Origin of the sequence: Halobaculum saliterrae, from assembly GCF_009831625.1 — an archaeon.
In the GTDB taxonomy this organism is placed as follows: Archaea; Halobacteriota; Halobacteria; order Halobacteriales; family Haloferacaceae; genus Halobaculum; species Halobaculum saliterrae.
Genome location: NZ_WUUS01000003.1, coordinates 230135 through 341820, shown reverse-complemented (window position 1 = coordinate 341820; position 111686 = coordinate 230135). Strand labels below are relative to the sequence as shown.

Below are 111686 nucleotides of genomic sequence, written 5' to 3'. Positions count from 1 at the left end.
TGAGCGACTCCGACGCCGAGTACACGGTGGAGTTCGTCGGCACCGGCGAGACGATCGAGGTGTCCGGCAAGCAGACCATCCTGAACGCCTGTATCGAGGAGGGGATCGCACAGGAGTACTCCTGTCGCGTCGGGATGTGTCTCGCGTGCACCGCCGAGATCGTCGAGGGCGAGGTGGCCCAGCAGGCGGCCGTCGCCCGCGCGCTCACCGAGGAGGAGGCGGAGGACTACGCGCTCACCTGCATGGCGCGCGCGCAGTCGGACCTGAAGCTCGACCGGGGCAAGTACCCGCCGAGCATCGAGGACGACGCCGCGACGACCGCGGGCGCCGCCGCCGACGACGACTGACGCCCTGCCGCAAGGGTTTCCACGGTCGGGGCGAAACCGGTGGCCGTGATACGGGACCGAGGTGCCAAGCTCTTCCCCGCGGCGTTGGCAGCGGCGGTCCTGACGCTCGCGATCGCGCACGTCGTCGTGGACGACGACTCGCCCGCGATCGAACTCGCCGAGGCGTCGATCCTCCTCGTGTTCGCCGCGGTCCTCGCGTTCGTCGCCCACCGCGTCCGTCGCGAGCGGCTCGCCCCCGACCGGGTGTGCCGGCTCGTCGCGACGAGCCTCGGGGCCGGCGTCGTCGTCGGCGGGCTGTCGGCGGTGTACGCCGCCTCCCGCTACGCGAGCGCCGAGCCCGTCACCGAGGGGTGGTTCGTCCTCTCGATCGGCTGGAGCCTCGGGACGAGTTCGGGCGGGCTCGTCGGCTACTACGTCGAGCGAGTTCGCGCGGAGCGAGCCGCGCAGGTGCAGTTGACGGGGCGGCTCACCGTGCTCCACCGGGTGCTTCGCCACAACATCCGCAACGAGGTCGGCGTCATTCGGGGGATCGCAGACTCGGCCGCCGAGACGACCGAGGACCCCGACGTCGCGACCGACCTGCGGACGCTGATCGACCACGTCGATCGGGTCCACGAGCTCTCCGAGAAGGCCCAGACCCTCGCAGACCTGTGGAACGCTGGTGACTCCGTCGAGACGGACCTCGCGGCCGTCGCGCGCGCCGAGCTTCGTCGCTTCCGCGACCAGCATCCCGCGGTCGAGGTGGACGCGTCGATCCCGGACCGCGCCACGGCGGTCGTCCACCCGTCGGTGGAGGTGGCGATCCGCGAGGCGCTGGGCAACGCGGCACAGCACAACGACGACACGGTCGCCGTCAGCCTCACCGTCGACGAGGGGGAGTCGTGGACGACCGTGACCGTGGTCGACGACGGATCGCACATCCCGGGGGAGGAGCTCGACGCGCTCTCGGAGCTGCACGAGTTCCCGCTCAAACACGTCACGGGGCTGGGGCTGTGGGTCATCTACTGGGTCGTCGAGCTCTCCGGGGGGCGGCTGGAGATCGAGAACCGCGACCCCCGCGGCGTCCGCGTCGAGCTGCGCTTCCGGTCGGAGGGTCGCGCCCGCTCGACGTCCACGGTATCGGAGGGCGACGTCGACCTCCCCGACGACGTTCGCCGAACGTGACTCAGCGGTGGTCCGCCATCCACTCGACCGCGAAGTCGACGAGCGGCCGCATCCGACAGACGGTGGCCTCGGCGTCGCCGACGGGTCCCCGCCACACCTGGTTCCCGTGGGCGGACTCGAAGGCCGCCTCGATCTCGCGGAAGTCGTCGCGGGACTCCGGCTCGGCGAACTCGACCCACTCGCGCTCGCCGTCGACGAGCACCGGCCCGCCGTCGATCTCGGGCTCCCCGCCGTAGTCGGCGCGGTACTCCGCGAGGTGCAGCGAGGTGTTGGCGTCGACGCCGATCCGGACGATCAACGCGTCGCGGTCGTACAGCCGCGCGAGCGGCGAGTCCTCGCCCATCGGCGAGTCGTACGCGTGATCCGCCGTCACCGCCTCGGCGTCGGCGCCCCACGCGGCGAACGACGTGGTCGGGTGGCGACTCCGCCGCGCGCCGGGGTAGTCACGGAGGCATTCGGGGATCGCACCGACGCCCCGAGTCGGCGTCAACGCGGGGCGGTACGGCGCCGCCTCCGCCTTGATCTCCTCCACCCACTCGTCGGGAACGGGCGGGTTCTCCCAGCTCGTGGGGTCCGACAGCTGCGTCGAGTGGGTCGGCACCGCGAGGGTCCCGCTCTCGGTCACCGCCCCCAGCAGCGCGTCGACCACGGTCGGCGCGCCGCCGGCGACCCACCCGATCGCCGACAGCGACGAGTGGACGAGCGCGGTCTCCCCGGGCGTCACGCCCAGCTCGTGCAGGTCCGCACGCAGTCCGTCGGTCGTCAGCGGCGCGTCGGTGCGCTTGACGACCTCGCGTTCGCTCATGGAACGACGGCGGCACCGAGGATGAAAACTGCTCCGGGAGCGTGCTACTCGACCGCACAGTTGTTCGGGCCGAGCTCGGCCTCGAACGCCTCCTCGTCGTCCATCGACTCGGTCCCGAGGTTCGTGGCGACGATGCGCTCGAAGTTCGCGGGACGCGGGGGAAGCTCCCCGGCGATCCGGTCGACGAACGCCGCCCGGTCGAGCGCACACACCTCGAGGTCCGCGATCCGTGCCAGCGGCGCGACGTAGTCGTCCGCGCGAGCGTCGGCCAGATCGGCGAAGTGTCCCGGCGCGACGCGCGTGTCGACGGGGAGCGCGAGCAGCCGGTCGTGGAGCGTGTCGTACGCGGTCGCCGCGAGGTCACGGGCGCCATCGTCGCCCGCCTCCAGGTCCGGCCGGCCGACGCCCCGCAGGAACAGCGCGTCGCCCGTGAGGAGCGTGTCCGCGTCCTCCCGGTCGGGTCGGCGGAGCCGGAGACACGTCAGTTCGGTCGTGTGGCCCGGCGCGTGGATCGCCCTGATATCGACGTCGCCGACGCGGAACGCGTCCCCGTCCGACAGCAGGCTCGCGTCGAACGCCAGCCCGCGGTCGGTCGCGCCCGCGGGGAGCACGACGGCCGCGTCGCCGTCGGTCGCCTCGCGGACCGCGCGGACGCCGCTGACGTGGTCGGCGTGGACGTGCGTGTCGACCGCGTATCGAAGGGAGGCGTCGCGGGCAGCCGCGTCGGCGACGTACCGGTCGGCGAACGCGCGGAGCGGATCGACGACGGCGGCCTCGCGCCCGTCGGGACCGTCGGCGACGACGAGGTGCGCCAGACAGCCCGAGGAGGGTCGTTGGTACTGGATCACGGTCACGTCGTCGTCGCGGACGAGCGGCTCCGCGAGGTACGTCTCCGCCCACGCGTCCATGCCGCCCGCGAGGTTCACCGCGTCGACCCCGGCGTCCGCGAGGTCGCGCGCGACCTCGGCGCTGGCCTTCCCGCGCCCGCAGACGACGACGATCGGTTCGGGGAGGTCGTCCGGGAGCGGCTCGGTCGCGTCGCCCCTCGCGCCGGCGGCGATGAACTTCACGTGGGGGACGTGGCGAGCGGTCACGGCGCGGCCGTCGACGTGCCACGCCTCGAACTCCGGTCGGTCACGCACGTCGAGCACCGACACCGGGTCGCCCGCGCGGAGACGACGCGCGAGCACCTCGGGCGCGAGTTCGCCGCCCGCCGGCAGCCCGAGCGTGGTGCCACGGCCGGGTTCCTCGCCGTCGCCGGCGGCGGTGTCGTCAGCGGCCGGATCGTCGCCGGTCGGCTCGCCGGCGGCGGTCGAGGCGTTGTCGTCGCCGGCGGTCGTCTCGTCGTCACCGCTTCCGCGGTCGTGGTCGCGCATCGCGACGGCTCACTCCCGCGGCTCGAACGCGTGTCTGACGACCTCGCTGTCGTCGTCCCACTCGAACTCGTCGTGGACGCGGTTCAGTCGCTCCCTGTACGCCTCTAGGTCCTCCGAGCCCTCGGCGCGGGCGTCCTCGTCGGTGAGGTCGCCGAGCGTGCGGTGCTCGATCGCCGTCACCTCGAACGTCGTCCCGTCGATATCGAAGGTGTCGCCCTCCTCGGCGTACGCGTGCCCGCGGTGGAGCTGTGTCACCGCGCCCTCCGCGGCCATCTGTTGAACGTGACCGTTCGGCAGGATCTCCGAGGCGTCGATGTGTGCCATACCGGATCGGTCGTGTCGCGCGGGGGAAACGTTAACGCCGCGCTCGGCGACGGATCGGTCATGGACGGCGAGGCCTTTCGCGAGCGCGTCGAGTCGGCGAAGGCGACCGAGCTGGACCGGATCGGCTCGAACAAGCTGCTCATCGCGCTCACCGACGCGACGCTGGAGTCCGACGCGGTGCTTCGGGCCGCGGCCGACTCCGAGCACGCCGCCCACAACACGTTCGCGGCGTGGGCCGACGAGGCCGGCGGCGGAGACGACGACGTTGGCGACGAGGGCGCCGCGGAGCTGTTCGAGTGGCTCGCCGAGCGCGAGCGCGACCACCGCGAGCGCGTGCTCGACTCCCTCGCGGATCTGGGCGTCGACCACGACCCAGTCGACGGTGGTACCATGCACGAGTACCTCCGCGCCCGCGAGGACCCCGTCGAGCGCGTCGCCGCCGGGACCGTCGGTCGCGGGCTCGTCAGCGATCGGTCGCACCTCCAGATCGTCTCGTTCTTCGTCAACGAGGGCGACGAGCCGCGCGCGGACCTCTTTCGGGACCTCCGGGCGGAGACCGAGGAGGAACTGAAGCGGGGGCTGACCCTGTTGGAGGACGCCTGCGAGACCGAGGAGGACTGGGAGCGCGCTCGCATGGTCGCCGAGTACGTGATCCGGATCGCCTACGACGACTACGCCGACGCACTGACCGGGATGGGCATCGACGTGAAGCCGGTGTGTTGACGGGTGTGGTGGGCCTCCACACGGTCGGCGGGTCGTCGCGTCTCCACCGCCGGGGTGGGTCGCGATAGTCGGCCGGCTGGAACCGTGGGACGACTTATTGTCGGCTGTACCGACGATCACGACCGCACATGTCAACCACTGCAAAGGTGATCGAGCTGGTGGGCAACTCGAACGAGTCGTGGGAACACGCCGCCCAAAGCGCCTTGGACGACGCGGACGAGACGCTGGAGGACATCACCGGGATCAAGATCATCTCGCAGACGGCGAGCGTGGAGAACGGGCAGATAGACCAGTACAAGACCGTCCTCCACGTCTCCTTCCAGCTCCAACGGTGACGGGGCCGCGACACTGACCGCCCGTCTCCGAACGGCGCGGTGGAGACGGATCGCCCGGGGGCGGATCCCTTCGGGCCGGACACTCGACGGGCGCGACGAACCGAGCGTGGGTCGCGGATCGTCGTTCTCCCGGCACCCGCACGCGGCGTCCTCCGGCGGGTCCGGCGAACGCGTCGCGCCGCGTCGGCGGCCCGCCGTTTCGAATCTCGAAACCGCGTCGCCGCCGGGGTGCACGCCCATGCAAAACCGCCCGACAGCGACCGGATAACCGAGCCGAGCGATTGAAGGGAACCGGCGACGGCGTATTCGATGATGCGACACGACCACCTCCTCTCGGCGGGCCAGCTCACCCGGGAGGACATCGAGGCCGTCCTGGACCGCGCGGCCGACCTCGCCGACGACCCGGGGGCCGTCGGCGAGCGCCACGCCGACCGCCTGCTCGCGCTGTGCTTCTTCGAGCCGAGCACGCGCACGAAGATGTCGTTCGACACCGCCATGAAGCGCATCGGCGGCGACACCGTCGACATGGGCTCCGTCGAGTCGTCGTCGGTGAAGAAGGGGGAGTCGCTGGCCGACACCGTCCGCGTCATCGAGGGCTACGCCGACGGGATCGTCCTCAGACACCCCAGCGAGGGCGCCGCGAAGCTCGCCTCCCAGTTCGTCGACGTGCCGGTGATCAACGCCGGCGACGGCGCGGGCCAGCACCCGAGCCAGACCCTGCTCGACCTGTACACGATGCGCGAGCGGGCGGGCCTCGACGACCTGACCGTCGGGATCATGGGCGACCTGAAGTACGGGCGGACGGTCCACTCGCTGGCGTCGGCGCTCACCAACTTCGACGCGCGGATGCACTTCATCAGCCCCGAGTCGCTGCGGCTCCCGCGGGGCGTCCGGTTCGACCTCCACGACGCGGGCGCCAGACTCCGTGAACACACGGACCTCGACGAGGTGCTCGAGGAGTTGGACGTGCTGTACGTCACCCGGATCCAGCGCGAGCGGTTCCCCGACGAGAACGAGTACCAGCAGGTCGCCGGCGAGTACCAGATCGACGCCGACACGCTGGAGCGCGCCCGCGACGACCTCACGGTGATGCACCCGCTTCCGCGGGTCGACGAGATCGCGCCCGACGTGGACGCGACCGACCACGCCGCCTACTTCGCGCAGGCGCACAACGGCGTTCCCGTCAGGATGGCGCTGTTGGACGGGCTGTTGGGCGAGGACGCGGCGACCGACGGAGGTGACGCCCGATGAGCGACGCCCCCGACCGGGAGCTCCGGATCTCGAAGATCCGCGACGGCACCGTCATCGACCACATCACCGGCGGGCAGGCGCTGAACGTCCTCGCGATCCTCGGCATCGGCGGCGACGAGGGGATGGGGGTGTCGATCGGGATGAACGTCCCCTCGGACAAGCTCGGCACGAAGGACGTCGTGAAGGTCGAGGACCGGGAGCTGAGTCAGGGGGAGGTCGACGTGCTCTCGCTGCTCGCGCCGGAGGCGACGGTCAACATCGTCCGCGAGTTCGAGGTGGTGGAGAAGAAGCGCGTGGAGCGCCCCGGGCGCGTCGTCGGACTGCTCACCTGCCCGAACCACAACTGCATCACGAACGCCGACGAACCCGTGGAGTCCGCCTTCGAGGTCGTCGACGACGGCGTGCGCTGTGAGTTCTGCGGCGAGATCGTCCGCGAGGACATCGGCGACCACCTGGCGGTTCACTGATCCGGTCCACCGCGTCCCCCTGACGACAGTTCTCGGTATCGTCGTTCACTGCTCCCGTCCGTCGTCTCCGTTGCCCGCGGTCGGCGGTCGTCAAGTATATTATCCAGTTGTATTACTAGGTAGTCGCATGTCGAGAACACAGCTCGAACGGGCGCGTGCCGGCGAGACGACGCCGGCGATGGACCGCGTCGCCGAGCGGGAGAACCGGGAGGCCGAGACGGTCCGAACGGCCGTCGCGGACGGGGAGGCGGTGATCCCCGCGAACCACGCACACGAGGCGCTCGACCCGATGGTCATCGGCGCGGACTTCGCGACGAAGGTGAACGCGAACATCGGCGCGAGCGAGGACGCGAGCGACCCGGCCGGCGAGTTGGAGAAGCTCCACACCGCGGTCCACCACGGAGCGGACACGGTGATGGACCTGTCGACGGGCGGTCCGCTCGCGGAGATCCGCGGGTCGATCCTCGATCACTCGCCGGTGCCGGTCGGGACCGTTCCGATCTACGAGGCGGTGACTCGGGCGGAGTCACCCGAGGCGCTCACGACGGACCTCCTGCTGGAGGTCATCCGCGAACAGGCCGAACAGGGCGTCGACTACATGACGATCCACGCGGGCGTGCTCATGGAGCACCTCCCCCTCACGGACGGGCGGATCACGGGGATCGTCTCCCGGGGCGGGTCGATCCTCGCGGAGTGGATGGAGGCACACGGCGAGCAGAACCCGCTGTACGTCGCCTTCGACGAGATCTGCGAGGTCCTCCGCGAGCACGACGTGACTGTCTCCTTGGGCGACGGGCTCCGGCCCGGGAGCGTCGCCGACGCCTCCGACGCCGCGCAGTTCGCCGAACTGGAGACGCTCGGGGAACTGACCGAGCGCGCACAGTCGGCGGGCGTGCAGGTCATGGTCGAGGGGCCGGGGCACGTCCCGCTGGATCAGGTGGCCGCGAACGTCGAGCGACAGCGCGAGGTGTGCGACGGCGCGCCCTTCTACGTGCTGGGGCCGCTCGTCACCGACATCGCGCCCGGGTACGACCACATCACCTCGGCCATCGGCGCGACCGAGGCGGCCCGTGCGGGCGCCGCGATGCTGTGTTACGTGACGCCGAAGGAGCACCTCGGGCTCCCCGACGCGGACGACGTCCGCGACGGACTGGCCGCCTACCGGATCGCCGCGCACGCGGCCGACGTGGCGAACGGGCTCCCCGGCGCGCGCGACTGGGACGACGCGCTCTCGTCGGCCCGCTACGAGTTCGACTGGCGGCGACAGTTCGACCTCGCGCTCGACCCCGAGCGCGCCCGCGACTTCCACGATCAGACGCTTCCGGGCGACAACTACAAGGAGGCGCGTTTCTGCTCGATGTGCGGCGTCGAGTTCTGCTCGATGCGGATCGATCAGGACGCTCGTGAGGGGGACGGCGAGATGACTCGGACCGCCACCGAGATCGATCTCGACGCGTCTCCGGCGGCGGCGACGAACCGACCGCCGGTAGGGACCCATGACACCGAGCGCCTCCCTGCGTGGCCGCCGGATCCCGTCGACGCGATGCACGGGAGCGCGGAGGGGAACGGCGAGGCCGACGACTGACGGCCCCGGAACGACGGCGAGCGAACGGCTATCGTGGGCCCTCACTCCATTCACCCCCGTGCTGTCGATCGACACGCTCCGCCGTCCGGAGTACACCGGTGGGAACCGCTGTGGGCCGTGTACCGCCGTCAACGCGGCCGTCATCGTCGTCGCGGCGGTCGTGGTCGCCGCGGTACGCCATCGATCGCTGGGTCTCGAGGACCGCTTTCTCCACGTCGCCGCCGCCGGCGACCCCGAACGCGGTCGCGAGTGACGACCTCGTCGCCGTCAGGGACCTGCAGAGGCTGTTGGCGGCGATGTTCTGCCACGGCGTGATCGAGGAGGGCGGCGTCGACGGCGCGTCCGACGCGTGCGGATCGATCCCGGGTCGAGGTCGAGGTCGATTCCTCGTCCGATCCCGGGTCGGTTCGGGCGCCGAACTCGGCGACGGGCGCGGCCGGGGTCGGAAACGATTAGTGCCCGCCGACCGTGCCATATCGTATGTCCGGAAAGTCCAAACTCGTCGTCCTGTTCGGTATCGTCGTGCTCCTGTACGTGCTCTTCAGCTCCGACACCGAGCCGGTCGAGGTCGAGGTCGAAAGCGAGGACTGAACGCCGCGGCGGCCGATCGCCGACGACTCGATCCGCTTCACCCTTCTTCCGAAACACGTACCCTCGCGAGCGGCCAAGCCATCCCATGACCGAGTACGGCGTCGTCACCCGCAACGCGGAGGAGACGGAGTGGCCCGACTTCGATCTGGCCTTCTACGAGGTGAAGGACGTGACCGGCCGGTCGGCGGAACCGGTCGAGACGGCCGTGAACATGGTGTCGTGTTTCGGCGACAACGCCGCCGCCGAGGCGAACCCCGAGCTCGTCCCCGTCGACGCCGACGGCCGCTCGGCGACCCGCGACCTGTCGTACTTCGACTGGGCGTACGTCTGTCCGACGCACGAGGAGTACCGCCGTGGACTGCTGGAGATCGTCGAGGACTGCGCGGCCGTCAACGGCGACGTGCGCCTCGACGACGTCGGCTTCCCCCGGGAGGGGTTCTGTCGGTGCGACCGGTGCGAGGGCCTGTTCGAGGCCAGCGACCACGAGGAGTGGGCCGACTGGCGCGCCGAGGTGATCACCGAGTTCGTCGCGGAGGCGACCGAGCGGATCCCCGGAACGGCCTACCTCACCCTGTACCCCGACCCCTATCCGGGACATCTGTACGACCGCGCCGGGCTCGACCTGGACGCGCTGGCCCCCCACGTCGACGAGTTCGTCGTTCCGCTGTACGACACCCACTACGCGACGACCTACTGGCTGGAGACGATCGCGAAGGGGTTCGAGAGCCGGCTCGCGGACCTGAACGTGACGTTCTCCGTGGAGCTGTACGCCGTGAACGTCGACGTCGACGACCTGAACCACGCCGCGGAGGTCGCCGCCGCCTACGGCGAGGACGTGTTCTTCGGCTACGACGCGAGCCAGTCAGTGGCGGCGCTGCGACGGATGAAGGCCGACGCCCGCGAGGGCCGCAGCTACGGCGGGGACGATCCCGAGGACGTGAGCGAACGGGAGGACGGTGGTCGAGGGGACGCGACCCCCGACGAGTCCGCGTGACTGCTCGTGGCCTACGACAGCGGGCCGTAGGCGAGCGCCCAGACGACGACGATCGTCAGTAGGAAGACGAACCCGGCGACGCCGGCGAGGACGAACAGCATCCCGCCGGTCTCCTTCTTCTGCCCCTGATCGGCCATACACTATCGAGGGGTCGCCGACACATAGACCTCCCGCCGACCGTCGCTCGCGCGGGTCGGCCCTCCCGAACTCCTCTCGAAGCAAGAACCGATGATAGGAACATATTTGTTCTGTCAGACGAACCGAACGTTTGGTGTGTGAACGTGTCGCAGCGCTTCGGTGACGGCCCGGTCGGCCACGGGGGAGCCTACAGCCATGACCGCGAGCGGGGTCGAACCCGGCTGTTCCTCGTGCCCGGGTTCCTGCTGCTGTCGGCGACGAAGGCGGCTGACGTCCTCACGACCGCCGTCGGGCTGGCGCTGATCCCACGTCTCACCGAGCTCAACCCCATCGCGGCGGCCGTCTTCGGGGAGATGGGAGCCGTCGACGGACTCGTCGCGCTCGGAACGGGGGTCGTGCTGATGACGGGACTCGCCGTCGAGTTCTGTGCCTGTGAGGCGTACCGACACACGGGCTCGCCCACGTTGCCGGCGCTGCTCCGGATCGGGGCGTACGGAAGCCTCTCGGCCGTGTACGCCTTCGCGGCCGTGAACAACGCGCTGCTCGTCGCCCGGCTGTTCGAGATCCGCCTACTGTTTATCTGATCGGGCGACGTTGTCCACCGCGATGGGAGTTCGAAGCGCCGTCGGGACCCTTCTCGGGGGAGCCCTCCTCGTGGTGGTGGCCCTGCTGCTCGTCGGGCAGCTCATGGGTCAGCCCGTGCTCCTCGGATACGTCTCCACGGGCAGTATGGCCCCGACGCTCCAGCCCGGCGACGGGTTCGTCGCCGTCCCCCCCGCGTTCGCCGGACCGATCGAGGAGGGCGACGTCGTCACCTTCGACGCCCGCGAGCTCGACGGCGGCGGACTCACGACCCATCGGGTGGTCGGTCGAACCGAGGAGGGGTTCATCACGAAGGGGGACGCCAACCCCGTCACCGATCAGGACGGCTCCGAGCCGCCGGTGTCGCGATCGCGGGTCGTCGCGGTGGCCTGGCAGGTCGGCGGCGACGTGGTCGTGATCCCGAACCTGGGGGTTCTCGTCACGGGCATCGGCGACCTCATCACCGGAGCCCAGCGACAGTTGGCGGCGGCGCTCGGGACCCGGGCGCTCCTCGGTACGCAGGGCTTGGCGTATCTGCTGTTCGCCGTCGGCGTCGCGGGGTACGCGGTCACCGCGGTGCTCGGCGCGGGGAGCCGGGAGCGCGTTCGCGGCGCTGTCGGGAGATCGACAGGGATAGCGAACGTCTGGACGGTGATCCTCGTGTTGGCGCTCGTGTTGGCGCTCGTGCTCACGGCGAGCATGACCCTCACCGGCGGCGAGCGGACCTTCGAGGTCGTCAGCTCCCAGAGCGACGCCGCCGGGGTCCGCGTCATCCCGGTCGGCGGGACGGAGGAGCTCACCTATCGGATCCCGAACCCGGGGATCACGCCCGTCGCCGTGTACCTGGAACCGGCGAGCGAGGGGGTGAGTATCGAGCCGCGCCGGGTCCGGCTGGCGGGCGGCGAGGAGGCGAACGTCAGCGTCTCCATCTCCGTCCCGGACCGGACCGGCGTGTACGATCGCGCGTTCGTGGAACACCGGTACATCGCGCTGCTCCCGGCCGACGTCATGGACGCGCTGTACGCGATCCACCCGTGGGCGCCGATCCTCGCGATCGACGCGCTCGTCTGTGGACTGTTCGCCCTCGTCGCGATCGCGATCGTCGGGACCGGCGTGATCCGGCTCGACTCGCGCAACCCGAACGTCTCGACGCTCGACCGTCTCAGGCGTCGGTTCAGGTGAGCGGCTCCCTGCCGCGGTACTTTTATTCCGCTCGGATCGCGGGTGACGAACACCTAATGTTAAATGTCCGGTTCGATTTGTCCCTATAGGTTGAAATGAGTGGGAACGGGGATCCGGACCGGGGAAGTCAGCCCGGCCGGATCGACGAGAAGGCGCTCGGCTCGTGGGTCCGGGAGGTCGCCGACGAAACGGGGACGACCGAGCGGGAGGTCCTCGATCGGATGCTCTCCGCCTACTGGCTGATCGACGAGTTCGAGAACCCCTCCCGCGACGCGGGCCGCGATCGGCCCGAGCCGCTCGGCGAGGGACGCGACCGACCCGACCCCGACGCCGAGTTGCTTCCTCACGTGGTTTCGACGCTCGGGAGCGACGATCCTGACCCGTCGAAACCGGACGGGGACCGGCAGGGGGGTCCCGACCCTGAGCTGGCGCAGATCTCCGCGAAGATCGACCGTATCGCCGAGTTGCTCGACGATGGGGTGGACGACGAGTCGGACGAGGAGCGGATCGACGCCGAGTTCGAGGCGCTCGACGACCGACTGGACGCGCTCGACGATCGAACCGAGGCGCTGGCCGACACGGTCGACCGCCTTCGGAACCGTGTCGAGGAGCTGGACAGCGAGACGCCGGACGCGGGCGCCGTCGAACGGCTTCAGGACGCCGTTCCGGAGGTCGCCCGCGAGGTACAGCGTCTCCGCGAGGACCACGACACGCTCCGTTCGGAGATCTCCGAGGACTTCGGCCACGTCGAACGTATCCTTCGCCACCTCCTCGACCGGACCGACGACCTCGAACGGTCCCTCGAACGGGTCCGCAGTCGTGGAGATCGCCGGGAGCGGAGCCGCGTGGACGAACGGCTCACGGAGCTGAAGCGGACCGCGAGCGCCGCGGGCGTTCGCTCGGCCGAGTGCGACGAGTGCGGCGGCTCGGTCGACCTCGGCGTCCTCCCGGAGTCCCGCTGTCCGCACTGCGGCGCCGAGTTCCGCTCGCTGGAACCGAAGTCGTGGCTGTTCGGTACGAACACCCTCTCGGTCCGAGCGTCCCGGGACCCGGGCCGCCGCGAGCCGCTCGATCCGGAGCGAGGGAACCCCGTCGAGGCCGGGGAGAGCGCCGGGCCGACCGACGGGTCGACGAGGACGGACCGACCTGACGATCCACAGGCGATCGACGAGGGAGACGGCACCGTCGAGTCGGACGAACGGACGGCGGAGGCGAGCGAGAGCCGTTCGGGGATGGCGAGCGAGATCGACCTGAGCGACGACATTCGTGCCGGCGGGAACGGGAACCCCGACGCCGACGGAGGTCGGGGCGACGCCGAGGACGGGACGGAGACGAGGCCCGGAACGGACGCCGATGCGGCCGAGGACGACGACGGGGAGGCGGCCGGGGAGGGCTTCGACTGGGAGCGATAACGCCTCCGGCCCACGGGCACTCCGAGGCGACCGATGTCGGTCGCCGGGCCGCGGGAGCGGTCACAGACTATCAGCGTGGGACTACCGTGGACGACGAGACTACAGCCGACGAGGAGGACGAACGAGGCGACGAGCGGCCGCGCAGTTCGCTCGCCGAGCTCGCGGACCGCATCGCCGGCGGCGACGCCGCGGGCGAGCGGGCCGACGGAGACCCGGACGGAGAACCGCGGGATCGAACGGAAGCGGAGCCGGACGAGGGGAACGGGGACGACGGGGTCGGACTGGACCTGTCCCTGTCCGACTCCTCGTCCCACGAGTCGAGCGCCGACGGACCGGCCGGCTCCGGTGACGCCGGCGACCTGTTCTCGTGGGAGGGGCTCTCCTCGGACCTCTCGGCGTCGGACGAGCGCCCCCGCGCGGACGAGGTGCTGTCGGAAGCCCGGAACGTGTTGCTCGTCGACTCGGGGACGGACTCCTCGCCGGACCCCTGCTTCGAGTGTCTCGCCCGGGCTCCCTCCCGCGAGTTGAGTGTCGTCGTCGTCACGTTCGAGGACACCGCGAGCGACTGGCTCGCCGACTGGCGGACACGGTACGGCGACCTCCCGGAGGAGGTGGCGTTCATCCGGATCGGAGGGTACACCCGGGACCGCAGAACCGAGACGATCTCGACCGAACGGGGGCGGACGCGGGTCGTGCGGACCGGCGTCACGAGCCCCACGGACCTCACCCGGCTCGGCATCTCGATCAGCCGGCGGCTCGGCGAGGCGGAGGACCACGATCTCACCCCCGTCCTGTGTTTCGACTCGATCACGGAACTGTTGGAGTACGTCGACGTGGAACGGCTGTTCCGGTTTCTCACCACGCTGACGAGCCGGGTTCGGACCATCGGCGGGTCCGCCCACTACCACGCCGACGCGGCGTCGAGCGACGAGGAGACGCTCCGGACGCTCCGGCAGGTGTTCGACGACACGTTGGACGTCACGGACACCGACGGCCTTCGACCCTCGCGGGACCCGTGAGCCGCGGTCCCGGCCCCCTCACGCCCCGCTTTCGCTCAGGTTCACGTCCGGCGGCGGCCCCTCGTCGCCGAGACGCATCTGGCGGCTGGAGTACAGCTGCGCGAACGCCGACAGCGCGAAGCTCGCCAGCACGACCGCCCCCCACGCCAGGTCCGGCACCGCGTCGAACGGGCGGACCTCCAGCCACGCCAGCGCGAGCACGAGCGCGTTCGCCGCCGACAGCCCCGCGTAGTAGAGGCTCCACGGGACGCTCTCCTTCGGGACGACCTCGAGGTAGATGTCGACCGCGCGCATCCGGTCGGAGAGCCTGACCGTCCCGGCGTCGCTGTCGTACTCGACGATCCCCTCGCCGTCGAGCGTGTCGAGGTGCGACTGGTACAGCGAGACGTACACCCGTTTCCGCTCTTGTGAGGTGATCTCGCTTGGCCGCTTGTCGTTCTCCCACGCGGCGACGCGCTCGGCGAGGTCCTGCACGCTCACCGGCTCCTCGCGCTGCTTGAGGTAGTGGATGGTGTACCGGCGGCGACGGTTCGAGAGCACCGAGTAGAGGGTGTCCTCCGACAGATCGTCCTCGGCGGTCTCGCTCTCGTCGACGTGATCAGTTTCTTCGATCGACATCCTCGGGAACCCGATACCTGAATCGGCTTACACGATACAGTCGTTGTCTCTGAATTAAGTGTTCTCCTTGCGTTCGGCGACGGTGTCGGGGATCGAAGATCGTGCGGGCCAGTAGCCGTTGAGGCAACGCCCTCGATTTCGGCCGAGTAGGCGGGCCTACTCGCATGTTGCCGAATAGTAACGCCGGCTACCGTCTCGGTAGGTCGGGGATACAAAGGGGGAATGGGTGCATTACTGGAGTAAGCCCCGACGGGTTCCGTGGTGGGATTCGACGGGCGACCAAGCGATTCACAGATCGCACACACGAGGTACACAACAACATGAGACCCAAAGGAAAGCTGTTCGCGCTGCTCGCAGTCTTCGCCGCCATCGGGCTGGTGACTGCGTCCGGCGCTTTCACGACTGTGCAGGCGGATCGGACGGCGACTGTTACTGTGAATGGCGACAATAATGCACTGATTAGTATATCTACGCCAGCTGACGCTCCAGCTGGTGTCAATGTGAGTAATACCGGTGGGGAAGCGGTCATCAATCTCGGCAACGCCTCAACGGGGCTGAACAGTAACGCCACGACAATTCTGTCACCAGTCGCGAATATCACTAACAATGGAAATGAGGACGTCACAGTGACTGTCAGCGTTAGCAGTTCCAATGGATTGAACAGCGCAAGCGCGGTGAACGCGAGCTCGACCGATCTCGGTCCCGGTGATACCACCCAATTTGGTTTGGAACTTGACGTCCCGGGAGGTAGTGTTGGTCAGTCGTTCGATCTCGTGATTGAGATCGATGCTAACGATACTGACGATTCATAAACATAGCGCGCGACACCACTAGGCATTTTTAATATACTCTATTTGTCACTTTCTACCGCGTCCGCGATAACTCATATACCTATTGCCTTTTGAATAGCGCGTAGCGCCCATTCTGACGAAAAGGGAGGCTACGGGTTAATATCAGATTAGAATATCTGCGGGAATCCTGGATCAAATGCGATCACGCAATTTATATAAATATGTTTAGTTTAGAAAAATTGCGATAAGAATATATGAGGATATAATATAGTACATTATATACTAAGATTAAATAATAAATTTATATAATATATTTAAGTAACATAATTTTGAGAACTATGAGAATTGCCTCTCTTCTCGGTAGGACTTCCATACTATGTTGTCACCCACTCAATAGAATAGTAAGCGCCGAGGAGCAAACAGCGAAGTCAACCCGATCAGGCGTACAAGGAGCAAATTGATAATGAGACCCAAAGGAAAGCTGTTCGCGCTGCTCGTAGTGTTCGCCACCATCGGGCTGGTGACTGCTACCGGTGCGTTCACGACTGTGCAGGCGGACCGGACGTGAACGTACAAGTCAGCGGAGACAGTTCCGCACTGCTCGTCATCGACGAGTCCAGCAACGCGCCGTCAGTCGTCGGATCATCCGGCGGCTCCAGTGGCGAAATCAGCTTCCCGATCGGGAGTTCCACCGGGCTGAACGAGAACGCGACCACGGTGCTGACACCCATCGTCAACGTGACCAACAACGGGAACGAAGCCGTCAACCTGACCGTCCCGGCCACCAGTGACAACGGAAGTGTGACCGTGGTGGTTGTCGATCCGACCGACGTCACGTTCGGCAACGCGGTGCTCACGCAGGGGCAGAACCAGGAGTTCGGCCTCCGTCTGATCTTGGACGACAGCTTCAGCGACAGAGACAGCTTCACGATCACGCTGGAGATCAACACCGAGGACGACGACGGATCGTAATCCACGGCGTCTGATCCGTGACCGTCGGATCCAGAATCGGCCTGCGCGTTGAGTCGGTGAGTGGGACCTTCCCGGACTTCACCGTCTTCGTGGAGGCCAGCAACTAAGCTGGTCCCCGAGATCCAGTCCCCGATTCGATCTTCCTTTCGCGATCTCTCCCGGTTCCCGTCTCGAAATCGGCGTAGTAGACGGGCCTACTCATGCGCCCAGGATTAGTAACGAGCGCTACCGCACGAGTAGGTCGCGCATACAAAGACCATAGAGCCGTATGGCACAATCACAGTAGAACCCGGTCGCCAACTGACCACACCACATCTCTCACAATGAACCGCGCCGCACTCGTCATCGGTCTCGTCGTCATCACCCTGCTCGGGCTCATCGTCCCGACGGGTGCCGTGGTGGTCGACGGCTCCTCCGACGACGTGTTCTCCGACGAGGGCGTGACGCTCCGGCCCGCCGAGGGGCCGAACGGCGACTACGCCAACATCGACGATCAGGGCAACCTCACCGTGGACATCACCGATCCCGGGGTCAATGACGAGGCGCTCACCGTGGTTCAGGACGTGTTCGTCATGGAGAACACCGGCTCGGAGAACCGGACGGTGTGGATCAGCCACGACGCGAACGACTCCGTCACCCTCTACCGGACGATCGAGGGGGGACTCGTCAACGAGTTCAGCGTCGGGCAGCGGGCCATCGACGGCACCGGGGGCGCGGTCACGCTCTCTCCGGGCGAGCAGATCAGCGTCTCCATCGCCGTCAACACCCGCGGGAGCGGCACCGCCGCGGGCGACACCGTCCTCCGGACGCTCACGCTGAAGACCCGGATCAACGAGACGCAAGCGGGCGGCGCCGGCGGCGGGTCGGGCGGGTCGGGCGGGTCGGGCGGCTCGGGGAGCACGGGGTCGGCCCCGAGTTCGGACGACGGGAACGAGACCGGCGGCGCCGACGACGGCACCATCGGGGACGTCCCCGTCGGCGCCGACGACGTGGCCGTCGAGGACGACGACGGCACCGCGATCGACGCGTCCGCCGAGGACGTCGACCCGGCGAGCCTGAACGACAGCGGCGCGTCCGAGGACGACCGCCCGACGGCGGTCATCAGCGACCGGAACACGTTCGGTGGCCTCGACGAGAACGACCAGCCCAACGCGTCCGCGACCGACGTCGTCGCGGAGGTGGACGAGACGGTGGAACTCACCGGGTCGGAGTCGCTCGTCGAAACCACTCGGGAGGTCGACCGGAACGAGCGGATCGTGAAGGCGATGAACATCACCGTCCCGCGGCAGCTCGAGAACCGCCCCGCGACGGTGAGCATGCGGGTCGAGAAGGACCGCCTCGTCGACACCGCCCCGGAGGACGCCCGGATCGGACGGCTCACCTCGCGCGGGTGGCAGCTCCTCGAGACGACCGTCGTCTCCGAGACGGACGACTCGGTCCTCCTGCGGGCGCGGACGCCGGGCTTCAGCACGTTCGCGGTGTTCCAGAGTCCCGACGTCACCTACACGTGGACGCTCCCGGACGGCACGACCGTGGAGGGCGACAACGTCAGGACGGCGTTCGACGAGCCCGGGATCTACACCGTCTCGCTGACCGTGACGGACACCGACGGCGACAGCGACTCGACGACCCGCCGGATCGTCGTCAACGACGAGCCCGTCGTCACCATCGACCGCCCGCAGAACGTCACGCCCGGGGAGGAGGTCACGCTCACGGCGAACGTGACCGACGAGGTGGGCAACGCCACCGTCCGGTGGGAACTCCCCGACGGGTCGACGGCGACCGGACGGACGGTGAACTACACGTTCACCGAGGGGGCGTGGACGGTCCGCGCCGTCGCCGAGGACGAGTACGGCGCCACCGGAAGCGACGAGGCGGCGATCGTCGTCGGCGGCGCCGCTCGCGGCGGCGGCGGGGACGGGGGGACGATGGTCGGCGAGGGGTTCCCCGTGCTGGAGTGGCTCGTCGTCCTCACGCTCGCGCTGGCGGCGTTCAGCGTACTCGCGTACTACCAGTTGCCTGCGGCCATCCCCTCGCCGGCGCCGCTGGTGGGGCGGCTGTGGCGGTGGATACTCGCCGACCAGCGCCGCCGCCCCGACGTGATCGTCTGTGCGGACGTATCCTGGGACGCCGACCGGAACCTGTTCCGGATCGGTCGCCTGGAGATCGAGGCGCTCGGGGCGGGCCTCGACCGGGTGGAGCTCGACATCACCGACGAGGCCGGCGAGACGCTCGGGCGCAAACGGATCGACGTCGGGGACGTCTACGAGTACGAGTCCGCGCCGGAGCTGGTTCCCGGCTTCGCCGATCGCCCCGTCCGGCCGCACGCGGAGTTCACCGTCCGCGTCCGGGCGGTCGACGACCGAAACGCCGAGGACGTCGTCAGCCGCGTCGTCGTACCCTCCCCGGACTCGGCCGCCGACGGGAGCGTCGGGCTCGGCCAGGTGGCCGACTGACGGGGGACGGGAGGACCGGCCGTCGCCGCCCCGCGACGTGATGCAAAAACGATATGCTGTCCGAAGGAGTGGGGCTTGACGAATGGTGCCGCCCTCCGACGACCGACGCTCGCCGACCACGCTGCCGACCGTTCCGGCGGGAGGAGGGCACGTGTAGATGTCCGCCGGAGACCAACTCAAGCTCCAGCTCGCCCGCAACGGCCCGATCATCGCGGCCGTGCTCGTCGTCGTCGGTGCGGCCTCGCTCGCCGGCGCCGGCTACGTGTACCTGACGCCGCCGACCGAGCAGGTGACCGAGGAGACGAACCGACAGCAAGTGGCGACGAGCGTCGACACCACCGCCGTCGTCACCGGCAACGAGACGCTGTACGACCGCGGGACGCGGCTCCGGAACATGCCGGTGTACTTCACGTCCGCGAGCCCGGACCTCACGTTCCACGTCGAGGCCTCGGTCCCCGGCGACCGGGAGGTCACCGTCGAACATCGACTGCAGGTCGTCGTCAGGGGGACGCGTGCCGATCAGGTGTTCTACGAGAACAGCACCGTGCTCTCGGGCGGACGGACGACGGTCTCGGACGGGAACTACACGCGGAACGCGACGCTGAACGTCTCGCGGTTCCGATCGCAGGTCGCCACCGTGCAGTCCGCCGCACCTATCGGGACGTTCCGCGTGCTCGTCGTCCTCGAGGTCTCGTACAACACCACCGACTACACGGGCGATCTAAACACCAGCGCGCCGCTCGTGATCACCGGCGGCGCCTACTGGGTGGACGGCGACATCGCGGACAGCAGAACGCACAGCAGGACCGTCACCACCCGGGAGGTCGGCTCCCCGAACATGGGGCTCGTCGGTCTCCTCGGAGTCGTCGGGCTCCTCCTGCTCGTCGCCGGCGTGCTCGTCCGCCGGGCGCCCGAACTGGTGGACGTGACCGCCATCGAGACGGAGGTCGCCCGCGACCGCTACGACGAGTGGATCTCCAACGGCGAGATCCCGACGAAACGCGAGAAGGAGTACGTCCGGACCGACTCGCTGGAGGACCTCGTCGACATCGCGATCGACTCCAGCAAGCGCGTGATCCACGACCGCGAGCTGGAGGTGTACGCGGTCATCGAGGGCGACCTCGTCTACTTCTTCTCGCCGAACGAGGACGTGATCGGCGACTGGCTCGACGTGTGAGCCGTTCCCTCGAGAGCGAGCGTTCTTTTTGTCGAGCCGCCGTTGCGACGGTATGGACCGATACGACCGTCTCTACGATCTATACGCGGAGTTCGACACCGAGACCCTCCGCGCGTATCGGGAGTTCGTCGACCTGTTCCCGCCGCTGGACTCCCGCGTCGCGCTCGACAGTTGGGACGACGCGAACGCCGACCTCGCCGAGCGCCGGGGACGGATCGAGCGCGCCTTCGGAGAGGAGGGCGACGCGCTCGCGGAGGTGGCGGCCATCGCGGATCGCGAGTCGGCGTTCACCGCGCTCGACCTCCTCGGGAAGCACGGCCGGGCCCCGAACGCGCTCGTGCTCGACGTGGACGAGACGCTGCGCTCGGCCGGCGACACGGACAACGAGATCCCCCGCGAGACGCTCCACCTGCTCACCGAGTTCGCCGAGCGCGGCGTTCCCCTCGTGATCTGCACGGGTCAGACGCTGGAGAACGTGAAGGGGTTCCTGATCCAGGGGCTGGGCAACGAGCTGGTCCACTCGGGGGACGTGTCGGTCGTCTACGAGGCCGGCGCGGGCGTGTTCACGCCGGGGAGCGGTGCCGACACCAAGCGGCTCCTGTACGACGGGCTGGACGACGACGTGCGGGGCGTCGTCGACCGCGTCCGCGACGGCGTGCTCACGGAGGCGCCCGAGCGCGTCCGCCGGGGCTGTCACCTGCAGGGCAACGAGTTCAACGTCACGCTCAAGCCCAACTACGAGACCGGCAGCGACGACGCCGAGGCCGTCATCGACGAGGCGATGGTCCACCTGCTCGACCTCGTCGGCGTCGCCGCGGGCGAGCGGCTCGACCTCGACGACGGTTCGGCGGCCGCGCGGGCGCACTACGCGGCCGAGGACCCCGAGATCGCGGGTGCCATCGACCGAGCGGGCGCGAGCGCCGAGGCGACCGTGCCGGACGCCGCGGCGGCGCTGTTCGACCGGCTCGAGGTCGCGCTGTACCGCGCCGACGCCGCCGAACTCGCCGCCGCGGAGCTCCACAAGGCCGCCGGCGTCGAGGCGTCGCTGGACGTGCTCGGCGTCGACGACCCGTTCGTCTGCGTGATGGGCGACTCGAAGTCCGACCTCCGCGTGATGGAGTGGGCCGAGGAGACCGGCTCGGGCGTCGCGGCCGCGCCCGAGCACTCCTCACGGAACGTGTTGGACCACGTCCGGGCGACCGACGACCTGGTGTTCGCTCCGGGCGCCGCCGCCGACGTGCTTCGGACGGTGTACGCGTGGTGTGCGCTGGCGGATATGGACGACACGGCGCAGGCGATGAACGACGCGGCGTAGACGACCGGGTGGACCGCGAGGAAAGACGCCCGGGACCGCGCTCTCGACACACGTTCGATCGTACACAATTTCGATAACAAAACCTAACAGAGACAACCGTGAAGAAGTGACTATGGGATTCGAGAAGTTCGACGAGTCCGGGGCGGGGCGAGGACGGCCGGCCGGAACGGAGCCGATGATCTCGCTGCGGAAGTCCGCGAGCATCGGCGTGAACAGGCCGGCCCTCGAGGAGTACTTCGGCGACGACGAGGGGGCCGTGATGTACTACGACGAGGACGAGAACCGCGTCGGGATCGAGCCGGTCCCGGACACGGACGCCGACGAGGCCGCCTACACCGTCTCCGTCACCGACTCCGGCGGGACGATCGCGCCCAAGGCGTTCCTCGAACGCTACGACCTGGTTCCGGAGGTGACGACCCAGTTCGATCCGGAGTGGGCCGACGACGACGAACGGTCGCTGATCGCCCTCCCGCTGGATTCCCCGTCGGGGACGTACGGCTCCGCTGACGACGCCGACGACGGAGCGGACGACGCTGACGACGCCGACGAGGAGTGACCGTCCGCTCCGACCCGGTCGCCGGATCGGTCGGGGCGGAACCAGCCGTTTGAAGCCCCCCGCGGACGCCCGTGATCGCATGACCGTTCGCATCATCGGCGCGCCGACCGACTACGGGCAGGACCGTCGCGGGGTCGACATGGGCCCGTCCGCCATCCGGTACGCCGGCCTCTCGGACGCGCTCGCGTCCGCGGGCGTCGACGCCGTCGACGCGGGCGACCTCACGGTTCCCCGCGCCGAGGAGCGCGACCCGGACGCCCGACAGCCGAGCCAGGGGAACGCGAAGTTCCTGGAGGAGATCGAGGGTGTCACGACCGCCCTCTCCGGGGACGTCGCTGACAGCGTCGCCGCCGGGGAGACGCCGCTCGTGCTCGGCGGCGACCACTCGGTCGCGATCGGATCGCTCCGCGGCAGCGCGCGCGACGCCGAGATCGGCGCCGTTTGGTTCGACGCTCACGGCGACTACAACACGCCGACGACGTCGCCCTCCGGCAACGTCCACGGGATGCCGCTCTCGGCCGCGCTCGGCCACGCCGAGTGGGACGGCGTCGACTGGGCGAACGCGCCCGGCCTCCGGGAGGAGAACGTCGCGTACGTCGGTCTGCGCGCGCTCGACGACAGCGAGCGCGAGGCGATCCGCGCCTCCGAGATGACCGCCTATACCATGTCCGACATCGACGAGCGGGGGGTCACCGACGTGGTCGAGGCGGCGCTGTCGGTCGCGCGCGACGGCGTCGACGGCGTCCACGTCAGCCTCGACATGGACTGGCTCGACCCGACGATCGCCCCCGGCGTCGGCACGCCCGTCCGCGGCGGCGTCACCTACCGCGAGGCCCACCACGCGATGGAACTCGTCGCCGAGGCGGACGCCCTCCGCTCGATGGAGGTCGTCGAGGTGAACCCGGTCCTCGACGAGTCGAACGAGACGGCCTCGCTCGCGACCGAACTCGTCGCCAGCGCGTTCGGAAAGCGCATTCTCTGAGGCGACCGCTCCGTCCCCACCCGCGGTCCCTCCCCGACAGATTGACGGTCCGCTCGGATCCACCCTCTCGCATCCGCTGGAGCGACGTCTCGACCGACGCCGACCTCCTCGCCTACAGTCGCGACTACGCCGAGTCGGCGGTCGCGACGTACGACTACCGCCTCCCGTCGCTGTCAGTCGTCGCCGACTGGGCCGTCTCCGGCCGGGCCAAGCGCCGCGCGGCGGTCGTGAAACATCCGAGGGTTCCCGACGCCAGCGTCGGCGAGCGACTCGATTGGGACGCCGTCCGCCGCGAACACGGCGACCGGCTCCCGGGATCGGACTCACGGTTCGGGTCCCTCCGCGAGTGTCACCTCGTCTGTTCGCGCCGCGCGGCCGACGCCTACGACGAGGCGGAGTGGCGCCGGGTGCTCCGACACGAACTCGTTCACGTCGAGCAGTTCGCGCGGTTCGGGGCCACCGGCCACGGTGCGTGGTTCCGTCGGCGAGCGGAGACGGTGAACGCCGACCGGCACTGCCCGACCTTCCATCGCGGGCGCTACCTGATCCGGTGTCGGGACTGTGGGGAGGTCGTCGCGGATCGGTGCCGTCGCTGTCGAACGACGCGGCTCGCGGGACTGTCGAGGCGGAAACAGCGCGAGCGACTGGGGCCGACCGACTGCTGTGGAGCGTTCTACGAACTGGAGGACACGCGGGCGGAGGAGTGACGGCGCGGGCTACTCCGCCTCGGCGTCGGTCGACTCCGTGGCCGCTCCCGCCGACTCGCCGTCGCTCCGCTCGGCCGAGACGCGCTCGGCCGAGAGCACGTCGACGGCGGCGACCGTGTCGCCCTCCTCCAGATCCATCACGGTGACGCCCATCGTGTTGCGGCCGATCGTCGAGATGTCCTCGACCCGGGTGCGCATGATCTGTCCATCCGCGCTCATCGCGAACAGGTGATCGCCGTACGTGACCGCCTCGACGGCGCACACCTGACCGTTCCGGTCGTCGGTCTTGATGTCGATGAGCCCCTTGCCGTTTCGGCTCTGGGTACGGTACTCGTCGAGGTCGGTACGCTTCCCGTACCCGTTCTCGGTCACGGTGAGCACCCAGTTGTGCTCGTCCTCGTCGATGGCGGCGAGGCCGGCGACGCGGTCGTCGCCCGTGAGCTTGATCCCACGGACGCCGCGGGCGGTGCGGCCCATCGCGCGGACCCCGCTCTCGTCGAAGCGGATCGCCATGCCGTCGCGGGTGCCGATAACGAGGTCGCGTCCGCCGCCGGTGACCTCCACGTCGGCGAGGGCGTCGCCGTCCTCCAGCTTGATCGCCCGGATCCCCGTCGAGAGGATGTTCTCGAACTCGTCGCCGGCCGTCCGCTTCACGTAGCCGCCCTCGGTCACCATCGTGAGGTACTCGTCGCCGGTGAGGTCGGCGGTGTTGACGACGGACGTCAGCTCCTCGTCGCCGTCCAGGTCGAGCACGTTCACCGCCGACTTCCCGCGGGCGGTACGGCCCATCTCCGGCACCTGGTACGTCTTCAGCTGATAGACGCGGCCCTTGTCGGTGAAACACAGCAGGTAGTCGTGCGTCGACGCGAGGAACACCGAGGAGACGCGGTCCCCCTCCTTCAGGTCGGCGCCGATGATGCCCTTGCCGCCGCGGTTCTGCGCGCGGAAGTCGGCCGCGGGCATCCGCTTGATGTAGTCGTCCTCCGAGAGGACGACCACCGACTCCTCCTCCGGGATGAGGTCCTCGTGGGTGACCGTGCCTGTGTCCTCGACGAAGCCGGTGCGGCGCTCGTCGTCGTAGGTGTCCTTGATCTCGCGAAGCTCCTCCTTGATCACTTCGAGCAGCTCCGACTCGGAGTCGAGGATCTCGTTCAGGCGCTCGATCCGCGCCTGCACGTCCTCGTACTCGTCCTCGATCTCGGCGGCCTCCATCGAGGTGAGCGAGCCCAGCTGCATCCGGACGATGTGCTCGGCCTGCTCCTCGCTGAACTCGAAGACGTTCCGGAGGGCCGTCCTCGCGGCGTCGCGGTCCTCGCTCTCACGGATCGTCTCGACGACGTCCTCGGCGTTCTCCAGCGCCTTCAGGCGCCCCTCGAGGATGTGCGCGCGGTCCTCGGCCTCCTGCAGGTCGTACTCGGAGCGCCGGGTGACGACCTCCTTTCGGTGCTCGATGTAGTGCTCCAGCGTCTCCTTCAGCGTGAGGACCTTCGGCTGCCCGTCGACCAGCGCGAGGTTGATCACGCCGAACGTCGACTCCAGGTGGTGCTCCAGGAGCTGGTTCTTCACGACCTCGACGTTCGCGCCGCGCTTCAGCTCGATGACGACGCGGACGCCCTCGCGGTCGGACTCGTCGCGCAGGTCGGAGATCCCCTCGATGATCCCTTCGTTCACGTCGTTGGCGATGCGCTCGACGATGCGCGCCTTGTTCTCCTGATACGGGAGCTCGGTGACGACGATGCGCTGTCGGTCGTTGCCGTGTTCCTCTACCTCCATCTCGGCGCGCACGCGGACGCGGCCGCGGCCCGTTTTGTACGCCTTCCGCACGGAGTTTCGGCCGACGATGTTCGCGCCCGTCGGGAAGTCCGGCCCCTTCACGTGCTCCATCAGGTCCGCGACCGTCGCGTCGGGGTCGTCGATCAGCTCGATCGTCGCGTCGATCACCTCCCCGAGGTTGTGCGGCGGCACCTTCGTCGACATGCCGACCGCGATGCCGGTCGAGCCGTTGACCAGCAGGTTCGGGTACGCCGCCGGGAGCACGTCCGGCTCGGTCAGCCGGTCGTCGTAGTTCGGCGAGAAGTCGACGGTGTCCTTCCCGATGTCCGACAGCAGCTCCTCCGCGATGTTCGCCATGCGAGCCTCGGTGTACCGCATCGCCGCCGCGGGGTCGCCGTCCATCGACCCGAAGTTCCCCTGCCCGTCGATCAACGGGTAGCGCATGGAGAACGTCTGGGCCATGTTGACGAGCGTGTCGTAGATCGCGGCGTCGCCGTGCGGGTGGTAATCGCCCATCGTCTCCCCGATCACCGAGGAGGACTTCCGGTGGCTGGTGTTGCTGGTGACGCCCATCTCGTGCATCGCGTAGAGGATGCGCCGGTGGACCGGCTTGAGACCGTCCCGCACGTCGGGCAGCGCGCGACCCGCGATGACCGACATCGCGTAGTCGATGTACGACTGCTCCATCTCGTCCTCGATGCGGACGCGCTCGACCCGTGCCGCGCCGACGTCCTCTGGGTCCACGTCCGGTACGTCCGAACTCATCGGGATACCCCCGTCGTTTCGTGGTCGGATCCCGTCGCTCGCGTCGTCGGTGTCGCGCTGGTCGGTGTCGCGTCAGTCATTGTCGTCTCTCGCATCAGATGTCCACCCACTCGGCCTCGGGCGCGTGATCCTTGATGAACTGCTTGCGCGGCTCGACCGAGTCGCCCATCAGGACGTTGAACATGCGGTCGGCGGCCGCGGCGTCGTCTATCGTGACCTGCTTGAGCACCCGGTTCTCCGGGTTCATCGTCGTCTCCCACAGCTGTTCGGGGTTCATCTCGCCCAGCCCCTTGAACCGCTGGACCTGGTCGGGATTTCCGTCGCACTTCTCCTCGACGATGGTCTCCCGCTCCGCCTCAGTCATCGCGTCGTAGGTGTTCCCGCGGTACCGGATGCGGTACAGCGGCGGCTGGGCCGCGTACACGTAGCCCGCCTCGATGAGCGGACGCATGTGCCGGTAGAACAGCGTGAGCAACAGCGTCCGGATGTGGGCGCCGTCCACGTCGGCGTCGGTCATCATGATCACCTTCTCGTATCTCGCCTCCTCGATGTCGAACTCGTCGCCGATGCCGGTGCCGACGGCGGTGATCATGTTCCGGATCTCGTCGTTCTCGAGCACCCGGTCGAGGCGGTGTTTCTCGACGTTGAGGATCTTCCCGCCCAGCGGGAGGATCGCCTGGAACTCGGGGTTTCGCCCCTGCTTGGCCGAGCCGCCCGCGGAGTCGCCCTCCACGATGAACAGCTCCGAGTCCTCGGGGTCGCGCGACTGACAGTCGGCCAGCTTGCCGGGCAGCGCCGTCGACTCCAGCGCCGACTTCCGTCGGGTGAGCTCCTCGGCCTGCTTGGCGGCCTTGCGGGCGCGGGCCGCCTCCGCGGCCTTGCTCACGATCGTCTCGGCCGTGTCGGGGTTCTCCTCGAAGAACGTGCCGAGGTGCTTGTGAACCGCCGACTCGACGATCCCGCGAACCTCCGAGTTGCCGAGCTTCGTCTTCGTCTGTCCCTCGAACTGGGGGTCGGGGTGTTTCACCGAGATGACCGCCGTCAGCCCCTCGCGGACGTCCTCGCCCTTGAGGTTGCCGTCAAGGTCGCCGATGAGGCCGTTGTCGTTGGCGTAGTCGTTGACGACGCGCGTCAGCGCGGTCTTGAACCCGGTGAGGTGGGTGCCGCCCTCGCGCGTGTTGATGTTGTTGGCGAACGCGTGGACCGACCCCTGGAGCTCGTCGGTCGCCTGCAGCGCCACCTCGACCTGCACGACGCCGTCCTCGGCCTCCTCGTCGGCGTCGAAGTACACCACGTCGCGGTGCAGCGGCGTGCGCGTCTCGTTGAGGTACTCGACGAACTCGCGAATGCCGCCCTCGTAGTGGAACGTCTCCGTCTCGCCGTCGCGCTCGTCCGCGAGCGAGATCGTGACGCCCTCGTTCAGGAACGCGAGCTCGCGCAGGCGGTTCGCGAGGGTGTCGAACGCGAAGTCCGTCGTCTCGAAGATGTCCGTGTCCGGCCAGAACCGGATGGTCGTCCCGGTGTCCTCGTCGGCGTCCATGTCGCGGACGCGCTCGAAGGCGCCCTCCTCGGGCTCGCCGTGGTCGAAGCGGTGGCGCCAGACGGCGCCGTCGCGCTTCACCTCGACCTCCAGCCAGTGCGACAGCGCGTTCACCACGGAGACGCCGACGCCGTGGAGCCCGCCCGACACCTGGTAGGACTTGTTGTCGAACTTCCCGCCGGCGTGGAGGATCGTCATGATGACCTCCACGGCGGGGCGCTCGTACTTCTCGTGGGTGTCGACGGGAATGCCACGCCCGTCGTCGGAGACGGAGACCGAGCCGTCGTCGTGGACGGTCACCTCGATCTCGTCACAGTAGCCCGCGAGCGCCTCGTCGATGGAGTTGTCGACGACCTCGTAGACCAGATGGTGGAGGCCGCGAGAGTCCGTAGAACCGATGTACATCGCCGGGCGCTTACGGACGGCCTGAAGGCCCTCCAGCACCTGAATCTGCCCGGCACCGTACTCACTATCCCCTGAATCTGACATAGGAACCTTACCCGTCCCTAACGGAGCCCCGGTTATAAGTCCTCTCACGCGCGCGCGTGAGAGCTTCGTGATACCGTCCGGTGGTAGGGCCGTCCTTGTCCCCTTGGTTCGACCCTCGTCGCGCTCAGCGCGGCGCGAGCTTCCTGAACGGTCGGTCAGTCTCTCGGGGGGCCGTCGCCGTGGGCGCCGAGGCCGCGTCTCCGCGGACGCCGGTTCACTTCCACCGCGGTGAGGACACGGTTATAACCCCGCGTCGGATAGGGGTTCCCACGAGAATGACGTCGTTCCAGTCGCAACTCGGCGAGGACCAGGGGATCGCCGACGAGCTGGCCGAGGGCCAGCGGGAGATCTCCATCGCCGAGTTCTTCGAGAAGAACAAGCACATGCTCGGGTTCGACTCGGGCGCCCGCGGGCTGGTCACCGCCGTCAAGGAGGCCGTCGACAACGCGCTCGACGCCTGCGAGGAGGCGGAGATCCGGCCGGACATCTACGTCGAGATCAGGGAGGTGGGCGACTACTACCGCCTGATCGTCGAGGACAACGGTCCCGGGATCACGAAGGAACAGCTCCCGAAGGTCTTCGGGAAGCTCCTGTACGGGAGTCGCTTTCACGCCCGGGAGCAGTCGCGCGGGCAACAGGGGATCGGTATCTCCGCGGCCGTCCTCTACTCGCAGCTCACCTCCGGGAAGCCCGCGAAGATCACGTCGCGCCCGAAGGGGCAGGCGGACGCGCAGTACTTCGAGCTGATCATCGACACGGACACGAACGAGCCGGAGATCAGGGCCGAGCGCACCACCTCGTGGGACCGCTCGCACGGCACGCGCATCGAGGTGGAGATGGAGGCGAACATGCGTGCGCGCCAGCAGCTCCACGACTACATCAAACACACCGCGGTCGTCAACCCCCACGCGCGGCTCGAACTCCGGGAGCCGGGGCTCGAGGAGCCGCTGAAGTTCGAGCGCGGGACCGACCAGCTCCCCGCCGAGACGAAGGAGATCCGCCCGCACCCGCACGGGGTCGAGCTCGGGACGCTGATCAAGATGCTGGAGGCGACCGAGAGCTACTCCGTGTCGGGCTTCCTGCAGGAGGAGTTCACCCGCGTCGGCAAGAAGACCGCCGACAAGGTGCTCGACAACTTCCGCGACCGGCACTTCGGCCGCGAACTCGGCTGGAGCGCCGACGCCGAACCCGTCGAGGCGGCCATCTCGGAGGCGGTCTCGAACAAGGGCGCGGACGCGACGGACTTCTTCGCGACCGAGGTCGCGAGGACCCTCGGCGGGCGCGAGCGCACGAGCCACCACGAGCTCGTCGGGATCGTCGACGAGGTCGCCGACGCCGCCGAGGACGAGCACGGCACGCGCTTCGGCGCGACCGTCCGCGACAACGCCGTCGGGGCCGCGTGGGCGGCGATGACCGCCTACGACGAGGAGGCCGACGAGGACGAACTCACCGACGACCTGTACGGCCTCGTCGACGATGCCACCTCGACCCGGAAGGACGACGCCGTCGTCGCCGGGATGGCCGAGCGGCTCGCCCGGCGGTTCGCCGCCGGCGACGAGCGGGTCCGGCTCCCCCGCGACGACCTCCACCGCCTCGTCGACGAGGCGGCCGACGACACCGAGGAGTTCGACGACGCCACCTTCGGCGACACCGCGCGGGAGAACGTCGTCGAGGCGCTGTGGTCACGGATGATCACCGTCCCCGACGAACCGCCGAAGGTGCGCGAGACGGCCGCGGACCGCGACACCGCCAGCGAGCTGCTGGAGGCGATGCGCGAGACGGACATCCTCGCGCCGCCGACGGACTGTCTCGCGCCGATCACCGCCGAACTCGTCGAGGCCGGCCTCCGCAAGGAGTTCGACGCGGACTTCTACGCGGCCGCCACCCGCGACGCCGAGGTCCACGGCGGCGACCCGTTCATCGTCGAGGCCGGCATCGCCTACGGCGGCGAGCTGGAGGACGGCGGGCAGGTCGACCTGCTCCGGTTCGCCAACCGCGTCCCGCTGGTCTACCAGCGCGGCGCCTGCGCGACGACCGACGTGGTGAAACAGATCGGCTGGCGCAACTACGGGCTGGACCAGCCCGGCGGCTCGGGGATGCCCAACGGCCCCGCGGTGATCATGATCCACGTCGCGTCGACGAACGTGCCGTTCACGAGCGAGTCGAAGGACGCGATCGCGAACATCCCCGCCATCGAGGACGAGATCGAGCTCGCGGTGCGGGAGGCCGCCCGCGAGCTGAAGAGCTTCCTGAACAAGCGCCGCTCGATGCAGAAGCGCCGCGAGAAACAGGACGTACTGGGGCGTATCCTCCCGGAGATGGCCGACAAGGTGTCGGAGGTCACCGGCCGCGATCGACCGAACATCGACGGCGCGATGGCGCGCATCATGAACAACGTCGGCGTCGAGCGCGAGCGCGACGGCGACACCGTGCGGCTGATCGTCGAGAACCACTCCGACCGCACCGAGGAGCCCGACGTGACCGACATCGTGAGCGTCGAGCCGACGGACGTGCCCGACGGGGCGACCGTCGTCGACCTCGACGGCGAGTGGTTCGTGAAGTGGAACCCGAGCGTCCCCGGCGGCGAGGAGGCGGTGCTGGAATACACCGTCGCCGGCGACGCCGACTTCGACGTGAACGTCGACGGCGTCGAGACCGAGAAGCTGACTGTGAACGCCTGACATGAGCGCAGACACACCCCACACCAAGCTGAACGAGGAGAAGGCCCGCGAACAGCTGATCGACCTCGCGGAGGAGTTCTACGACCAGTTCGAGCACGGGGACATCCCCGAGATGACGCTCCCCACGCGGACGAAGAGCAACATCGTCTTCGACGAGGAGGCGGGCGTCTGGGTGTACGGCGATCGCACCTCCACCCGCTCGGCCAACTCCGTGCGCGGCGCGCGGAAGCTCCTGAAGGCGGTGTACGCCGTCGAGTTCCTCGCCCAGCAACTGGACGAGGACCGGTCGTCCACCCTTCGTGAGCTGTACTACCTCTCGGAGTCGTGGGACTCCGAAGAGGCGCAGTTCACCTCGCAGGACGAGTCGAACCAGCTCATCGAGGACCTCGAGATCGTCTCGGGGGTCACCCGCGAGGACTTCCACATGCGCCCGGAGGAGTCGGGCGCGAAGGTGATGGGCCCGCTTCGGATCCGCGAGCAGACCCGCCGCGGCGACCGCGACATCCACTGTCAGGAGGACGTCGGGCAGGGCGGATACCAGATCCCGAACAACCCCGACACGATCGAGTTCCTCGACAACGACGCCGAGTTCGTCCTCTGCGTCGAGACCGGCGGCATGCGCGACCGCCTCGTCGAGAACGGCTTCGACGTCGACCACGACGCCATCGTCGTCCACCTCGGTGGACAGCCGGCACGCGCGACCCGCCGCCTCACCAAGCGCCTCCACGACGAACTCGATCTGCCCGTCGTGGTGTTCTGTGACGGCGACCCGTGGTCGTACCGGATCTACGGCTCGGTTGCGTACGGCTCGATCAAGTCCGCACACCTCTCGGAGTACCTCGCGACGCCGGAGGCCGACTACGTCGGCATCCGCCCGCAGGACATCGTCGACTACGACCTCCCGACGGATCCCCTCTCCGACTCGGACGTGAACGCGCTCGAGTCGGAGCTGGAGGACCCGCGCTTCCAGACCGACTTCTGGGAGGAGCAGATCGAGCTCCAGCTCGACATCGAGAAGAAGGCCGAACAGCAGGCGCTCGCGTCGCAGGGCCTGGACTTCGTGACCGACACGTACCTCCCCGAGCGGCTCGGGGAGATGGGCGTCCTCTGAGGCGTCCGAGGGGCCTCCTAGCGCCGGTCGAACGCCCGCTCGCGCTCCCGTTCGCTCTCCTCCCGCAGTCCGGCCAACTCCTCCTCGACGTCGTCGCCGGCGACCGCCTCGTCGGACTCGTCGGCACAGGCGGCACAGTAGACGTTCTCGCCCGATCTCGTCGTCCGCAGCGGGATGCCGGCGACGTAGAACCGCTTCGCGTACCGGCGGTGCTCCCCGCGGAACACCCGCCGGCCGCAGGCGGCACACGGCTCGGGCGGGTTGCGGACGCGCTCGCGCTCGACGCGCTGTGCCGTCCCGAACGTGCCGGGCGATTCGAGCCCGTCGCGGGCCACCTGCGGGATCGCGATCGCGACCAGCGCCGACAGGACGAACACGAGCGAGCCGAGCACGGCGGCGAGTATCGAGAGGTTCGCGGCCACGGCCGCGCCGACCCAGGCGGCGCCGCCCAACACGAGCAGCCCGGCCGCGGCCGCGGCGAGCACGGTCGCCAGATCACGGGTTCCGTCGTCGCTCCCCGAGAGCGATCGTTCGGTGCCGTCCGCGTACACTGCGCGGCGCGGCGCTCCGGACGTGTAGCGGTACAGCGCGTACAGGAGGTTCCCGATCCCGCCGGTCACCAGGAACAGGACGACGTGGATCGGGAGCCGGCCGACGCCGCGCTTCCGAAGGACGACCCGCTCGCCGTCGTCGTCGACCGTCTCCCAGCCCTCCGCGTGGAGGTCGGCGACGCGTCGGCGGAGCCACGCGCGGTCCTCCGCGCTGGGGGACCGGCGTCCGGCCTCCCGGCCATCGACCGCCCGAACGGGGCGTCCACAGCCGGAACAGAACCTGTCCTCGGGGTCGATCCGGGTTCCGCAGCCGTCGCAGGTACGCGAGCGACCGGCCGTCGACGATCGGGAGGGCATCACCCGGAATGTCACTCGCCGGAAGGGAAGTAGCTTGCGTGCAGTGTCGTTGCGAGGTGAGTTCACGAGCCAGCTCACGGGCCGATGCAGCGACATCTCGGCCGCAGTTGCGTGGCGCTACTCGGCCGACTCGTCGAGCGCGACCGGGATCGCCCGCTTCGCCACGTCGCTCGCGAACGCCGCGGAGTCGGCTTCGAGGAACGCCTGCGTGTCGTAGTGGATCGGGACGACCAGGTCCGGGTCCATGCGTTCGGCGAGCGCGGCCGCCTCAGGACCGCTCATGCACACTGACCCGGAGACGTTCGCGAGGAACAGCGACACGTCGAGCTCGGCGAACGCGTCGAGCGCGTCGGAGTCGCCGGGCCAGAACACCGAGGTCCCCTCGCTTCCGACGGTGAACCGGTAGCCGACGCCGAGCCCCTTCGGGTGCGGCACGGAACCGTCGTCCTTCGCGTGCGGGCCGTCGGCCTCGTTGTACGCCGGCATCGACCACACGTCGCCGACGCCGTCGACGCTGACGTGGTCCTCTTCGCCGATCCGGACGACCTCGAACGGCAGCTCGTCGACGGGCTTCACGTCGCGGTCGATGCCGGCGGCGTCGACGCCCTCGTACACGACGACGGTCGCGTCGTCCGCGGCGACGCGCTCGATCCCCTCGGAGTCGTAGTGGTGGTCGTGGGTGACGACCACGAGGTCGGCGTCCATCGGCCGGTGGTCGGTGGCACGCGGGTGCGCTGCTTCCTTCGGGTTGCCGCCGCCCGGCGGCGTCCACTCGCCGGAGAGCACGCCGTAGCGCCCGGGGTCGGTGTACGCGACGGTGCCGTCCTCGCTCTCGATGCGCGCGGTGGCGTAGCCGTACCACGTGACCTGCAGGTCGTCGTGTCTGACCGTCATGTACGTCGGTGGGGGCGGGCGCCGTCTATAGGTATCGTTCGGCGAGCGGACCCGCGGAGAAGCCGACCGCGAAGACGAAGAGCACGGTCGACAGCGCGGCGAGACGGAGCGTGAACGACAGCGGGGCGTCGCCGGCGGCGACGACGGCGGTGGCGACGAGCGCGGCGACGGTCGCGACGGCCAGAAGCGCCTGTAGCGGGTACGCCGCGACGGTCCGGCGTGGGTTCATATCGGTGCCACGAGCGCCCCCGGGTAGTGTCTTGTCACTCGTCGCCGACGAGGCGACGGACCCGCGTCAGGGAGTCGGCGTCCGCCGGCGACTTGTCCTCGCGGACCGCGAGGAACCGCGGGAACCGCAGCGCGTACCCGGAGTCGTACGTCGGCGACGCCTGGATCTCCTCGTAGCCGACCTCGAAGACCACCTCGGGGGCGAACGACACGGTCTGTCCGGACTCGGCGCGCACGTGCGGCTCCAACAGGTCCGTCAGGTCCGCCAGCTCCTCGTCGGTGATGCCGGTCGCGACCTTGCCGACGGTGGCGTAGTCGCCGTTGCCACCGTCACGGTCGTCGTGAACCGACACCTCGAACGTCCCGAACAGCTCCGCGCGGCGCCCCTCGCCCCACTCGGCGCCGGTGACGACCAGATCGAGCGTCTCCACGTCGGGCTTGCGCTTGAGCCACTCCCTCCCGCGGTTTCCGGGGTCGTACGTCGACTCGGGGCGCTTGAGCATCACGCCCTCGTGGCCCGCCTCCAGCGCCTCCGCCTCGACCGCCTCGATCTCCGCGGCGTCATCGGAGACGAGCAGATCGGAGACGCCGTCGTCGAGCACCCCGCGGAGCCGTTCGTGGCGCTCGGAAAGCGGCGAGTCGAGCAGGTCGTCGCCGCCGGCGTGCAGGCAGTCGAACGCCCGGAGCTCGACGCGAACCTCCTCGCGCATGCGGTCCACGTCGTGCTTGCGGCGGAAGCGCCGGAGGATCTCCTGAAACGGGAGCGGCTCGCCGTCGTCGTCGACCGCGACCGCCTCGCCGTCGAGGATCGCCGGCGCCGTGGCGTGCTCGCGGACGTGTTCGACCAGTTCCGGGAGCGCGGCGGTCACGTCCTCCATGTTGCGCGAGTAGATCGAGACCGGGCCGTCTCCCCCGGCCTCGGTGGTGTCGCCCCCGCCCTCGCCCCCGCCGGCGTCGTCCCCGGTTCCGTCCGCGTCGTCGTCGGCCTCGTAGTGGATCTGCACCCGCGCGCCGTCGTACTTCGTCTCCACGGCGACCTCGCCCCACGCAGACAGCGCGTCCGCAACGGTCCCCGCCTGCGCGAGCATCGAGCGGACCGGCCGGCCGACCGACAGCGACACGTCCCGGAGCCCCCGCTCGCCCTCGTCGCGGGCGAGTTCGGCGACCCGGCCGTGGTCGTTCGTCACCTGCAGCGCGCGCTCGACCAGCGCGACCGACTCGTCGGTGCGGTCGTCCTCCCCTCGCTCCTCCGTCGGCGTCGTCACCGACGCGCCGAGGAACGCCTCGGCGGTGGCGTCCCGGAGCGTGCCCGAGCCGACGCCGATCCGCATCTCCCCGAGCACGAGCCGCGCGAGGTACTTCGCCTCGACAGGATCGGCACGCGTGAACAGTCCGAACAGCGTGTCCTCGCGGAACGACTCGCTGCCGTCGCCGGTCGCCTCCGCGACGGCGACGAGCTCCTCGTACACCTCGCGGACGGTCAGTACGTCCCCGTCGTCGCCGGGAGCGCCGTTCGCGCCGCCGCCGGCGAACGCGGCGAGCCCGGTCTGTCCGCCGAGGTCGAGGTCGGCGGCGACCGCGCCGATCTCGCCGGTCTCCGCGAGCCGTTCCTCGACGTCGTCGGCGGTGACGTTCGCGCCGGCCGCGCGCGCCAACGCCGCGTGACACAGCGACGGGCCGACCGAGAGCGTCCTGCCGTCCCATCCGGGAAACACGGCCCCGCGGAGGAACCGCGCGACGATCGCGAGGTCGTCGCCGTCGGAGGGCGCGTCGCCCCCGCCGGCGGCCGCGAGCGCGTCGGCGACGAGCGCGACGGTGGCGAGGTCGCCGGACTCGGCGGCCATCGACTCCGCGCGCTCGGCGAACGTGGCGAACTCCATGCCCGACCGGAGCCGGGCGGCGAGAATAACTCCGACGACTCGCGCTCGCGGGCGAGCGCGACCGGCGTCTCGGGTCGACTCGGAGCGTCGGCCCTCAGGACAGTTCGCCGGGCGTGGACTCGAGATCCGCCGCGGTCGGGTCGGCCGCGTCCCGCCTGATCGAGAGCTGTTCGTCGAGCCACCGTTCCTGCCGCTCGCGACCGCCGATCCCGGCCAGCGGCTCGACCGTCTCCGCGCCGGCGGCGGCGATCCGACTGAGCAGGCCGCCCCGCTCCTTCAACGCGTCGCGCATCGGCCGGTCGGCGAACACGACGACGCGGTCGTACTCGTTCTTGCGGACCCGGGAGGCCACGTCGGCCACGACGTCCATCGACCACCGCGCCTGCTCGGCCGGCTCCAGGGCCGTGAACTCCCGGTCGACCCCCTCAACCGTCTCGTCGGGGTCGAGCGCGCCGTGTCGCTCCGAGAGGACGACCCACTCGTCGCAGACGAGATCGGCGAGCTCGGCCTTCTTCGTGAAGAACGCCGTCGCGTAGCGATCGACCGCGGTCCCCCGCCCCCGAAACGGACAGGCCCCGGCTTGCACGAGCCCGAAGGTCTCCATAGGCGGGGATACGGGAGATAGTTTATAAATTTTGGTTCTCGATCTCGATACCTGTGGCGAACTCCCTCCCCCGACGGGTTGAAGGACGCCGCGAGTGCATCCGGGACCATGACCGACGCCGACGGCGATCTCGTCGACCGAGTCCGTGGCGTGTTGGAGACCGATCCCGAGGACTTCCGACAGCGGGCGGAGGCGGACGCGGAGACCGTGAAGGCGGAGCTTCGCGACGGGACCTTCGACAACCACCAGTCGATCATCGGTCTGGAGTACGAGTTCTACGCCGTCTCGGAGGGCCGGTGGCGGGAGGGGGGCGACGCGGGCGCCTCGGCGGAGGGGGTCGCGGCCGACGTGAACGCCCCACACCTCAGCAGGGTCCCCCGCCGCCTGCTGGAGCTCATCGGCTTCGAGAAGGAGCTGGGTCTGCACAACGCCGAGATGACGACGAGCCCGCAGCCGCTCAACGCCGCCGGCGTGCGCGCGCAGGCCTCCGAGGTCCGTGCCCGACTGGAGGCCGCGGAGGAGACGACCGGCGCCGAGGGGATGCGCCTCGTCTCGGACGCGATGTGGACGGTCCCGCCGGTCGGCGAGAGCGCCCGCGAGTACCTCACCGACTCCGTCGAGGACGACGGCGTCCGGGTCGCGACCAACATGAGCGACGCCGTGCGCTATCACGCCATGGCCAACGGTCCCGGGTCGGGGTCGTTCTCGGTCGACGCGCCCCACGTCGAGTTGACGGCGGACACGGTGATGCCCGAGAGCCTGATCACCTCGATCCAGCCGCACTACCAGGTCGCGCGGGCGGAGGACATCCCCCGGAACCACACCCTCGCGCTCCGGATCGCGGGGCCGCTGCTCGCGCTCGGAGTCAACGCCCCCTTCTTTCCGCCGGACCTGTACGCCGCCGACGCGACCGCGGCGGACGTCCTCGCGGACGGCTGGCACGAGAACCGCGTCGCGGTGTTCGAGTCGGTCCTCAACGAGGAGGGCGCCGAGAAGGTGGCGTTCCCCGAGGACCTCGACACCGTCGAGGAGGCGGTCGACCGCGTCGCCGCCGATCCGACGATCGTCCCGATGCCGGTCGCGGAGGGCAACCGCTTCGACGACGCGTTCGCGACCCTGCGTCGCAAACACGGCACCTACTGGCGGTGGGTTCGCCCGGTGTTCGACGGCGCCACCCGCTCGGCCGCGAACGCCCGCATCGAGTTCCGGCCGATCCCCGCCCAGCCGACGGTGGCCGACTCCGTCGCCTTCCTCGCGGCGTTCGCGGGCCTGCTGGAGAGTCTCCCCCGCCGCCGCCACCCGGTGTACGACCTCGACTGGCAGGTCGCCCGCGACAACTTCTATGCGGCCGTCCGCGACGGCACCGACGCCGACCTCTCGTGGATCACGACCGACGGCGTCGAGACGACCGAGTCCGACGCGATCTTCGACGACCTGCTGTCGCACGCCGAGGCGGGCTTGGAGGACGTCGGCCTCTCGGAGTCCGAGGCCGAGTCGTATCTCGCGCCGTTGCGTTGGCGGGCCGAGACGGGAGTGACGCCCGCGGGGTGGAAGCGCCGCCGGGTCCGCGCGCGCCTCGAGGACGGCGCCGATCTCGCCGACGCGATCCCCGCGATGCAGCGGACGTACGTCGAGCGGCAGCGCGAGACGTTGGTCGACGGGACCCTCGCCGATTGGACGGACGGGAGCCTCACCGACTGAGTCGACGGCTGGCGCTCCGAGCGGTCGGTCCGTGTCCGCTCCCGACTGTCCCGGCAGCTAGAAGCCGATGTGAGAGGTGGAACTGGGGCCGTCGTTGTCGTCGTCCTCCCGAGCCCCGTCGTGGCGGTACGTGTACTCCTCGTCGTCGAGGTACACCGCGTCGCCCTCGACGGCGACCTCCACGGCGGTCAACGACGTCCCCGCGGCCTCGCCGTTGTCGCAGTCGCCCGCGCAGGCGTCGAACATCGACCCGTGCTTCGGGCAGATGATCTCCCCGTCCCGCATCGCAGCGCCGCGCCCCCGGTCGAGCCGCTGGTACTCGTGGGGACAGACGTTGACCCACGCGCGGAGCCCCGGATCCTCCGCACAGCGGACCAGGATCACCTCGCGGTCGGTGCCGTGGCTGTCGGTGACGGTGAACAGGTGCGAGCCGCGTTCCGGTACCTCCTCGATCGCCGCGATCTGCGCGCCGGAAGTCATCGGCGGCGCGTTCGCTGGCGGGGGTGAAAAACGTCGGCCTCCCGGGGCTTCGGGTGCCGAGGGGCGGAAAACTGACCGTGGCCTCAGGCGGTGAGCTCGTCGATCTCCTTGTGCTTCGTGACCTCGATGCCCTCCTCGGTCACGACGCACATGTTGATCCCGTTGCCGGTGGCGGTGTCGCGCTCCAGCGCGGACTTGACCGCGCGGGCGGCGACGCGCTTCGCGTCGTCGATGGACATGCCCTCGTCGTACTCCTGCTCGAGGACGCCCAACGCGAACTGCGAGCCGGAGCCGGTGACGGTGTACTCCTCCTCGGTCATGCCGCCGGCCGCGTCGATGGAGTAGATGTGTGCGCCCTCGTCGTCGACGCCGCCGAGGATGGGCTGGACGATGAAGAACGCGCCCGAGCGGAGGAGGTTCCCGGTGAGCGTCGACAGCGCCTGCATGCTCATGTCCTTGCCGCGGCGGGCCTCGTAGAGGTTCGTCTCGGCCTTCAGCGTCTGAATGAGGTTCTGGGCCGCGGAGACCGACCCCGCGATGGTGAGCGCGCCCGTCGGGTGGATCTGCTCGACCTTCTGGACGTCCTTCGAGGAGACCATGCGACCCAGCGAGGCGCGCATGTCCGTCGCCAGCACGACGCCGTCCTCGGTTCGCAGGCCGACGGTCGTCGTTCCGGTCTTCATCTCGCCTTCGCCGGTCGACTGGGCACGACGCTCGTCGGCGTTGGGGAACTCCCCGAGCTCGGGCCCGAACACGGTTTCGTCGCCGCCGATGGCGTCGAGGTCCGCGAGGTCACTAGATGGTCGCATTACCCTTCGGTAGGGCGCCGGCGCTGATAAATGCACCCTTTGAGGAACCCGACCGACGGCGACGCGGTCGCTCGGTCCGGGCGCCCCGGTCGTCGTCGGCGGGGGTCCCGTTTCCGTCGCGGTCGCGGTTGCGGTCGCTGTCCACGGGCTGGGCGACCGACAGCAGAACGTCGGGGTCGGGTTGGGATCGTGACCGTGTTCGTGATCGTCGCTACCCGTCGGTCGAGTCCCCCGTCGCCTCGACGACGCGCTCGTAGGTGTCGCGGATCCGCGAGACGAACGACCCCATCGGGAGCCGAACGCCGGCCCTGCGGGTGAGGAGGATGAACGGGAACACGAGGATCCCCGTGAGTACGGTCAGGTGGTGGAGCGCATGGACGCCAGCGCGGTGGGCGGCTCGGACGGCGTGGGTCATACCGGTATCACGTCGTGCCGGGGTTCCGGGTAATAAGCGTATCGACCCCCGAGTCGCGGGAGATCCCGTCGCAGTCTTGCGATCACGCGATCTCACTCGTCGATCGCGCCCCACGCCGGATCCCGCCCGCGGAGACCCGGACCTTTCGGCGCACGGACCCGGTGGTTTCTCATAACTTATGGCGAACCCGCGTGTCCGGTGCGCGTTCCCATCGCATCGACCGCGAACGCGCGAGTGGCAACATTGAACCGGGACCCGCGGCTATCGAACGAACGTAATGAGACAGAGTCGGTCGACGACGACAGCGCGGGCGAGGCGAACCAACGAGTTTTCACCCACAGGCCGGGGAGGTGGGCTGTGAGCAACTATCTCGTCGCGCTGGAGGCGGCTTGGTTGGTGCGAGACGTTGAGGCGATCGACGACGCGATCGGCGTCGCCGTCAGCGAGGCGGGCCGCCGGCTGAACGAGGCGAACAAGGAGTTCGTCGACGTGGAGGTCGGGGCGACGCCGTGTCCCGCTTGCGGGGAGCCGTTCGACTCGGCGTTCATCGCCGCCTCGACCGCGCTCGTCGGACTGATGCTGGAGATCGAGGTGTTCAACGCCGACAGCGAGGAGCACGCCACCCGCATCGCGAAGAGCGAGGTCGGCGGCGCCCTCCGCGACGTGCCGCTCGAGGTGATCGACGTGATCGAGACGGAAGCGGACGACGAGGACGAGTAAGCCGCGCCGACCGGTGCCCACCCGGCCGGACCGAACGCTTTTTAATTACCTTGGGTAATTCCAGTACATGGAACTCCCGACGCCGCAGGACCTGCGCGAGCGGCGGACCTCGCTCGATCTCACCCAGAGCGCGCTCGCCGAGCGCGCGGACGTGTCACAGCCGCTGATCGCCCGCATCGAGGGGGGAGACGTGGACCCGCGGCTGTCGACGCTCCGGCGCATCGTCGAGGCGCTCGACGAGGTCGAGGGCGGCGTGGTCCGCGCCCGCGACATCATGCACGAGTCGGTGATCAGCATCGCGCCCGACGACTCGGTCCGCGAGGCCGTCGACCTGATGGAGGAGGAGGCGTACTCACAGCTCCCGGTGATCCAGAACGGGACGCCGGTGGGGTCGATCTCGTTCTCGGACGTGAACCAGGCGGGCGGCGACGCCGCCGACCTCCCGGTCAGCGAGGTGATGTCCGAGTCGTTCCCGCCGGTGAGCCCGGACGCGACCGTCGACGAGATCCGGAACCTGCTGGAACACTACAAGGCGGTCGTCGTCACCGACGGCGGCGACGCCATCGGGATCATCACCGAGGCGGACCTCGCGGCGCAGCTGTCCTGATGCCGGAGTCGATCTCGAACTTGCCACCCATCACGGAACCGCCTACAGCGAGTTCTTGATCTTCTCGAAGAAGCCCTCGCTCACGTCGATCTCCTCGCCCCCCTCCGCCGCGAACGTCTTGAGCGCCTCGCGCTGCTCGCTCGTGAGGTCCTCGGGCGTGACCACCTGCACCTGCACGTAGAGGTTTCCGTTCCCGCGCCGCCGCAGTCGGGGCATCCCCTTCCCCTTCAGGCGGAACGTCTCGCCGCTCTGGGTGCCCGCGGGCACCTCGAACTCGACGCTGCCGTCGAGCGTCTCCAGCTGGATCGTGTCGCCGAAGACCGCCTGCGGGAACGAGACGGGCTCGGTGAGGTGGAGGTCGGCGCCGTCGCGCTCGAAGCGGTCGTCGCCCTCGACGTGCACCTCGATGAGCAGGTCCCCGTCGCGCGCGCCGGGTTCGCCGGGCGCGCCCTCGCCGTCCATCCGGAGGGTCTGTCCGTCCTGGATGCCGGCGGGCACGTCGACCGAGAGGCTGGCCTCCTCGCGCGTGACGCCCGAGCCGTCACACACCGCACAGTCCTCGGAGTACAGCTCTCCCTCGCCCTCACACTGCGGGCACGTTCCGGTCTGCTGGACACGCCCCAGCGGCGTCTGCTGGACCTGCCGAACCTGCCCACGGCCGTCACACTGCGGGCACGTCCGCACGTCGGCGTCCTCGGGGTGACCGCTCCCGCCGCACTCCTCACAGCGGCTGGGTCGGGCGACCGAGAACTGCTTCGTGACGCCGTCGTGGGCCTCCTGTAGGTCGATCTCTAGGTTCGTCCGGAGGTCTTTGCCGGGGCGCGGACCGCCGCGCCCCCGGCCGCCGCCCCCGCCGCCGAAGAACTCCTCGAAGATGTCGCCGAGGCCGCCCATGCCGCCGCCACCCATTCCGCCGCCCATTCCGCCGCCGCCACCGAAGGGGCCGCCGCCCATCCCGCCGGCGCCCGCGCCCCCGCCCTCGAAGCCGCCGCGCTTCTCGGCCTGTTCGAACTGATCGTGGCCCATCTGGTCGTACGCCTGCCGCTTCTCCTCGTCGGTGAGGACCTCCTTGGCCTTCTTGACCTTCTTGAACTTCTCCTCGGCGTCGGGCTCGTCACTGACGTCGGGATGGTACTCGGTGGCCTTCTGGCGGTACGCCTGTTTGATCTCCTCCTCGGAGGCGTCCCGCGAGACCCCGAGCACGTCGTAGAAGTCCTCGCTCATTGGTTGTTCGTTGGTTCGTCGCTCGTGCTATTTCAATCGCGTGGCTCGCGGGAGGACTGATCGATCTCGGTCTCGTGAGTGGACGAACCGACTACTCCTCGGGTTCGTCCTCGTCCACTTCAGAACGCTCGCTCCGCTCGCGTTCTGAAACTACGAGGAACTCGCTCCGCTCGTCCGTCGAGTTGACGACTCCTCAGACTCTACGAGTCTTCGTCGTCCTCGTCCACGTCCTCGAAGTCGGCGTCGACGTACTCCTCGTCGTCGCCGTCGGCGCCCGCGGCCCCGCCGGGGCCCTGGCCGCCCATGCCGCCCATACCGCCCATGCCGCCGGGACCGGCACCCGCGGCACCCTCGGGGCCGCCCGCGCCGCCGGGGCCGGCCTGGGCCTGCTGCTGGTACATCTGCTTGCCGATCTCTTGGAGCGCCTCCGAGAGCGACTCGGTGGCATCCTCGATCGCCTCGGTCTCGGCGTCCTCGTCGGCGAGTACCTCCTCCAGGTCCTCGATCTCCTCGCGGATGTCGGACTCGAGGTCGTCGTCGATCTCCTCCTCGTTCTCCTCGAGGAGGGTCTCCGCGCGCTGGACCGCGCTCTCGGCCTCGTTGCGAGCCTCGATACGGCGGCGCCGTTCCTCGTCCTCCTCGGCGTGCTGCTCGGCCTCCTCCTGCATCTGCTCGATCTGCTCGTCGGAGAGGCCGGCGCCGCCCTCGATGGTGATCGACTCGGCGTTGCCCGAGCCCTGGTCCTCGGCTTCGACGTTCACGATGCCGTTCTCGTCGATGTTGAACGACACCTCGATCTGCGGGGTGCCGGCGGGCGCCGGCGGGATGCCGGTGAGCTGGAACTCGCCGAGCAGCTCGTTCTCCTCGGCGATCTCCCGTTCGCCCTGGAAGACGCGCACCTGCACCGAGGTCTGGTTGGCGGCCGCGGTCGTGAAGATCTTCGACTCCTCGGTTGGAATCGTCGTGTTCTTCTCGATGAGTCGCTCGAAGAGGCCGCCCTTCACCTCGATCCCCAGCGACAGCGGCGTCACGTCGAGCAGGACGAGGTCGTCCACGTCGCCCGAGAGGACGCCGCCCTGGATGGCCGCGCCCAGCGCGACCGCCTCGTCGGGGTTGACGTTCTTCTTCGGCTCGGTGCCGAGGATCTCCTCGACCTTGTCCTGCACCTGCGGCATCCGGGTGGAGCCGCCCACGAGGATCGCCTCGTCGATGTCGTCGGCGTCGTAGCCGGCGTCAGAGAGCGCCTGCTGGGTCGGCTCGACGGTGCGCTCGATGAGGTCCGAGGTGATGCTCTCGAACGTCGCGCGGGTGATCTCCGTCTCCAGGTGGACGGGGCCGGAGTCGGTCGCCGTGATGAACGGGAGGTTGACGCTGGCCTGCTTCCGGCTCGACAGCTCGATCTTCGCCTCCTCGGCGGCGTCCTTCAGCCGCTGGAGGGCCTGTCGGTCCTCCCGCAGGTCGATACCGTGCTCGTTCTCGAACTCGTCGGCGAGGTGGTCGATGATCGCCTCGTCCCAGTCGTCGCCGCCGAGGTCGTTGTCCCCGTTCGTGGCGACGACCTCGTACACGCCGCCGCCGAGGTCGAGCACGGACACGTCGAAAGTGCCGCCCCCGAGGTCGTACACCATGACGGTCTGGTCGGACTCGTCGTCGAGGCCGTACGCCATCGACGCGGCGGTCGGCTCGTTGACGATGCGCTCGACGTCGAAGCCGGCGATCTCGCCGGCGTCCTTCGTCGCCTGGCGCTGCTTGTCGTTGAAGTACGCGGGGACCGTGATGACCGCCTTCTCGACGTCGTCGCCGAGGTACTCCTCGGCGTCGCGCTTGATCTTCTGGAGGATCATCGCCGAGATCTCCTGGGGCGTGTAGTCCTCGCCGTCGATCTCGACGGTGTAGCCCTCCTCGCCCATGTGCCGCTTGATCGACTGGAGCGTGCGATCCGGGTTCTGAACGGCCTGGTTCTTCGCGGGCTTGCCGACGAGTCGCTCGCCGTCGTCGGTGAACGCGACGACGGACGGCGTCGTTCGGTCGCCCTCGCCGTTCACGATGATCTCGGGGTCGTCCCCCTCCATCACCGCGAACGCGGAGTTCGTGGTGCCGAGGTCGATCCCGAGGATCTTGTTGGTCGCCATCTTGGACGTTGATAGCGCCGCGAGTCCGTTAAACGTTACTAGACAGAGCGTACCGCGGTCTCGGCCGATCCCACTGCAGTACTGCGATTACTCCTATCCCGAATCCGCACGAGTGGCAACGCTTATCACGAACCGCGAATCCAGCCGACCGCCCCGGGGCCGTGGAACGGCATCGCCGCCGTGCCGGTCACACGTTCGCGGGCGAGTGCCCTACTCACCGAGCGCGCTCGGTCCCTCGCGCAGCGCGGCGACCGCGTCCGCGACGACCGCCGTCCGCCCGGGTGACGCGAAGCACTCGTGTCCACCGTCGTACAGGCGGATCCGGTCGGCCGGCAGCCGTTCACCGATCGCGTCGACGCCGACGAGTCCGTCCGTCAGCGTACAGAACGCGACTTCCTCGTCCCTGGCGGCCGGCAGCGACGATTGCGCGCGTCGGATCTCCCGCATGAACGACGGTGCCAACCCGTTGGGCTCGCGGGCGGTCGGCTCGGCGAGGTCGCCCAGGGTCTCGCGGTCCGACTCCACCGAGATGAGTTCCCTCCCCGTCGGAAGGAGGCCGAGCACGCGAAAGAGGATCCGTTGACTCGGGTGGAGCCCCCACCACGGGCTGAGGTGGACGGCCCGCCCGGACAACACGCCGTCGTCGATGGCGTGGGCGGCGATCAGCCCGCCCGTACTGTGTGAGAGCACGCGGTCGACGGTCGGCCCGTCGTCGACGGCGGCGGCCAGCGGGTCGAGGTACTCGTCCTCGAAGCGTCGCACGTTCGTCGGGATCTCGACGGCGCGGGTGCGGAACCCGGCGTCCGCGAGTTCGTCGAGCAGCCAGCGGACAGCGGGCTGTTCGGGCGTGTTTCCCCACCCCATCACGAACCACAGGGGCTCGCCGTCTGCGGGACCGTGGACGGTGACGTTCATACGGGCACGTCTCGGCGCGGCGACAAAACGGTACGCCTACTCGTGGTCGGGGCCTCACTTCGCTCGGTCCCGCCTGTTTCCGTGGGCGGCGCACTTGTGGGTTCGCCGCCGTGTCGTCGAGGCCTCACTTCGTTCGGCCTCGCATCACTCGCCGTCGCTCACCGTCACCTGTGCGGCCTCTATCACCCTGTCGCCCATCTCGTACCCCTGCTTGTACACGTCGGCGACCGTCCCCGCCGGCTGCCCGGAGTCGACGCGCATCATCACCTCGTGGCGCTCGGGGTCGACCTCCTCGCCGGGCTCGGGGTCGATCACCTCGACGTTCTCCTCGCCGAGGACCCGGTCGAACGTCTCCAGCGTGGACTCGATCCCGGGACGGATGTCCGCGTCGTCGTCCTGATCGAGCGCGCGAACGAGGTTGTCGCGGACCTCGGTCAATCGGGTCACGAGCGACTCGGTCGCCCGCGCCTTCTCCTGCTCCTGCCGCTTCTTGGCGCGCTTCTTGTAGTTCTGGAAGTCCGCCTTCGTCCGACGGAGGCTCGACTCCAGCTCCGCCACGCGCTCGCCGGACTCGACGGCCTCGCGTTCGAGGGCCGCCACCTCCTTCGCCAGCGCGTCGTCGTACGCGGCCACCTCGGCGGCCAGCGCGGTCTCGGTCACGTCGCCGCCGCGTTCCGTCGACGTGCTCGCGTCCGCGGTCGCCGCGTCGGCGGCGTCGGTCGCGTCCTCCGGGTCGTCGTGTCCGGCGTCGGCCTCTTCGCTCATGTCCCACCGAAGCGGTCGCGCGGAGATACGGATTGCGGATCCGAGCGTCGCCGGGACCGTCGACCGGCGTGTGGCACGCGAGCGTTCTCCTCGTCGCCCGCGCCGTTCTCCTCGTCGCCCGCGCCGTTCTCCTTGTCGCCCGTGCCGTCCTACTCGTCGCCCGCGCCGTCGTCGGCCTCGGCGGACTCGACGGCCTCGGCGGCGTCCCGCAGGTCGTCGATCCGACTCGACAGCACCGACAGCGCCGCGTCGGCGTCCACGTACCCACGGTCGTAGTCGCCGTACACGTCGTCGGCGCCGGCGAGGAACCGCGAGACGGCCTCGTTCATCCCGGCGTCGGGCCCGTCGCCGGCGTCGCTCCGTTCGTGATCCTCGTCGCCGTCGTGGGCCGTGTCGTCGCTCATGTCGTCCGGTTGGTCCGTGGGGCATGAGTGGCTTGCGGCGCGCGACGCACGGCGAGTACGAGGGGGATAACCAACCGCCCGGACGCCGAGACACGACACAGTCGCACATGTCCCCCATCCGGGCGCCCGAACGCCGGCCTCCCCCGTCCACATGAGCGACGGGCGAGCGAGGGCGACCGTGGCAACCCTCCGGTCCGTCCTCTTGCGCGCCCGCGAGGAGTGGATCGGGTTCCTCGCTGCCGCCGTCGCTTACTACGCGCTCGTCTCGATCGTGCCGCTCACGGCGCTGGTCGCGCTCGTAGTGGCGACGGTCGCCGGCGACGCCGTCGCGGAGTGGGTCCTCGCCGCGTTCGGGGACACGCTCTCGACCGCCGGGCGGGAGGCGATCCGGCGGGTTCTCACCACCGCGACCGCCCGGTCGCAGGCGACGGTCTTGGGACTCGTCGTGCTGCTGTGGGGCGGGTCACGGCTGTTCCGCGGGCTCGACCGAGCGTTCGGGCGGATCTACCGGACAGACGACGGCGTCGACACGGTCGGTCACGCGCGCGACACCGTCTTAGCACTCATCGGGGTGTTGTCCATGGTTGTCGCCGTCGCGACGGTCGGCGCGATCGCGTTCGCGGTCGCCGCGGAACTCGGCGAACTGCGGTCGCTCGCTGACCTGTCGGCTGCCGTCGGCGGGATGACGGACGGAGCCGTCGGCGTCGTCGCTCGGGTCGTGCTCCTCTGCGTGCTTTTGTTTCCGGTGTACTACGTGCTTCCGAACGTGTCAGTGACCGTCCGGGAGGCAGTTCCCGGAACCGTCCTCGCCGCTGTCGGCTGGACGGCGCTGTTCGCCGGGTTCGACCTGTACGTCAGCCTCGCGAGCGGGAGCGCGCTCTCGGGCGTCCTCGGGGGCGTCGTCGTCGTCGTGACGCTGCTGTACGCCGCGTCGTTTCTCCTGCTTGTGGGCGCCGTCGTCAACGCGGTCCTCGCCGAGGGGTGATCCGGGGGCGTGCGGAGCGAGCCGTCGGGAGGAAACGAATCGGGAGCACTGGCGTCCCCGACGGCGGACTTATTCGCCCCGGGACCCCACCATCGACCGTGTCGTCGGTAACGCTCACCTACGAGGACGGGACGATCCGGGTCACGGGCGCGCCCGACGAGCCGCTCCCGGGGGTCGAGACCGACGACCGCTCCGGAACCCGGCGGGCCGCCGCCTATCGCTACCGCGAGATCCGCGACGTCCTCCGCGACCGCGACTGCGACGTGGACGATCGGGCGCTCGACCTCCCGACGCTCCCGCCGCTCGACTCCGGCTACACCCTCCGCGAGTACCAGCGCGAGGCGCTCGACGCCTGGGAGGCGAACGACCGACGCGGGGTGCTCGAACTCCCGACCGGGAGCGGGAAGACCGTGATCGCGCTGGCGGCGATCGCGGCGGCGGCGACCCCGGCGCTCGTCGTCGTCCCGACGGTCGACCTGCTGGAGCAGTGGCACCGGGAGCTGTCCGCCACGTTCGACGTGCCGGTCGGTCGCCTCGGCGGCGGCGAGCAGACCGTCGAGGCGCTCACCGTCGCCACCTACGACTCGGCGTACCTCCGCGCCGACGAGTTGGGCGACCGCTTCGGCCTGCTCGTCCTCGACGAGGTCCACCACCTCGGGGGCGAGGGCTACCGGGACGTCGCGCGGCTGTTCGCCGCGCCCGCCCGCCTCGGGCTGACGGCGACGTTCGAGCGCCCCGACGGCGCCCACGAGGCGGTCGCGGAGCTGGTCGGGCCGGTCGTGTACGACCTCGATCCCGACGACCTCGCGGGCGAACACCTCGCGGACTACGAGGTCCGTCGGATCGAGGTGGAACTGACCGACGAGGAGCGCGAACGGTACGAGGAGGCGCAGGGGACGTTCCTCGACTACGTCCGCGAGGCGAGGATCACCTTCCGCTCGGGCTCGGACTATCAGGAACTCGTGAAGCGCTCCGGAAACGACCCGCGGGCCCGCGAGGCGCTGCTCGCCAAGCAGCGCGCCCGCGAGGTGATGATGAACGCCGACGCGAAGCTCGCGGAACTCTCCCGGATCCTCGACCGCCACCGCGGCGAGCGCGTCATCGTCTTCACGGCCCACACCGCGCTCGTGTACCGGATCTCCGAGCGGTTCCTGATCCCCGCGATCACCGCCGAGACCGGGACCGAGGAGCGTCGCGAGGTCCTCTCACGCTTCCGGGACGGGACCTACTCGCGGGTCGTCGCCGCGAACGTGCTCGACGAGGGCGTCGACGTGCCCGAGGCGAGCGTCGGCGTCATCCTCTCGGGGAGCGGGTCCGAGCGGGAGTTCACCCAGCGGCTCGGGCGGATCCTCCGACCCGGGGCCGACGGCGCGAAGACGGCGACGCTGTACGAGCTCGTGACGAACGAGACGGCGGAGGAGCGGGTCGCGCGGCGGCGACGGTAGCGAAACCCGGGACCCGGCCATGGCGCGTCGGATCGACGCGGTCCGACGCCGGACTCAGACGATCTCGACGCGGATCGACCCGGACTGGCTGAACGACTCGAACGACAGCGACGTGGCGACGGTCACATCGGTTCGCTCGCCCGAACCGAGGGTCACCTCCTCCGAGACCGTCTCCTCGGAGTCGGACCCGTCGGCGGTGACGATCGCGGTGACGATCACGGTTCCGGTACGTTCCTCGCTGCCACGGTTCTCGACGGTCACACGAACGAGCAGGTCGCCGTCGTCGCCCTCCACGTCGGTGAAATCGGTGATTGCGAGACCTTCGCCTCCCGAGGCGGTCGCCTCCGGGGAGCGCGGCGGCGTCGTCGGACCCGACGGCTCGGCCGAGTCCGTGCACCCGGCGAGCGCGGCGAGGCCGCTGGCGGCCGCGAGGCGTGCGCCCGTCGCGAGCAGGCGCCGGCGGTTCACGTCTCCCCGGTTTCGCGGATCCGGTATGAGCCTTGTCCATCGCGGCGTCGGACGGTGGCGGTGGAAGTGCGGGTGCGGGGACGGGACGACGGCACCGCCGCCGCTTTATCGTCCGCGACGGTACACCCCGCGACGACCGTGATCACGAAGGACCTCCTGCGCGTCAGCCGCCGCGGCGGCTACCGTCCGCAGTTCGTCGCCGGCGACTCCGGGGCTCGTCGGCTCGCCGCACGCGTGTTCGGCGTCTATCAGGGCCACGTGGGAGAGCGCCGGGCGGACCTCGACGAGGCGCTCTCGGCGCTGGAGCGGGAGGCGGACGACTACAAGCTCGTCCGCGGGTTCGCCGCGCTGCTCGACCGGGAGGCCGCGTTCGAGACGCGGGCCCCCCTCCCGCCGCGGCGCGCCCGCCGGGTCGCCTTCGAGGCGGCGGAGGCCGTCGGCGTGGCGAGCGACGAGGAGCGCGCGACGGCCCTCGACCGCGCGGGCGACCGCCTCGGCGTGGCCCCCGACGAGGTCGAGGGGTCGCTGTACGCCGACCGCGACGCGAACCAGGTGCTCGCCGAGTTCGACCCCCGCTGGGACCCCGACGAGCTGCTCGTCCAGTACGACCTCTCGCTGGCGCAGACGGCCCTGTTCGACGCGACGGAGGTGCGCGTGCGCTCGACCGACCCGAAGGCGCTCGTCTCGGCGGCCAAGCGACTCGGCCTCCTGTACGAGATCCGCGTGCGCGGGGAGGACGGGCCGACCGAACGCGAGGTGGTGATCACCGGTCCCGACGCGCTGTTCCGCCGGACGCGACGCTACGGGACGGCGTTCGCCCGCCTCCTGCGCACCGTCGCCGCCACCGCCGACGAGTGGACGCTGGAGGCCGACATCGACGACCGTGGGCGCGAGTACCTGCTCGAACTCGACGACGGCGACGTGTCCGTCCCGGGCGTCGAGCCGCTCGCAGAGCCCGCGTTCGACTCCGGCGTCGAGGCGGACTTCGCCGCCCGGTTCAGGGCACTGGATCTCGACTGGGACCTCACCAGGGAGCCGGAACCCCTCAGGGTCGGTGCCAGCGTGATGATCCCCGACTTCGCCTTCGAGTATCGCCACGCCGACTACCGCGTCTTCTTCGAGGTGATGGGCTTCTGGACGCCCGAGTACGTCGAGAAGAAGCTCGCCCAGCTCGCCGACGTGGAGGATGTCGAGCTTGTCGTCGCGGTCGACGAGAGCCTCGGCGTGGGCGAGGAGATCGCCGCCCGCGACCACCGCGTCGTCACCTACTCGGGGACGGTCCGCGTGAAGGACGTGGTCGACGTGCTCCGCGAGTACGAGGCCGATCTCGCCGACGAGGTGACCGCCGACCTGCCCGCCGAGTTGGTCCCCGACGCTGACGTCGTCGCCGTCGAGGATCTCGCCGACCAGTACGGGGTGCCGACGGACGCCCTCGACGACGTGAGCTTCCCCGAACATCGCCGGCTCGGCGCGACACTCGTGCGACCCGTGGTGCTGGACCGCGTTGGCGACGGGATCGAGGCGGGGATGTCGTTCTCGGGGGCGGAGGCCGTCCTCGGTGACGCCGGACTCACCGACGCGAGCGCGGCGCTGTCGGCGCTCGGCTATCGCGTCGAGTGGGAGGGGTTGAGCGGCGGGACGGTGCGCGAGAAGTGAACCTCCGCGGCGCTACACGAACGGCAACAGCGCCCCGAACGGAACGGTCCACGACATCGCGTGTGCGACGGACGTCACGACGAGGTTTCGCGTCCGTTCGTACGCGTACCCCCAGATGACGCCCGGAACGAGCGCCGACAGGCCCCAGTACAGGCTCCCGTCGAATCCGACCGCCGGGGTGAGCAGGCCGACGAGGAAGTGGAGGAGTCCGAACACCGCGGCCGAGACGAGCACGGTTCCCGCGAACCCGAACGCCTCCCGAAGTCGACCCTGAACGATCCCGCGGAACACGGCCTCCTCGGCGGGGGCCGCGAACAGGTACAGCCCGACGAACGCGACGGGCCACAGCGCGGGGTTCGACAGGACGTCGGCGTGGCCGCCGCCCGGCATCGGCTCGGGCAGGCCGACGGCCGACAGGACCGCGGCACCGGCCACGCCGACGATCGGCACCCCGAACGCCGCCACGGCGATCCACCCGACATCCCGCGGGGTGGGCACGCGGACCGGGACGAACCGCTCGGCATCGGCCGCCCTGTGGAGATAGACGGCGGCGAACCCCGCGAACCCGACTTGGATGAGATTGCCGGCGACCACCCGGAACGCCGCCGTCTCGGCGACCAGCGGACCCACGGTCGCACGTATCGCGATGATGCCGACCAGTCCGGCGAGGAGAGCGACGACGCAGATCCCGACGGTCGACAGCGCGACCCCGGCGCGCGCTCCGACGGGGAACCGCTCGATCACGGCGTTCACGCCCCCACCTCCGGGAGCGGCGTCTCGACTCGCGGCGAACGGAGGGCTTCGGTGCGCATCGCCGGGTAGTCGAGATCGTGTCAAGTTAAAATCGTGTGGTCTCCGATCTGACCCAGTCCAACCCGACCGCTACAGCCTCGGCAACTCCTCCTGATACCCCTTCGGCACCACCGATCGAAGCTCGTCGTAGAGGTACAACCCCACGCCGATCGGCACCTGATCGCCCGCCAGTTCGTGCGTGGCGATCAGGTATCCCCAGTCGCCGTCCCACTCGGGGAGGTCCTGATCGTGGCCCGCCGCGAACGCTTTCGCCTCCCCCGACGACAGTTCGATGACGTTCCTCGTCGCGAGATGGCCCCACTTCCTCGCGGCCGTGGTCGTCGGCTTCCAGTGCTCCTGGCGCGTGCGAAGCACCGTCATCCCGACGCCCTCGCGCTCCTGCGGGCTGGGGAGGTCGTCCGCGAAGACCCAGATCTTTCCCTTGCCCTTCTCCCAGAAGGTGTGGTCCCCGAACGCGTCCGGTTCGATCCCGAAGCGCTCGTCCCACCAGTCGAGCACTTCCTCGCGCGTCGCGCGGCCCTCGACCTCGCGCTCTGCGACGGTCGCCGGCAGCCGGTCGAACTGACTCCCGTCGTTGCCGGGGGCGCCCTCCCCGTCGGCGGTGTCGCTCATGTCGCCACCTCCGGCTCCGGGTCGTCGGCGGCGCCGCCGTCGCCACCCACCCGAAGCTTCGCGAGGAAGAACCCGCCCGTGTCGTTGTGATGGGGGTAGATCCGCGTCGCCCTCGCGACGCTCGGGTCGTACTCCTCGTCGTGCCACTCCGTCACGCCGGAGACGGACTCCAGCGGGCAGTCCCACTCGACGATCTCGCAGTCCTCCTCGTGGAGCACGTGGTCCAGCACGGCCTCGTTCTCCTCGGGCGCGAACGTGCACGTCGAGTAGACGACCGTGCCGCCGGGACGGGTCGCCTGCACCGCGCGACGGAGGATCCCCTTCTGGACGCCGGCGACCTCGTGGACGTGATCCAGCGTCCACGTGTCGAACGCGTCGGGGTTCTTCCGGATCGTCCCCTCACACGAGCAGGGAGCGTCGACGAGCGTCGCGTCGAACTCCTCGAAGCCGAACCCGTTCAGCGAGTAGTTGCGCGCGTCCTGCTGGTCGACGACGAGGTTCGTCACGCCGAGGCGCTCGGCGTTGTGCCGCAGCGCCGAGAGGCGACCGAGGCTGGTGTCGTTGCCGACGAGGGTTCCGGCGTCGTCCATCAGCGCCGCGAGTTGGGTGGTCTTGCTCCCCGGCGCGGCGCAGGTGTCCCACACGCGCGTGCCGGGCTCGGGGTCGAGCGCGAGTGCCGGGAGGCAGGAGACTTCCTCCTGTCCGTGCACCCAGCCGTGGGCGTACGGCCACGTCGTCCCCGGCGAGCGCTCGGCCATCCGGAAGATCCCGTCGTGCCAGCCGGCGCGCTCGTAGTCGGTTCCCTCCTCGTCGAACGCGCGGGCGACCCGGTCGGCGTCGGCCGCGAGCGTGTTGACGCGCACGACCGAGGGGAGCGGCCGGTCGCAGGCGGCCCGGAACGCCGCCTCGTCGTCGACGAGCGAGGCGTACCGGTCGAGCACGCCGCCGTCATCGTTCATACGCACGGATCCGCGCCGCCGGGGTTGTCCCTTTCGGACGCCGCCGCGACCTAGGTTTATGACCGCGAGCGGTCGAGTACACGTATGGGACACATCGACGTGGTCTCCGAGCGCGAGTTCGATGACCCGGTACTCGTGGAGGGGTTGCCGGGCGTCGGGTTGGTGGGGAAGATCGTCGCCGATCACCTCGTCGGGACGCTCGACATGGAGCTGTACGCGACGGTCCACTGCGACGGGCTCCCCGCGGCGGCCGCCTACGCTGCCGACGAACGCGGGGTCACGACGCCCGTGCGGCTGTACGCCGACGCCGACGCGGACCTGCTCGTCCTCCAGTCGGACGTCCCCGTCTCCCCCGACGCCGCCGAGGAGTTCGCGGGCTGCATCGAGGGCTGGTTCCGCGAGGAGTCGGTCACGCCGCTGTACATCGCGGGACTGCGTGCCGACCGCGATGACGACGACGCCGAGGCGTCGCCGACGCTTCGGGGGGTCGCCGTCGGCGGCGCGGACGGCATCCTCGACGGGCTGGACGTCCCCGAGCCCGAGTCCGCGGGGCTCGTCACCGGACCCACCGGCGCGCTGCTGGCACACGCGCTGGAGACTGACCTCCCGGCCGTCGGACTGGTGGTCGACTCCGACCCGCAGTTCCCGGACCCCGTCGCCGCCCGGGTCGTCCTCGAGTCGGTCGTCGAGCCGCTCACGGGAGTGGACGTGGACGCGGAGACGCTGAAGACGCACGCCGACCGGATCCGCCGCGCCAAACAGCAGTTGGCGGCACAGATGCAGGGCGGCGAGGAGAACATCTCGCAGGCCCAGCAGCTCCGGATGTACCAGTAGCCGCCTCGACGGGGTCGCCCGAGGGAAACGACTAACACCGCCGCAGCCGCCCGTTCCCACATGACGACCTTCTCCGATCGCGTGGAGCGGATCTCCATCAGCGGCATCCGCGAGGTGTTCGAGGCCGCCGGCGACGACGCCATCAACCTCGGGCTCGGGCAGCCGGACTTCCCGACGCCCGAACACGCCGGACGGGCCGCGATCGACGCCATCGAGGCCGGCGACACCGACGGGTACACCGGCAACAAGGGCATCGAGGCGCTACGCGACTCGATCGCCGACAAGCACGCTCGCGACCAGGGGATCGAGGTCGACCCCGACGACGTGATCGCCACCGCGGGCGGCAGCGAGGCGCTCCACCTCGCCATGGAGGCGCACGTCGACGCCGGGCAGGAGGTCCTGATCCCGGATCCGGGGTTCGTCGCCTACGACGCCCTGACGAAGCTCGCGGGCGGCGAGCCCGTGCCGGTCCCGCTGCGCGAGGACCTGACGATCGACCCGGCCGCGATCGAGGAGCGGATCACCGACGACACCGCCGCGTTCGTCGTCAACTCCCCCGGCAACCCCACGGGAACCGTCTCCTCGGAGGCGGACGTCCGCGAGTTCGCGCGCATCGCCCGCGAGCACGACGTGCTGTGTATCTCCGACGAGGTGTACGAGCACTTCGTCTTCGACGGCGAGCACCGCTCGCCGATCGAGTTCGAGCGCGACAACGTCGTCGTCGTCAACGCCGCATCGAAGGCGTACTCGATGACCGGCTGGCGTCTCGGCTGGATCACGGGCGCGAGCGACCGCATCGAGCGGATGCTTCGCGTCCACCAGTACGTGCAGGCGTGCGCATCCGCCCCCGCACAGTACGCCGCCGAGGCCGCCCTGTCGGGACCGCAGGGGGTCGTCGACGAGATGCGGGAGGCGTACGAGCGCCGGCGCGACCTCGTCGTCGACGGCCTCGCCGATGCCGGGCTCGACTGTCCGACCCCACAGGGGGCCTTCTACGCGATGCCGCGCGTGCCCGACGGGTTCGTCGACGAGTGCATCGAGCGCGGCGTCGTCGTCGTCCCGGGCGAGGCGTTCGGCGAGCACGGTGCGGGCCACGCCCGGATCTCCTATGCCGCCGGCAAGGACGACCTCGAGGAGGCGCTGGGGATCATGGCCGAGGCGGCGGAGGCGGTGCGGTGACGATGGCCGGGGACGAGTCCGATCCCGAGGCAGAATCCGGGTCCGATCCCGAGACCGGATCGGCCCCCGCGATCGACTTCGACCCCGACCTCGGCGACCGTCCCGACTCCCCCGAGGCGCTGCGGGAGTCGATCCCGGCGTGCGACCGCGTCGCCTACTTCAACACGGGCGCGACCGGCCCCTCGCCGGACCGCGTGCTCGACGCGTCGGCCGCGTGGGAGCGGTACCACAAGGTCGACGTGCTCGCGGAGTCGGACCCCTACGTGGTCGCGTTCGAGGAGTACGAGCGCCTCCGCGATCGACTCGCCGCGTTCCTCGACGCCCCGGGCGAGGCGGTCGGCCTGACCGAGAGCACCGCCGACGGCGTCAGCGCCGTCGCCGCCGCGCTCGACTGGGATCCCGGCGACGTGGTCGTTCGCACCGATCTGGAACACCCCGCCGGGACCCTCCCGTTCGAGCGGCTCGAACGACGGCGCGGCGTCGAGGTGCGCGTGGTCGACACCGAGGACGGCCGAATCGACACGGACGAGTTCGCGGACGCCGTCGCCGACGCGAACCTCGCGTGCTTCTCGTCGCTGTCGTGGAACTACGGCACCCGGCTCCCGGTCCGGGAGCTGTGTGAGATCGCCGCCGACGCGGGGGCGTTCTCCCTCGTCGACGCGGTGCAGTCGCCGGGACAGCGTCCGATTTCGGTGCCCGAGTGGGGCGCCGACGCGGTCGCCTGCTCGGGGCACAAGTGGTGTCTCGGGCCGTGGGGAGCGGGACTGTTGTACGTCGATCCGGCCGCCGAGGACGACCTCCACCCGGCGCAGGTGAGCTACCGGAGCGTCGACGACCCCGGCGCCGACGCGTACGATCTGAACCCGGGCGGCGCGCGCTTCGAGCGCGGCACCGCGTCGCTGGCGCCGCACGTCGGCCTTCGGGAGGCGATCGGGACGATGGAGTCCGTCGGCCTGGACGCCGTCCACGAGCGCGTGCTCGATCTCGCGGACCGGCTGACGGACGGCCTCGACGGCGATCGACTGCTGTCGCCCGCCGACCCCGAATCAGGGCTCGTGACGTTCGACGTGGTCGACCCCGAGGCGACCGTCGATCGCCTCCACGACGAGGGGATCGTGATCCGCGACGTCCCCGATCCCGAGGCGGTTCGGGCGTCCGTGCACGCGTTCAACTCCGAGTCGGAGGTCGATCGGCTCGCGGAGGCGTTGAACGCCGAACCCTGACGCGGCTCACTCGATCGCTCGGCACCGTTCGACCCACTCGCGTTCGTGGGTCTCGGCGCTCACGACCCGCCCGACGAGGTCCCGGGGATCGGTGACCCCCGCATCGACGCACCAGTCCACGCAGGTCTCGTAGACGTCGAGCGAGAACTCCCGGCGATCGGCGGCGGGGACCCGCTCGACGTGAAGGGCGTCCGCGCCCGTGAGCACCGCCGCTACCGCACGGGTGTGGCCGTCCGCGAGCAGTACCTCTCCACGGACCTCGAACGGCACGTCCTCGGGCCCGAACACGGGGAGCGGATCGTCACGACCGGGCGCCTCCGGCGCGTCCACGGGGAACCACCCGAGCACGTCACGGAGCTTTGCGGCGCTCACGAACAACTGGCTCGGCTGTGCGTCCGTGACGGGGACGACGGCGGTCACGACGCTGTCGAGACGATCTTGATCACGTCGCCCTCCTCCAGCTCCGTGTCCTCGCCGATCCGGCGGTCGGCGCGGGCGTCGACGGCGTGGAGGTACCCGTCGCCGATGTCGGTGTGGACTGCGTACGCGAGGTCTCGGGGGCCGCTGCCGCTCGGGAGCAGGAACGCGTCGGGGAGGACGTTCCCCTTCGCGTCGGTCCAGTGCGTCTCGTTCTGGACGGGGAAGGCGGTGATCAGATCGAGCAGGCCGTACACCGCCTCGTTCAGTGCCGCCTGAACCCCGGTCCCGCCGAACTCCTCCATCACCTCGCGGATCCGTTCGAGTCCCTGCTCCTGCTGGTCGCTGAGGTCGCCGACGACCTCGAAGTCCCCGTCGCCGGGGTCGTACTCGATCGCGCCGGCCTCGGCCGCCCGCCGGAGCGCGAGCTCGCCGTCGGCGGTCGCGGGGATCACCGGCTTGTCGGTCTCGCGCAGGCGCTCGACGTTCTCCGGCGGCGCGATGTCGGCCTTGTTCGCCACGAGGACGATCGGCTTCGTCCGGGCGCGGATCTCGGCCGCCAGCACCTCGCGGTCCTCGTCGCTCCACTGGATCGGGTCGTCGGGGTACTCCAGCCCCCGGAGCACGATCGTCACGTCGTGCTCTGTCGCGCCGAACCCCGTCAGCAGGTCGGTGAGCGCCTCCTCGATGTCGAAGTCGGGCGATCGGGACTTGCGCTCGACGGACTCCCAGTTGCGGTCGAGGATGCCCGCGAGCCACGCGTCCATCTCCGCCTCGACGAAGTCGACCTCCTCGACGGGGTCGTACTCCCCGACCTCGACGGGCTCCCCTTCGGCGTTCGTCGCGCCCGCGGCGTCGACGACCTGCAGGATCACGTCCGCGTCGGTCAGGGCGTCGAGGAACTGGTTGCCGAGCCCCTTCCCCTCGTGAGCGCCCGGCACGAGCCCCGCCACGTCGAGCAGCTCGACGGGGACGTAGCGCGTGCCGTCGTGGCAGTCCTCGTCGCCGCAGCGTTCCTCGCGGTCGACACACGGGCAGTCGGTGCGGACGTGGGTGACGCCCCGGTTCGGGTCGATCGTCGTGAACGGGTAGTTTCCGACGTCCACGTCGGCCATCGTCGCGGCCGTGTAGAGGGTGGACTTGCCCGCGTTGGGCTTGCCCGCGAGCGCGATGGAGATCATGCCTCCGGATCGGCCGGGGCACCGAAAGGCGCTTTCGGTCCGACGAGCCTCGGGGCCGTCACGATCGCCGCAGTCGCTCCCGTCACCGCCGTCACTGCACTCACCGCCGTCACCCCCGTCGCCGACCTCGCGGCGCACGAACGCGGAGACGCGGCCGACCCCGAGGACGCTCCCGGCCGGTGCCGTTCGTTTAAATAGGCCGGACGGCTACGGTCGGCCATGACCGCGCTTTCGTTCGACGAGACCGGCGTCGACGTCGTCTACGAGGGAACCGAGTTCCGACTGGAGAAGGACCTCATCGAGGAGGCGACACGCAAGTCGTACATGGACGTGACCGACCACGAGGTGCTGCAGATCGTCGAGGAGTCGCCGTCGCTGTCCGGCGAGCCGCGTCGTATCGGTGACATCGTCTGAGGCGACACGGGACCCGGCGCGAGCGCGCCCGGCTACCGCCCGCCGAGCGTCGTTCCGATCGGGTCGTCGTCGGGAACCGTCTCCCGGTGGAGCCGTCCCGCGACCTCGTCGGCGAGCGTCCGTAGGTTCACCGTGTCGTCCCGGTTGTACGAGACCAGCCTGTCCAGCGACTCCTCGTCGCCGCGCTCGTACTCATGCCACAGTCGAACCGCGTCGCGGCCGGTGATGTCCGGCCCGTCGCGGGCGATACCCAACTCCTGCTCGATCGGCTTCAGTCCTCCCGTCAGCCCGAGCGTCCGACACGGGTACATGAGATCCAGATGCGGCGTGTCGATCTCCATGTCGAAGGAGGTCTCGAGGAACGGCACGTCGAAGCTCGTTCCGTTGAACGTCACCAGGAGGTCGGCCTCGCGGAACTGTTCGCGCAGGGACTCCGCCGAGAGGTCGCGTCCCTGTACGAGCGTCGTCGTCTCGCCGTCCCGGTGAAAGGAGACGGTGGTGACGCGGTCGCGGTCATGCGAGAGGCCGGTCGTCTCGATGTCGAAGAAGCACGCGCCGTCGCGGAAGTCCTCGTACAGCCGCCACCGCTCCTCTGACGGGAACGCCCGATCGAAGAAGGGGGCGTCCCGGTCGTCGAGGCGCTCGGTCGCCTCGTCGATGAACGACTCGATGCGCGAGGCCGTCGTCGCGCCGACGCCCGGCGCGCGGTCCTGCCGAAACTCTCCCCACTCGCGGACCCCGTTCTCCCACATTCGGCGCTCGGTCGTCGCGCCGACGCCCTCGACCGGAATGAAGCTGTTTCTGATGCGCATGGTGTGTCCGCGACCGCGGGCTCGGGGTGAGATATCGCCCTGCCCCCGCAGCCGCCGTGTCGGTCGATGTGGGGTCGCACCGAGGCTAAAGGGTTCTGTTGCGTCCCGCTCGGGTCTCCCCGTCGCCGACGACGGGCAACGCGACACGGGTGGACGCACACCCTGCGTGGACCCACACGGTACGGTTATTCCGTCCGCGGTATTCGGATCCGGTATGTGCGGTCGCTACTCGCTCACCCTCTCCGCCGCCGACCTCGCCGAGCGGTTCGACGCCGCGGTCCCCGACGACTGGGAGCCGCGGTACAACTGCGCGCCGGGGCAGGACCTCCCCGTCGTGGCCGGCGACGCCCCTGACGAGTTCCGCAGGATGACGTGGGGATACACCCCGGCGGGAGCCGACGAGGCCCGAGACCTGATCAACGCCCGAGCCGAGACCGTCGACGAGAAGCGCGCGTTCGCGGCGTCGTTCGAGTCGCGCCGCTGTCTCGTCCCCGCGGACGGCTTCTACGAGTGGAGCGACCGCGAGGGGGGAAAGCGCCCGTACCGGGTCGCCCTCGAGGACGAGCGCGCGTTCGCCATGGCCGGCATCCACGCGACGTGGGAACCGCCGACGCCGGGGCGACAGGCCGGACTCGGCGAGTGGGGCGGCGGAAGCGACGACGGCGACCCGTCCGACGAGCGCGTCGAGGCGTTCGCCGTGCTCACGACGGAACCGAACGAGCGGGTGGCCGACCTGCATCACCGAATGGCGGTCGTGCTCCCCCGCGAGCGGGAGGGCGACTGGCTCGCCGGCGATCTCGGGAAGGCGGACCTGCTCGAACCGTACTCCGGCGACGACATGGTGTACTACCCCGTCTCCTCGCGGGTGAACTCCCCCGCGAACGACGAGCCGTCGCTGATCGACCCGGTCGACACGGACCGCGGCGGCGACCTCGGCGCGTAGCCGGCGTCGGCACGGTTCGGCGGGTCCACGGTTGGCTCCCCAACACTCGACCCCTGCCTACTTCCCGGGCCCCGCCGATGGCTCGATATGGCTCGGGGCCGCCGCGTCAGGTTCGACCTCGCCGACATCGCTCAGCAGGCCGTCGGGGCGCTCATCCTCGCGGGCGGCCTGCTGATCCCCGGCGACATCTGGATCGTCGCAGCGGGAATGAGTCTCGCGCACGCCGTCGTCGGCGTCACGCTCGCGCTGGGGCTCACCTACGTCGCGCTGTACACCGCCATCGAGCGGCGGGACCCGACGAACGAGCGGTCGGTCGCGGGGCTTCCGCTCCGGTTCTGTTCCACCGTCGGGGTCGCCGTCGGCGTCTCGCTCGTGCTCGTGTGGCTGTACGCGCTCCCCCTCGAGGAGCCCCGCTCGACCGTCGAGGTCGTGAAGGCGGTGCTCGTCGCGACGTTCTTCGCCTCCCTCGTGGCCGCCGTCGCCGACGCCGCGTTGGAGTGAGGACTCGTCCCGGATCATCGTCCGACGCCTTCCAGCGCCGCCGACTCGGCCGTTCCCCGTGCCGGTCCGCATCGATAGATTCCCGGGCGCTCACGGATCGAACGGAGATAACTTTCATATAGCGATATAAGATATACGTGTTGCTCTCGTGCCCGTCTCAACCGGCAGGTATACTCGGATATCCAACAATTGCCTCGTTCCATTCACGCCTCGGAATACTCCCACCCCCAAACCCCGGCGGTCGCGGACGGGCCGATGGTCCGTCAGTTCACCGAAGCAGCGAGTAGACGTGCCGCTCGTAGGTCTCGCGGACGTTGTGCCCCCAGTTGTGCGTGTACGTGTCGATGATGTCGTCGCCGACGTCGCCGCGGAGGTACTTCACGACGCCGCGGTCCCCGGTCCGGTCCCGCAGGTGGGTGGTGAAGAAGTGCCGGAAGTAGTGGGGCGTGACGTTCTCGGTCGCCCCGGCGCCGCGCTCGTACCACCCGGCGTCCGCGGCGTGCTCCCTGACGACGCGACCGACCTGTTCGGGCGTGAGGCGTTCGCCCCAGCCGCTCCCGGTGCCCACGAACAGCGGCTCGGCCGGCGAGACGGCGTCGGGCCGGATCGCGAGCCACCGGACGAGGGTCTCCGAGAGCTCGTCGTCGACCGGGATCACCGTGTCGCGCTTGCGCTTGTTCGATGCGGTCCGCTCCTCGCCGTTGTACGACTCGCCGACCGACGGCTCGCTGGCGACGAACAGCGAGTCCGGCCGGCCGTCCAACTGGGCCCGCGTCCCCACGTCGTAGCCCGCGAGCCCCCGTGAGAGGGTCAGATCCCGGAGGTCGAGGTTGCACAGCTCGCCGACGCGCATCCCCGTCTTCAGCAGCGTGACGACCAGCGCCCGCTCCAGCGGGTGAGCGATGCCGCCGACGAAGCGCCGCATCCGCGGCACGGAGATCTCTCTGCGCGTGGGGTCGGTGTCGATCCGCTCGTCGAGCTCCTCCATCACCAGCGCCATCGGGTTCGCGTCGAACGCGCCCACCTGCGTCATGTACGCGAAGAATCGATGCAGGTACGCCGCGTACGTCGCCGTCGTCGACTCCGCGAGGTCCGGATCGCGGCGCAGTTCGTGGACGAACGCCATGCAGTCGCGATGGGAGGCGGCAGCCGGCTCGTTCGAGCCGCCCGCCGGTCCCCGACCCTCGTCCGCGAGGAACGTCTCGAACCGCCGGAGCACGCGGCCGTACTCCGCCCGCGTCCGCGGGCTCTTCCCGTGGAGCTCCATGTCCTCGAGGAAGTATCCGACGGGGTCGTCGCCGACAGTGCCCTCGTCCCCGGTTCCGTCCGCCGCGCTCATGACTCCACCAACACGTATCCGCCGTCGCGACCGCTGTACCGAACGCGGCCCGCCGACTGGAGTTCGCCCATCGTCTCGTCGACGCGCGCCTCGATGTCGCCGGCGACCGCCTCGACGAGTTCGTCGAACGACATGACGTCGCCGTTCGCGAGGGCGCCGAGGAGGTCGTCTTCGAGGCCACTACCCCCAGGGTTCGAGGGGGCAGAACCACCCTCCGCGCTACCGGAATCTGTTGCCGGATCCTCGCCGTCTTCGCTCGGTCGCGATTCGACTCCGTCGGGCGACCCGAACTCCTCGGCGATCCCGAGGTCGCGGCGGCCGGCCTGCACCATCGTCCGGAGGAACTCGGACTGGGACATGTCCAATCGTTCGGCGTCCGCCACCCACGCCTCCTTCTGGTAGGTCGGCACCCTCGCGGTCACGGCGACTCGTTCGGTTTCGGCGTCCGCCTCGCTCATGCCCCCGTCTTCGCGGCGACCCACATGAATCTGATGCAACCTCGCGTCCTAATGCCCTAATTCTGTATATTTCATCAAAGCGTGAAAACCGCTTCCGAAGAGATATGGCGGCGAATATATGCATTTGCGGTCGACTCATCCACCCCCAGAAGTTGATGCAATATTCTGTCTTTATCTCGCTCTCCGACGGGCGGATCAGTCCGTGATGACGTGTTCCTCGACGAGCCGATCGATGTCGTCGTCGATCTCGTCGAGCTCGTCCGTCTGTTCGTCGACCGCCTCGACGATCTCGGCGGTTCCGGCCGCCGTCTCCTCGGTCGACTCGACGACCTCCTCGACCATCGTGGTCACCTCCTCGGTGCCTGCGGCCTGCTCGTCGGTCGCGCGGGCGACCTCGTCGATCCCCTGATCGACTTCCTCGACCACCTCGTCGATCTCCTCGAAGGTCTCCGTGGCCTCTTCGACGGCTGTGACTCCCCGCTCGATCCGTTCGTTGTTCTCCTCCAGGCTCTCGACGGCGGTCTCCGTCTTCGCGTGGATCTCGGCGATCATCGACTCGATGCTCGCGGCCCGCTCCTGTGAGTCCTCGGCCAGCGACTTGATCTCGTCGGCGACCACGCCGAACCCGTCCCCGCCGTCGTCGACGCGTGCGGCCTCGATGGAGGCGTTGAGCGCCAGCATGTTCGTCTGCTCGGTGATCCCGTTGATCACCTCGATCACCTCGTCTATCTGCTTGACGCTCTCCTGAATGGCCTTCACGTCCTCCGTCACGCTGTCCGCCGCGGTGCTGATCGCCGTCATCGCGTCGGCGATGTCCCCGGCCGACTCCGCACCCGACGACGCGAGCTCGCGGGCGTCGGAACTCGCCCCGGCGACCTGTTCGGAGGAGGCGGCGATCTGCTCGACGGCGGCGCTGAGGCTGCCGACCTCGTCGCCGACCTGCTGCATGGCCTCGTGCTGCTGGGCGACCTGATCGCGGATCTCGTCCACCTGTCGGGCGATCTCCACGGACGACCCCTGCAGTTCCCCGATCGACGTCTGGATGTCGCTCGCGGCGTCCACGTCGTACCCGTCATCCCGGTCCACTCCCTCTCGGATCTCCTCGTCGATGTCGACGTCGATGTCCTCCTCGATGTCGCTCTCGGAGGCCAGCTCGTCGGCGTGTTGAGGCGACATACGCTATCCAGCGGTCGGATAATCAAAAACCCATATCTCAAACTATCACGTTCGATTCCCGTTCCGACTCGAGTGCGCTCCCCGCGGCCTCGACGCATCGTATAAATCGCATATCGCGATATCAAAGCGGCCTCCCTGAAGACCACAGCTTTCGCATTTGGATTTCTACGAACCACCCCTCGATCGAGAGGATGACCCTGTGCGCTGCGGATGCAATCGGATTCATACGAGCTCGGCCAGTTCTCGAGGCCCACCGTTAGCTACTGGTTCTTATCCACCAGATCGACAGGGAGCCGCCAGAAAACTGCGTTCGACAGAGAACGTTGTCTCTGTTGAAGTCTTTCAGCATCGATATTGCGTAGAGCTGTCTTCGCTATCGAATTCTCCGAACCCACTACAAACCGAAATCTCAGCAAATCACAAGACGGGAAGAAGGTTTCAACAGATCCGGTTGGTTATATATTAACGGAGGGGTCTAGGCGGCGTTTCTTCACAGACTCATCAGAGATCCCTATGCGTGTCCAGCATTTCACCCAGCATTCAGGGAGTGTGATCGTTGGCCAGTCGGAACGTCGCGTACATTCCAACGTACAGTAGGGTGGTGACTCCTATCAACGCCATTCCAGCACTCAAACTTACTCGGACGTTGGTTAGGCCCAGCGCATTCGAAATAGCGAGGAGTAGAATACACCCCCCGACGAGGGCCACGTACATCGAAATCAGCTTTCGGCGATCTGAGGACATATTCCTTTATTCTTCTTACTGAAAACATATCTGTCGAAGACCGTCAGTCTCGAGATCTCAACAGTGGCTCCCCGCATGATTCACAAACGTACTCACTCGTCTCAACCGTAGAGCAACACGTATCCAACGTGGCCGTTGTGAACGTCATATCCGCGTCACACCCCGGGCACCAGTTAATGAACACTCGCATAGCTGAGATGAGTCGTCCGCGTTGTTCTGGCGTGAGCGAGGACCACTCGTCGAGCTCCGTTGCCAATACGATATCAACCGCGAGGTCAGCGATCATCGCTGTCTCAGATAGCCACCTCGCAACTTCCTCGTCATTATGAGTCAAGACAACCCCATCTTGTGCCTGTTGCAGCGTACCCCCTTCAACGCCAAACTTCTGGGATGCAGTCGCCAGCGGGCGGGATCGAACCGTTGCTGTTGTATCTTGAACAGTGCCCTGCAGTTCGGCTGATAGTTCGAGATCACCGTCGACACGATCGAGAATTCCATTCACAGAAAGAAACTTCCAGAACTGGAGGCGACGGTCTCGGGGGCTTCACAGCGAAGCCACCAAGTCAGTCACTGCTCTGGGAGATGTGGAATGAAGTGTTGAGTAACGTCAAGCGTGATCTGTGTCAGTCTGGGCAGCACTCGTTTTTCACCACGTCGTCGTCAGACCGATTCAGAAGAGATCTGCCTGCCTTCTAGGCCTCCACGCGGTTCACAGGTTCGGTGGATCGACCGCATCGTGTGAGAGCCTCCTTCGACGGATGGCGGCGTCCTCCGCCCGTGGCGATCGTCCTACTGACCCGCGCTTCCCGTGTCGTGGTCCGCGATCCGTTCCGAACGGGGGGAACGGGAGACCGGTGTACTGCTCCCCGTTTCACAGTCACCTATCGAGAACGGAGGCCACGCATCGAAGTCGCCCGTCGAGGTGGTGGGCCGTCAGTCGTCGCCGAACCGGCGGTCGACGACGGAGCGGGGGTCCTCGTACTCGTCGGTGTGGCGGACGCACGCGCTCACGCGGCCGTCGTCGCCGACGGCGTGTCGCTCCGGCCGTTCGCGGTTGCACACCGAACCGAACGCCTCGCGGAGCACCGCGGTCGCCTCCTCGTCCTCGCCCCGACGGGCGAACTGGACGGCGTCCTCGACCGCGCTGCGGGCCGACTCGGTGAGGAGATCGCTTCGCGCCGAACCGTCGGCGGCGGCGACGTCCGAGTCTCGCTCGAACAGGTCCGCCACGACCTCGTCGATGTCGCTCGCGTCGGCGGCGAGTCCCAGTCGACGCTTCAGCCGTTCCGTGAGCCCGGTCTCGGTGTGGGCGCGCTCGCGCAACACCGTGTGGAGCGCGTCGATACGCTCCCAGGCGGTCCCCGAGAGGTCGTCGAACTCCGCGGGGCGGACCTTCGCCGGACAGCGGGTGGCGAAGCGGCACCCCTGCGGGGGGTCCCGCGGCGACGGGGGCGTTCCGCGAAGCGTGACTCGGTCCCGGTCGGTGCCGGTGTGGCTCCCCGGGATCGCGGACAGCAGCGACAGCGTGTACGGGTGCGCCGGGTCGCTGTACACCGTCTCGGTGTCGCCCAGCTCGACGATGTCGCCGAGGTACATTACGGCGACCCGGTCGGCGATGTGCCGGACGACGCTGAGGTCGTGCGCGATGAACAGGTAGGTGAGGCCGAGCTCCTCCTGCAGGTCCTCAAGCAGGTTGATCACCCGCGCCTGCACGCTCACGTCGAGCGCCGACACCGGCTCGTCGAGCACGATGAACTCGGGTTCGAGCGCGAGCGCGCGGGCGATGCCGACGCGCTGACGCTGCCCGCCGGAGAACTGGTGGGGGTAGCGGTAGTAGTGCTCCTCGTTGAGCCCGACGAGATCGAGCAGCTCGAAGACGCGTCGTCTGCGTTCGGAGGCGGTCTCCCAGTCGTGGGCGTCCAGCGGCTCCCGGACGATCTCGCCGACCGTCATGCGGTCGTTGAGGCTCGCCTCCGGGTCCTGAAACACCATCTGGGCGTCACGCTGCCACTCGCGGAGCTGCTTCCCCGAGAGGCGCGCCACGTTGCGCCCGTCAGAGACGACTTCGCCGCCGGTGGCGTCCTCGAGCCCGAGGATGGTCCGCCCGAGCGTCGTCTTCCCACAGCCGGACTCGCCGACGAGCCCCAGCGTCTCGCCGCGGCGGATGTCCAAGGAGACCCCGTCGACCGCCTTGACCGGGTCGTCGCCGAGGAACCCGTCGTCGTCGTAATACTTCTTCAGGTCACGGACCTCGACGAGCGGGTCGTCGGCGGTGACGGTGGAGTCGTCGGAGTCGGCGGCCGCTCGGCTGGGTCGACTCGCCTCCGACTCGTTCGCCGTCCCCGACTCCGTCGCCGCGTCGTTGCGGCTCACGCGCGATCACCTCCGTCGGCGACTGCGTCGGCGTCGCCGTCGGTGGTTCCTTCCCCCCGGAGATCGCCGGCGTCGAGGTCGTGTTCGTACCCCTCCTCGTGGAGCAGACACGCGGCGGTGTGATCGGGGCCGACCCGGATCGGCTCCGGATGGACGCGCTCGCAGGCGTCGAACGCCTCCGGGCACCGGTCGGCGAACCGACAGTCGGTCGCCTCCGCCGTCGGCGTGGGGACCTCGCCGCCGATCGTCGGGAGGCGATCGCCGGAGACCGTCCGGCCGGGGATCGACGCGAGCAGCCCCCGCGTGTACGGGTGCTGCGGTCGGTCGAACAGCTCCCCGACCGGCGCGGACTCCACCATCTCGCCGGCGTACATGACGTTCACTCGATCCGCGGTCTCCTCGATGACGCCCATGTCGTGGGTGATGAACACGATCGCGAGGTCCTCCTCGTCCTGCAGGTCGTCGAGCAGCTCCAGTATCTGCGCCTGGATCGTCACGTCGAGCGCGGTCGTCGGCTCGTCGCACACGAGCAGGTCCGGATCGCACGCCAGCGCGACGGCGATGACCGCACGCTGGCGCATCCCCCCGGAGAACTGGTGCGGGTACTCGGTGACCCGCCGGCGCGCGTCGGGGATCCCGACCGATTCGAGCAGCCGGACGGCCTCCTCGCGCGCCTCCTGCCCCCGGATCCCCTGGTGGATCCGCAGGGTCTCGCGGATCTGGTTGCCGACGGTGTACACCGGGTTGAGCGAGTTGCTCGGGTCCTGGAACACGATCGAGATGTCGCCGCGGTGGGTGTCCCAGTTGTCGCCGGTCAGCTCGTCGCCGCGGAACCGGATCGAACCGGACTCGATGACGCCGGGGGAGTCGATCAGCCCGAGGATCGAGCGTGCCGTGACCGACTTCCCGGAGCCGGACTCGCCGACGATCCCGAGGGTCTCCCCCTCCTCGACGGAGAAGGAGACGTCGTCGACCGCCCGGATCGTCTCCTTGTCGGTGTGGAAGACGGTCGTCAGCCCCTCGACCTCGAGGAGCGCGTCGCCGCCGCCGTCCGCGCGGGCGGCCTCGTCGACCGGCCGTTCCGCGTGCGGGTCGGCGCCGTCGGCGGCCATCAGGCACCACCCCCGCGACCGCTGGCGCCGCCCTGGTCCTCCGCGTCGGACTCCGGATCGATGGCGTCGCGAACGCCGTCGCCGAGGGCGTTGAACCCGGTCACGACGAGCGTGATCAGGATCCCCGGGATGAGCGAGATGTGCCAGGACGCGGTCGTCACGTAGTCCTGCCCGGCGTTGACGGCCCGTCCCCACTCGGGTGTGGGCGGGTTGACGCCGAGCCCCAGGAACGAGAGCCCGGCGATGGCGATGATCGCGCCGCCGAGCGTCATCGAACCGTACACGAGCACGTAGCCGGTGATGTACGGAAGCATGTGTTTTCGCATGATCGCCGTGGGGGTCTGTCCGAACGACTTCGCGGCGTCGACCCACTCGCGGTTGGACACCTGCAGCGCCGGGCCGCGGAACGACCGCCACATCGCCGGCCAGCCGGTGCCCGCAAAGATCAACGCGAGCACGAACGCCCCCGAGTATATCTTGCCGATCCACGTCCCCGAGAGGATCACCGAGAGCATGATGAGCAGGAGCAACTGCGGCATCCCCATCACGGCGTCGGAGACGAGCACCGCGCCGAGGTCGATCTTCCCCTTGTAGTATGCCGTCACCAACGCGAGCACGACGGCGATCGACACCGAGAGGCCCACGGAGACCAGCCCGATGATCAACGAGATCCGCGATCCGTGGGCGATGAAGGTGAACAGGTCCTTGCCGCTCGGAAGCGTCCCGAACGGATGGATCCGGCCGTAGTCGTCGTACTGCATCGGACCGACGTTCTCCTGTGGCGTCCCCTGCGACTGCGATCCCAGGTTCGCCTGTCCGACGGTGACGGTCTGGGTCCCGTCGCCGGTCCAGTAGGTGAGCTCGTTTCCGTAGGGGTCCTCGAGGTTCGCCGCCGTCGTCGTGGGACTGAGCGCCGGCGCGAACAGGACCATCACGAAGAACATCGCGACGACGGCGACGCCGAACAGTCCCCACTTGTGTTCACGGAACCGGTCGATCACGTCGTCACGGGGCGTCCAATCGGCGATCCGGTAGTGGGTTCGATACCGCTCGTAGCCGACCCACAGCCAGCCCAGCGTCACGAACGAGTACGCGTAGATGAGCGTCGCCCGGAGGAGCCACGCCAGATCCGGCGACAGCCCGAGGAACGTCCCGACGTAGCCGCTCCCGTTGTAGTACCCTTGGTTCGGGATCGTCTCGCGAGAGAGAAGCGTCGGGACGGCGTCCGCCGCCCGTTCGAGCGCGAGCACGGCCGCGGGGACGGCGACCCCCGGCAGCGCGGCCGCGGCGTCGGCGAGCAGCGCCGCCATGAACTCGACGAGGGCGCCGGCCTGTAGCGCGAACAACACGGCGGTCACGGCCAGCCAGGTCGCCGCAGGGCGGGGGTTCGCCATGATTCGATCTCGAAGCGGTGCGGCCTCGCCGTCGGTGAGGGTTCTGGTTGGTGTCGCCATGTGAGATCAGGTCCCGTCGTAGCCCACGCGGGGGTCGATCAGGGTGTAGAGGATGTCCTGTGCGATGTTGATGGTGAGCATGAGCACGATGAACACGAACATCAGCGACCCGACCAGCGGGAGGTCGCCCTGTATCGCGGCGTCGAAGAACAGCTTCCCCATGCCGTTGATCCCGAACACGGACTCGACGAGGACGCTGCCGCCGATGAGGAGGAACGCCTCCGTGGTGATCACCGGAACCAGCGGGACGAGCGCGTTCCTGAACACGTGCTTCCAGACGATCGCCCGCCCGGGAACGCCGCGTGCACGAGCGAAGTCGACGTACTGTTCGTTCTTCGTCTCGAGAACCGCGGTCCGCCCGATACGCATCTCGTTGCCCATCGACGCCGAGCCCAACACGAGCGCGGCCGGCAGGATCTTCTTGATCGCCGCGAGCGTCTCTCGCGGCTGTGTGAAGAGAGCGAGCGGGTCGCCGGCCATGTAGGAGAGTCCGGGGTTCCCGGTCACGCCGGACGGGAGGGTGATCAGGAACGTGTCCCAGTCGAAGCCGAACAGCGACTCCGAACCGACCAGCAGCGCGAGGAGGATCACCGCGAGCCAGAAGTTCGGCATCGCGCGCCAGACGATCCCCGAGACGGAGGCGACGTAGTCGGCGACGGAGTTCGAGCGGATCCCGGCGTAGAAGCCCAGCGGCACGCCGATACAGATCGCGATGAGCACCGACCAGAAGCCGAGCCAGACGGTCCGCGGCAGGAAGTCGAGCACCAGCGCGCCGACGTTGGAGCCGGTGTACACCAGCCACGTCTGCCCGAGATCGAGCGTGAACAGGCTCCACATCCAGTCGACGTAGTGCTGTAAGGGGGGCTGGTCGAGGCCGAGTTCGGTCCGGGCCGCCTCGTACTTCGCCTCCGTGAGTCGTTCGTTTCCGCTCAGGAGGTTGGCGGCGGGATCCACGGGGCCCTGGTAGATGATGAACCAGGTCATGCTGGTTCCCAACCACAGGACCGGGACGGACATGAGAACGCGCTTGACGATGTATTTCAGCCGGTTCATGTGTTTCGGAGGTCAGAGGGTCTCGTTGGTCACTTCGATCGCACTACAAAAATACTGTTGAATCGAGGAGGCCGGCGCTCGGTCGTGTCAGTTGCCGTCTTGGTCCTCGAGCGTGAGGGTGTTGAAGGTCTGATTCTCCATGGTCCCGGCCATGCGGACGTTCACCCGGTCCTGCCAGAGCCGCTGGGAGACGGAGTGAACGAGCGGGAGCTCCTGGACGGCGGCCCAGTTGACCTCCTCCTGGAAGTAGTAGACCTCGTCGCGTGCACGGACTGCCTCCTCGCCCGGTCCGCGGTTCTCGAGATACGTGTCCCACTCCCGGTCAGACTCCGGCATCAGCGGGTCGAACTCCGCCTGCGTGGACTCGGCCTCGCCGTAGTTGTAGCCGGCGTCGTTGATCGCCGACTCCAACTCGTCGGGAGTGACGTTCTCGATGGCGACGCGAACCCGGTTGTTCTCGATGTCGACCTTCACGTGGTCCTCGGGGAAGTCGCGGTCGAGCTGTTCGTACACGTTCGAGCGGACGGCGTCGACGCCGTCGCCGTCGAAGTCCACGTCCGAACAGACGACTTGGTACGTCCACCGGGTGAACATCCCGCTGGGGCTGTCATACGGCGGGATGAACCGGAGGAAGTTGTCCGACTCCGGCCACTCCATCCCGTCGCCCAGCGAGAACATGTCCATCGCCCCGTCGAGGGCCTGTCCGATGATCGTCCCGAAGTCGGCCTTGACGATGTTGATGTCGATGTAGGCGGCCGTCGCCTTGTCGCGCAGCGTCTGCGCGATCGAGTCCCAGGCGCCGTCGCCGGAGAACACCGTGAACTCGACTTCGGCACGGTTGTCCTCACCGTAGCCGGCCTCCTCCATGACGCGCTGGGCCTCGCCGATGCGGGCCTCGCCGACGCCGTAGGGGTAGCCGTCCGAGAACTGATCCATCCGATTGCGGTGCCCGTCCTGGTAGTGTTTGTTGTAGTTCTCGCCGGGGTTCTCGCCCTCCCGGGCCATGAACGCGCCCGGCGGCGTGAGGTGGTACGCCGCGGGCTGGAGCCCCTTGTACACGTCCTGGGAGATGCGCTCCTGGTTGATCAGGTAGGCGATCGCCTGCCGAACCGGTTTCGGGGTTCGCGCGCAGTTGAACACGAGGTAGTCCGTGTCGAGCGCGGGCGCCTCGCCGTAGTTGACGGTGTTCCCGTTGTCGAGGTCGTAGGTGCCGGTCCGGTAGGTGCCGCGGTTGCGGTCGATCGACCGGCGGTCCGAGTTGAACGCCGCCGTCGGCATCCCGTTGAGGAGAACGTCGAGGTTACCGTTCTTGAACCGGGAGAAGCGCGTCTGCTGGTTCCCGATCACCGTGTACACGATCTCGTCGATGTAGGGACCCTCGCCGTAGTAGTCCTCGAACGCCGACAGGCGGATCTGGTCGCCCTTGCTCCAGGAGTCGATCTGGAACGGCCCCGTGCCCGCGAAGAACGGGCCGTCGCCCGACGTGGAGAAGTACTCGTTGTACTCGTACTCGCCCTCCCACATGAGGTCGTCGACGCCCTCGTGGTCCTCGTAGTCCTTCGGGTACGCGACCACACCCTCCGGGATCGGGGCGAACGTGCCGCTGGCGATCTGCGACATCGTCCCCGTGAACGGGGTCGCCATCGTGAACTCGAAGGTGTAGTCGTCCACCGCCTCGACGGCAAGCGTTCCGGGGATGTACGCCGAGACACCGTCCAGGTCGTCCTGCTTCTCGTGGTCGATGGCGAACGTGTCGCCGACGATGTCGTCGGCGTTCCGGGTCTCCTCGGCGCCCGCGAGCCGCTCCCACGAGTAGACGAAGTCCTGTGCCGTCAGCTCGTCGCCGTTGTGGAACTGTACGTCCTCTCGGAGCTGGAACGTGTACGTGAGGCCGTCGTCGGAGACCTCGTAGTCCGTCGCGAGCCCGGCGACCGGCGGGAGGTCGCCGTTCTCGAACGTCATGAGCGTGCCGTTGTACTGGTTGTAGCCCGCGCCCGACCCCTTGGCGTTTATCGGGTCGAGCGTCTGGACCGGACCGTTGGAGGCCAACTGGAGCGTCCCGCCGGTGTACGTCTGTTCGGACTCCGGCGTCGCCGTCGCCGTGTCCGTCGACGCCGGCGTGTCGGTGTCGGCTTCCGTCGACTGTTCGTCCGGTTGGTTCCCGGAGCAGCCCGCGAGCGCCGCCGCCACGCCCGAGCCTGCCGCGGTGAGAAAGCGCCGCCGAGTGGTGTCCTCGGACATCACGTGTATCCGTTAGTTCGGGCATAATGTAACTTGCCATCTACAGTCCTATGCGGATATATAGGCGTCCAGATCGCTCTCTATCCCACATGTCTGTATTTGCGAGAATCGTCCGTGACATTCGTTCGGACGGCGGTCCGGTGGGTCGGTCGTCCCGCGAACGGCCGGGACCGGGAGCGTTTTGAGACGCGTGTCCCACGGCACTGCCATGGTCATACCGGTCGACAGATCCGGCTCCCCCGAGGGAACGCTGATGGCAACGCTCGATCGCCCGGTCGCCGACGAACGGACGTGCGTCGCCGTCATCGCCGATCCACACCTCTCGACGGAGGAGGCCGGCACGTCGAAACTGTTCGATCGCACCGAGGAGCACGTCGCCAACGCGGTCGCCGACATCGCCGGTCGCGACGTGGACGCGACGCTGTGTGCGGGCGACATCACGAAGGACGGCGAGCCGTGGAACTTCGACCGGTTCGACGAGATCGCGGCGGACCTCGACGCCCCGTTCTACTCGATCCCGGGCAACCACGACGTGCCCAAGGAGGGGTACGACCACGAGAACCTCCCGATGGCCGAGTTCGAGGCGCGGTACACGCCTGACGGCCAGGGTTTTCCGTTTCACGTCGCCGTCGGTGGGATCGACGTGATCGGAGTCAACACGGCGGGAACCGAGGAGTGGCTCTACGACTCGCACGCCGGAACCGTTCCCGGCGATCAGCTCGACGAGCTGGACGAGCTGCTCGCGGACGCCGACACGCCGCTCGTGCTCGCACACCACAACCTCCCCGCCATGTCCGAACAGGTGCACGAGCACCGCGAGCTGGCCGAGCCGGACATGTTCGTCCCCCCGGAGATGGACGACCCGGAGCCGTTCGTCGAGACGCTCGAACGCCACGACGCCCCGCTGTTGCTCACCGGGCACCTCCACATGCCCTCGGCCGCCCTTGAGGGGTCCGTCCGCGAGCTGATGATGCCGACGACGTGCTCGTTCCCGCAGGGGTACTGTCTGGTCGAGGTCGGTCCCGACGGTACCGAGGTACGGTTCGTTCCCGTCGCCGACTTCGACGGGATGGTCGTCGGCCACCGCGAGCGGTCGACGGACTCGGTGACGGCACGGGGTCTGACCGGCATGGCGGCCGCCCGCCTCGCGCAGTTCCCGCTGGTCGAGGAGTGAGATGGACGGTCGCGACGCCGCGGACGCCTCGGACGACGGAGCGTCGGCCGATGGGTCCGTCCCGGTCGCCCCCGAGGTCGTCACCGTCGGCGCGGCGACCGTGGACCGGACGTACCGCGTCTCCAACATCCCGGAGCCGGACGGCGGCGCTTACGCGGACGACGTCGCCGAGGCGTTCGGGGGCGTCGGCGCGAACGTCGCCTCCGCGAGCGCCCGCCTCGGCCGCTCGGCGGGACTGATCGCCCGGATCGGCGACGGCGACGTGGGCGATCGGGTCGCCGCGGATCTCGACGAGAGCCCGATCGACACCAGCCATGTCCGACAAAAAGCCGAGACGAGTACGCACTGTGTGATACTCCGGGACGACGACGGGAAACGGAGCATCGTGACCGCCGGCGACTCCGCCAAGCGACTCCAACTGACCGCCGCCGACCGGTCGTTCCTCGCCGGCGCCGACGCGGCGTTCCTCACCGCGTACAACCCCGACGCAGTCCACCACGACGCGCTCGACATCGCAGAGCGGGCCGACGCGCCGCCGTTCGTCTTCGACCTCTCGGGGCCGCTCGCCGAGCTGGCCGGACGCGGGGCGCGCGAGGGGACGATCGACCGGTGGATCGACGCGGCCGAACTGTTCGTCGTCGGCGAGGTCGCCGCCGAGTCGTACCTCGGCTGTACGGGCCGGGAGGCGGCCGCGGAGCTTCGCTCGCGGGGCGCCCGTCGGGTCGCCGTCACGGCCGGACCGGAGGGCGCGGTCCTCGGCGACGATGACGGGCTCCACGACCTGCCGGCGTTCGACGTGACTGTCGTCGACGAGACGGGCGCCGGCGACGCCTACGTGGCGGCGTTGATCGACCGCTGGGTGCTCGGCGGCGACGACGCTCGCGAGGCGGGGCGCTTCGCCGCGGCCGCCGCCGCGTTGAACGTGACGGAGGAGGGCGCTCGCGGGGGGTTGGCGACCCGAGGGGAGGTCGAGGCCTTCCTCGCCGACCGGTAGTCCGCGCTCGCCGGTTCCGACTCGGGGGCTCTACGCCTGGGCAGCCTCGACGAGCTCCCGAACGCGGGCCTCGGAGACCGGGTTGCCCACGTCGCCGTCCTCCTTGAGCGCCGTCCCGACAATGACGCCGTCTGCGAGTTCGAGTGTTTCCGCGACCGTGTCGGCGGTGACCCCGCTCCCGACGAGGATCGGCGTGTCGAGGTCGTTCGCGTCCCGCCGTTCGACCGCGTGTTCCAGATCCGAGCGCTCCGTCTCGTGGCCGGTGCCGCTCCCGCTGACGACGACAGCGTCGGCGAGCCCGCGCTCGACACCGTCGGCGACGGACTCGGCGGAGAACCCCCGGGCGGCGATCGGCGCGGAGTGTTTCACGTCGTGGTCGGCGAGCACCGCCACGTCCGCGTCCAGTCGATCGCGCAGGCGCATCGTCTCGTGGGCTGTCCCGTCGATGACGCCCTGATCGGTCACGCGGGCGCCGGTGTGGATGTTCACGCGAACGAAGTCGCCGCTGGCGGCCGCGGCCACCGACAGCGCCGCGTCAGCGTCGTTGCGGAGGACGTTCACTCCCACCGGGACGTCCGTCTCCTCGACGACCGCCCGGGTCGCGCGGGTCATGCTCGCGACGACGTGCTTGGGCACGTCGTCCGGGTAGAACGGGGCGTCGCCGAAGTTCTCAACCATGATCGCGTCGACGCCGCCAGCCGCAAGCCGGCGCGCGTCGCGCTCGGCCGTCTCGATGATCGCCTCGCGGTCGCCGTCGTACTTCGGCGCTCCCGGGAGCGCCGGGAGATGGACCATTCCGATCACCGGCTGCCTGCCGTCCGCGAACAGTGAATCGAACATGACGTGCGCTATCGGCGGTCCCGGCGTCAGTCTGACGATCGACCCGCCGACCGTGCTGTCGGCCCCGGAACGGATCCCCGCACCGACAGCGCCACGTAAATCATATATCGCGATATAGAATGTGTCGGTCGACCCGACCCTCGTCAGTCCACGCACAGACCGTTCAGGTACGCAGTCCGGCTACGAGACGAACGAGTCGAGCGTCTCCTGGCGGAACTCGAAGCGTGCGCCGCCCGGGTCCGAGTCAGCGAGGTCGACGCTCCAGCCGTGGGCGTCCACGATCCCCGAGACGATACCGAGCCCGAGCCCCGTCCCGCCGTCCAGGGAGTAGCCGAACTCCAGGACCTGCTCCCGCTCGGAGTCGGGGATCCCGTCCCCGTCGTCGCTCACCGCGAACCCGCGGACGCCGTCGAGGGCGTCGACCGTGACCGTCACCGAGGGAGGCGCACCCTCGCCGGTCGGGTTCGAATCGTGACCCGCGTCGGTTCCGGACGGGTCCCCGCAGTCTATCGGATCCGCGGCGGGTTCGGCCCTGCGCCCGTCCGTCGAGGGCGCGTGTTCGACGCTGTTCCTGAAGAGGTTCTCGAGCAGCGTTCGTATCCGCGCGGGGTCGCCGAGCATCGTCTGATCGGCTCGAACCCGCAGTCTCGCGTCCGGCGCATCGACCGTCGCCCACGCGTCCCGCGCGGCCTCGGCGATCGACACCGGGACGGGGTCGGTGACCGGGTCGCTCACGCCGCGCAGCGACTCCAGCGACGAGACGAGGTGGTCCATTCGGTCCACACCGAGCTCCAGCCCGGACAGGTGTTCCAGTGGCTCGTCGGCGTCCGGCGGAAGCGATTCCTCGATGAGCATTGCCCGGCCGCGGATGACCTGGATCGCGTTTCGCGCGTCGTGTGCGACCGCGCTCGACAGGGCCTCGAGTCGGTCGCGCTCCGTGCGGAGCAGCTCCTCGCGCTCGACCCGATCGGTCACGTCCCGTATCGTCCGGCCGACCATCGAACGGTCGTTCCGCGTGTCCTCCGCCTCCGGAAAGTGGACGACGTCGAGAACGCGTTCCTCGCCACCAAGGTCCGTCTCGATGCGGTGTTCTCGGCGCTCGCCGTCGGCGAGCGCGCCCTCGCCGTGGTCGCGGAGGTCGTCGGCCACCGCCGCCGGGAACAGGTCGTCGTCGGTCGACCCGAGGACCCGGTCGCGGGGGAGGCCCACGAGGTCGACGTAGGCCTCGTTGACCAGCCGGTGTCGACCGTCCTCGACCACCGCCATCGGCTGATCCGTCCGCTCGACGAGCAGTCGGCGGCGTACGTGGTCCGCACCCGCGGTACTGTCGTCCGTGTGTCGGTCGTTAGAGTGTCGATCGATCGTCTCCCGGACGCGACGGGCGAGCGTCCGATACGGATCGCGTCGGTCCTCCCGAACGTACTCGGAGACGCCCGCCGTGATCGCGTCGCTCGCGATCGCCTCGCTCCCCTCGTCGGGGAAGAGGACGAACGGGGTCTCGCCGCGCTCGTCGCGTACCTCCGCGAGCAGATCGAGCCCGTGCCCGTCCGGCAGGTCGTACGCGCTGACGACGCCGTCGACCCGTCGAGCGTCGGCGACGACGCCGAGCGCCGCGTCGGCGGAGCCGACGGTGACGACCGTCGCCTCCGGCAGCGCACGGTGCAGTTCCTCCGCGGCCCGGTCGCAGCTCCCCGGATCCGGATCGACGTACAGGACGACCGGAGGGGAAGCTGTCATCGCGACACAGATATCGGTCGTCCTAAATAATACTGCTCATTGTGTCCGATCCACACGATGGACGCCGCGAGCGCGGCGTCGAGACGGACCTCAAGCGGTCGGCTCGGGAACGGCCTCGCGGGGACGGACGGCCCGCCCGGTTCACTCGGGCGCCAGTGCGGTGTCGATGTCGCTGGCGAGCGCGATCTCGAGGGATCGGGTCGCGCGAGTCGCCTCCGCCTCGTTCTCCATCAGGACGGTCTCGCTGGGGAACAGATCCTCCCCGAGCACGAGCCCGTGCTCCCGGGCGGTCCCACCGGTGACGGTGAGGTAGACGCCGAGGCCGGTCTCGGCGATCGCCGCCTCCTCCTCCTGCCCGGCGTCCGGGTAGACGAACTCCACGCCCTCGAGGGCGTCCGTGCCGAGGATCGCCTCGACGAGGCGCTCGTAGCGCGGCGAGATACAGAGCGGCCCCTCGTAGTCGGCGACGAACGACCGGTCGAGATCGGCGCCCGACGGCAGCGTCTCGGGGGTCGCCATCAGCGTGTGTCGGACGGTGTCGCCGAGTCCGGTCGCGATGCGTACGTCGGTGTCGCGGGGGTCGATTCGGGCGTTCACGTCCGAGAGGTCCGAGAGCCCATCGGGTTCCAGGCCGACGACCTCCTCCAACACGAGATCCGCGGAGTCGAACCCCAGCGCGAACTCGTGGGTCCGAAGCGCGCGAAACGGCTCCTCGCGACCGACGAGGCGGACCTCGTGGCCGTCGACCTCGATCAGCGCCGAGTCGAAGACGATCCGTCGAGGGTGTCCCTCGCGGTCGTCCCGAACCAGCGTGTACTCGGGTCCGCGGCCCTCCGGGTCGCTGTAGGCCGCGAGCCTGGCGTACACGCCGCGTTCGTCGCGGTCGTCGCCCTTGGTGATCGCCTTCTCGTACCGAAGCGTCGAGGACACGTCGTCTGCCAGCGCCGTCGCGTCGTCGCCGCCGACAGCCGCGAGCCGCTCCAGCGCTGCCTCCAGCGGTCGCCCCTTCCGGGGGACCGCGACGGAGACGGGTCTGCTCATTGGCGGACGGTGGTGACCCCGGTGCAAAAGCGGCGCGTTTCCGGCACGCCCCGGTCGACCCCGATGCGGGTCGCGGAACCTCCGGGAGGGGACCCGTGTTACTCCTCGTCGTCGGTTCCGGCGTCGTCGGCTCCGTCGCCTCCGGCCGCGCCGCCGGGACCGAACACCGAGGAGAGCCGCGTCCGGAACTCCTCGAACTCCTCGAGGTCGTCGTGGACCTCCTCCAACTCCGCGCGCATCTCGGACAGCTCGTCGTCGACGAGCGCCGAGACCGACTCGACCTCCTCGCCCAGCGACGCCAGCTCGTCGCGCACCTCGGCGACGGCCTCGTCCTCGTCGGCGACCTCCTCGGAGAGCTCGTCGAGGTCGGCGCGGACCTCGTCGAGCGACTCCTCGAGCGATTCGGCGGTGTCGCCGACCTCGTCGCCCAGCTCGTCCACGTCCTCGCGCAGCGTGTCGACCTCCTCGCCGACGGCGTCCATCTCCTCGCGGACCGCCGCCGCGTCCTCGCTGGCGGACCGGGCGTCCTCGCTTGCGGTCCGTGCTTCCTCCCGTACCGAGTCGACCTCGTCGCGCATGGACGCGCGCTCGTCGGCCGCGTCGGCGATCTCCTCACGGGCGTCGCCGATGTCCTCGGTCAGCTCGTCGAGGTCGGCCTGCAGGCCGTCCATCCACTCGCTGGCGAGGCCGTTCTCGTCGATGAACTCCTCCAGGGCGTCCGAGTAGGCCGCCATGTCCTCGACCTTCGACTGGAGCCGGGAGATGCGGGCGTCGACGCTCGTCGAGTGATCGAGCTCCAGTTCCTCCTTGAGCACCTCGCGGTCCTCCTCGGAGACCCTGCCGGCGCGAAGCTCCTCGGCGAGCGCCGCGGCGACGCCGCCGCCGGCGGCCCCCGCGCCCTCGTCGGCGGCGACGACGGCCGCTCGGTCCGATTCGTCGGTGTCGTCATCGTCGACCTCGGCGGCGTCGTCGACCTCCTCGACCTCCTCGACCTCGCCGGCGACGTCGCCGTCCTCGTCAGGCTCGTCGACCGCGTCGCCGGCGGCGTCCGGTTCGGCGGGGTCGTCGTCCTCGGCCGCTGCGGGTTCGCCGTCGAGGTCGAGGGGGGCATCGGCGTCGACCTCGGCGCCGGGGTCGTCCTCCGTGTCGTCGGCCGCGTCGTCCTCGCCCGGTTCGAGATCGAGCAGACCGTCGGGGTCGGACACGTCGCCGTCGGTCGAGTCGTCGCCGGCCGCCCCACCCTCGTCGGCTCCTGCGCCCTCCTCGGCGTCCGACAGGTCATCGAGGGGGTCCGTGGGTGACTCCTCGTCCATCGCCTCGTCCGCCGGGCCGAGTTCGTCGTCGCTCCCCTCCGCCGCGAGCGGGTCGGTCGGCTCGCCGGCGTCCAGGTCCGCCTCCGCGCCGGCGAGGTCGAGGCCGTCGGACCCGTCGTCGTCCGCGGGCTCGTCGTCGGTGTCGTCCCCGGCGAGCACGTCGCGGACGGCCTGCGAGGAGTCGTCGCCGATCACGTCGGCCACGTCGCCGACGGGGTCGTCGTCCTCCGCCACCTCGGCGACCGTCGGCGTCCCGAGGAACCGGTCGCCCTCCCCGGGGTCGTCGGTTCGGATCCCGTACACGGTGACCACCTCCTCGCCGGCGTCGAGCCGGCGGCGGTACTCGACGCGGTGGTCCTGATACGCCGTCCAGTGCTCGGACTCGTACTCCGGGTGGAACCCGATGCGGTCCATCGGGAAGTCCTCCGGGATCTCGTCGACGAGGCGGAACTCGGCCGCGTCCTCGCGGTCCGAGCGGAGGGTGAACTCGATCGCGGGGACGGGGAACTCGTCGGCGGTGAATCGCTTCTCGACGGTGACGCCGTCCTCCTCGACGGTGACGACGTCGGTGACATCGGGCCCCTGGCTCATGGGTACATCGAACCCGGTACGATATAAAAAGTCACCGGGCCGATTATCGTATCGACAGCCCGCGAGGCCGCCGGAACGCGGTCCACGGCTCCGGTGCGGTCGGCGAGTACGCCCTCCGGCGTCGCCCCCGCGGACGCTACTCGGTGACGACGGTGACGGGCACGTTGGACTCGAGGATGACGCGCTGGGTGTCGTCGCCGAACAGCGCCTTGCCGGTCGGCGAGCGCTTGCGCCCGGAGATGAAGAGGTGGTCACAGCCGCGCCGACGCGCCTCGGACAGGACGGTCTCGGCCCGTTCGCCGACCATGCCGACGGCCTCGTACTCGATGTCGACGTCGTCCAGCACCTCGCGCCCGATGTCCGAGGCGTACGCCCGGGCCCCCTCGACGGCCTGACCCACGCTGTACGTGGAGTTGCCCCGGGTCACCTCCGCGAGCTGCTTGCGCTTCTCGTCGTACTCGTCCTCGTCGGCGACGTACAACAGCGTGAGGTCTGCGTCGACGCCGGCGGCGAGTTCGCCCGCCTCCTGTGTCAGCGTCTTCGCGGTTTCCGTCGGTCCGACGACTGCGAGGGCGTGGTCCATGACACTCGACTGTTGAGAGGGAGTGAAAAATCCTGAGGGTTCGTGACCGTGCGCTCACACGTGTCGGGGACGGACGGTCGAACCGGGTTCGTCCCTCAGAGGTCGAGTCGGTCGCCGATCTCGACGATGTCGAGTCGTTCGGGGTACTCGAAGCCGCGAACGTGTTCGTGAAGTGCGGTCGGGTCGGCCGTCAGTCCCTTCCACATGTCCCAGTGGCTCGGGAGCATGCGGGCGGCACCCAGCGCCTCCGCGATCTCGACGGCTTGGTTCTCGTCGCAGTACCAGCGCGTGCGCTGTGGCTCGCGCGTCCGTTTGTCCGGGACGCGCCCGACGGAGCCGAACGCGACGACCGCCAGATCGATGTCGTACTCGGCTCCGAGGTCGGCGAAGCCGTCGTGGGGCTTCGTGTCGCCGCCGTGGAAGACGGTCGTGTCGCCGTACCGGATCACGTAGCCGACCGGGTGCGTCGCGTCGGCGTCGGAGACCCGAACGACGTCGACGTCGAAGCCCCCGACGGAGAACGAGTCGCCCTCCTCGATCTCGTTCAGTTGCCCGTGGTCCACGTCCCAGTGGTCGGTCCAGCCCTCGTCGTCCGTGACCTCGAGGGAGTCGTCGGCGGCGTAGAAGTCCGCCCCGGAGTTCGCCAGGATCGGCGCCTGCGAGGGGCCGTGCGTGTGGTCGGTATGCTCGTGGGTCGCCAGCACCGCGTCGGCGTCGTACACGTCGTGGGGGTCGAACGGCACCGGGATCATCCGGACGGTCCGCGGCGGGTCCCCCAATCCGACGTACGGGTCGATCCAGAGGCTCGTCTCGTCGGCGCCCTTCAGAACGAAGCCGTTGCAGCCGAGGTACCACACCGCCACGCCGTCGGGCTCGGCGGCCTCGATAGTTCGCGGGAGCCAGTCGCCCCAGTCGGACGTGATCGCCGGATCGCTCGCGTCGCTCATGGCTCCCGCTTCCGGGCATGAGCGCTAAGACCTATCGACTCGACGCGACCGGTATCCGCGGCTATCGTGGACGCCTCCCCGTCCTGAAGGTCGTGGCTGTCTCGGGGACGGCGGCCGTCTCGCTTCCGGAAGTGACGGGCTACCGCTCCCGCAACGACCGGGTAACAATCACCGGTCCCACCGTCCCCCGAAAGCATATGTCGACGCACATCCCCGACGAGGACATGTCATCGAGAACGCATCGAACGCTCGAGTTCGCGGCGATGCGCGACAACATCGCCGAGTGCGTGGCGGTGGTCGACGCGCAGACGTTCGGGCAGTCCGCGACCTGATCCTCCGAGGGCTACGCTCAGTCGCGCCAGGAGCGATAGAGGTCGTGGCCGACCATTCCGACGCCCGGGAGAGTCACGAGCCAGTTGATCAGGCCGCCCAGCACCGGGATCGCCGTCGCGAGCGCCAACACGAGGGCGCCGACCAGCACCGCCGTCCCGTCCGGGTCGTCCCCATGGGTGAGAAAACTGCCGACTATCCCGACCATCACGGCGGATCCGACGAGCCCGACGACCGCGAGGACGAACACTCCGGGAATGGCGACCACCAGTCCGATGATCGTGATCGCGAGGACCGCCAGCGCGATCGGGACGCCGATCCCGACGATCAGGCCCCAGACGACCGTCTCGCCGGCGTCGTCGCGGAACTCGTCGAGCTTTCGTGCGGCGTAGTCCGGGCCGAGCGCGACGAGCGCGCCGCCGAGGAGGAGGTTGACCACGAATCCGGCGCCGACGTTCACCGCGAGCCTCGTTCCGAGGTCGAGCGAGGACCGCGGGTCGGTCACGCCGGGCTGTGCGGTCGCGACGCCGGCGACGGCGACCACCGCCAGCGTGGCGGTCGCGGCGATCGCAGCGACTACCGCGGGGGCGCCGCCGACGCTACGCGGGGTAGGCTTCCATGTGGAGGGCATCGTCGGGAGAGGTCTCGCCCGCGGTGAATAGTTTCCGGTGAGCGGGCGACGGCCCCCGATGCTCGCGTGACGACACCGACGATCGATATCGACCCCGGAACGGAACCGACGACGGCGAGCGGGCGGTCGACTCCGGCCCGCCTACCAGGTCCCGTGGAAGGTGTCGAACTCCAGGTCCTCGAGCGGCTCGTTGCCGACGGCGATCTCGTACTCGCCGGGCGTGAGCATCGGCTTGTGGAACCGCGGGCCGTCGTCGGTGGTGATCCGCGGGCAGCCGGTGTTGACGAACGCGTCGAAGTCGAAGTTGCGCAGGCGGTCCGGCGTCACCTCGTCCATCGTGATGAGGTGGGCGTTCTCGTTGTTCTCGACGATCTCCTCGGCCTTGTCCCAGCGGCCCTGGCCGATCTTCGTACAGAAGATGACGCCGAAGGTGTCGGCGTCCATCGCGCGGTGGACGGCGCCGTAGCGCTGCTTCAGGAACTTCTCGGTGTCGGCGATCGTCACGACGTTGTTGACGGGGTCGCCGATGACGACCGTCTTGTCGGGGTGTTCCATCGCGAGGCCGAGCGGGTGGAACTTCCCCCCGCCGACGTACAGGACCTGGTCGGCGTCGATGTCGGCGCTGGCGTAGTTGCAGCCGAGCACCTGTCCCTCGTGGGTGAGGCGGTCGTCGCCGCGACGGGTGTGGACCTCGTAGCCGCGCTCCTCCAGCCAGTCGACCATGTCGCCGAAGAGGTTCATGTGCTGGGCGGTCGTCACGAGCCCCACGTCGGGGTCGTCCTCGGGGTCCTCGAGTTCCGCCAGCGACTCCTCCATGATCGGGAAGGGGTCGACGTTGGAGAAGAGGGGGACGTAGATGATCTTGTCCGAGTCCTTCATCGGCGAGTGGCCGAAGTGGACGAACACGTCGCACCGTCGCATCAGGTAGGTGTCGAGGTCGCAGGCGCCGTAGCAGGGCTGCCCCGAGATGAGGTACGTCACGTCGTCGGTCAGCTCCCGGAGGTCGTCGGCGACCGCGGGCGCGCGGCGCTTCAGCCCCTCGGGGAACTGCAGCCCGACCTTGTCGGCGTCGCGCTCCTCGACCGCCTCGACGATGCGATCGAGTTCGTAGTCCCACTCGCGGTCGTGTTTGAGCGACATCCCCGTTCGGGTGAGGTCGCCCTCGCTCCGCTGACTCATTGCACCCCGATAACTACCGGAGGCGGTTAAGCGGCGCGCTCCGACGGCTCCCGCGCGAACGGCTCGCACGGCGCCGATACGCCCATGACCGCCCCCGACGGAGTCGTCGACATGACCGGTCACCGGTTCCACGTGGTCGACGTGTTCGCCCGCGACGGCGAGCGTTTCACCGGCAACCAGCTCGCCGTGTTTCACGACACGGCGGACCTCCCCGAGGAGGACTTGCTCGCGCTCACTCGCGAGACCAACTTCTCGGAGTGCACCTTCGTCGAGGGGACGACGGACGGCGGCCACGACGTCCGGATCTTCGACCCGGCCGAGGAGATCCCGTTCGCGGGCCACCCGACGCTCGGCACCGCGGCGGTGCTGCGGGAGGTGGCTGACGGGGACGCCGCGACGGGCGACGAGGGGGAAGCGAGCGCCGTCGCCGAAGATACGCCGACGGGCCGCGATCCAGTCCGCGACGAGCTGACGCTGAACCTCGGCGTCGGCCCGATCGACGTGTGGGTCGAACGCACCCGCGCCGGTTCCGCCGGTGACGACGCCCGCGAGGAGTACTGGATGCGCCAGATCCCGCCCGAGTTCGGCGAGACGGTTCCCGCCGGGGTCGCCGCCGACGTGCTCGGTCTCGACACCGCCGACGTCGACGCCGAGTACCCGGTGCGGGCGGTGTCGACCGGCCTCCCGACGCTGGTGGTCCCGCTCGCGTCGGTCGACGCGGTCGAGCGCGCGGCCACCACCGAGCCCGCGTACGGGGAGTTCATCGACGAGTACGGCGGCCACAACGTCCTCGCGTTCGCCCGCGGCGGCGTCGAGGGCGGAGACCTCCACGCGAGGGTGTTCGCCGACTGGGCCGGCGTTCCGGAGGACTCAGCCACCGGGTCGGCCGCCGGCTGTCTCGCCGGGTGGCTCCTCGAACACCGCTACCTCGGGGAGGGACCGGTCGCCGCGACCGTCGAGCAGGGGTACGAGATGGGGCGCCCGTCGCGGCTCCACCTCCGAGCCGAGCGCGACGCGGACGGCGAGCCGGCGATCGAGGTCGGCGGCGAAGTCGTCCCTGTCGCGACCGGACAGCTACTGTAGCAGATACCGAGGACGCCGACACGCGAGGGCTCCGTGTGCTCGCCCCGAACGGGGCGACTACGCGATGTCCCGGGACGTGTCGATGGCGACGCGCTCCTCGAGCTTCAGCTTCACCGTCTCGTCGAGCGCGCGGCCGCCCCGGAACTTCGGGACGGCGAGCTTGTTGACCACGTCCGAGCCGCGCACCTGCGTGTCGAGGTCCCACACCACGTCGGCGACGTGCTCCGTCATCGCGCGGTTCCGCGGATCGTCGTCCTGTTTCATCGCGTGCAGGAAGGCGACGCTCTCGGTGTTGACCATCGCCGTCTGCAGTTCGGTGAGGAAGCGCCGGTACCGCGAGCGGTCGGCCCGCTCCAGCGGGTCGACCACGTCGACGACGAGGTTGGCGTTCTCGGGGAGCGCGCTGACGAGCCGGTTCGCCGCGTCCAGCGGGGCGTCCCCCCCGATGTCGCGAACGGTCGGGGTTCCCACCCGGGATTTGGTCCGATCGAGCGCGTCCTGTACGGCCTGATCCGAGCGCAGCGTCGTGAGGTACAGCGTGCCGCGCGCGTCCGTGAGCTCGTACAGCAGCAGCTCCGACTGGCTCGCCGGGTCCGCCGAGAACAGCACGATGCTCCCGGCCGGGATCCCGCCGTCGAGACGGCGGTCGAGCACGTCGATCCCGGTCGAGAGTCGATCCGTCATGCGGTCGAGTAACGGTCCGGCGCGACATAACCGTTTCTCACGCTCGTGTCGGCTCGGCTTCACTCGGTCACGTCTGAGGCTATCGCGTCCGCGGCCCGCGCGTACGGCTCGGCGACCCGATCGTCATCGAGCACGGGGGCGGGCCCGTTCGTCCCTCCATCCCGATCCGCGCGAACCGACGCACGAGGCACTCGGGAGACGACCGGACACCCGAGGAGATCCCGCACGCCCGGCGGAACGGCGGTCGACCGAGTCACGACGGCGCCCACGAGGGGCGTGCCCAGTCGCCTGGCGATGGCGGCGGTCTTCGCGGCGTCGCGGAGCGCCGGCGCGCAGGGTTCGGTCACCAGCAGCGCGCCGTCGGCGACCCGCAACGGCGCGACCGCGTCCGGTGCGGCCCCCGCGGGACAGTCGACGAGCACCCGGGTGTCCCGCGGCGCCGACGCGGCGGTCGCCCGGAGCGACTCCCGGAGGTCGCGGTCGCGGCCGTCGGTCGGCGCGGGGAGGATCCGGGCCCCCGGCGCGACGCCGTCGGCAACTGCGGCAGTTAGCGGCGACTCCTCGTCCTCCCGATCGGGGTACGTGACACGCCGACGTACGCCGGCGAGCGCACCCAGATCCGGCAGATCCCAGTCGGCGTCGACCGCGACCGCGGCCGTTTCGTCGCTCCCGAACGCCCGAGCCAGCCCGAGCGCCGTCGTCGTCTTTCCCGTCCCGCCCTTCCCGCCGGTGACCGCGAGCATGGGCTGGCTGGGTCGCTATCCGGTTTCAACTCTCGCGACACGGTCGCCGGGCGGTGGTGGGTCGGACGGAGACCGGGGACGGCCGGGGACACGGAACCGTCGGCTATCGGTTCGGCCGTCGGATCCGTGCGTCAGTCGTGACAGCAGCCGCCGGCCTTCCCGCCGAAGTCGACGTCGAGCGGCTCCGAGATCGCCATGTTCAGCGCCTCGAGGCGGTCCTCGAGCTCGTCCTGCGCCTCGACGTACTCCTGCATCACCGGAAGGGAGTGTAGCTCCTGTTGGGCGGCCTGCACCTTCTCCATCGTCTCCTGGTCGGCCTGCCCGGCCTGCTTGGCCACCGCGAACTCCTGGCGGAGTCGTTCGAACTCGGAGATGCGTTCCTGCGCCTCCTCGTCGTTCTGCACGGCCGCCTTCGCCTCCTCGAATCGGCGATACGTGGGCGAGTCGGCGATCGCGTCGCCGAGATCCGCCGCCAACGTCTCGAGGGCGTCGTCGGCCGCGGACGCCTCCGGCGCGTCGGTTTCGATGCTCATGGCCCGATTTGGGTTCGGTCGCTGTTAAGCCCCGCGGCTGTGGAACCGCGGGGACGGACGCTCGTGTACGGCTGATCCGCGCTGGTCAGGTCGCGAGCGCGTAGCCGGCGGCGACGACGGTGACGACGACCACCAGCACGGTCCAGTTTCGCGGCGTGTCGAGCGAGCCGTAGGGGCCGCCCTTGCGAGTGAACAGGTACGCGAAGTAGACGACCACCGGGGCGAGCCGGACCGGCGTCGACACCGGCACCCCGGCGAGGAGGTCGACGCCGAGCGTCAACGCGAGCGCCCCCAGCGCCGCCGCCGCGGCGACCCCGAGGTCCTCGCGCGCGTCCGAGAGATCCATCTGTCGGACGATGGACGAACCGCAAGTAATCGGTGTCGGTTCGGGATCGGCGGACCGACGCACCGACGCTCGGCCGCCGTCGCGCGTGCGACGAGTCGGGTGCGGTCTCTCGCGGAACGCGGGCGCGTTATTCGTCCTCGAGCTCGTCGACGAGCTCGTCGGCGTCGACGTCGACGTCGTCCATGTCGACGTCGTCGAGGGCCTCCTCGATGTCCTCGCCGCCCATGCCGCCGCCCATACCGCCCATCATGCCGCCCATGCCGCCCATCATGCCGCCGGAGCCGTCGATGACCTCCTCGACGACGACGCGGTCGAGGTCGAGACGGCCCATGATGTCCTGCGCGATCTGCTGCTTCGAGAACATCCACTGCTGGTTCATCTGCATCATCGGGGTCGCCTCGATGTACAGCGAGCGCCTGTCGACCTCCTGCAGCTCGGTCTCTCGGTCGACCTCCCCGGTCTCCTCGTCCTCGTGGGCCTCGACGGTGACCTCCTCCTCGACGGTGTCCTCCTCGATGCGGACCTCGGGGGTCTCCTGGAGGTACATGCCGATGAGGCCGGCGGCCTTCTCCTCGTCGTCGTCGACGAGCTCGAGGATCTCGTAGTCGTACTCGAGGTCGTCGCCGGCCAGCGGGTGGTTGAAGTCGACGCGCGAGCGCCCGCCGATCACCGTCTCGACGTAGCCCTGCTCGCCGTCGATGGTGACCTGCGCGCCGGGGTAGCGGTCGTCCTCGGGGATCTTCTCGGCGCTGACGGTGCGCACGTCGTCGGGGTCGAACTCGCCGAACGCCTCGTCGGCGGGGACGGTGACGACGTTCGTGTCGCCGACCGACTTGCCCACGAGGTCCTCGTCGACGGAGTCGAACACGTGGCCCTCGCCGACGACGATGATGCGCGGGGAGAAGTCGTACTCGTCGTCGTCGATGCCGGCCTCCTCGGCGACCTCCTTGTGGGTCGTGTCGACGACGCGGCCCTCGTCCTCGTCCTCGCCGGGGACCGTTCGGACGGTGTAGTCCAGCCGGAGGAAGTCCCCGTTCTGGATCCCGTCGTCGGACTCCTCGCTCTCGACCGCGTCCTCGTTCGCCTCATCGCCGGCGTCGGCGGCCTCGTCCGCCTCGGCCTGCTCTTCTTCACTCATGTGCGCATCGTCGCTCGTGCGCTTCTTAACAGTCACGTTTCGGCCGGACGGGTGAACTCCGCGACGACGGCGGGATCGGCCGACGATCCCCCGGAGGGCGTCCCCACGGACACGGCACCCTTTTGCGCGGCCGTCCCCACCGCGGTCGCATGTACGAAGTGGAGGTGAAGGTCCGCGCCGATCACGACGAGGTCCGGGCCCGGCTCGCCGACATCGACGCGACCCGGCTCCGGCGTGTGCGACAGGTCGACACCTACTACGACGCGCCGCACCGCGACTTCGCCGAGACCGACGAGGCGCTCCGGCTCCGGCGCGAGACGGTCACCGGCGTCGACGGGAACGCGGACACCGAGACGAGGATCGCCTACAAGGGCCCGCTCGTCGAGGCCGAGTCGAAGACGCGCGAGGAGTTCGAGACGGTCGTCGCCGACGGCGACGCGGTCGAGGGGCTTCTCGACGGGCTCGGGTTCTCGCCGGCGGCCACCGTCGAGAAGGACCGCGAGTTCCGCTCGGTCGACGGCTACACCGTCACGCTCGACGACGTGGCCGGCGTCGGCGAGTTCGTCGAGGTCGAACGGGAGGCGATCGAGTCTAACATCGAGTCGGCCCGCGAGGGCGCCTACGCCGTCCTCCGGGAACTGGGACTCGATCCCGACGACCAGATCCGGACCTCGTACCTCGGGCTCCTGCTTCGGTCGCAAGATATGCCAAACGATTCTTCGGGGTAATCGGCCGGTCCGGAACTCTTTCCGCAAGTTATACTGCCGCCGAATTCCTCCGACCGACCAATGAGGAACATTCAGGTCTCCGAACTCGACCGGCGGGCGGTCGAGGATCAGGAGGTAGAGATCGTCGAGCGAAAGGGGATCGGCCACCCCGACTCCATCTGTGACGGGATCGCCGAGGCGGTCTCTCGCGGCCTCTCGCAGCTGTATCTCGACCGCGTCGGGAAGGTGCTCCACTACAACACCGACGAGACGCAGTTGGTCGCCGGCACCGCGGCACCCTCCTACGGCGGCGGCGAGATGATCGAGCCGATCTACGTGCTCATCGTCGGCCGTGCGACGAAGGAGTACGAACTCGACGACGGGACGGAGCTGACGCTCCCCGTCGGTCGAGTCGCGCTGGAGTCCGCCCGCGAGTACCTCCGCGAGAACGTCCCGGAACTCGACGTCGGTACCGACATCGTCGTCGACGTGAAGCTCGGGGAGGGCTCGGGAGACCTGCAGGACGTCTTCGGCGAGGACGGCGTACAGGTCCCGATGGCGAACGACACCTCCTTCGGCGTCGGCCACGCGCCGCTGACCGAGACCGAGCGGATCGTCCGCGAGGCCGAGCGCGCGCTCACCGGCTCGTACGCCGACGACCACCCCGAGGTCGGCCCGGACGTGAAGATCATGGGCAAACGCGAGGGCGACCACATCGACATCACGGTCGCGGCGGCGATGATCGACGCGTACGTCGCCGACATCGACGAGTACCGCGAGGCGGTCGAGCGCGTCGAGGCGTTCGTCGTCGACCTCGCCGAGGGGTACACCGACCGGGAGGTGAGCGTCGCCGTCAACACCGCCGACGACCTCGAGGAGGGGTCGATCTACCTGACGACGACCGGCACCTCCGCCGAGCAGGGCGACGACGGCTCCGTCGGTCGCGGCAACCGTGCGAACGGGCTCATCACCCCGAACCGGCCGATGAGCATGGAGGCGACGTCCGGGAAGAACCCCGTCAACCACATCGGGAAGATCTACAACCTCCTCTCGACGGACATCGCCGAGGCCGTCGTCGAGGAGGTCGACGGCATCAGGGACCTGCAGGTCCGCCTGCTCTCGCAGATCGGCCGCCCCATCGACGAGCCTCACGTCGCCGACGCGCAGGTCATCACCGAGGAGGGCGTCGACGTCGCGGACATCGAGGAGGAGGCGACCGCGATCATCGACGAGCGCCTCGCGAACGTCACCGACGTGACCCGCCGGGTCATCGAGGGCGAGCTCTCGACGTTCTGAGTCGACGCCCTCGCTCCCGTCGTTCGAGCCGTTCCCGTTGCGAACACCCGGCGACGGTCCTCGCGCGCGGCGGCGTCGTCGGGAGTTTCGCCGCCCGCCGCGCGGTCGTCGTCAGACCACGCGGGGGCTGGCCCCGTCCTCCCTGAAGAACCTTCACGACCACGGGGGTCCGCCCGTCAGCGGTCCTCGAGTTCCCGAGCGAGGTACGTCGCGATATCCGTGTCGGCGGACTCGACGAATCGGGCGACTTCATCCCCTCCCTCGTCGAACACGATCACCGTCGGGATGTACTCGACGCCGTACTCGTCCATTCCCGGCCCCCGCTTCTCGCCGTCGACCTTCTCGACCGGGAACTGCTCGATGCGGTCGGCGGGGACTCCCGCGGCCTCCAGCGCGGCCGCGAAGCCCGGGAGCTGTCCCGTGCAGTCGGGGCACCAGTCCCCGCCCCACACCTTGTACGTCAGTCCGTCCGCGCCGAGGGTGGCCGCGACGTCCGGATCGGTCTCGTCGTCCGCGTCGGGCGTCATCGTCTCGAGCGTCGTGCTCATGTGTTCTGGTGGGTCGTACGCCGGGTTAAGCGCGACGCCGCCGGCAGGGCGGGTCCGGCTCCCGACCGAACGCGGTCGTGCGCTCGTGCGCGAGGACCGCCCGAGGGCTTGCCGCTGACTCGGGAGCATTTACGCGTCACGCCAGTACCGCGAGCATGGACGATTCGGTACTCGACACCATCGGCTCGCCCCTGGTCCGGGTCGACTCGCCGCCGGGCGCGACCGTGGCGGCGAAGCTGGAGTCGCGCAACCCCGGCGGCTCCGCGAAGGACCGCCCGGCGACGCGGATGATCGAGCGCGCCGAGGCGGACGGCACGCTCGAACCGGGCGACGCGCTCGTGGAGCCGACCTCCGGCAACACCGGGATCGGGCTGGCGATGGCCGGCGCCGCGAAGGGGTACGACGTGACCGTCGTGATGCCGGCCTCCAAGAGCCAGGAGCGCAGGCGGATCATGGCCGCCTATGGCGCCGATCTGGAGCTCGTCGACGGCGGCATCGACGCCGCGAAGGCCCGCGCGGACGAGTTGGAGGCCGAGGGGATGGTCCAGCTCCGCCAGTTCGAGAACGGCGCGAACCCCGGGGCCCACTACGAGACGACCGGCGTCGAGATCCTCGATCAACTGGACGGACGCGAGCCGGACGCGTTGGTCGCCGGCGTCGGCACCGGCGGAACTATCACCGGCATCGGGCGCCGCCTGCGCGAGACGTTCCCCGAGATGGACGTGGTCGCCGTCGAGCCCGAGGACTCCGCGGTGCTGTCGGGCGAGGAGCCCACGGCCGACTCGTTTCAGGGGATGGGCCCCGGCTTCGTGAGCCCGAACCTCGACACGGACCTCCTCGACGGCGTGCTCACCGTCGGGGTCGACGAGGCGGAGGCCGAGTGTCGACGGCTCGCACGCGAGGAGGGGATCCTCGTCGGGCAGTCCTCGGGGGGCTCGAACCTCCGCGCCCGCGACGTGGCCGCGGCGTTCGCCGCCGGCGAGGACCCCGGCTACCGCGACGTGGCGATCGAGGGATGGGAACCGAGGTCTGACGACCGCGTCGGCGTCGCCGGCGACGACCCGCTGGTGCTCACCGTGTACTGGGACTCCGGCGAGCGCTACATGTCCACCGGGCTGTACGACTGAGGGCGACGGCGGATCGCCCGCGCCCGGACATCCGCTCAGTCGTCGAACTCCTCGGGCGTGACGCGGACGCCGACCGTCCCGTCCACGTCGCGGAGGTCGTACTCCGGAAGCTCGGCGCCGTCGTTGCGCGCGAGGTACATGGGCTCGACGAGCCGGCCGTCCTCAAGCCCGTACAGCTTCAGGAACCGGTCGGTCTCCTCGCGACGGACGGCGTCGTTGCGGACGGCGGTCGCCAGTTCCCGGGAGAGCCACTCGTCGCGAGTGATCGACGGCTCCCGTATCAGCACCTCGTCGACGAAGCGGACGAGATACCAGTTGAGATCGTTGCACAGCGACACCGCGGCGCCGAGGCTGACGGTGTCGAGCGCGATCGAGTTCTCGAAGGGGGACCGGAGGTCGTACGTCGCGAGCGCCTCCCGCGCCGTCTCCCGCGAGAGCAGCTCGTAGCGCAGGTCGGTCTCGGGGTCGCCGACGAGACAGACCGTGGTCATACCTCCGGGTCGCCGCCGCCGGGCAAAGCGGTTACGCTCCGCGGACGGCGCCGACCCCGACGTGAACGGGACCGGCTTCGGCGTGGGCGCCGGCGGCGCTCCGTGCCCTCATCGACCGCCGGGCGGTCAGTCCCCGGCGGCCCACTCCAGCGCCGAGCGGAGGTCGCGGTTCGGCGGCGAGCAGGTGAAGTCCCGGCACGCGTACGCCGTCGGGGCGCCGTCGCGAGCGTCGCGCCCGCGCCAGATCGGCGGCACGTCCGCCAGCCCGAGGTCGTCGACCCAGTCGGCGACGCCCTCCGGGGTCGGCGGGCGCGGGGCGATCACGACGCCCGGAAGGTAGCGACTCGCGAGCGTGTCCCGCCACTCGGCGGGCACCTCGTCGCACGCGAGCGTGAGTTCGAAGGGACCGCTCCGGTCGCGTGCGGCCGAAAGCGCCAGCGTGACGTGCTCCAGCGGTGAGGCCGTCACGTCGTCCGCGTGGGTCGCAAGCGCGTCCCGCGCGACGGCGGCGAAGTCCTCGTCGGGCGCGAACAGGTCGAGATCGAGCAGGAGCCGCGTCGCGACGCCGAGGCTGGAGGGGGTCGAGGCGTCGGTCGGCTCCTGCGGGCGAACGACCAGGTCCTCGCCGTCGTTCGGCGTCGAGTAGATCGTCGCGTCGTCGGCGTCGTAGAACGCCTCGACGACGGTCCGTCCGAGGTCCAGCGCGAACCCGAGGTGGTCGACGTCGCCGGTGACGCCGTACAGGTCGAGGGCCGCCCGCCCGAGGTACGCGTAGTCCTCGAGGTAGCCGCTCCCCTTCACCTCGCCCTCGCCGACGGCGTCGCCCTCGCGTTCGATGTAGCGCCGGCTGAGCCGGTCGCCGTCCCAGAGGTGCTCGCGCACGAACCCGAGCGCGTCGGCGCCGCGATCCGCCAACTGCGGGTCGAGCGTGTGGCCGGCGGCGGCGAACGCCGAGATCGCGAGCCCGTTCCACCCCGCGAGCACCTTCTCGTCGCGCGGGGGACGCTCGCGGGTCGACTCGCGGTGGTCGAACAGCGCCGTCCGCGCGCGCATCAGCCGCTCGCGGACCGTCTCGACGGACAGCTCGTACGCCTCGGCGAGATCGTCGACGGCAGTCGCACGAGTGAGGACGGTCGTCCCGCCCTCGAAGTTGCCGCCCGACTCGACGCCGAACCGGTCGCACACCAGCTCCGCGTCGTCGGCCTCGAACTCGTGATCGGCGGCCTCGAGGGCCTCGGAGACGGATTCGGGCGTCCAGACGTAGAACTCGCCCTCGCCCTCGCCGGAGTCGGCGTCGAGGGTGCCGTAGAAGCCGCCGTCGGGGTGGGACAGCTCCCGGTCGAGGAACGCGAGCGTCTCCCGAGCGACGGTCGCGTACTCGGGTCGGTCGAGCAGGCGGTGGGCGTCGAGGTAGACGCGAGCGAGCTCGGCGTTGTCGTACAGCATCTTCTCGAAGTGGGGGACGACCCACTCGCGGTCGGTGCAGTAGCGGTGGAACCCGCCGCCGACTTGGTCGTACAGCCCGCCCTCGGCCATCGCGTCGAGCGTCTCGACGGCGACGTTCAAGGGTTCCTCGCGCCCGCTTCGGGCGTACGCCTGCATGAGGAGATCGAGGCGTCCCGTCTGCGGGAACTTCGGTCCCTGTCGACCGAAGCCGCCGTGCTCGCGGTCGGCGCCGCGGAGGGCGGCGGTGACCGCGTCCGAGAGCACGTCCGCGTCCGGGCCCCCGTCGTCGGCTCTCTCCCCCGCCTCGTGGGCGTCCGCGTCGCCCTCGCCGGTCGACTCCAGTTCGTCGCGGGCGGCGGCGGTCCACTGGTCGGCGCGGGATTCCATGTCCGCGCGCTGGTCCGGGTCGCTCCAGGAGTCCGCGATGTTGCGGCACACCTCGAGGAAGCCGGGCATCCCGTCGCGACCGTCACGCGGGAAGTACGTCCCCACGTAGAACGGCTTCCCCTCGGGCGTGAGCCACACGGAGAGCGGCCAGCCGCCGCGGCCGTTCACGAGCTGGTTCACCGTCTGGTACACCCGGTCCAGGTCGGGACGCTCCTCGCGGTCGACCTTCACGGGGACGAACCCGTCGTTGAGTACCTCCGCGACGGCTTCGTCCTCGAACGACTCCTCCTCCATCACGTGACACCAGTGACACGCCGAGTAGCCCACCGACAGGAAGACCGGCACGTCGCGCTCGCGGGCCGCAGCGAGCGCGTCGTCGTCCCACGGCTGCCAGTGGACCGGGTTGTCCGCGTGTTGGCGCAGGTACGGGCTGGCCTCCTCCTCCAGCCTGTTCCGCGCCGTCGGATCGCTCATTGGCGGTCGATCGGTCGCAGGACGGATAAGCGGGCCGGCTACGGGTCGGCGGTCCCGCGTTCGGCGGGCGGGAATCCACGAACGTGGGTATCGACTGTCGATAAGAGAGTAAGGCTTACACGCCCGTGCAGTATCGCATCGACCATGTCCGAGACAGTGCTCCTCGTCGGGGGCGGCGGACGCGAACACGCCATCGCCCGCGCGGTCGCCGACGACGCCTCGCTGTACGCCTGTGCGAGCAATCGTAACCCCGGGATCGCGTCGCTCGCGGACGGGTTCGAGCAGATCGGCGAGCGCGACGCCGACGCCGTCGTCGACTACGCCGGGCGGGTCGGCGCGGATCTCGCGGTCATCGGTCCGGAGTCCGCGCTGGAGGCCGGCGTCGCCGACGCCCTCGACGACGCGGGCGTGTACACCTTCGGCCCGCGCGCAGAGGAGGCCAGAATCGAGACGGACAAGGCGTTCCAGCGGCGGTTCATGTCCGACAACGACGTCCCGGGGAATCCGGACTTCGAGACGTTCGATTCGGCGGAGGCGGCCGCCGAGTACGTCGAGGCGTACGACGGCGACGTGGCGGTCAAACCCGTGGGACTCACCGGCGGGAAGGGCGTCCGGGTGACGGGCGACCAGCTGACGACGGAGGCCGCGGTCGACTACGTTCTCGACGCCGAGTGGGACGAGTGGGTGATCGAGGAGCGCCTCGTCGGCGAGGAGTTCACGGTGCAGGCGTTCGTCGCGAACGGCGAGGTCCGAACCACGCCCGCGATCCAGGATCACAAGCGCGCCTACGAGGGCGACGAGGGTCCGAACACCGGCGGAATGGGCAGCTACTCCGACACGGACCTGACGCTCCCGTTCATGACCGACGCCGACTACGAGGCGGCCGTCGACATCGTCGAGTCGGTCGTCGACGCGCTCCCCGAGTACAAGGGCGTCCTCTACGGGCAGTTCATGCTCACCGCGGAGGGGCCGAAGGTCGTCGAGTTCAACGCGCGGTTCGGCGACCCGGAGGCGATGAACACGCTCCCGGTGCTCGAGACCCCGTTCCTCGACGTGTTGACGGCCGCCCGCGACGGCGAGTCGCTTCCGGAGCTGTCGTTCTCCGGCGACGCCACCGTCTGCAAGTACGCAGTGCCCGCCGGCTACCCGGTCGAACCGGACGCAGGCGCTCGGATCGAGGTGAACGAGGACAGCGTCGGCGACGCGTTGCTGTTCTACGCCAGCGTCGACCAGCGCGAGGACGGACTGTTCACGACCACGTCGCGCTCGTTCGCGGTCGTCGGACGGGGCGACTCCATCGCCGCGGCCGAGACCGACGCCGAGGACGCGCTGTCGACGGTCGGCGAGGGGTTCCACGTGCGCCACGACATCGGGACGGCGACCCTGGTGCAGTCGCGGATCGACCACATGGCGCGACTGCGCGACGAGTAGCCCGCTCCGAACTGATCCCGGGCGCAGGAATGTTTTTGTAGTTGTCACGTTCATCTGTACCCATGCGATACCTCCGCCGGCGAGCACTCGCAGCCGCCGTCGTGCTCGCCACGGTCCTCGCCAGCGCCCTCGCGCTCCCGTCGCTCCCCGAGCGGGTGGCGACCCACTGGAACGCGGCGGGACGGCCCGACGACACGATGCCGCGACTCCTCGGCGCGCTCCTCCTCCCCGCGATCACCGCGGGAGTGGTCGCCCTGTTGTACGTCGCGCCGCGGTTCGATCCCCGCCACGAGGAGGTCGAGTCGTTCCGGGGCCCCTACGAGTGGTTCGTCGTCGTCCTCGCGGCGTTCCTCGCGTGCGTCCACGGCGCGGTGCTGGCGTGGAACCTCGGCGTCTCGTTCCCGTTCAACGCCGCCATCGCGCTCCCGCTGGCTGGGGTGTTCCTCGCCCTCGGCGAACTGCTCGCCCGCGCCGAGCCGAACTGGACCGTCGGCATCCGGACGCGGTGGACGCTCTCGAACGAGGACGTCTGGCGCGAGACGCACCGCCGCGGCGCGTGGGCGTTCCGTGCGCTCGGCGCGCTCACGCTGGTCGCGGTGGCGGTTCCGAGGCTGCTGTCCCCGATCGTGCTCGGCGGCGCGCTGTCGGTCGCCGCGTACACGACGCTGTACTCGTACGTCGCGTACCGTCGTCGGTCGACGGCATAGCGGGGGATCGCCTCGCTATCCGAGTCGGCTCCGGAACCGGGACCGTGGTCGAACTCGGGGATCGGCCCCCGCGTCGGCGACGGACGCACGAGATTGATAACGCCCGGCGGCCACGTCCACACGTGAGCACCGACGACGCCAGCGACCCCGCGACGGCCGGCGGCGACGCCGACGCCGGCCACGACGCCGCCGGGACCGCGGACGACGGCGCGGCTCGGCCGGCCAGGTACGACCGTGTGGAGCGTCACGAGACCCCCGGCGGGCGCAACTCCCTGCGGCACTGGACCGACGCGAAGTCGCCGCTGACGGTCGCGGCGAACTACCTCGTCGTCTGGCTGATCCGGATCTCCCCGAGCCTCCGGCTGAAGAACTGGCTCCTCCGGCGCCTCGGGGCCACCGTCGGCGAGGGCGTCTCGTGGGGGCTGGAGGCGACGCCGGACGTGTTCTGGCCCGAGCGGATCACGCTGGGAGACGACGCCATCGTCGGCTACGACTCGGTGCTGTTGTGTCACGAGTTCCTGCAGGACGAGTACCGCCTCGGCGACGTGGTCGTCGGCGACCGGGCGATGCTCGGCGCGAAGGTGACGGTGCTTCCGGGCGTCCACATCGGCGAGGACGCCCAGGTCGCGGCGAACTCCCTCGTCGCCGACGACGTTCCCCCGGGGGAGACCGTCGCCGGCGTGCCGGCGGAGCCGGTCGAGGGGGAGGCGAGCGACGGCGACGAGAACACGAACTGAGCGCGAGCGGGTCCGCTACTCCCGAACGCGGACGACGCCCTCGGTGAACGCCTGTCGGTTCGGCACGACGTACTCCGCGCCGTCGCTTTCCACGTGCGTGACGAACACGTTCACCTCCTGAACGACGCCGTCGGTGTCGCCGATGCGGACGCGGTCGCCGATGCTGTACGGCTGTTCGAGCAGGAGGTAGAAGCCGGCCGCCCCCGACGCGAGCAGGTCGCGGAACGCGAGGCCTCCGAACAGCACGAGCGCGAACCCGTACGTGCCCAGGAGGACGACCAGCGCGGCGGTGTCGACGCCGATCTGGCCGAGCGCGATGAGCACCGCGATGAACACCACCGACCACTTGGCGACCGCGGGAACGATCCCGGCCTGCGGGAGCTTCACGCCGCGCAGCCGCTCGTCGATCAACAGTTCGACCTTGTCGCCGACGACGAGGCCGACGATGAGCACGAGGACGGCGAGAAACAGCGACGGAAGGAAGCCCGCGGTTCGGTTCCAGAAGGCGGCGATGTACTCCACCCGAGCGATCGTCAGTGCGACGATGAGCCCGAGGATGAAGATGAAGTACCCCGAGAGGTTCGCGACGAGCGAGACCGTCGAGGTGCCGAACTCGCGGGCGGTTCGCTCGAAGGCCGTCCCCTCGATCGTCTCGGGCACGCCCGCGCCGACGAGGATCCGGCGGTTCACGCGAACGACGAGGTAGCCGAGGAACGCGGCGAGCACGACCACACCGAGCGCCAGCCACAGCCGCGCCGGAAGGCTCAGCAACGCGGACCGAACCGCCTCGCCCGCGGACTGGAGCGGCGGCGATGTGCCCGGGCCGGCACGTACCGCCGCCGACAGCACGGACTCGACGGTGACGGTGGGACTCGCGTCGATCATGCGTCAGTACTCCTCCGGATCCAGTTCGAGGATGAGCTGTCCGCGCTTGAACGCACGGACGAGGCCGTCCGACTCCGAGAGCACGATCGCGATGGCGTTCGTGTCGCGGGTGATTGCGCCGCCGGCCATGTGGCGCGCGCCCAGCCCCTTCGGGATGTCGACGCCCTCGGCGCCCGGCTCGAGGTAGCGGTACGCCGAGACGATCTTCCCCGAGTCGCTGATGACGAACGCGCCGTCGAGGCGGGAGAACTCCTTGAGCATCACGTTCACGATGGGGTCGCCGACGTGGACGTGGCTCTTCTCGAAGGGGTTGTAACTCAGCGGACGCGACTTGTTCATCACCTTGCCCGCGTCGCCGACGACGAACAGCGCGCCCACGGGTTTGCCCTTCTGGCCCTTCTTTCCGAGTTCGATCGCCACGTCGAACACGTCGCGCACGACCGAGGGATCCGCGCGGGAGTTGGCGAAGAGATCGTAGATCCCCGAGTGCATCGACTCCGTGACGGGTGTGCGGATCACGGCGTCGATCGGGTCGCCGAACACGCCGACCGCACACGCGAGCACGTCGCCGTCCGCACAGAAGCCGTGGTCCATCGCGCCCTCGACGCCGAAGCGGATCCGGTCGCGGACGTTGTCGAACTCCAGCGGGAGCTCCACGTAGCGATCGGCGTCGTGGTCGTTCTCCGGGGCGACGACGACGACCGACTCGCCGTCGACCTCGCGGTAGTCCTCGTACGTCGATCCGGTCGGGGAGAAGAGGAACACCCCATCGACATCCGCGGCGAGATCGGCGAGGAGGTCGGCCGATGAAGTCATTGTCGTAACGTTTCGGGGCGCGTTGATATCGGTTTCGGCACCGTCATGCGGCCGTCTTGCGTTCGGGTCGGTGCCGCGGCAAACGCGATGTCGGCTGCTTCCCGCTGGCACCAGGTCTACGCGATGTCCTGCCCGGTAAGCTGGACGCTCCAGCTCTCGGGAGCGGTGAGGTCGACGGTTCCCAGCCGCCAGCGCTCGCTCCCGCCCGGCTCGACCCGATCCCCGGTCTCGGACTGCGCGTCGGCGTTCTCCTCGCTGTCGACGACTGTCGGCCGAACGACCAACCGGGTCGGCGTCGAGACCATCGACAGCGGGAACTCGTCGTCCGACCTGAAGCCGTATCGCCGCAGCACCGACCGCGGGAGCGACGCGCCCGCGCACTTCAGTACGTCCGCGTCGTCGGCGTCCGCGACGACGGCCGACAACAGCGCCTCGTAGCTCGCCGTCGGCGCCGATCCGTCGGCCGGGACCACATCGAGCACCGAGACCTTCCGCGGTCCGGTGGTATCGGACTCGCCACGGCCGCCGTGGGCGACCGCGACGAGCGCGGCGACCGGTGTGCCGTGCTCGTCGTTGACGACGTACGTCGTCGGGTCCCACCGTGGATTCGCGAGCCGCCAGCGGTACCAGCGGGGGTCGCGACGGACGTGGATCGTCTCCGGAACGCCGGACCGGTATAGATCGACGAGCGTCTCCGTCGGCGTCGTCCTGTGCTGATCCACGGTCCACTCCCCGGGTGGGTCGGTGGCCCCGCCGCTCAGCGATGTGAGGCCGCGGACCACCGGTGCGGCGAGGTGTCCGAGTTCGGCCGCCGCCTTCCACCGTGGCTTCTCTGTCGACCGCGCAGCCGCGAGCCGGGAGAGGTCCTGCACCCGGCAGTGCGTCGAAAGGGTACCCACCTCGTACCAGTCGAACGACCGGAGTCCGGGCAGGATCGCCGCCGAGGGGAAGTTGTAGTAGCAGTCCGGCGGCCCGTCTTCGTACCGATCGAGCAGCCGTTCGGTCATCTCGGTGAACAGCCCGCGACGGCGGTGGTCGGGGTGGACCATCCAGTCGGCCGGCTGGAACGCCAGCGCCGACGCGTCGCCGGCGCGGAGGGGAACGGCGAGGCACGGCTCCGCGCCCACGAGTTCCCCGTCGGCCTCGGCGACGACCATCGGGATCCCCTCGACGTACGGGTTCGCGCCGAATCGCCAGGCGAACCACTCCTCGCTCTTACGGGTTCCCCACACCGCCTCGTAGAGGTCGAGGAAGGCCCCCCAGTCCTCGGGACGGAACGGTCGAACCGTCGCCCGTCGCTGTGTGTGCATTGGTTGGACTCCCTCGGTGCTCCCACGTCGTGCCAATTCGTTATGAACGCGCTTACAGGGGGTCGATGCCCGCGCTCGCCTCGACCGATCCGTCGGTCCGACTTCGCACGTGGCGCTGTCAGTCCCGGCGTGAGTCAGCCGTCCCGGTGGGTGTGAGCGAGCGGTGATTCCCCGTCTCGTTCGTCCATCGAGGCGTGAACAACGCGAGCGCCTCGCCCTTCGCTCACGGGTCGCTCCGCTCCCCGTTCACTGGCGGTGACGCTCACTCCGTTCGCTCCACTCCCTGCCTCGAATCCGCTCGGTGTCGATTCTCACGGCTCTCCCGTTCGGTCGGGCCGGAGAATGCGCGGGACCGGATTCGAACCCCGCTCACTCCGCCTCGCTCCGTTCGCTGCTCCGAATCCGGCCTGCTCGTTCGTCGCTTCGCTCCTCACTGCGCGGGACCGGATTCGAACCGGCGGACCTCTACAGGACAGCGTCCTAAGCGCTGCGCCGTTGGCCTGGCTTGGCTACCCGCGCTCGCCACACAGTATCCCGAATCGCGGTAAGTAGCTGTCGGACCGAGGCGACACGATTTATCACCGCCCGCTCCCAACGACACGTCGATGTACCGCGCCAGCGACGAGGTGGAGAACGAGGAGTGGCTCTCGCGGCTCCACCGGGCCGCCGAGTCGCTGGAGCTGTCCGCGGAGGCCCGCTCGAACGCGACCGACATGTTCCTCTCCGGGGTCCCCGAGGACGACCGGTCGAAGCCCGCGATGGCCGCGGCCGCGCTGTACGCCGGCGCGCTCATCGCCGGCGACGAGCGCCCCCAGACCGCGGTCGCCGAGGCGATGGATGTGACTCGCCTCTCGGTCCAGCAACACTGGAAGGACGTCCTCGAGGACGCCGGGTTCCGGCCGCCGTCGTGGTGAGGCCGCGATGCGAGCGCCGACGGAGGCGATGCAGTCGGCGACGATGGCGTGGGAGTTGTCCGGGTCCGAACCCGGGTTCGACCGTTACTCCGTGAGCAGCCGATACGCGAGCAGGGCCAGCCCGGTGAACCCGACCAGTTGCCCCAGGAGGAACAGCGCGCCGCCGACGTACGCGAGTTCGCTGCTCGGGTCCCGGCCGGCCAGCCGGATCGCCTGATAGCCCAGCAGGAGCGCGACGACGCCGACGAGGATCAGCTGCGCCGGCCGCGATCGCCGGGCCAGCCAGTCGATCGCGGCGTCGAACCCGACCATCGCCCCGTCACTCCGCGTCCGGCGGCTCGGTCCCGCGACCCTCGCGGTCGGGCGTGAGGTTGCCGTGACGGTCGATCTCGCCGCGGACGATCCGCGTCGACGAGATCCGGTCGCCGTCCTCGGCGGGCACGTGTTCGACGACCTCGATCCGAAGGCTGGGCAGGCCCTTCTGCTCCCGGATCTCGTTGACCCGCTCCCCGCCCGACTGCGTCTCCGGGGAGACGATCAGCGCGTCGAACCCCGGCTCGACGGCGATCCCCGTCGGCTTCGTCAGCTCGCGGATCTCGTAGTCGCGACCGTGTTCGGCGGCGATCGGCGCGAGCTCGTCGTCGAGGTCGCGCTTGCGCTCGGCGAACGGGCGAACGTACCGGTCGGTGTGGCGTGTCTTCGGGGCCAACTCGTCGGCGGTGAGCCCGACGGTGAGGTCCCCGAGCTCGAACGCGCGCTCGAACAGCGCGTGGTGGCCGTCGTGAACCGGGTCGAATGTCCCGCCCAGCGCGACGTTCATATCCGGCGGTGGACGCGCCGACACCTAAATGCGACGTTAGTCCTCGTCCCGTTCGGTCTCGACTGAGATACGGACCGGCTCGTCCGTCTCTCCCACGGGCTCGCCGTCGCCCGTCAGTCGGGAGTCGAGGGTGAACACGGCGTTCAGTTGGTCCTGTACCTGCCCGATCGCGCCCTCGACGAGCGCGGCCGGCTCGATCGCCTCGTACTCGTACGGGTTGTTGCCGGCGCCGGCGGACTCCCGCTTCGTTCGGCTGACCGTCTCCTCGTCGTGGAGCTCCGCGAGCGCCTCGCGCACGGTGCTCGGGTACAGCCCGGTCCCGTCGGCGACCTCCTCGCTCGTGGAGCCGGGGTGCTCGCGGAGGTGCACGTAGATCCGCGCCCGCGTCTCGGTGTCCAGCAGCCACGCCAACAGGTCGACGATGCGCTCGTCGAAGCCGTCGGCGACGTCGGCCGCGCTCGACTCGAGCCGCTGTGCGGCCTCGCGCAGCTCCTCGCGGGGGGCGTCCTCGTCGTCGGCGCCGTCCGTCTCGCCGCCGTCATCGGGGGCCTCGTCGGTAGCCATGTGTCCCATCTCGGCGGTCAGAACTCCGCAGGGAAAACCCCGTCGCCGACACCGACTCCGGGCGGTCGAGCTGTACGGATCCGGCCGACTAGACGTCGTGCTCGTCGATCAGGAGATCGCGGCACAGCGCGTCGATGCCCCGCTCCTCGCGGATCCGGCGCTGTCGCGACGCGCCCGACTCGCGCTCGAACAGGAACCGCAACCCCTCGACGCCGAGCCGGTCGCACTCGCGGTCGACGACCGTCGGGAGGTCGACCACCGAGGCGCCGTCGCGGCCGACGAAGTCGGCGTCGCGACCGTGGCGCATCGCGCGCCACTTGTTCTCGTCGAGCAGTTCGCGACGGAGCCCGCCGGCGTGACCGTGGCTCCCGGCGCCTCCCGAGCCACTCACCCCGGCGTCGCCGGCGGTCGGGTCTGCCTCGTCCTCGTAGCGCTCCGCGAGGTCGACGACGAGCGCGTGGACGTACTCCACGAACGCACAGACCACGTCGGGGTCCGACTGTCCGTCCGGCGTACGAACCTCGACGGTGCCGTGGCCGGTGTGCGGGCGCACGTCGAACCAGAGCTCGCCGCGGTCCTCGATCGAGCCGTGCTCGACCATGCGCCGCTCGAAGGCGTCGTACGCCGCGAAGTCGGAGAAGTGGCCGGGCATCCCCGTGTTCGGGAGGTTCTCGAACACCTTCGCCCGGGCGGACGCGAGGCCGGTATCGAAGCCGTTCCAGAACGGGGAGTTCGCCGACAGCGCCAACAGCGGCGGGAGGAACCAGCGGACTCGATTGGCGATCCACGTCGCCTTGTCCGCGTCGTCGACGCCGACGTGGACGTGGAGCCCGGCGGTCGTGTTGCGGTGTTGGGGATACTGGATCCGGTCCAGCTGTGAGCGGTAGCGAGGCTTCTCCGCGTGGTCGAGTTCCCGCCAGGCCGCCGCCGGGTGGAGCCCCGCGCCGGCGATCTGGAGGTCGTAGGACTCGGCGTGGTCGACGAGGGCCTCCCGCGCCGCGCTCACGTGCTCGCGCACGGAGCCCGGGTTCTCGATCAAGGGAGTCTGCGTCTCGACGACGGACTTGAACAGCTCGTGATCGATGCGTCCACTCAGCGGCTCGGGGGGCTCGCGGTCGCCGTACACGAGCTGATCGCTTCCGGAGGTCGGCCGCCCGTCGCCGTCGACGACGTAGAACTCCTCCTCGACTCCAAGCGTACCCATCCGCTCGAACGCCGACGCCGAACCCGTGTCCATCGCCGACGGCTTCGGCGTGCGGTGGTATATATCTCGGGAAACCGGCCCCCGAACGTGGCGTCGTCCCGACGTGACTCCTCCCGTGAGCGGGCGCGCTGAGGCGTACGTTCAAACCGGATGACGGCACCACAACTCACCGGACGTGCGGGCGTCCGGTCGGGAGGCGAACCGGACGTGTAGTCCGCGTAGCCGCGCCGACGCGCGGCCGAGCGATCGATGGCACCGTTCGAAGCGGAACGGGGAACGGGGAACGGTGAACCCGTCCAGCGGCGGCGCTATCGCGGCGTCGCGACGACCCCGAGGTGGTCCTCGTGGAAGCGGTCGAGCGGTCGAGTCTCCAGCACCTCGTAGGTCGACTCCAGGTCCGCGAGCACGTCGTCGAACACGGCGTCGGGAGCGGCAGCCACGTCCTCCGAGCGCGCTTTCACCGCCAGCAGCAGTCGGCCGTCGTCGGCGAGGAACCGTCGGTTCTCGACCGCCACGTCGGCCTGTCCGCGGGTCGCGACGTCCTGCACGAGCACGTCGCAGCCGGCCTCGACGACGTGCGCGTACGTCTCGGGCCGTCGAGCGTCCTTGAGCAGCGGGAAGAGGTTCGACCGCGGCTCGCAGGCGTCGAGCAGGTCGCGCACCGGGCGCGGCGAGAACTCCACGGCGTAGGTCGGCCCGGCGAAGTCCGCGACGTGGCTGACGGTGGTGCCGTTCGCGGCGCCGAGATACAGCACCGTCTCGCCCCCGGACAGCCCCGTGTCCATGCCGAGTTCGAGCATCCCGCCGAGCTTCGACCGGCGGGCGTCCCACGCGCGCCACTCGCCGTCCGTCGGCTCGCCGTACTCCGGCGGTCCGCGCGTACAGAGTCGATCGTCGCCGTCGAGCTCGCGTCGCTCAACGCCGTCCGGGAGCGACGCGTCGGTCCCAGTCATTCCGGATCACCGCCGTCGTCCCCGGCACGGGCACGGATGGTCCGCATTCGCTCGTCCAACTCCGCCTCCAACTCGGGGCGGTAGTCGCCGGAGTAGTGGTCGATGCGCGCGCCGATGGTCAGTTTCCCGGCGAGCGCCCGCGAGGCGGAGCCGCGGTCCTCGGGCCGCGTCCCGCGGACGTACTCGTGGGTGTAGATGACGCCGTGTTTCGGCGAGGAGCCGTGACCCCGGAGGTGCGCGAACAGTGCGTCCTCGGCGCCGAGCACCTGCAACGTGCCGGAGGGCTTCTTCGCCAGCGTCTCCAGCCCGCCCGCGAGCGAGATCAGCCGAGCGGCGAGCACCGGTCCCGCCATCGCCGCGAGGTTCGGCGCGGCGACCGGCGCGCGGGACTCGATGAACGCCTCCAGCTCGTCGGCCTCGCGGTCGAGCTCCGCGACGCGGGTCGCGAGCGAGACGACCCGCTCCTCGGCCGGGCCGTCGGGGTCGCGTTCGGCCAGCTCACGGCACCCCTCGACACCGGTTCCCGCATCGGGGAACAGCGTCCCCGCCCACTCGGAGACGCGTTCCGCGAGCTCGTTCGCGACGCGTTCGGCGTCGTCCATCGCGCGAACCGCGTGGAGCAACTGGCGGTCGTCGGCGCGCTCCCGTTCGTTCACCTCCGCGCGGGTCGCCGCGAGCGTCGCCTCTCGCAGCGCGGCGTAGTAGTCATCCTCGTCGTCGGCGAAGCCGGACTCGACCGCAAGCGTGGGCCAGTCCGCCGGCGCGTCAGCGGTCCCGTTCCGGACGCGGTCGGTCGGCGACTCGTCGTCGCCGACGGCGAACCACGCCCGGGGATCGGCGCCGGCCGCGTCGGCGTCCGTGGCGTCGTCTGTTGTCATGGGGAGTCGTTTCCGGCGACCGTTCCTAAGCGTTGTCTCCGCGGACGGCCGGCACCCGCCGGCCGGCGGGCCGTCGGTTCGGTCCCCGCCGTCCGCGAGGGATACGAACCGAGTAACCTTTGCCCGCGCCGGCGGACCCTCCGAGCATGCAACAGCCGGAACTCGACGCCACGGAGGCCCCGGAGGTCGGCGAACTCACGCCGCCCACGCGGACGCTGATGGGCCCCGGTCCGAGCGACGTACATCCGCGGGTCCTCCGCGCGATGAGCACGCCGCTCGTCGGGCATCTCGACCCGTCGTTCATCGACATCATGGACGACACGCAGGAGCTGCTCCGGTACGCCTTCCGCACCGACAACAAGTGGACGATCCCCGTCTCCGGCACCGGGTCGGCGTCGATGGAGGCCGCCATCGGCAACCTCGTCGAGCCGGGCGAGACGATGCTCGTGCCGACGAACGGCTACTTCGGCGGCCGGATGGCCGAGATGGCGCGACGCGCCGGCGGCGACGTGGTCGAGGTCGACGCGCCGTGGGGCGAGCCGCTCGACCCGGTCGACGTACAGGCGGCGTTCGACGAGCACCAGCCCGACGTGTTCGGCTTCGTCCACGCGGAGACATCGACCGGCGTCCGCCAGCCCGACGTGCCGGAACTGACGAGCATCGCACACGACCACGACGCGTACGTGATCGCCGACTGCGTCACGTCGCTGGGGGGCGTTCCCCTGAAGGTCGACGACTGGGACATCGACGCCGCGTACTCCGGGCCCCAGAAATGTCTCTCGTGCCCGCCCGGCGCGTCGCCGCTCACCCTCAACGACCGCGCGATGGACAAGGTCCTCTCGCGGGAGGAGCCGACCCGCTCGTGGTACCTCGACCTCTCGCTGCTGGAGGGGTACTGGGGCGAGGAACGCGCGTATCACCACACCGCGCCGGTCACGAACGTGTACGCGCTGCGAGAGGCGCTTCGTCTCGTCGCCGACGAGGGCATCGAGTCGCGCTGGGCGCGTCACCGCGAGACGGCGGGCGCTCTGAAGGCCGGCGTCGAGGCGATGGGGCTGGAGATGAACGCCGCCGACGAGTACTGGCTGCCGAGTCTCAACGCCGTTCGCGTTCCAGCGGGAGTCGACGACGGTGCGGTCATCGCGGACCTGCTGGACGGGTACGACCTGGAGATCGCCTCCGGGCTCGGCGATCTCGAGGGGGAGATCTTCCGGATCGGCTGCATGGGCCACTCGGCTCGCCCGGCGAACGTCTCGCTGCTCGTGGCCGCGCTCGGGCAGACGCTGTCGGAGCACGGTGCCGACGTGGACGTGGGCGCGGGCGTCGAGGCGACCGCCGAGCGGCTGTAGCCGACCGTGTCCCGACTGTAACCGACCGCCTCCCGGCTGTAACGACGATCGTCGCTGGACCCCGGCGACGGGGAACCGGCGGACACTTTTTCTCCCCCGAATGCCAACATCAAACTGACATGTACGAGGACATTCTCCTGGCGACGAACGGCGGCGTCGCGTCGATCAACGCCACCGAGCACGCGCTGGAATTGGCGGCCGACCGTGCCCGGCTGCTCGACGACCTCGACATCGCGGTCGATCGGGGGGCGACGCTGCACGCGCTGTTCGTCGTCGACGAGGAGGCCATCACGACGTACCCCGGCGACGAGTACGTCGACGGCCACGAGGGTCCCGAGTACGGGTTCGAGGACCTCGGCGAGGAGACGCTCGCGGAGGTTCGCGACCGCGCCGCCGACGCCGGCGTCACCGCGGAGACGTACCTCCGCCACGGAACGCCCGAGGAGACCATTCTGGAGGTCGCCGACGAGATCGACGCCGACCTCGTCGTCGCCGGGAGCCAGCGACGCCCCGACGAGTACCGCATGCTCGTCGGGAGCGTCACCGAGCGCGTCGTGCGTGCGAGCGAGCGGCCGGTGCTCGTCGTGAAGACGCCGGTCGACGAGACGGGCGACCCGATCGCGTAGTCGACGCGGACAGCACCGATCGGGACCGTGTCGCGGGTGGCCCGGCTACCACTCGGCGAGGGCGCTCGTCCCGTGGTACCGCCTGAGCACGCCGAGGAACGTGAGCGCCCCGAGTACCGCGAACCCGCCACCGACGAAGAACACCCACTCCATCCCGACGGAACCCATCAGCCACCCGGCCGCGACCGGCCCGATCACCGACCCGGGACGCCACACGAGTTCCCGGATCCCGAAGCTGGAGGCCACCCCGTCGCCGTCGCTCCCCTCGTCGGCAAACAGCGCCATGCTCGCGGGTTCGCGGAAGCTGTCGGCGATCCCGAGCCCCGCGTTCAACAGCAGCAGCGGCAGGAACGCGGCGGAGACGGCGCCGAGATACGGCAGCGCCGACGGCAGTCCGAGCGCCTCGCCGAGGGCCGGCGTGAACGGGACCAGCACCGCGACGACGCCGTAGGCGCCGCCGCCGACGAAGACGAACAGCGCGCGCCCCCTGGCGTCCGAGAGGCGGCCGGTGTACGGCTGCAGCAGCATGTTCGTGAACTTCTCGGAGACCGTGATCACGGAGACCGCGAACGCGGGCATCGCCAGTCCGCCGCTGGCGGCGGCGTAGCCGGCGAACACGGGGATCCAGTTACGGACGAGCGTGACCGCGACCGAGTACTGCGCCCGGAAGGAAGTCAGCGTGAGGATCCGGCGGTTGAGCGCGAGGTCGGCGAACGGGAACCCCTCGACTCGGGTCTCGTCGGCCGAGAGCAACAGCGCCGTCGAGAGGAAGGTGATCACGTACAGTCCGGTGATGATGAGGAACAGCTCCCGCGAGCCGTCGAAGTAGTCGTAGAGTCCGCCCGCCGAGAGTCCGCCGAGGATCGACGCCGCGAACGAGGCGGCGTTGGCCCGCCCGATCCGGCTCGCACGGGTTCCCTTGGTCGCGAGTTGGCCGACGAGCCCCAGCGTCATGAGCCCCATCCCGGTGAAGACGATCCCCTGCATTCCTCGGACGGCGAGCAGCCCCGCGTTGTCGGTGACGACGCTGAACGCGCCGTAGGTCGCGACCCCGATCGCGAGGGTGCCGAGAAGGACGATCCGCTTGTCGTAGCGGTCGCCGGCCCACGCGAGTGGGACGACCGCGGCGGTCTGTGCGAGCGTGTATGCGGTGTACAGGAGCCCGAACGCGACGCCGTCGATGCCGAGGTCGGTCGCGATCTTCGGGAGGACGATGATGAGCGCGATGCTCCCGAAGCCGCCGGCGAACCGCGAGAGATACAGCGTCCAGAACTGCAGACGCGAGGCGGAGGAGTCGGTCACGTTTCCGGCTTCGCGTCGGCGGTCAAATGACCGTCGAACGAGTTCCGCCGGCCTTCGCGTCGCGAGAGTCCGGGCTTGGAGGGACTTGGACCACGGTCGGACGTGCTCGCTCGCTCCGTTCGCTGCGCGCGACTCCCTGCCTCAACTCTCTCGGACGACCGAGAGTCGGCGCGGTTCCTCGAACGGTTCGCTCCGCTCACCGTTCTCGTCACAGTGCGCCTCGAAAAGCGGGCTTGGAGGGAGTTGAACCCCCGACCGACGGATTAAGAGTCCGTCGCTCTCCCTGACTGAGCTACAAGCCCTTGCGTCTCACGAATGCGAGGGTACGCTAAAAGGCCTTCCGTTTCACCGACGGCGGCGGAGAGGCGAACATCACCGCTTAAGTGTCGTCCGTCCGGATTTCGCTCCACATGAGTACCGGCGTCACCGTCTCGTCGATGTCGACGTACGCCATTCTCGGCTGCGGGAGCGTCGGCCACGCGGTCGCCGACGCGTTGACCCTCGAGGAGAAGGACGTGCTGATCCTCGACAAGGACGAGGCCCGCGTCGAGGCCCTGCGCGATCAGGACCTGAACGCCCAGCAGCAGGACATCTCCGAGGACGACGTCGTCGAGGCGGTCGCCGACCGCGACGTGATCCTCATCCTCTCGTCGGACGTCGACGCCAACAAGGACGCCGTGCGGGCCATCCGCGACCGCGGCGGCGACCAGTACGTCGTCGTCCGCGCGTCCGACCCCGTCAGTGAGGACGAACTCGCCGACCTCGGCGCGGACGTCGTGATCAACCCCTCGACCGTCATCGCCGACTCCGCGCTCCGGTCGCTCGAGTCCGGCGAACTGGAGTACAAGGCCAGACAGCTCGCGGACATCCTCCGCGGGACCACCGGGACGCTCGCGGTGCTGGCTCACGACAACCCGGACCCCGACTCCATCGCCGCCGCGGTCGCGCTCGCGGCGATCGCCGCCGAGTACGGCGTCGAGGCGGACATCCTCTACGACGGCGAGATCGGCCACCAGGAGAACCGTGCGTTCGTCAACACGCTCGGGATCGACCTCCTCGCACGCGACGAGGCACAGCCGCTCTCGGAGTACGGCGCGCTCGCGCTCGTCGACTACGCGGAAACCGGCGGCAAGGAGATCGACGCCGACGTGGACGTGTACATCGACCACGACGAACCCGAGGCGGTCATCGACGCCGCGTTCACCGACATCCGCAAGAACGTCTCGGCGACCTCGACGATCCTCACGAAGTACCTCCAGGAGTTCGACCTCTCGCCGAACGAGACGGTCGCGACCGCGCTGTTGTACGGCATCCGCGCGGAGACGGTCGACTTCAAGCGCGACACCACGCCCGCGGACCTGACGGCCGCGGCGTACCTCCATCCGTTCGCCAACCACGACACCCTCGAGGACGTCGAGTCCCCGAGCATGAGCCCCGAGACGCTGGACGTGCTCGCGGAGGCGATCCAGAACCGCGAGGTCCACGGCAGCCATCTCATCTCCAACGCCGGCTTCGTCCGCG

The 111686-nt window shown here is 69.6% G+C and carries 110 protein-coding genes and 2 tRNA genes (2 of these 112 running past the window's edge); 49 read left to right on the top strand and 63 right to left on the bottom strand.

Annotation, left to right across the window (positions count from 1 at the left end):
• Window positions 1-347: the 3' portion of a 2Fe-2S iron-sulfur cluster-binding protein gene (locus tag GRX01_RS06500; protein WP_159664678.1), read on the top strand. Its footprint begins 1 nt before the window's first position; 347 of the gene's 348 nt are visible here — the last part of the coding sequence; only part of the start codon is in view: it crosses the left edge, with 2 bases visible at window positions 1-2; it ends in the stop codon at window positions 345-347.
• 45 nt (window positions 348-392) lie between these two features.
• The gene (locus GRX01_RS06495) at window positions 393-1511 is read left to right on the top strand and encodes an ATP-binding protein (protein WP_159664676.1); all 1119 of its coding nucleotides are present in this window, start codon (window positions 393-395) and stop codon (window positions 1509-1511) included.
• Between the two features lies 1 nt (window position 1512).
• Here the strand turns inward: GRX01_RS06495 and GRX01_RS06490 are convergent, their stop codons facing one another.
• From GRX01_RS06490 to GRX01_RS06480, 3 genes are read right to left on the bottom strand one after another with little or no spacing between them, the layout of a single operon-like run.
• The gene (locus GRX01_RS06490; protein WP_159664674.1) at window positions 1513-2316 is read right to left on the bottom strand and encodes an aminoglycoside N(3)-acetyltransferase; all 804 of its coding nucleotides are present in this window, start codon (window positions 2314-2316) and stop codon (window positions 1513-1515) included.
• A 44-nt stretch (window positions 2317-2360) separates the two neighbouring features.
• Window positions 2361-3692, bottom strand: a complete 1332-nt coding sequence (locus tag GRX01_RS06485) for an MBL fold metallo-hydrolase (protein WP_201289527.1) — start codon at window positions 3690-3692, stop codon at window positions 2361-2363.
• 9 nt (window positions 3693-3701) lie between these two features.
• Entirely contained in the window at window positions 3702-4016 is a 315-nt protein-coding gene (locus GRX01_RS06480; protein WP_159664672.1) for an ASCH domain-containing protein, read from the bottom strand.
• A gap of 60 nt (window positions 4017-4076) precedes the next feature.
• On the opposite strand from GRX01_RS06480, the gene GRX01_RS06475 reads away from it, so the two are divergent.
• From GRX01_RS06475 to GRX01_RS06445, 7 genes are all read left to right on the top strand, one after another.
• Window positions 4077-4739: a ferritin family protein gene (locus GRX01_RS06475; protein ID WP_159664670.1), complete on the top strand. Its 663-nt coding sequence runs from the start codon at window positions 4077-4079 to the stop codon at window positions 4737-4739.
• A 128-nt stretch (window positions 4740-4867) separates the two neighbouring features.
• Window positions 4868-5074: a dodecin family protein gene (locus GRX01_RS06470; RefSeq protein ID WP_159664668.1), complete on the top strand. Its 207-nt coding sequence runs from the start codon at window positions 4868-4870 to the stop codon at window positions 5072-5074.
• 312 nt (window positions 5075-5386) lie between these two features.
• Window positions 5387-6325 carry an aspartate carbamoyltransferase gene (pyrB, locus tag GRX01_RS06465; RefSeq protein ID WP_159664792.1) on the top strand — a complete coding sequence of 313 codons (939 nt, stop codon included), beginning with the start codon at window positions 5387-5389 and terminating at the stop codon, window positions 6323-6325.
• A complete protein-coding gene (gene pyrI / locus GRX01_RS06460) occupies window positions 6322-6792 on the top strand; it encodes an aspartate carbamoyltransferase regulatory subunit (RefSeq protein ID WP_159664666.1) in 471 nt (156 codons plus the stop codon). The genes pyrB and pyrI overlap by 4 nt, the downstream gene beginning before the upstream one ends.
• A 127-nt stretch (window positions 6793-6919) precedes the next feature.
• A complete protein-coding gene (gene thiC, locus GRX01_RS06455) occupies window positions 6920-8377 on the top strand; it encodes a phosphomethylpyrimidine synthase ThiC (protein ID WP_159664664.1) in 1458 nt (485 codons plus the stop codon).
• A gap of 58 nt (window positions 8378-8435) precedes the next feature.
• Window positions 8436-8630, top strand: a complete 195-nt coding sequence (locus GRX01_RS06450; protein ID WP_159664662.1) for a hypothetical protein — start codon at window positions 8436-8438, stop codon at window positions 8628-8630.
• 423 nt (window positions 8631-9053) lie between these two features.
• Complete coding sequence (locus GRX01_RS06445; RefSeq protein WP_159664660.1) at window positions 9054-9962, top strand: hypothetical protein; 909 nt, start codon at window positions 9054-9056, stop codon at window positions 9960-9962.
• An 11-nt stretch (window positions 9963-9973) separates the two neighbouring features.
• Here GRX01_RS06445 and GRX01_RS19330 read toward each other — a convergent pair whose 3' ends face one another.
• Window positions 9974-10099 (bottom strand): hypothetical protein, encoded by a 126-nt coding sequence (locus GRX01_RS19330; protein WP_267903188.1) that lies wholly within the window; start codon window positions 10097-10099, stop codon window positions 9974-9976.
• Window positions 10100-10237: 138 nt separating this feature from the next.
• Here GRX01_RS19330 and GRX01_RS06440 point away from each other — a divergent pair, with 138 nt between their 5' ends.
• From GRX01_RS06440 to GRX01_RS06425, 4 genes are all read left to right on the top strand, one after another.
• On the top strand, window positions 10238-10684 hold the full coding sequence (locus tag GRX01_RS06440) for a hypothetical protein (RefSeq protein ID WP_159664658.1): 447 nt from the start codon (window positions 10238-10240) through the stop codon (window positions 10682-10684).
• 22 nt (window positions 10685-10706) lie between these two features.
• On the top strand, window positions 10707-11864 hold the full coding sequence (locus GRX01_RS06435; protein ID WP_159664656.1) for a S26 family signal peptidase: 1158 nt from the start codon (window positions 10707-10709) through the stop codon (window positions 11862-11864).
• Window positions 11865-11959: 95 nt separating this feature from the next.
• Window positions 11960-13276, top strand: a complete 1317-nt coding sequence (locus GRX01_RS06430) for a hypothetical protein (RefSeq protein WP_159664654.1) — start codon at window positions 11960-11962, stop codon at window positions 13274-13276.
• 86 nt (window positions 13277-13362) lie between these two features.
• Window positions 13363-14295: a DUF7504 family protein gene (locus tag GRX01_RS06425; protein ID WP_159664652.1), complete on the top strand. Its 933-nt coding sequence runs from the start codon at window positions 13363-13365 to the stop codon at window positions 14293-14295.
• Between the two features lie 18 nt (window positions 14296-14313).
• Here GRX01_RS06425 and GRX01_RS06420 read toward each other — a convergent pair whose 3' ends face one another.
• A complete protein-coding gene (locus GRX01_RS06420; RefSeq protein ID WP_159664650.1) occupies window positions 14314-14913 on the bottom strand; it encodes a DUF7344 domain-containing protein in 600 nt (199 codons plus the stop codon).
• A 320-nt stretch (window positions 14914-15233) separates the two neighbouring features.
• Between GRX01_RS06420 and GRX01_RS06415 the strand changes: the two genes are divergently transcribed.
• From GRX01_RS06415 to GRX01_RS06380, 8 genes are all read left to right on the top strand, one after another.
• Complete coding sequence (locus GRX01_RS06415; RefSeq protein WP_159664648.1) at window positions 15234-15725, top strand: hypothetical protein; 492 nt, start codon at window positions 15234-15236, stop codon at window positions 15723-15725.
• A 543-nt stretch (window positions 15726-16268) separates the two neighbouring features.
• Window positions 16269-16676, top strand: coding sequence for a hypothetical protein (locus tag GRX01_RS06410; protein WP_159664646.1), 408 nt, complete (start codon window positions 16269-16271; stop codon window positions 16674-16676).
• Window positions 16677-16999: 323 nt separating this feature from the next.
• Window positions 17000-19132 carry a PKD domain-containing protein gene (locus GRX01_RS06405; RefSeq protein WP_159664644.1) on the top strand — a complete coding sequence of 711 codons (2133 nt, stop codon included), beginning with the start codon at window positions 17000-17002 and terminating at the stop codon, window positions 19130-19132.
• 157 nt (window positions 19133-19289) lie between these two features.
• Window positions 19290-20309 (top strand): DUF5305 family protein, encoded by a 1020-nt coding sequence (locus tag GRX01_RS06400; protein ID WP_159664642.1) that lies wholly within the window; start codon window positions 19290-19292, stop codon window positions 20307-20309.
• Between the two features lie 52 nt (window positions 20310-20361).
• Window positions 20362-21624: an HAD family hydrolase gene (locus GRX01_RS06395; RefSeq protein ID WP_159664639.1), complete on the top strand. Its 1263-nt coding sequence runs from the start codon at window positions 20362-20364 to the stop codon at window positions 21622-21624.
• 112 nt (window positions 21625-21736) lie between these two features.
• A complete protein-coding gene (locus GRX01_RS06390; RefSeq protein WP_159664637.1) occupies window positions 21737-22180 on the top strand; it encodes a hypothetical protein in 444 nt (147 codons plus the stop codon).
• Between the two features lie 79 nt (window positions 22181-22259).
• On the top strand, window positions 22260-23162 hold the full coding sequence (rocF, locus tag GRX01_RS06385) for an arginase (RefSeq protein ID WP_159664635.1): 903 nt from the start codon (window positions 22260-22262) through the stop codon (window positions 23160-23162).
• 41 nt (window positions 23163-23203) lie between these two features.
• Window positions 23204-23869, top strand: a complete 666-nt coding sequence (locus GRX01_RS06380; protein ID WP_159664633.1) for a SprT-like domain-containing protein — start codon at window positions 23204-23206, stop codon at window positions 23867-23869.
• A gap of 9 nt (window positions 23870-23878) precedes the next feature.
• Here the strand turns inward: GRX01_RS06380 and gyrA are convergent, their stop codons facing one another.
• Both gyrA and gyrB read right to left on the bottom strand, forming a co-directional pair.
• Window positions 23879-26407 (bottom strand): DNA gyrase subunit A, encoded by a 2529-nt coding sequence (gene gyrA / locus GRX01_RS06375; RefSeq protein ID WP_159664631.1) that lies wholly within the window; start codon window positions 26405-26407, stop codon window positions 23879-23881.
• Between the two features lie 94 nt (window positions 26408-26501).
• A complete protein-coding gene (gene gyrB / locus GRX01_RS06370; RefSeq protein ID WP_159664629.1) occupies window positions 26502-28436 on the bottom strand; it encodes a DNA topoisomerase (ATP-hydrolyzing) subunit B in 1935 nt (644 codons plus the stop codon).
• 275 nt (window positions 28437-28711) lie between these two features.
• Between gyrB and GRX01_RS06365 the strand changes: the two genes are divergently transcribed.
• Together GRX01_RS06365 and GRX01_RS06360 are read left to right on the top strand one after the other, a co-directional pair.
• Window positions 28712-31117 (top strand): DNA topoisomerase VI subunit B, encoded by a 2406-nt coding sequence (locus GRX01_RS06365; RefSeq protein WP_159664627.1) that lies wholly within the window; start codon window positions 28712-28714, stop codon window positions 31115-31117.
• A 1-nt stretch (window position 31118) separates the two neighbouring features.
• Window positions 31119-32228: a DNA topoisomerase IV subunit A gene (locus GRX01_RS06360; RefSeq protein WP_159664625.1), complete on the top strand. Its 1110-nt coding sequence runs from the start codon at window positions 31119-31121 to the stop codon at window positions 32226-32228.
• A 17-nt stretch (window positions 32229-32245) separates the two neighbouring features.
• On the opposite strand, the gene GRX01_RS06355 is transcribed toward GRX01_RS06360, so the two are convergent.
• The 5 genes from GRX01_RS06355 to GRX01_RS06335 form a co-directional block, all read right to left on the bottom strand.
• Window positions 32246-33136: a hypothetical protein gene (locus GRX01_RS06355; RefSeq protein WP_159664623.1), complete on the bottom strand. Its 891-nt coding sequence runs from the start codon at window positions 33134-33136 to the stop codon at window positions 32246-32248.
• A 117-nt stretch (window positions 33137-33253) separates the two neighbouring features.
• The gene (locus GRX01_RS06350; protein WP_159664621.1) at window positions 33254-34030 is read right to left on the bottom strand and encodes an MBL fold metallo-hydrolase; all 777 of its coding nucleotides are present in this window, start codon (window positions 34028-34030) and stop codon (window positions 33254-33256) included.
• A gap of 25 nt (window positions 34031-34055) precedes the next feature.
• Window positions 34056-34259, bottom strand: coding sequence for a hypothetical protein (locus GRX01_RS06345; RefSeq protein WP_159664619.1), 204 nt, complete (start codon window positions 34257-34259; stop codon window positions 34056-34058).
• Window positions 34260-34293: 34 nt separating this feature from the next.
• Window positions 34294-36138 carry an ATP-dependent DNA ligase LigA gene (gene ligA / locus GRX01_RS06340; protein WP_159664617.1) on the bottom strand — a complete coding sequence of 615 codons (1845 nt, stop codon included), beginning with the start codon at window positions 36136-36138 and terminating at the stop codon, window positions 34294-34296.
• A gap of 94 nt (window positions 36139-36232) precedes the next feature.
• The gene (locus GRX01_RS06335) at window positions 36233-36742 is read right to left on the bottom strand and encodes a DUF6884 domain-containing protein (RefSeq protein WP_159664615.1); all 510 of its coding nucleotides are present in this window, start codon (window positions 36740-36742) and stop codon (window positions 36233-36235) included.
• 108 nt (window positions 36743-36850) lie between these two features.
• Here GRX01_RS06335 and GRX01_RS06330 point away from each other — a divergent pair, with 108 nt between their 5' ends.
• A complete protein-coding gene (locus GRX01_RS06330; protein WP_159664613.1) occupies window positions 36851-38443 on the top strand; it encodes a hypothetical protein in 1593 nt (530 codons plus the stop codon).
• A gap of 57 nt (window positions 38444-38500) precedes the next feature.
• Here GRX01_RS06330 and GRX01_RS06325 read toward each other — a convergent pair whose 3' ends face one another.
• The 3 genes from GRX01_RS06325 to GRX01_RS06315 form a co-directional block, all read right to left on the bottom strand.
• Window positions 38501-38923, bottom strand: coding sequence for a Rieske (2Fe-2S) protein (locus GRX01_RS06325; protein WP_159664611.1), 423 nt, complete (start codon window positions 38921-38923; stop codon window positions 38501-38503).
• Between the two features lie 83 nt (window positions 38924-39006).
• Entirely contained in the window at window positions 39007-39732 is a 726-nt protein-coding gene (gene psmB / locus GRX01_RS06320; protein ID WP_159664609.1) for an archaeal proteasome endopeptidase complex subunit beta, read from the bottom strand.
• A gap of 211 nt (window positions 39733-39943) precedes the next feature.
• Window positions 39944-40147 (bottom strand): hypothetical protein, encoded by a 204-nt coding sequence (locus tag GRX01_RS06315; RefSeq protein ID WP_159664607.1) that lies wholly within the window; start codon window positions 40145-40147, stop codon window positions 39944-39946.
• A gap of 357 nt (window positions 40148-40504) precedes the next feature.
• Between GRX01_RS06315 and GRX01_RS06310 the strand changes: the two genes are divergently transcribed.
• A complete protein-coding gene (locus GRX01_RS06310) occupies window positions 40505-40867 on the top strand; it encodes a DUF555 domain-containing protein (RefSeq protein ID WP_321167934.1) in 363 nt (120 codons plus the stop codon).
• Between the two features lie 67 nt (window positions 40868-40934).
• Window positions 40935-41474, top strand: coding sequence for a CBS domain-containing protein (locus GRX01_RS06305; RefSeq protein ID WP_159664603.1), 540 nt, complete (start codon window positions 40935-40937; stop codon window positions 41472-41474).
• Window positions 41475-41516: 42 nt separating this feature from the next.
• Here GRX01_RS06305 and dnaJ read toward each other — a convergent pair whose 3' ends face one another.
• The 5 genes from dnaJ to GRX01_RS06280 all read right to left on the bottom strand — a co-directional run bounded on the left by dnaJ (window position 41517) and on the right by GRX01_RS06280 (window position 46914).
• On the bottom strand, window positions 41517-42698 hold the full coding sequence (gene dnaJ / locus GRX01_RS06300) for a molecular chaperone DnaJ (RefSeq protein WP_159664601.1): 1182 nt from the start codon (window positions 42696-42698) through the stop codon (window positions 41517-41519).
• 200 nt (window positions 42699-42898) lie between these two features.
• Window positions 42899-44830: a molecular chaperone DnaK gene (gene dnaK / locus GRX01_RS06295; protein ID WP_159664599.1), complete on the bottom strand. Its 1932-nt coding sequence runs from the start codon at window positions 44828-44830 to the stop codon at window positions 42899-42901.
• Between the two features lie 210 nt (window positions 44831-45040).
• Window positions 45041-45745 (bottom strand): hypothetical protein, encoded by a 705-nt coding sequence (locus GRX01_RS06290; RefSeq protein WP_159664597.1) that lies wholly within the window; start codon window positions 45743-45745, stop codon window positions 45041-45043.
• Window positions 45746-45889: 144 nt separating this feature from the next.
• Window positions 45890-46510 carry a nucleotide exchange factor GrpE gene (locus GRX01_RS06285; RefSeq protein ID WP_159664595.1) on the bottom strand — a complete coding sequence of 207 codons (621 nt, stop codon included), beginning with the start codon at window positions 46508-46510 and terminating at the stop codon, window positions 45890-45892.
• 149 nt (window positions 46511-46659) lie between these two features.
• Entirely contained in the window at window positions 46660-46914 is a 255-nt protein-coding gene (locus GRX01_RS06280) for a hypothetical protein (RefSeq protein WP_233740898.1), read from the bottom strand.
• A gap of 178 nt (window positions 46915-47092) precedes the next feature.
• Between GRX01_RS06280 and GRX01_RS06275 the strand changes: the two genes are divergently transcribed.
• Both GRX01_RS06275 and GRX01_RS06270 read left to right on the top strand, forming a co-directional pair.
• On the top strand, window positions 47093-47899 hold the full coding sequence (locus tag GRX01_RS06275) for a YhjD/YihY/BrkB family envelope integrity protein (protein WP_159664593.1): 807 nt from the start codon (window positions 47093-47095) through the stop codon (window positions 47897-47899).
• Between the two features lie 98 nt (window positions 47900-47997).
• A complete protein-coding gene (locus GRX01_RS06270; protein ID WP_321167933.1) occupies window positions 47998-49344 on the top strand; it encodes a DEAD/DEAH box helicase in 1347 nt (448 codons plus the stop codon).
• 54 nt (window positions 49345-49398) lie between these two features.
• Here the strand turns inward: GRX01_RS06270 and GRX01_RS06265 are convergent, their stop codons facing one another.
• The gene (locus tag GRX01_RS06265; RefSeq protein WP_159664591.1) at window positions 49399-49812 is read right to left on the bottom strand and encodes a hypothetical protein; all 414 of its coding nucleotides are present in this window, start codon (window positions 49810-49812) and stop codon (window positions 49399-49401) included.
• A 138-nt stretch (window positions 49813-49950) separates the two neighbouring features.
• On the opposite strand from GRX01_RS06265, the gene GRX01_RS06260 reads away from it, so the two are divergent.
• Window positions 49951-51468, top strand: coding sequence for a DUF790 family protein (locus GRX01_RS06260; RefSeq protein ID WP_321167932.1), 1518 nt, complete (start codon window positions 49951-49953; stop codon window positions 51466-51468).
• Between the two features lie 12 nt (window positions 51469-51480).
• Here the strand turns inward: GRX01_RS06260 and GRX01_RS19480 are convergent, their stop codons facing one another.
• From GRX01_RS19480 to GRX01_RS06245, 3 genes are all read right to left on the bottom strand, one after another.
• Window positions 51481-52221, bottom strand: a complete 741-nt coding sequence (locus tag GRX01_RS19480) for a CPBP family glutamic-type intramembrane protease (RefSeq protein WP_159664589.1) — start codon at window positions 52219-52221, stop codon at window positions 51481-51483.
• 129 nt (window positions 52222-52350) lie between these two features.
• Entirely contained in the window at window positions 52351-52893 is a 543-nt protein-coding gene (locus GRX01_RS06250; protein WP_159664587.1) for a DUF7122 family protein, read from the bottom strand.
• Complete coding sequence (locus tag GRX01_RS06245; RefSeq protein ID WP_159664585.1) at window positions 52890-53852, bottom strand: RsmB/NOP family class I SAM-dependent RNA methyltransferase; 963 nt, start codon at window positions 53850-53852, stop codon at window positions 52890-52892. Before GRX01_RS06245 ends, GRX01_RS06250 begins: the two co-directional genes overlap by 4 nt.
• Window positions 53853-53936: 84 nt before the next feature.
• Here GRX01_RS06245 and GRX01_RS06240 point away from each other — a divergent pair, with 84 nt between their 5' ends.
• Genes GRX01_RS06240 through GRX01_RS06230 form a run of 3 tightly spaced genes read left to right on the top strand, consistent with a single transcriptional unit; the run spans window position 53937 to window position 57088 of the window.
• Window positions 53937-54686, top strand: a complete 750-nt coding sequence (locus GRX01_RS06240) for a proteasome assembly chaperone family protein (protein ID WP_159664583.1) — start codon at window positions 53937-53939, stop codon at window positions 54684-54686.
• A gap of 60 nt (window positions 54687-54746) precedes the next feature.
• Window positions 54747-55865 carry a pyridoxal phosphate-dependent aminotransferase gene (locus GRX01_RS06235; RefSeq protein WP_159664581.1) on the top strand — a complete coding sequence of 373 codons (1119 nt, stop codon included), beginning with the start codon at window positions 54747-54749 and terminating at the stop codon, window positions 55863-55865.
• A 2-nt stretch (window positions 55866-55867) separates the two neighbouring features.
• Window positions 55868-57088 (top strand): aminotransferase class V-fold PLP-dependent enzyme, encoded by a 1221-nt coding sequence (locus tag GRX01_RS06230; RefSeq protein ID WP_159664579.1) that lies wholly within the window; start codon window positions 55868-55870, stop codon window positions 57086-57088.
• Window positions 57089-57094: 6 nt separating this feature from the next.
• Here GRX01_RS06230 and GRX01_RS06225 read toward each other — a convergent pair whose 3' ends face one another.
• Both GRX01_RS06225 and GRX01_RS06220 read right to left on the bottom strand, forming a co-directional pair.
• Entirely contained in the window at window positions 57095-57508 is a 414-nt protein-coding gene (locus GRX01_RS06225; protein ID WP_321167931.1) for a histone acetyltransferase, read from the bottom strand.
• Entirely contained in the window at window positions 57505-58686 is a 1182-nt protein-coding gene (locus tag GRX01_RS06220) for a redox-regulated ATPase YchF (protein WP_159664577.1), read from the bottom strand. Before GRX01_RS06220 ends, GRX01_RS06225 begins: the two co-directional genes overlap by 4 nt.
• Before the next feature lie 219 nt (window positions 58687-58905).
• Here GRX01_RS06220 and GRX01_RS06215 point away from each other — a divergent pair, with 219 nt between their 5' ends.
• The gene (locus GRX01_RS06215; protein WP_159664575.1) at window positions 58906-59100 is read left to right on the top strand and encodes a DUF5800 family protein; all 195 of its coding nucleotides are present in this window, start codon (window positions 58906-58908) and stop codon (window positions 59098-59100) included.
• Between the two features lie 32 nt (window positions 59101-59132).
• On the opposite strand, the gene GRX01_RS06210 is transcribed toward GRX01_RS06215, so the two are convergent.
• Entirely contained in the window at window positions 59133-59912 is a 780-nt protein-coding gene (locus tag GRX01_RS06210; protein WP_159664573.1) for a ribonuclease H-like domain-containing protein, read from the bottom strand.
• Window positions 59913-60126: 214 nt separating this feature from the next.
• Between GRX01_RS06210 and GRX01_RS06205 the strand changes: the two genes are divergently transcribed.
• Both GRX01_RS06205 and GRX01_RS06200 read left to right on the top strand, forming a co-directional pair.
• Window positions 60127-60855: an SOS response-associated peptidase gene (locus tag GRX01_RS06205; protein WP_159664571.1), complete on the top strand. Its 729-nt coding sequence runs from the start codon at window positions 60127-60129 to the stop codon at window positions 60853-60855.
• Between the two features lie 87 nt (window positions 60856-60942).
• Window positions 60943-61356, top strand: coding sequence for a DUF2391 family protein (locus tag GRX01_RS06200; RefSeq protein WP_159664569.1), 414 nt, complete (start codon window positions 60943-60945; stop codon window positions 61354-61356).
• Window positions 61357-61624: 268 nt separating this feature from the next.
• On the opposite strand, the gene GRX01_RS06195 is transcribed toward GRX01_RS06200, so the two are convergent.
• The 8 genes from GRX01_RS06195 to GRX01_RS06160 all read right to left on the bottom strand — a co-directional run bounded on the left by GRX01_RS06195 (window position 61625) and on the right by GRX01_RS06160 (window position 73306).
• A complete protein-coding gene (locus tag GRX01_RS06195) occupies window positions 61625-62695 on the bottom strand; it encodes a tyrosine-type recombinase/integrase (RefSeq protein WP_159664567.1) in 1071 nt (356 codons plus the stop codon).
• Window positions 62692-63153, bottom strand: coding sequence for a DUF5805 domain-containing protein (locus GRX01_RS06190; RefSeq protein WP_159664565.1), 462 nt, complete (start codon window positions 63151-63153; stop codon window positions 62692-62694). Before GRX01_RS06190 ends, GRX01_RS06195 begins: the two co-directional genes overlap by 4 nt.
• Before the next feature lie 195 nt (window positions 63154-63348).
• Complete coding sequence (locus tag GRX01_RS06185; protein WP_159664563.1) at window positions 63349-64329, bottom strand: methyl-accepting chemotaxis protein; 981 nt, start codon at window positions 64327-64329, stop codon at window positions 63349-63351.
• A 1677-nt stretch (window positions 64330-66006) separates the two neighbouring features.
• Window positions 66007-67446, bottom strand: a complete 1440-nt coding sequence (locus tag GRX01_RS06180; protein WP_394351372.1) for an ABC transporter ATP-binding protein — start codon at window positions 67444-67446, stop codon at window positions 66007-66009.
• Complete coding sequence (locus GRX01_RS06175) at window positions 67443-68558, bottom strand: ABC transporter ATP-binding protein (protein ID WP_159664561.1); 1116 nt, start codon at window positions 68556-68558, stop codon at window positions 67443-67445. Before GRX01_RS06175 ends, GRX01_RS06180 begins: the two co-directional genes overlap by 4 nt.
• Window positions 68558-70012, bottom strand: a complete 1455-nt coding sequence (locus GRX01_RS06170; protein WP_159664559.1) for an ABC transporter permease — start codon at window positions 70010-70012, stop codon at window positions 68558-68560. Before GRX01_RS06170 ends, GRX01_RS06175 begins: the two co-directional genes overlap by 1 nt.
• 6 nt (window positions 70013-70018) lie before the next feature.
• Window positions 70019-71065, bottom strand: coding sequence for an ABC transporter permease (locus GRX01_RS06165; protein WP_159664557.1), 1047 nt, complete (start codon window positions 71063-71065; stop codon window positions 70019-70021).
• 87 nt (window positions 71066-71152) lie between these two features.
• Entirely contained in the window at window positions 71153-73306 is a 2154-nt protein-coding gene (locus GRX01_RS06160) for an ABC transporter substrate-binding protein (protein WP_159664555.1), read from the bottom strand.
• 208 nt (window positions 73307-73514) lie between these two features.
• Between GRX01_RS06160 and GRX01_RS06155 the strand changes: the two genes are divergently transcribed.
• Both GRX01_RS06155 and GRX01_RS06150 read left to right on the top strand, forming a co-directional pair.
• Window positions 73515-74480 carry a metallophosphoesterase family protein gene (locus GRX01_RS06155; protein ID WP_159664553.1) on the top strand — a complete coding sequence of 322 codons (966 nt, stop codon included), beginning with the start codon at window positions 73515-73517 and terminating at the stop codon, window positions 74478-74480.
• Between the two features lies 1 nt (window position 74481).
• A complete protein-coding gene (locus GRX01_RS06150; protein ID WP_159664551.1) occupies window positions 74482-75474 on the top strand; it encodes a carbohydrate kinase family protein in 993 nt (330 codons plus the stop codon).
• A 30-nt stretch (window positions 75475-75504) separates the two neighbouring features.
• On the opposite strand, the gene GRX01_RS06145 is transcribed toward GRX01_RS06150, so the two are convergent.
• From GRX01_RS06145 to GRX01_RS06120, 6 genes are all read right to left on the bottom strand, one after another.
• Entirely contained in the window at window positions 75505-76314 is an 810-nt protein-coding gene (locus GRX01_RS06145; protein WP_159664549.1) for a BtpA/SgcQ family protein, read from the bottom strand.
• 180 nt (window positions 76315-76494) lie between these two features.
• The gene (locus GRX01_RS06140; protein WP_159664547.1) at window positions 76495-78051 is read right to left on the bottom strand and encodes a hybrid sensor histidine kinase/response regulator; all 1557 of its coding nucleotides are present in this window, start codon (window positions 78049-78051) and stop codon (window positions 76495-76497) included.
• A 141-nt stretch (window positions 78052-78192) separates the two neighbouring features.
• Window positions 78193-79092, bottom strand: coding sequence for a hypothetical protein (locus tag GRX01_RS06135; RefSeq protein WP_159664545.1), 900 nt, complete (start codon window positions 79090-79092; stop codon window positions 78193-78195).
• A gap of 98 nt (window positions 79093-79190) precedes the next feature.
• A complete protein-coding gene (locus GRX01_RS06130; RefSeq protein WP_159664543.1) occupies window positions 79191-80996 on the bottom strand; it encodes a hypothetical protein in 1806 nt (601 codons plus the stop codon).
• A gap of 136 nt (window positions 80997-81132) precedes the next feature.
• Window positions 81133-81579, bottom strand: a complete 447-nt coding sequence (locus tag GRX01_RS06125; protein ID WP_159664541.1) for a universal stress protein — start codon at window positions 81577-81579, stop codon at window positions 81133-81135.
• Between the two features lie 95 nt (window positions 81580-81674).
• Complete coding sequence (locus tag GRX01_RS06120; protein WP_159664539.1) at window positions 81675-82526, bottom strand: MBL fold metallo-hydrolase; 852 nt, start codon at window positions 82524-82526, stop codon at window positions 81675-81677.
• 17 nt (window positions 82527-82543) lie between these two features.
• Between GRX01_RS06120 and GRX01_RS06115 the strand changes: the two genes are divergently transcribed.
• The gene (locus GRX01_RS06115) at window positions 82544-82858 is read left to right on the top strand and encodes a hypothetical protein (protein ID WP_159664537.1); all 315 of its coding nucleotides are present in this window, start codon (window positions 82544-82546) and stop codon (window positions 82856-82858) included.
• A 17-nt stretch (window positions 82859-82875) separates the two neighbouring features.
• Here GRX01_RS06115 and GRX01_RS06110 read toward each other — a convergent pair whose 3' ends face one another.
• Both GRX01_RS06110 and dph2 read right to left on the bottom strand, forming a co-directional pair.
• Window positions 82876-83487 (bottom strand): hypothetical protein, encoded by a 612-nt coding sequence (locus GRX01_RS06110; RefSeq protein ID WP_159664535.1) that lies wholly within the window; start codon window positions 83485-83487, stop codon window positions 82876-82878.
• Between the two features lie 141 nt (window positions 83488-83628).
• Window positions 83629-84666: a diphthamide biosynthesis enzyme Dph2 gene (gene dph2 / locus GRX01_RS06105; RefSeq protein ID WP_159664533.1), complete on the bottom strand. Its 1038-nt coding sequence runs from the start codon at window positions 84664-84666 to the stop codon at window positions 83629-83631.
• Window positions 84667-84777: 111 nt separating this feature from the next.
• Between dph2 and GRX01_RS06100 the strand changes: the two genes are divergently transcribed.
• Entirely contained in the window at window positions 84778-85749 is a 972-nt protein-coding gene (locus tag GRX01_RS06100; RefSeq protein WP_159664531.1) for a PhzF family phenazine biosynthesis protein, read from the top strand.
• Window positions 85750-85806: 57 nt separating this feature from the next.
• Here GRX01_RS06100 and GRX01_RS06095 read toward each other — a convergent pair whose 3' ends face one another.
• The 5 genes from GRX01_RS06095 to GRX01_RS06075 form a co-directional block, all read right to left on the bottom strand.
• Complete coding sequence (locus GRX01_RS06095) at window positions 85807-86433, bottom strand: RAD55 family ATPase (RefSeq protein WP_159664529.1); 627 nt, start codon at window positions 86431-86433, stop codon at window positions 85807-85809.
• Between the two features lie 59 nt (window positions 86434-86492).
• Complete coding sequence (locus GRX01_RS06090) at window positions 86493-87176, bottom strand: MinD/ParA family ATP-binding protein (RefSeq protein ID WP_159664527.1); 684 nt, start codon at window positions 87174-87176, stop codon at window positions 86493-86495.
• A 131-nt stretch (window positions 87177-87307) separates the two neighbouring features.
• Window positions 87308-87709: a YlbF family regulator gene (locus GRX01_RS06085; RefSeq protein ID WP_159664525.1), complete on the bottom strand. Its 402-nt coding sequence runs from the start codon at window positions 87707-87709 to the stop codon at window positions 87308-87310.
• An 85-nt stretch (window positions 87710-87794) separates the two neighbouring features.
• Window positions 87795-88055 (bottom strand): hypothetical protein, encoded by a 261-nt coding sequence (locus tag GRX01_RS06080; protein ID WP_159664523.1) that lies wholly within the window; start codon window positions 88053-88055, stop codon window positions 87795-87797.
• Window positions 88056-88182: 127 nt separating this feature from the next.
• Complete coding sequence (locus tag GRX01_RS06075; protein ID WP_159664521.1) at window positions 88183-89193, bottom strand: FKBP-type peptidyl-prolyl cis-trans isomerase; 1011 nt, start codon at window positions 89191-89193, stop codon at window positions 88183-88185.
• A gap of 149 nt (window positions 89194-89342) precedes the next feature.
• On the opposite strand from GRX01_RS06075, the gene cyaB reads away from it, so the two are divergent.
• Complete coding sequence (gene cyaB / locus GRX01_RS06070; RefSeq protein ID WP_159664519.1) at window positions 89343-89921, top strand: class IV adenylate cyclase; 579 nt, start codon at window positions 89343-89345, stop codon at window positions 89919-89921.
• Between the two features lie 60 nt (window positions 89922-89981).
• Entirely contained in the window at window positions 89982-91196 is a 1215-nt protein-coding gene (locus tag GRX01_RS06065) for a methionine adenosyltransferase (protein ID WP_159664517.1), read from the top strand.
• Window positions 91197-91372: 176 nt separating this feature from the next.
• Here the strand turns inward: GRX01_RS06065 and GRX01_RS06060 are convergent, their stop codons facing one another.
• A complete protein-coding gene (locus tag GRX01_RS06060; RefSeq protein WP_159664515.1) occupies window positions 91373-91744 on the bottom strand; it encodes a thioredoxin family protein in 372 nt (123 codons plus the stop codon).
• 155 nt (window positions 91745-91899) lie between these two features.
• On the opposite strand from GRX01_RS06060, the gene GRX01_RS06055 reads away from it, so the two are divergent.
• Window positions 91900-92871 carry a PLP-dependent cysteine synthase family protein gene (locus tag GRX01_RS06055; protein ID WP_159664513.1) on the top strand — a complete coding sequence of 324 codons (972 nt, stop codon included), beginning with the start codon at window positions 91900-91902 and terminating at the stop codon, window positions 92869-92871.
• A 35-nt stretch (window positions 92872-92906) separates the two neighbouring features.
• Here the strand turns inward: GRX01_RS06055 and GRX01_RS06050 are convergent, their stop codons facing one another.
• Both GRX01_RS06050 and GRX01_RS06045 read right to left on the bottom strand, forming a co-directional pair.
• Window positions 92907-93362 (bottom strand): DUF5804 family protein, encoded by a 456-nt coding sequence (locus tag GRX01_RS06050; RefSeq protein ID WP_159664511.1) that lies wholly within the window; start codon window positions 93360-93362, stop codon window positions 92907-92909.
• 126 nt (window positions 93363-93488) lie between these two features.
• Complete coding sequence (locus GRX01_RS06045) at window positions 93489-95669, bottom strand: thioredoxin domain-containing protein (protein WP_159664509.1); 2181 nt, start codon at window positions 95667-95669, stop codon at window positions 93489-93491.
• A 144-nt stretch (window positions 95670-95813) separates the two neighbouring features.
• Between GRX01_RS06045 and purD the strand changes: the two genes are divergently transcribed.
• The 3 genes from purD to GRX01_RS06030 all read left to right on the top strand — a co-directional run bounded on the left by purD (window position 95814) and on the right by GRX01_RS06030 (window position 98544).
• Complete coding sequence (gene purD, locus GRX01_RS06040) at window positions 95814-97100, top strand: phosphoribosylamine--glycine ligase (RefSeq protein WP_159664507.1); 1287 nt, start codon at window positions 95814-95816, stop codon at window positions 97098-97100.
• Between the two features lie 62 nt (window positions 97101-97162).
• On the top strand, window positions 97163-97807 hold the full coding sequence (locus tag GRX01_RS06035; RefSeq protein WP_159664504.1) for an SdpI family protein: 645 nt from the start codon (window positions 97163-97165) through the stop codon (window positions 97805-97807).
• A 122-nt stretch (window positions 97808-97929) separates the two neighbouring features.
• Window positions 97930-98544, top strand: coding sequence for an acyltransferase (locus GRX01_RS06030; RefSeq protein ID WP_394351371.1), 615 nt, complete (start codon window positions 97930-97932; stop codon window positions 98542-98544).
• A gap of 15 nt (window positions 98545-98559) precedes the next feature.
• Here the strand turns inward: GRX01_RS06030 and GRX01_RS06025 are convergent, their stop codons facing one another.
• From GRX01_RS06025 to GRX01_RS06010, 4 genes are all read right to left on the bottom strand, one after another.
• Complete coding sequence (locus GRX01_RS06025; protein ID WP_159664502.1) at window positions 98560-99429, bottom strand: mechanosensitive ion channel domain-containing protein; 870 nt, start codon at window positions 99427-99429, stop codon at window positions 98560-98562.
• A 3-nt stretch (window positions 99430-99432) separates the two neighbouring features.
• Window positions 99433-100245 carry a diadenylate cyclase DacZ gene (gene dacZ / locus GRX01_RS06020; protein WP_159664500.1) on the bottom strand — a complete coding sequence of 271 codons (813 nt, stop codon included), beginning with the start codon at window positions 100243-100245 and terminating at the stop codon, window positions 99433-99435.
• Window positions 100246-100361: 116 nt separating this feature from the next.
• Window positions 100362-101555, bottom strand: coding sequence for a GNAT family N-acetyltransferase (locus GRX01_RS06015; RefSeq protein WP_159664498.1), 1194 nt, complete (start codon window positions 101553-101555; stop codon window positions 100362-100364).
• A gap of 434 nt (window positions 101556-101989) precedes the next feature.
• A tRNA-Leu gene (locus GRX01_RS06010) sits at window positions 101990-102074 on the bottom strand.
• A gap of 86 nt (window positions 102075-102160) precedes the next feature.
• Here GRX01_RS06010 and GRX01_RS06005 point away from each other — a divergent pair.
• Window positions 102161-102469 carry a transcription initiation factor IIB family protein gene (locus GRX01_RS06005; RefSeq protein WP_159664496.1) on the top strand — a complete coding sequence of 103 codons (309 nt, stop codon included), beginning with the start codon at window positions 102161-102163 and terminating at the stop codon, window positions 102467-102469.
• Window positions 102470-102553: 84 nt separating this feature from the next.
• Here GRX01_RS06005 and GRX01_RS06000 read toward each other — a convergent pair whose 3' ends face one another.
• The 6 genes from GRX01_RS06000 to GRX01_RS05975 all read right to left on the bottom strand — a co-directional run bounded on the left by GRX01_RS06000 (window position 102554) and on the right by GRX01_RS05975 (window position 106888).
• Entirely contained in the window at window positions 102554-102781 is a 228-nt protein-coding gene (locus tag GRX01_RS06000; protein WP_159664494.1) for a hypothetical protein, read from the bottom strand.
• Window positions 102782-102788: 7 nt separating this feature from the next.
• The gene (locus tag GRX01_RS05995; RefSeq protein ID WP_159664492.1) at window positions 102789-103289 is read right to left on the bottom strand and encodes a phosphopantetheine adenylyltransferase; all 501 of its coding nucleotides are present in this window, start codon (window positions 103287-103289) and stop codon (window positions 102789-102791) included.
• Between the two features lie 36 nt (window positions 103290-103325).
• Window positions 103326-103853: a winged helix-turn-helix domain-containing protein gene (locus GRX01_RS05990; RefSeq protein WP_159664776.1), complete on the bottom strand. Its 528-nt coding sequence runs from the start codon at window positions 103851-103853 to the stop codon at window positions 103326-103328.
• An 88-nt stretch (window positions 103854-103941) separates the two neighbouring features.
• Window positions 103942-105090: a glutamate--cysteine ligase gene (locus GRX01_RS05985; RefSeq protein ID WP_159664490.1), complete on the bottom strand. Its 1149-nt coding sequence runs from the start codon at window positions 105088-105090 to the stop codon at window positions 103942-103944.
• Between the two features lie 275 nt (window positions 105091-105365).
• Window positions 105366-106010, bottom strand: a complete 645-nt coding sequence (locus GRX01_RS05980; RefSeq protein WP_159664488.1) for a fibrillarin-like rRNA/tRNA 2'-O-methyltransferase — start codon at window positions 106008-106010, stop codon at window positions 105366-105368.
• On the bottom strand, window positions 106007-106888 hold the full coding sequence (locus tag GRX01_RS05975) for an NOP5/NOP56 family protein (RefSeq protein WP_159664486.1): 882 nt from the start codon (window positions 106886-106888) through the stop codon (window positions 106007-106009). Before GRX01_RS05975 ends, GRX01_RS05980 begins: the two co-directional genes overlap by 4 nt.
• 146 nt (window positions 106889-107034) lie before the next feature.
• On the opposite strand from GRX01_RS05975, the gene GRX01_RS05970 reads away from it, so the two are divergent.
• Both GRX01_RS05970 and GRX01_RS05965 read left to right on the top strand, forming a co-directional pair.
• Window positions 107035-108237, top strand: a complete 1203-nt coding sequence (locus GRX01_RS05970) for a pyridoxal-phosphate-dependent aminotransferase family protein (protein WP_159664484.1) — start codon at window positions 107035-107037, stop codon at window positions 108235-108237.
• Window positions 108238-108356: 119 nt separating this feature from the next.
• A complete protein-coding gene (locus GRX01_RS05965; protein ID WP_159664482.1) occupies window positions 108357-108863 on the top strand; it encodes a universal stress protein in 507 nt (168 codons plus the stop codon).
• A 45-nt stretch (window positions 108864-108908) separates the two neighbouring features.
• Here GRX01_RS05965 and GRX01_RS05960 read toward each other — a convergent pair whose 3' ends face one another.
• On the bottom strand, window positions 108909-110165 hold the full coding sequence (locus tag GRX01_RS05960; RefSeq protein ID WP_321167930.1) for an MFS transporter: 1257 nt from the start codon (window positions 110163-110165) through the stop codon (window positions 108909-108911).
• Between the two features lie 228 nt (window positions 110166-110393).
• Window positions 110394-110467: transfer RNA gene (locus tag GRX01_RS05955), tRNA-Lys, on the bottom strand.
• Window positions 110468-110575: 108 nt separating this feature from the next.
• Here GRX01_RS05955 and GRX01_RS05950 point away from each other — a divergent pair.
• A protein-coding gene (locus GRX01_RS05950) for a DHH family phosphoesterase (RefSeq protein WP_159664480.1) crosses the window boundary here: on the top strand, window positions 110576-111686 show its 5' portion. The gene runs 356 nt beyond the window's last position; only the first 1111 of its 1467 coding nucleotides appear in the window; its start codon is at window positions 110576-110578; the stop codon falls past the right edge of the window.

Excerpts from the sequence above, each read along its gene's own strand:
- GRX01_RS06415 (WP_159664648.1), top strand. The coding sequence starts at position 15,234 with ATGAGACCCAAAGGAAAGCTGTTCGCGCTGCTCGCAGTCTTCGCCGCC.
- GRX01_RS06445 (WP_159664660.1), top strand. The coding sequence starts at position 9,054 with ATGACCGAGTACGGCGTCGTCACCCGCAACGCGGAGGAGACGGAGTGG.
- GRX01_RS06015 (WP_159664498.1), bottom strand. The coding sequence starts at position 101,555 with ATGCACACACAGCGACGGGCGACGGTTCGACCGTTCCGTCCCGAGGAC.
- GRX01_RS06200 (WP_159664569.1), top strand. The coding sequence starts at position 60,943 with ATGGCTCGGGGCCGCCGCGTCAGGTTCGACCTCGCCGACATCGCTCAG.
- GRX01_RS06165 (WP_159664557.1), bottom strand. The coding sequence starts at position 71,065 with ATGAACCGGCTGAAATACATCGTCAAGCGCGTTCTCATGTCCGTCCCG.
- GRX01_RS06005 (WP_159664496.1), top strand. The coding sequence starts at position 102,161 with ATGTACCGCGCCAGCGACGAGGTGGAGAACGAGGAGTGGCTCTCGCGG.
- GRX01_RS06490 (WP_159664674.1), bottom strand. The coding sequence starts at position 2,316 with ATGAGCGAACGCGAGGTCGTCAAGCGCACCGACGCGCCGCTGACGACC.
- GRX01_RS06395 (WP_159664639.1), top strand. The coding sequence starts at position 20,362 with ATGGACCGATACGACCGTCTCTACGATCTATACGCGGAGTTCGACACC.
- dnaJ (WP_159664601.1), bottom strand. The coding sequence starts at position 42,698 with ATGAGCGAGGACTTCTACGACGTGCTCGGGGTCTCGCGGGACGCCTCC.
- GRX01_RS06230 (WP_159664579.1), top strand. The coding sequence starts at position 55,868 with ATGGCCGGGGACGAGTCCGATCCCGAGGCAGAATCCGGGTCCGATCCC.
- GRX01_RS06480 (WP_159664672.1), bottom strand. The coding sequence starts at position 4,016 with ATGGCACACATCGACGCCTCGGAGATCCTGCCGAACGGTCACGTTCAA.
- purD (WP_159664507.1), top strand. The coding sequence starts at position 95,814 with ATGTCCGAGACAGTGCTCCTCGTCGGGGGCGGCGGACGCGAACACGCC.
- GRX01_RS06335 (WP_159664615.1), bottom strand. The coding sequence starts at position 36,742 with ATGGAGACCTTCGGGCTCGTGCAAGCCGGGGCCTGTCCGTTTCGGGGG.
- GRX01_RS06245 (WP_159664585.1), bottom strand. The coding sequence starts at position 53,852 with ATGAACGATGACGGCGGCGTGCTCGACCGGTACGCCTCGCTCGTCGAC.
- GRX01_RS06130 (WP_159664543.1), bottom strand. The coding sequence starts at position 80,996 with ATGAGCCAGGGGCCCGATGTCACCGACGTCGTCACCGTCGAGGAGGAC.
- GRX01_RS06355 (WP_159664623.1), bottom strand. The coding sequence starts at position 33,136 with ATGCCCTCCCGATCGTCGACGGCCGGTCGCTCGCGTACCTGCGACGGC.
- ligA (WP_159664617.1), bottom strand. The coding sequence starts at position 36,138 with ATGGAGTTCGCCACGTTCGCCGAGCGCGCGGAGTCGATGGCCGCCGAG.
- GRX01_RS06250 (WP_159664587.1), bottom strand. The coding sequence starts at position 52,893 with ATGAGCGACACCGCCGACGGGGAGGGCGCCCCCGGCAACGACGGGAGT.
- GRX01_RS06325 (WP_159664611.1), bottom strand. The coding sequence starts at position 38,923 with ATGACTTCCGGCGCGCAGATCGCGGCGATCGAGGAGGTACCGGAACGC.
- GRX01_RS06470 (WP_159664668.1), top strand. The coding sequence starts at position 4,868 with ATGTCAACCACTGCAAAGGTGATCGAGCTGGTGGGCAACTCGAACGAG.
- GRX01_RS06100 (WP_159664531.1), top strand. The coding sequence starts at position 84,778 with ATGACCGGTCACCGGTTCCACGTGGTCGACGTGTTCGCCCGCGACGGC.
- GRX01_RS06145 (WP_159664549.1), bottom strand. The coding sequence starts at position 76,314 with ATGTTCGATTCACTGTTCGCGGACGGCAGGCAGCCGGTGATCGGAATG.
- gyrA (WP_159664631.1), bottom strand. The coding sequence starts at position 26,407 with ATGAGTTCGGACGTACCGGACGTGGACCCAGAGGACGTCGGCGCGGCA.
- GRX01_RS05965 (WP_159664482.1), top strand. The coding sequence starts at position 108,357 with ATGTACGAGGACATTCTCCTGGCGACGAACGGCGGCGTCGCGTCGATC.
- GRX01_RS06025 (WP_159664502.1), bottom strand. The coding sequence starts at position 99,429 with ATGATCGACGCGAGTCCCACCGTCACCGTCGAGTCCGTGCTGTCGGCG.
- GRX01_RS06305 (WP_159664603.1), top strand. The coding sequence starts at position 40,935 with ATGGAACTCCCGACGCCGCAGGACCTGCGCGAGCGGCGGACCTCGCTC.
- GRX01_RS06075 (WP_159664521.1), bottom strand. The coding sequence starts at position 89,193 with ATGAGTGAAGAAGAGCAGGCCGAGGCGGACGAGGCCGCCGACGCCGGC.
- GRX01_RS06405 (WP_159664644.1), top strand. The coding sequence starts at position 17,000 with ATGAACCGCGCCGCACTCGTCATCGGTCTCGTCGTCATCACCCTGCTC.
- psmB (WP_159664609.1), bottom strand. The coding sequence starts at position 39,732 with ATGCGACCATCTAGTGACCTCGCGGACCTCGACGCCATCGGCGGCGAC.
- GRX01_RS06060 (WP_159664515.1), bottom strand. The coding sequence starts at position 91,744 with ATGAGCACGACGCTCGAGACGATGACGCCCGACGCGGACGACGAGACC.
- GRX01_RS06290 (WP_159664597.1), bottom strand. The coding sequence starts at position 45,745 with ATGAACGTCACCGTCCACGGTCCCGCAGACGGCGAGCCCCTGTGGTTC.
- GRX01_RS06420 (WP_159664650.1), bottom strand. The coding sequence starts at position 14,913 with ATGTCGATCGAAGAAACTGATCACGTCGACGAGAGCGAGACCGCCGAG.
- GRX01_RS06315 (WP_159664607.1), bottom strand. The coding sequence starts at position 40,147 with ATGACCCACGCCGTCCGAGCCGCCCACCGCGCTGGCGTCCATGCGCTC.
- GRX01_RS06365 (WP_159664627.1), top strand. The coding sequence starts at position 28,712 with ATGACGTCGTTCCAGTCGCAACTCGGCGAGGACCAGGGGATCGCCGAC.
- GRX01_RS06090 (WP_159664527.1), bottom strand. The coding sequence starts at position 87,176 with ATGCTCGCGGTCACCGGCGGGAAGGGCGGGACGGGAAAGACGACGACG.
- dph2 (WP_159664533.1), bottom strand. The coding sequence starts at position 84,666 with ATGAGTCAGCGGAGCGAGGGCGACCTCACCCGAACGGGGATGTCGCTC.
- GRX01_RS06435 (WP_159664656.1), top strand. The coding sequence starts at position 10,707 with ATGGGAGTTCGAAGCGCCGTCGGGACCCTTCTCGGGGGAGCCCTCCTC.
- GRX01_RS06475 (WP_159664670.1), top strand. The coding sequence starts at position 4,077 with ATGGACGGCGAGGCCTTTCGCGAGCGCGTCGAGTCGGCGAAGGCGACC.
- GRX01_RS06115 (WP_159664537.1), top strand. The coding sequence starts at position 82,544 with ATGAGCGCTAAGACCTATCGACTCGACGCGACCGGTATCCGCGGCTAT.
- GRX01_RS06220 (WP_159664577.1), bottom strand. The coding sequence starts at position 58,686 with ATGATCTCCATCGCGCTCGCGGGCAAGCCCAACGCGGGCAAGTCCACC.
- thiC (WP_159664664.1), top strand. The coding sequence starts at position 6,920 with ATGTCGAGAACACAGCTCGAACGGGCGCGTGCCGGCGAGACGACGCCG.
- GRX01_RS06360 (WP_159664625.1), top strand. The coding sequence starts at position 31,119 with ATGAGCGCAGACACACCCCACACCAAGCTGAACGAGGAGAAGGCCCGC.
- GRX01_RS06155 (WP_159664553.1), top strand. The coding sequence starts at position 73,515 with ATGGTCATACCGGTCGACAGATCCGGCTCCCCCGAGGGAACGCTGATG.
- cyaB (WP_159664519.1), top strand. The coding sequence starts at position 89,343 with ATGTACGAAGTGGAGGTGAAGGTCCGCGCCGATCACGACGAGGTCCGG.
- GRX01_RS06400 (WP_159664642.1), top strand. The coding sequence starts at position 19,290 with ATGTCCGCCGGAGACCAACTCAAGCTCCAGCTCGCCCGCAACGGCCCG.
- GRX01_RS06195 (WP_159664567.1), bottom strand. The coding sequence starts at position 62,695 with ATGAGCGCGGCGGACGGAACCGGGGACGAGGGCACTGTCGGCGACGAC.
- dnaK (WP_159664599.1), bottom strand. The coding sequence starts at position 44,830 with ATGGCGACCAACAAGATCCTCGGGATCGACCTCGGCACCACGAACTCC.
- GRX01_RS06430 (WP_159664654.1), top strand. The coding sequence starts at position 11,960 with ATGAGTGGGAACGGGGATCCGGACCGGGGAAGTCAGCCCGGCCGGATC.
- GRX01_RS06120 (WP_159664539.1), bottom strand. The coding sequence starts at position 82,526 with ATGAGCGACGCGAGCGATCCGGCGATCACGTCCGACTGGGGCGACTGG.
- GRX01_RS05995 (WP_159664492.1), bottom strand. The coding sequence starts at position 103,289 with ATGAACGTCGCGCTGGGCGGGACATTCGACCCGGTTCACGACGGCCAC.
- GRX01_RS06215 (WP_159664575.1), top strand. The coding sequence starts at position 58,906 with ATGACCGCGCTTTCGTTCGACGAGACCGGCGTCGACGTCGTCTACGAG.
- GRX01_RS06095 (WP_159664529.1), bottom strand. The coding sequence starts at position 86,433 with ATGACGGATCGACTCTCGACCGGGATCGACGTGCTCGACCGCCGTCTC.
- pyrB (WP_159664792.1), top strand. The coding sequence starts at position 5,387 with ATGCGACACGACCACCTCCTCTCGGCGGGCCAGCTCACCCGGGAGGAC.
- GRX01_RS06170 (WP_159664559.1), bottom strand. The coding sequence starts at position 70,012 with ATGGCGACACCAACCAGAACCCTCACCGACGGCGAGGCCGCACCGCTT.
- dacZ (WP_159664500.1), bottom strand. The coding sequence starts at position 100,245 with ATGACTTCATCGGCCGACCTCCTCGCCGATCTCGCCGCGGATGTCGAT.
- GRX01_RS06110 (WP_159664535.1), bottom strand. The coding sequence starts at position 83,487 with ATGCCCTCCACATGGAAGCCTACCCCGCGTAGCGTCGGCGGCGCCCCC.
- rocF (WP_159664635.1), top strand. The coding sequence starts at position 22,260 with ATGACCGTTCGCATCATCGGCGCGCCGACCGACTACGGGCAGGACCGT.
- GRX01_RS06140 (WP_159664547.1), bottom strand. The coding sequence starts at position 78,051 with ATGACAGCTTCCCCTCCGGTCGTCCTGTACGTCGATCCGGATCCGGGG.
- GRX01_RS06285 (WP_159664595.1), bottom strand. The coding sequence starts at position 46,510 with ATGAGCGAAGAGGCCGACGCCGGACACGACGACCCGGAGGACGCGACC.
- GRX01_RS06085 (WP_159664525.1), bottom strand. The coding sequence starts at position 87,709 with ATGAGCATCGAAACCGACGCGCCGGAGGCGTCCGCGGCCGACGACGCC.
- GRX01_RS05990 (WP_159664776.1), bottom strand. The coding sequence starts at position 103,853 with ATGGCTACCGACGAGGCCCCCGATGACGGCGGCGAGACGGACGGCGCC.
- gyrB (WP_159664629.1), bottom strand. The coding sequence starts at position 28,436 with ATGTCAGATTCAGGGGATAGTGAGTACGGTGCCGGGCAGATTCAGGTG.
- GRX01_RS06350 (WP_159664621.1), bottom strand. The coding sequence starts at position 34,030 with ATGACGGTCAGACACGACGACCTGCAGGTCACGTGGTACGGCTACGCC.
- GRX01_RS06065 (WP_159664517.1), top strand. The coding sequence starts at position 89,982 with ATGAGGAACATTCAGGTCTCCGAACTCGACCGGCGGGCGGTCGAGGAT.
- GRX01_RS06345 (WP_159664619.1), bottom strand. The coding sequence starts at position 34,259 with ATGAACCCACGCCGGACCGTCGCGGCGTACCCGCTACAGGCGCTTCTG.
- GRX01_RS19330 (WP_267903188.1), bottom strand. The coding sequence starts at position 10,099 with ATGGCCGATCAGGGGCAGAAGAAGGAGACCGGCGGGATGCTGTTCGTC.
- pyrI (WP_159664666.1), top strand. The coding sequence starts at position 6,322 with ATGAGCGACGCCCCCGACCGGGAGCTCCGGATCTCGAAGATCCGCGAC.
- GRX01_RS06000 (WP_159664494.1), bottom strand. The coding sequence starts at position 102,781 with ATGGTCGGGTTCGACGCCGCGATCGACTGGCTGGCCCGGCGATCGCGG.
- GRX01_RS06150 (WP_159664551.1), top strand. The coding sequence starts at position 74,482 with ATGGACGGTCGCGACGCCGCGGACGCCTCGGACGACGGAGCGTCGGCC.
- GRX01_RS05975 (WP_159664486.1), bottom strand. The coding sequence starts at position 106,888 with ATGACAACAGACGACGCCACGGACGCCGACGCGGCCGGCGCCGATCCC.
- GRX01_RS06210 (WP_159664573.1), bottom strand. The coding sequence starts at position 59,912 with ATGCGCATCAGAAACAGCTTCATTCCGGTCGAGGGCGTCGGCGCGACG.
- GRX01_RS06045 (WP_159664509.1), bottom strand. The coding sequence starts at position 95,669 with ATGAGCGATCCGACGGCGCGGAACAGGCTGGAGGAGGAGGCCAGCCCG.
- GRX01_RS06160 (WP_159664555.1), bottom strand. The coding sequence starts at position 73,306 with ATGTCCGAGGACACCACTCGGCGGCGCTTTCTCACCGCGGCAGGCTCG.
- GRX01_RS06485 (WP_201289527.1), bottom strand. The coding sequence starts at position 3,692 with ATGCGCGACCACGACCGCGGAAGCGGTGACGACGAGACGACCGCCGGC.
- GRX01_RS05980 (WP_159664488.1), bottom strand. The coding sequence starts at position 106,010 with ATGACTGGGACCGACGCGTCGCTCCCGGACGGCGTTGAGCGACGCGAG.
- GRX01_RS06135 (WP_159664545.1), bottom strand. The coding sequence starts at position 79,092 with ATGAGCAGACCCGTCTCCGTCGCGGTCCCCCGGAAGGGGCGACCGCTG.
- GRX01_RS06205 (WP_159664571.1), top strand. The coding sequence starts at position 60,127 with ATGTGCGGTCGCTACTCGCTCACCCTCTCCGCCGCCGACCTCGCCGAG.
- GRX01_RS06185 (WP_159664563.1), bottom strand. The coding sequence starts at position 64,329 with ATGTCGCCTCAACACGCCGACGAGCTGGCCTCCGAGAGCGACATCGAG.
- GRX01_RS06235 (WP_159664581.1), top strand. The coding sequence starts at position 54,747 with ATGACGACCTTCTCCGATCGCGTGGAGCGGATCTCCATCAGCGGCATC.
- GRX01_RS06330 (WP_159664613.1), top strand. The coding sequence starts at position 36,851 with ATGACCGACGCCGACGGCGATCTCGTCGACCGAGTCCGTGGCGTGTTG.
- GRX01_RS06080 (WP_159664523.1), bottom strand. The coding sequence starts at position 88,055 with ATGGATCTCTCGGACGCGCGCGAGGACCTCGGGGTCGCCGCGGCGGCG.
- GRX01_RS06125 (WP_159664541.1), bottom strand. The coding sequence starts at position 81,579 with ATGGACCACGCCCTCGCAGTCGTCGGACCGACGGAAACCGCGAAGACG.
- GRX01_RS06240 (WP_159664583.1), top strand. The coding sequence starts at position 53,937 with ATGGGACACATCGACGTGGTCTCCGAGCGCGAGTTCGATGACCCGGTA.
- GRX01_RS06175 (WP_159664561.1), bottom strand. The coding sequence starts at position 68,558 with ATGGCCGCCGACGGCGCCGACCCGCACGCGGAACGGCCGGTCGACGAG.
- GRX01_RS06055 (WP_159664513.1), top strand. The coding sequence starts at position 91,900 with ATGGACGATTCGGTACTCGACACCATCGGCTCGCCCCTGGTCCGGGTC.
- GRX01_RS06050 (WP_159664511.1), bottom strand. The coding sequence starts at position 93,362 with ATGACCACGGTCTGTCTCGTCGGCGACCCCGAGACCGACCTGCGCTAC.
- GRX01_RS05970 (WP_159664484.1), top strand. The coding sequence starts at position 107,035 with ATGCAACAGCCGGAACTCGACGCCACGGAGGCCCCGGAGGTCGGCGAA.
- GRX01_RS06390 (WP_159664637.1), top strand. The coding sequence starts at position 21,737 with ATGGGATTCGAGAAGTTCGACGAGTCCGGGGCGGGGCGAGGACGGCCG.
- GRX01_RS05985 (WP_159664490.1), bottom strand. The coding sequence starts at position 105,090 with ATGGACACGGGTTCGGCGTCGGCGTTCGAGCGGATGGGTACGCTTGGA.
- GRX01_RS06035 (WP_159664504.1), top strand. The coding sequence starts at position 97,163 with ATGCGATACCTCCGCCGGCGAGCACTCGCAGCCGCCGTCGTGCTCGCC.
- GRX01_RS06280 (WP_233740898.1), bottom strand. The coding sequence starts at position 46,914 with ATGAGCGACGACACGGCCCACGACGGCGACGAGGATCACGAACGGAGC.
- GRX01_RS06190 (WP_159664565.1), bottom strand. The coding sequence starts at position 63,153 with ATGAGCGAGGCGGACGCCGAAACCGAACGAGTCGCCGTGACCGCGAGG.